Here is an 82,137-nt window from a genome sequence, read left to right on the forward strand (position 1 = left end):
ACGGAACACCGGGCCCCTCACCCCTCCTCTGCCACCGGCAGCCGCAGCACGGCCACCGCGCCCCCGTCCCCCGCGTTCGTGAAGGACAGCCTCGCGCCCAGCACCTCCGCCTGTCCCAGCGCGATGGTCAGCCCGAGCCCGTGCCCCTTGGCCCCGCCCTCGGTACGGAACCGCTGCGGCCCGTGAGCCAGCAGGTACCCCGGATACCCGCCCCCGTGATCCCGCACCGTCACCACGGGCCCGTCCACGGTCAGCACCACCGGAGGGGCCGCGTGCTTGTGCGCGTTGGCCACCAGATTCCCCAGCACCCGCTCCAGGCGCCGCCGGTCGGTCTCCACCCGGGCGTCCCGTACGACCCGCACCCGCGTGTCGGTCCCGGAGGCCCGCACCACCCGCTCGGCCAGCGCGCCCAGCTCCTCGACGTCCACGTCCAGCCGCTCCCGGCCGGTGTCCAGGCGGGAGATCTCCAGCAGGTCCTCGGTGAGCGTGCGCAGCGCCGCCACCCGGTCCCGGACCAGCTCGGTCGGCCGCCCCGGCGGCAGCAGCTCGGCGGCGGCGTGCAGCCCGGTCAGCGGCGTACGCAGCTCATGGGCCACGTCCGCCGTGAACCTCTGCTCGCTCAGCAGCTTGCTCTGCAGGCTCGACGCCATGGAGTCCAGCGCGGCCGCCACCACCGCCACCTCGTCCTGGGGGCGGGTCGGATCCATGGTCCGGGGATCGTTCACGCGGGCGTCCAGATCGCCCGCGCTGATCCGCCGCGCCACCCGGGCGGTGCCGTGCAGCCGCCGGGTCACCCGGGTCACCGCGCACGCGCCGACGAGCGCCGTCGCCCCGATGGCCAGCACCGACGACCACAGGATGGAACGGTCGAGCCCGTCGATCGTGCGGGCCTGCTGCGAGTAGTCGATCTCCACCGCGAGCGCCCGGTGCCCGTCCGCCGGGCCCGCCGCCCACATCGTCGGCCGCCCCTGCCGCGTGGTGACCATCGTGCCGCGCTCCCCGGACAGGGCGAGGTCCCTGAGCGAGGCGGGCAGCCCCGCCGGATCCAGGGCCGCCCCGGGCAGCAGCGCGTCCCCGGCCTCGTACGCCCGCGTCGCGTCCTCCAGCCGGGCCAGCGCCTGGTCACGGGCCTGGCCGACGGTCTGGTCGGTCACCGACACATGCACGAGGACACCGAGCAGCGCGGCCAGCGCGCAGCACATCACGGCGACGAACGCGGCCGCCTTCACGGCGAGGGTCCCGGCCCACCGGGGCAACGCGACTCTCATCGCGCGCTCGCGGAGGGGGAGGCGGACGGAGGCGGGGACGTCGAGGCGGACGGCGAGGTGGACGGAGGCGGGGCGACGGAGGGGGTGCCCTCCGTCATCAGGGCGGACGGGTAGGCGGACGGGGACGCGGAGGACGTCGGGGTGTGACTGCGCCGCCCCCCGCCGGTCCGCAGGAACTCGTCCCGGGAGAACACCATCGCCCGCTGCTCGGGGTCCCACGTCCAGGTCGTCCGGTACTCGTACCCGGGGATCTCTGCGGGCGAGCGCTCGATCACCGTGTTCCCGGCCAGCTCCACCCCGACGATCGCGTCGTTGTCGGCCAGAACCTGGACCAGCCTGTGGTTCTCGACCGTGTACACCCGTACCGCCGTCTGGTTCGTCGGGAAGAGCCGGAAGCCGAGCGTCAGGTCGTCCCGGCCGTCCCCGGTCAGGTCACGGTAGTAGGCCTTCAGCAGCGGGCACCGCGCCCGGTCCCCGCCCGGACGGCACTCCTTCACACGGTCCACCGTCGCGTGGTACGCCCCCTTCGACCCGTAGTCGTCGGGATGCGCGGCGATCTCCGCCTCCACGACGTCCACCGGATCGACGGCCCGGATGTCGTCACCGGGCACCGGGATCCCTTTGACGATCGCCCTGTTCGCCACGTCGTAGGGGAAGGCCGGGCTGGACGCGGGCCGCAGGTCTGGCCACAGCTTCGCCGGACTGGTCGCCGTCGGCGTCGCCCCGGCCGCGTCCAGCCCGCCCGAGTCGCCACAGCCGGCCACCGTCGTCGACAGCAGGGCGACGACGGCGGCGGCGAGAGCGGCGCGCACGGGTCGTACGTGCCGTATGAGACGCGCGGTGTGCACGGGTCGTACGCGCCGTATGAAACGCGCGGTGTGCACGAGGCGACGGGCTGACACGGTGCTCGGTGCTCCTGGGGTTTCGGGGGTGATGGCTGCCCTGTACACCATATTCGTAGGCAAGTCCGTTTTGCTCCGCCAGGTCCTTCTGGTCCGTCTGGTCCGTCCCCGCGGGCGCCCTCGGTCCTCGGCGCTGGGTCCTCGGTCCTCGGCCCTCCGCCCTTGACCCTTGGCCCTCGCCTACTCGGCGGGTTCCCCCAGTTCCTCCAGCAGCCGGGCGGTGGGCAGCCCGGCGCGCAGGTACTCCACGAACAGCCGGTTGTGCAGAGCCCAGGGCGAGCGACGGGCGCGTATCAGCTCGATCGCCTCCTCGGTGGAGCTGCCCCGCCGGACCAGGGCGTGCGCGACGACCAGCCCCGAGCGGTTGTAACCGTGGTAGCAGCGGACCAGGATCGAGCGGCCGGCGTCCAGCGCCTCGTCCACCGCACCGGCCAGCCGGATCACCCCCGCCAGCTCCGTCCCGTCCAGCGGGCCGTCCGGAATCGGCCACACATGATGTTCGACCCCTGGCCGCGGCCCGTACCCCGGCAGCCGCAGCAGCGTCTGCACCAGACCGAACTCATCGCCCACGACCGCCGTCTCCAGCCGCCCCGAACGCCCCCGGAACTCATGTCCGCCCATCCACAGGCCGGGCACGATCTCGCTCCACGGGCTGGCCGGAGCCGGTACGTCGGGCTGCATTCCGCGCGTCCGCAACGGCGCCTCCCCACTCCCCTCGCCGGGTCACCTCCAAAGTAGCCGGGTTCTTGCCCCAGCAGCACCCCGCCTGTTCCCATGGTCGAGGGGTGATGGCGCATGAGCGGACTGCGCGTGGTGCCGACCTGGCGGCACGGTCGTGAACGGCTGTACGTCTGCGACCTGGGCGGACGTAATCTCGCCTGGTACGACCGTGACACGGGCCGGGTCAACCTGATCGACGAGGCGCACCGTGAGGACGTGCTCAAGGCCCTGAAAGCCTTCGTGGCGGGCCCGGTGACCGTGGGCCCGCCCCCGGTGCCCACACCCGCGGAACTGGCCCGGCTGACCCTGCACCCGGACGACGACCTGGCCCCGAACCGCCCTGGCGAGGCCCTGCTCGTCGCTCTTGACCGCGACCTTGACCGCGACCTCGATCACACCCTCGCCCTCGACCCGGCCCGCGCCCATCGCCACCTTCCCCGCCTGCGCCCCGACCCGCGCCGGCGCGCCCTGACCGCCGAGCAGACGATCGGCGAGGCCCTGGACCGGCTGGAGGGCGCCGGCTGGCACACCCTGCACTCCGTCCCGCTCCCCGGCGGCGACCGCATCCACCACCTGCTCATCGGCCCGGCCGGCCTCTTCGTCGTCCACGCCCTCTACGCCCACAAGCAGCGCGTCCTGGTCGCCGACCCCATGATCACCGTCGCCCGCCGCGCCCCCGAGCCCCTCCTCCGCCTCCTGCGCTCGACCGCCGACCGCGCCTCCTACGCCCTCACCGCCGAGGTCCGCCCCGTCCTGGCCCTGGCCGGCCCCGCCGACCTCCGCGTCACCGCCGCCCCGCGCTCCGTCCGGATCATGCAGGACACGGACCTGGAGGAGCTGGCCCGGCTGGGCGGCATACTGAAGCCGGGGGACGTGGAGGCCCTGCACGCGATGGCGAGGGACCGGAACACGTGGGGGAGGGTGTAGCCGACCCGTCGGACGCGTCGGACCCGTCGGACGCGTCGGACCCGTCGGACGCGTCGGACGCGTCGGACGCGTCGGAAGGCGGGACGGGTCAGGCTGTGCGTTTCCGGCTGCTCGCCTTCTTCGGCGCGGCCTTCTCTGCCTTCTCGGCCGTCTTGGCTGCCTTGGCTGTGCCGGCTGTGCTGGACGTCTTGGCCGTGGACTTCGCCGTCGACCTCGCCGCCGTCTTCGCTGCTGCCGTCTTCTTGGGGGTCTCGTTCCGGGGGGTCTCGGCGGCGGACTTGGACGTCGACTTGCGTGCGGAGGCGGAGGCCGCTTTGCGCGCGGGCGTCGTCTTCTTCGCGGTGGACGTCGACTTCTTGCCGCCCGTCTCCTTGGGAGTCGCCGTTCGGCGGTGTGGGAGGGAGCGGACCTCGGCCTGCTCGGCGGGCTCCGCGCCCCTGGACTCGCGGGCCTCGCGGACACTCTTCTCCAGGGCCGCCATCAGGTCGAGGACCTTGCCGCCCGCAGCGGGCTCGGGGACCTCGGGCGGGGTCTCGCCGACGGCCTTGGCGGCGATGAGTTCCTCCAGGGCCTCGCGGTACTCGTCGTGGAGGTCGTCCAGGTCCACCTCGCCGAGGGTGTCCATCAGGGCGTCGGCGAGGTCGAGTTCCTTGTCGCGGACGGTGACGTCGGCGTCGGGGGCGACGCCTTCGGGGGCTCGTACCTCGTCGGGCCAGAGCAGGCCGTGCATGGCGATGGCGTCACCGACCACGCGGAGCATGCCGAGGCGTTCCCGGCCGCGCAGGGCGTATTTGGCGACGGCGACCTTGTTGCTGCGCTTGAGGGCCTCGCGGAGCAGGACGTACGGCTTGGCGGCGGGGGCTCCGCCGGCGGCCAGGTAATAGGCCGCGTCCATCTGGAGGGGGTCGATCCGGTCGGCCGGGACGAAGGCGACGATCTCGATCGTGCGGGCGGTCGGGATCGGGATGTGGGCGAGGTCGTCGTCGGTGATCGGGATGATCGTGCCGTCCGCGTCCTCGTACCCCTTGCCGATCTCCGACTGGCCGACCTCGCGGTCCTCCAGCTCGCACACCTTGCGGTAGCGGATGCGGCCGTTGTCCTCGGTGTGGATCTGACGGAAGGAGACCGCGTGGCTCTCGGTGGCGTTCACGAGCTTGATCGGGATGCTGACGAGGCCGAAGGAGATGGCGCCGTTCCATATGGATCGCACGTGCCGCACCCTTCCTTCCGTGATTGATCCCACTTGTCCGGTTCTTGTCTGGGATTGTCATGGTATGACGCCAATCACAGAGGTGGAGGGGCGGCGGGTCGCGCTCAGTAACCTGGACAAGGTGCTGTATCCGGAGACCGGCTTCACCAAGGGGGAGCTGCTGCACTACTACGCGACGGTCGCCGACGTGATGCTGCCGCATCTGCGCGATCGGGCGGTGTCCTTCCTGCGCTATCCGGACGGGCCGCCAGGTCAGGTGTTCTTCACGAAGGAGGTGCCGCCGGGTACGCCCGAGTGGGTCAGGACCGCCGAGGTGCCCCGGTCGGAGGGCCCGGCGCGGATGGTGGTCGTACAGGATCTGGCGAGTCTGGTGTGGGCGGCGAATCTCGTCGCCGAGTTCCACACCCATCAGTGGGTGGTCCAGGCGCCGGACGTCGCCGACCGGCTGGTCTTCGATCTCGACCCCGGGGAGCCCGCGACGATCGCCGAGTGCTGCGAGGTCGCGCTGTGGCTGCGCGAACGGCTGGCGGCGGACGGGATCGAGCCGTACGCGAAGACCGCCGGTTCGAAGGGGCTGCACCTGCTGGCGGCGGTGCGCGGATGCTCGTCGGAGGAGGCGAGCGCGTACGCGAAGGGCGTGGCGGTGGAGGCGGAACGGGCGCTGCCGGGGCTGGTCGTGCACCGGATGACGAGGAGTCTGCGGGCGGGGAAGGTGTTCGTGGACTGGAGCCAGAACGCGGCCCGGAAGACGACGGCCACGGTGTACACCGTGCGGGCGCGGGAGGCGGAGAGGGTGTCGGCGCCGGTGGGGTGGGAGGAGGTGGGGGAGTGCGCGGGCTCGGGGGCTCTTGTAGAGAGGCCCGGAGGAGGGCTTGCGTTCTTGCCCGAGGACGTGGTCGCGCGGGTGCGGGAGTACGGGGACCTGTGGGCGCCCTTGCTGGACCCGGGACGGTCGGTGGAACTGCCGCGTTGAGCGGGGATAGGACCACAGACGGATGGCACGTTCCGGGGCGATTGCTAGCGTGGAAGAGGGTCCTCGCTGCCCAGAGGACTCCCCAGGGGGAAGGAGGCCGACCGATGGCAGTCGAACTCAACCACACGATCGTCGCCGCACACGACAAGAAGGCGTCCGCACGGTTCCTCGCGGATCTGCTGGGTCTGGAGGTGGCACCGGAGTTCGGTCCGTTCGTCCCGGTGCAGATACCGAACGGCGTGACGCTGGACTACATGGAAACCGCTGACTCGATCAACCCCCAGCACTACGCGTTCCTCGTCTCCGAGGACGACTTCGACACGATCTTCCGCCGCATCCGCGACGCGGGCCTGGCCTTCTGGGCGGACCCGCACCACCACCGCCGCGGCGAGATCAACCACAACGACGGCGGTCGGGGGGCTTACTTCAACGACCCGAACGGCCACAACCTGGAAATCCTGACCAGGCCGTACGGCAGCGCCGGAACCTGACGCCCCCGGCCCCGACTCAGGGCCCGTCGCCCGCGTCTAGTAGTAGTTACTGGGCCCAGTCACCGGAGATCGGTGACGGGGCTGCACTAGGGTTTGGCAACCGTCGATCTTGGTCCGGGCACGGACCGGGGTGTGGGGGGGGAGGGGACGCCACCGTGACGGAGTTGACGGCGGGGAACAGCAGCCGGCGCCCGGTGGCGCGCCGCCGTGAACGCGAGGCCGGAGGGCCGCGCGATACCCGTATCAAGGTCTCCTACGACGACGATGAGCTGACGCTCGTTCGCGCGGCAGCCGACCGCGACAGCGCCGCCGTTGCGTCTGGGTCGGCGCCGCCGCGCTGGCCGTGGCGAGGGAGACGGTCGTGCCCGTGTCGGCCGACGCCAAGGACGTGCTCCAGGAACTCCTTCGCTCTCGTGGCCGGCTGGGTCGCGCAGGCAACAACCTGGACCAGGTCGCGCGCGTACTGAACTCGGACGGCACCGTGACCGATGAGCAGCTGAGCGCCTTTTTTGAAGCGCTGCTGGAGGCGATCCGCCGAGTCGACGAGGCCACTCTTCATGTGATGCGAGAGAGGCGTCCGCGCTCGTGATGCCGAAGAAGGCGAGGGGGGAATCGACACCTACGGATTGCTGTTCCACCTCTACGGCCTGGGCAAGCGTGACGAGCACACTGACGCCCACATGGTTGCTCCGTGGGATCCCTACGTCGAAGACCCGGCACGTTCGCCGGACATGACCATCGCCGATCTGGCCCTGTTGCTCGATGCCCCAGTGCACGCTCTTCCGGGTAAGAAGCCGTCCCGGCACGTGTACCACGTGGCGGTGCGCAACGCGCCTGAGGACCGGGTCCTTTCCGATGCGGAGTGGGCCCGGGTGGCGTGCGAGATGATGCACGCCTCCGGTATCGCGGAGCATGGCGATGATCAGGCTTGCCGGTGGGTGGCGATCCGGCATGCCGAGGACCACAGCCACATCGTGGCGACCAAGGCGCGCCAGGACGGACGGCAGCCCAATCTGCGTCAGGACATCATCAAGATGCAGCAGGCGGCGCGCGGGTTCGAGGCTGAGTTCGGGCTGCGCCGCCTGACCCATGGAGACAAGACCGCGAGCCGGTGACGTAAGGCGGGGGAGATGGAGAAGGCGCAGAGGCGCGGTCTCATCGAGGCCCCGCGCGTGACGCTTCAGCGCGCGGTGCGGGAGGCGTCTGCAGCGGCCACGAATGACAGCGACTTCTTCGCCCGGCTCAGCGCGGCTGGGCTGCGCGTGCAGCAGCGGATCGCGCCGGACGGGAACGTGACCGGCTACTCCGTGGCCCTGCCGGGCGACCGCAATGCGGCGCAGACGCCAGTGTGGTTCTCCGGCGCCCGCTTGGCGCCGGATCTGTCGCTGCCACGGATGCGCGAGCGGTGGCAGCGACAGGCCGTGGGATCGGCGGCTGCGCCGACGGGAGTGTGGCAGGTGGCAGAGCAGAAGGTGCGGGCTGCGGCCTCGCAGTTGGGAGCGGGAGGACTGAGCCAGGGTGCCGGGGACGTGGCGGCTCTCGGAGATCTGATCGTGGTTGCGGCGGTGATTTCTCAGCGCGTGGTGCGCGATCAGATGCGCCAGGCCGCTTCGGAGTTCGAACGCGCTTCGCGTGCGCCGACCGCCCGTGATCTGGAGGGTCAGGCGCGTGAGCTGTACCGGGAGTCGACTCAGGTGCTGGCGCAGGCGTCGGCGTCTGTGGGACGCAGCGACACGACGGCGGCACTGGGGTTTTTGCTGGCTCTGGTGACGGCGGTGGAGGCGTCGCGCCGCTGGCACGAGGCGCAGCAGCATCGGGTCCAGGAGCGGGCTGCAGGGCGGGCTGGTCGACTGCTGCGCGAGGCGGTCGAGGTGACCATCGGAGCGGGTGCGGCGCGGGAGTACCGGCCGCGCTCCAAGTCGGCTTCTGCCCGCGGTCGTGCCGGTCAGCGGACGGCGAGCGCGGCCGGTCAGCGGCTGATGGTCGGCGTGGTCCAGCGGGCCTTTCCGCAGCATGCGCGCACGATCCTGGAGGATCCCGCATGGCCGGCGCTGCGTGAGCGGCTGATGGACTTCGAGCAGAGAGGCGAGGACCCGGGGGAGGTGCTGGCGGCGGTAGCGGGTCGGCGGGAATTGGGCACTGCGGACTTGATGGCCGAGGTGCTGACATGGCGGATGGATGGTGGCGGCAGCGGCGTTCGGCGTCGACCACTACCGTCACGGCGAGCCCATCGACGCTGAACGCGGGCGGTGGGAAGCGGGGTCTGGCCCAGGGACCGGGCACGTCGGCACTGAGGCGGCGGCCGCCCGGCGATGAACAGTCCAAGGGTCCACGCAGGACTCGCTAACGAGGGGACAAGACAGATGGGGACACCCGCGCCGGGGGAGCCGTTCTCCGAGGCGGCCGGTGAGGCGGTGCAGACCGCGGTCACGGCCGTGCGGTTGATGATGGCCATTGCCGATGCGGTGCGACGGCAGAGGCAGAGGCAGCGGGAGCAGGAAGCGGAGCAGGAACTGCCCCCTGCCGAGCAGGCCATGAGCGAGACGGCCGAGGACCTGAAGAGGCTGTTCCCGTCGGACATTTCCAACGCCCTGATGTCCGGGGAGGACTGGGCGCAGACGGCTCAGCAGCTGCTTGCGCTGCGGCAGGCCGGGGTGAGCCTGGAGGAGTTCCTGCCGCGGGTCGGCGAGATCGCGGTGAGCGTGCGGGACCAGGTCGCGGCGAACGCCGAGCGGGTGGCCCGCGAGGGCACCGGGGACTGGGAGCGGATGCTGCGCGAGACGCTGCCGGCGGGGCCGGTGCGTGAGGCGATCCTGTCCTCTCCGGCCTGGCCGGACATGGCTGCGCAGATGGCGGAGATGGACAAGAGCGGTGTCGACGTGCGGGGTCTGCTCGCGTCCGCGCACGACGAGGGCCTGGGCGTCGACCAGGCGGTGGCGAAGGTGCTGGGTGCGCCGCAGGTGCCCGCGACGAGCCGGGACGCGCTGCTGTCGTACGGGCCGCTGACGAGCGGGCTGAGTCTGCCGCCCGATCTCGATCTGTCCAACAGGGAGCGCGCATTTCGGCAGTTGGCCCTCAAGACGCGCGACAACGAGCGGTACGTCGGCTGGGTGCACGAGGCGATGCCCAGGCGGGAGCGCGATGCCGCCGTGCTGGTGAACCACCGGCAGTGGCCGCTACTGGCCGCGCAGATGGCCCAGATGGAGAGCGAGGACAAGCCGGTGCGCGAGCACCTCGCGCGGCTGACGCAGGAACTCTCGTGGGAGAAGGGGCCGGGGCCGCAGCTCGGTTCCCGGCTGGTGCAGGCCACCAATGCTGCGCTGCGTCGGCCGTTGGGCGAGGTGGTGGAGGCCGCGCCGGTACGGGTCGACACCAGGGCGGCGAGGGCACAGTCGACGACCGCGGGCCCTGCTAAGGGGCGGGCGGCGAAGAGTGCGCCTCCTGCCGGTCCGGCGACGGCCCCGCTCCGGCAGGAGGGGCGCGACCGGAGGATTGGCAAGACCCGGTAGACGCTCCCCGAACGCGTGTGTGCCGCAGCCCCGATCAGGGCTGCGGCACACACGCGAAGGCATGAGCCCCAACGACCACACAGGTCCCCACGTCCACGTCCTCGGCGTCAGGAGGCGATCGGTCGTCCAAGGGAGCGCCCCACTTCCTTGGACGGTCCAACCCCACCCGGAGTCAGCCTGCCACCGTTCGGGAAGGACGCTCGGATGGACTCATCGGTGTGGGCGGGAGCGGCATTCGGCCTGGCAGGAACCATGATCGGAGGAAGCCTTTCGATCTGGTCCACAGTCATTGCTCAGCGCCAACAAGCAGCTCAAGCGTGTAATGAGCAACGCCAGACACGCGCGGCCACGGCAACCGAGGCGGCGCTTACCGAGCTCCTCGAAATAGAACGCGACGCCCGCCGATCCGGCCCAAACGACGAAGCCCGCAAACGCCTACTCCACGAGCGCATTTTGGCCATCCAAGTCCTGATGCAACGCGTTCCCGATTCCAGCCTTCGTGACCGAGTCAGGGAAAACTGCCTGCTGATGCCCCTCTCCCTTCCCGACGACACCAGAACCTGGGAACAACGACGGGTCGACAGGATCCACCTCAGCCGCGACGCCACCGCCTGCCTGGGCGCCTACCTCCGCGGTGAACCGATCCCCCCACGCACAGTCCCAGTTGAAAGAATCCGTACTCACCAGACACCTTGGCCCGCCGGCCTGACGGGAGACACATTCTTCTGGGAAGCGGAGGACCAGTAGGAGACCAATTCGGCGGGGGTTAGGGGCGGGTGGCGCCGTAGTAGTCGCTCTCCGGCATGGCGGAGGTCAGGGGGGCGAGTTCGACGTTGCGGCCGGTGCGTGGTGCCTGGATGACGTTGCCGTCACCGGCGTACAGGGCGACGTGATAGATGGACCCGGAGGAGTTGCCGTGGCTCCAGAACAGCAGGTCGCCCACCTTCAGGTCGTGGCGGGAGACCGCGTGGTCGGAGGTGGCGCCGTACTGCGCGGCCGCGGTGCGCGGGAGCTTGAGGTCGGGCCAGTAGGAGTACTGCACCAGGCTGCTGCAGTCGAAGCCGGTGGTGGTGCTGGCGGAGCATTTTCCGTTGAGGTAGCCGCTGGTGCCGTCGCAGAACCCGGTGCTCGGGCCGGCGGGTCCGCCGCCGCCCCAGGCGTAGGGGGTGCCGATGCGGGTGGCGGCCTTGCGTACGGCGTCGGGGCCGTCGCCGGAGCCGGTGATCTCCACGAGACCGGGTCCCTCGAAGCGCGGCATGGTGGACAGGATGATCTGCACGTAGTTGTAGGTCTCGCCGTTGGCGAACGATTTCGGCGGTACGCCGTGGAACTGCTCGACCCGCTGCCAGCCGGCGTTGTATCCGGCGAGGGCGAGGGCGCGGACGTCGCCGCTGTAGCCGCTGTGTTTGGCCTGTCCGAGCAGGGAGCACATCATGCGTCCCTGGGCCATGACGGCGTCGCCTATGTCCCAGGGGGAGGCCGCGCCGTTGCCGTCGGCGTCGCGTCCCCAGGTGGCCCAGGTGCCGGGCATGAACTGGGCCGGTCCCTGCGCTCCGGTGCGGGAGGTCGCCTCCCGTACCGAGGTCTTGAACTTCGATTCCTGGTAGAGCTGGGCGGCCAGCAGCGACGGGGTGAGTCCGGGCTCCTTGCAGTCCTTGGATGCCTGGAGGATCCAGGGCCGGAATTCGGCGGGGACTCCTCGCAGGCCGCCCCCGCCGTCGGACATCTCGTCGGCCTGGGCGTCGTCCACGAGGACCAGCGCCACCACGCCGATGACGGCCACCATGAGTAAGGCGACGACGCCGCCGACGACCTTGATGATCACTGCCACGCGTTGTTCCCCCGTGCCGCGTTTCGGTTGCGTTGTGCCTGGTGTGCGACTTTCCGGCGTACTAGATCACGCGCTGCCTGCCGGGCGCTCTCCCATTGAGTGGGCGTCAGGCCGTAGGCGTCGGCCCATGCCGCGGGTGAGCGCACGCCGGTCACTCCGCGTTCGACCTGGGAGACCATCTGCCGGACGACGCCGAGCCGGATGGCCATTTCGGTCTGGGTGAGCCCGATCCTGCCACGGATGTCACGTAGAGTCAGTGGTGGTTCCAGTGGGGTGAGTTCGTCCAGTGTGACGCCCAGGGCCTTCGCGACAGCGTGGGCGACCCGGGGGTGTGGCTGGTGATGGCCGGATTCGGAACTGCGAATGGTGTTGGGGCTGACCCCTGCGGCGATGGCGAGGTCATCGACTTTGATCCCTGCTCTGAGGCGCAGGGCGCGTGCTCGTGCGCCGTCGTACACCGTCACCTGTTCCCTGACCTCCGGTGAGCGTAGAAATTGCAACTCAGATATGCCAGTGATGCACGCTAGCCTCTGTAGTCCCACTGACCCAAGATCGCAGACGGACAAATAAGCGCAGATAGGGGGGAGTTGCGGCATGATTACCCATTCGGAGACACCAATTCCGCACGGGAGGCCCGCAGGTGTTCTCCAGTACGCGCTGATTCCGATGCATGGGTACGGAATTGCAGAGGCGACGGTTGCCCGGATGCTCGACCCGCAGCAGGTGGGCGCGGCCCGGATGCTGCAGCCGGGCGAGGCCCTGCCGTACGGGGTGAAGCCGGTGCTGCTGGCCGCCACCACGGTGTACGGCGCGGTGTGCGTGGAGCACATGCTGCGCAGCTGGGCGGCCGGGCTGCCCCGCCCGTGGCTGGTGCTGATCTCCGATGCGCCCGTGCGTCCGGTGCAGGCGGCCCGCTACCGCGTGCGTGCCTTGCAGTCGCGGCTGGCCGGGGTGTCGACGGTGCCGTACTTGGCGGTGCTGCGCGCGGTCGAGGGCGCCGAACAAGCCCTTGAAGACAAGGACGTTGTGGCCGCCGCCCACCGGCTGCGGCGCGAGATGGAAGGGAAGTAACGAGCATGCAGATGGCCACGGAGATGGTCACGCTGGCGGGCCTGATCCCCGGGGCGAAGCCCACGCAGATCGACGGGCTGTCCGGCCCGGTCTCGACGCTGTTCGGGTACGGGCTGTGGCTGCTGATCCTGGCGGGCGCGGGGGGCGTCGGGTTCGGTGTGTTCAAGCTGGCGATCTCGGACAAGTCGAGGCACGGCGGCGGTAGTGAGCCGTTCAAGTGGATGGGCGCCGGCGTGGCGGCGATCCTGCTTGCCGGGTCGCTGATCACCATCCTCAACGGCATCGCGGGCTAGGGGCGGTTGACGTGTCGCGAACTCGTGGGACGTGGAACAGCAAGGGCATGTGGGCCGCGGGCGTGGTCCTCGCCGGTGTGATCGGCCTGACCGGCTACGCGGTCTTCAGCGGGGACGACGGCGGCTCCGATCAGGGCACGGGTACGAAGCCCAGTGCCAGCGCCAGTGCCACGGCACCTTCCGGGCCCGAGCCGACCTACACGGTGCCCAGCGACTGGACCGAGCCGGATCACTGGGCAGCGTTGCCTCGGGGGGATCGGACGGACCAGCACGGCAGTCAGGTCGGCTTTCCGCACACCGCCGAGGGCGCCGTGGCCATGTTGGCGGCTGCGGCATCCACTGACATCGAAGGCAACAAGACCACGCTCACTGAGCAGCTGAGGGTCTATCACTCCTACGTCTCCGCGCAGGACACCAACGACACGTCGCTCAAGGCGGTGCAGCGGAACGCTTCCCAGACGGACGAAGAACTGCGTAACCAGATGGGTGTGGCCCCTGGGGCGGCGCTGCCGTCCGGCGCCTATGTGCGTACCACGGTGGTCGGCTACAAGGTCGTCAAGCAGTCCTCTGGCGAGGTCAGCGTCTGGCTTCTGAGTCGGGTGGCTCAGAAGAACGGCGAGACGAAGAAGGAGGACGTCTCCCTCACGCGCAGTCTGGCCGCCGGACGCTGGGAGCACGGCGACTGGAAGGTGTCGGGCGAGGCGATTGTGGCCGCCAAACAGCAGACGGACGGGCAACCCGAACCGGCTGGCGCAGCTCCCGGTGACGCGAAGTTCAACTCTGCAGGATGGACAGCGATCCGGGCGGCGTCATGAAGCGGCTGGCGGCGCTCCTGCTTGCCCTGGTGGCGGCCCTGAGCGTTTCGGTCTCTGCTCCGCAGCCCGCGGCCGCCGACGACGGTGACGGGTGGATCGGCGGAGGCGTCCGCATCGCGTGCACGGCGTCCGGCGTGGGTCTGTTCGACACCATCGCCGGGGCCGTCCAGGGGAAGACGGACGCCGGGATCTGCAAGAAGGTCGGCAAAGAGGTCTCGGAGAAGGTCCACAAGGCCTGGAAGGACGTGCAGGAGTCGCTCCTGGGGGATGTCATCCTCTCCGCCACCGACTCCGAGAAGTGGGTCATCAAGAAGGTGTTGACCCTCTCCTTGCTGGGGCCATCGCTCGACTTGCGGAAGACCGGCTTGTTCGGCCGGGACGCCACCTTGGCGGGCATGCTGACCTGGTTGGGTCTGGTCATCGCGAGCTTCGGGGCGATGTGGCAGATCGGGAAGATGGCGATCACCGGCCAGAGCAGGCACGTTGGGCGGGCCATGCTCGGCTGGGTCGAGTCCACCTTCATGTCCGCTGTCGGTGTGGGCCTGGTCGCGGTGATGTTGTCGGCCGGGGACGCGCTGACCAGCAGCCTGGTCAACGCCACCTTCGACGGTAAGGCCTACGACCGGATCGTCACGGTCATGGTGCCCGAGGGCGTGTCCAACCCGATCACGATGCTGTGCATCGTGGCGATTCTGCTGCTGGTCGGCATCATCCAGCTGATCCTGGTCTTCCTGCGGCAGTCCGCCATCCCGATCCAGTGCCTGCTGCTGCCGGTGGCCGGCGGCGGCCGCGCCGGTGGTGAGACCACCCGCCAGTGGGCGCCGAAACTGATCACGTCGATCTGCGTGGTGATCGCCTACAAGCCGATCCTCGCCGTGATCATCTGCACGGGGTTCGCGGAGTTCGGCGAGAGCCAGACCCTCGCGGAGTGGCTGCGCGGCTGCGCCACCCTGATCCTCGCGGTCATTGCCCCGGGGCCGCTCACCCGCTTGTTCGCGCCGTTCGGCGAGGCCGTCGGTGCGGGTCTGGCAGCCGGTGGTGTCGGGGGTGCCCTGGGCATGGCGGGCAACTACCTCGGCAACAGCATCAGCGGCGGCGCCGGCGCGAGCGCGGGCAGCGGCGGTGGCGGCGGTAGCGGTGACGGCAAGGGTGGTCACGGCGGTGACGGCGGTGACGGCGCTCCCGCCGACCCGGTCTCGCACGCCCAGCGCGTGCAGCAGAGCATGGGCAGCCAGAACCCGTCCGAGCCGGGCGGAGAGGGCGGGAAGGGCGGTGACGCCCAGGCGGCCCCGAGCGTGCCCTCCCAGTCGGCCGGGCAGGACGCGGCCGCGAGTACGGGGGCCAGTGCCGGGCAGGGGGCGGCCGCGGCCGCCACGGGTGGCGCCACTGTCGCCATCCAGGTCCTGGACGGCGTCAACAACACCGCCCACAACGGCGGGCAGAACGGGAGCAACACGTGAGCGGGCACGAGGTGCCGAGGCCGCTGATGGTCGAGGGGTTCCGGGCCCGGCAGTCCTTCGGGTTCGGTGGCCTGTCCAAGACGGCGACCATGGTGGCGGCCGTGGTCCTGGTCGCGGTGGGTGTCATCGCGACGCAGGCGCCCGCCTCCCTGGTCGTCACCCTGCCGGTGACATTCGCGGTGTTCGGGCTGGCCGCGGCCCGCCGCCACGGGATGTCCGCGCTGGCCTACTACTGGGCGAAGGCTTCGTGGAAGCGCACGGCGCGGGTCGAGGCCACCTCCTACCGGCGGGTGCTGCTGCCGCTGCCGTATGCGCTGGACCTGCCCGGGGTGGGCGCCTCCTCCACGCTGATCCGGGCGTACGACCCGACGACGGGCCGGAACGTGGGAGTGGTGCACGACCGGGCGACCGGCTACATGACGGGCACCACGCTGCTGGCGCCGGGCGGCAGCCTGATGGCGCCGACCGGCACGGTGCAGAGCAGCCTGCGTACCTGGTCGAGTGTGCTGGACGCGATGAGCACGGACGAGCAGATCAAGGGTGCCACGGTCACCATCCAGATCACGCCGGGCGCCGGCGAGGCCCTCGGTGACGATGTCCGGGTCCGCAAGGACCCGCGTGCCCCGCAGCTGGCCTCCCAGGTCATCGACGAGCTGGTGCGCACGACGCCGCACGCCACCGCGAGCGTGGCCCCGTGGATGACGATCACCGTCGACCCGGCGGCGTCCGCCAACCCGCCGCAGGAGCTGGCCGAGCAGGTGGCCGAGGTGCTGCGGGTGGTCGACTCGATCGACCTGAGCGGCACGGGCACGGACGTGGAGCGCCGCGCGACCGACGTCGACCTGCGGCGCATCGTCAGAAGCGCCTACGACCCGGCCGTGTTCAACGCCCGTGACGCGGATTTCGCGGAGCTGGAGTGGGGGGAGTGCGGGCCGCAGGCGGCCGATGACTACCTGGAGGAGTACGCCCACGACGGCGGGGTGTCCGTGTCCTGGGTGCTGCGGGAGATGCCGCGCCGCCCGATCGCCTACAGCGTGCTGCTGCCACTGCTGGCCCCGGGCCGCTACCAGCGGCGCATCACCCTTGCCTACCGGGTGCTGGACCCGCACGAGGGTGAGCGGGTGCTGGAGCGGGAGATCAGCCACGCCCACCAGCGGGCGCAGGCCACGGCCGAGGTCAAGGGCCGCGCGAAATGGTCGCAGAAGGCGGACGCGGCGCGGGCGGAGGCGGCGGCCGCCCAGGTGGCCGGCGGCTCGCAGGTCGTGGAGTGGACGCTGATGGTGACCGTCACCGCCCGCAGCGCGGCCGAACTGCCCGCTGCCCGCCAGGAGATCGAGCGGGCGGTCAAGGCCACCCGCGGTATCCGGATGCGGCCCGCGTTCGGCGCCCAGGCCGCGGTGTTCGCCGCAGGCCTGCCGCTGGGCTACAACCCGCTGGTCAAGGACTGACGAGGGACGAGGAGAAGGGCCCCGATGGCACGCAAGAGCCGGCCGCCGGTCGTCACCACGCCCAAGCGGGTGACCCGTGTGGCCGAACAGCCGCCGAGCCGTGAGGAACGCAAGACGGCCAAGCAGCTGAAGCAGCGGTTCGCGCCGCGGCTGGGGTGGGGCGGCCGGTTCGGCGGCCGGGTCCCGGTCGAGGACTCCGGCACCGTCTACACCGGTCCCACCACCCAGGCGGGCGGCATCTACCCGTTCCTCCTCGGCAGCGGACTGCCCCCGCGCGGCGTCCCGGTCGGCCGGGACGTGCTGACCGGCGAACTCGTGTGTGTCGACCCGTCCGGCTGGACCGGCCGCCTGACCACCAACCCCGGTGTGTGGGTGATGTCCCAGCCCGGCGCGGGCAAGTCCGCGCTGGTCAAGCGGATCTGTCTCGTGTACTCCGCGTATGGGCACATGGTGTGCGTGCCCGGCGACGTCAAGGGCGAGTACAGCCAGCTGATCGGCGAACTCGGCGGGTCGGTGGTGCGGATCGGCGACGGCATCGGCCGGATCAACCCGCTGGACTCCGGCCCGCTCAAGGGCCGCGCCCACTCCCTGACCGCCGAGCGCCGGCAGGCCCTGCTCGATGTCCTCAACGGGCGCCGCCTGGAGACGCTGGTCGCCCTGCTGTCCACCAAGCACGGCCTGGGCAGGGCCCCGGACGAGATCGAGCGTTCCGCGCTCGACACGGCCGTCCAACTGGCTTCGGCCGCACAGGAGTCGGGCAGTGACCCGGTCGTCGCGGACGTGACCCATGTGCTGAGGGCGGCGCCGGAGGAGCTGCGGGTCAAGCTGTCCGCCGAAGGCGACCGCTACCAGGACCTCACCCGCTCGGTGATCGCCGGGCTCGACAACCTGGTCGGCGGTCCCCTCAGGGGCCTGTTCGACGGGCCGACCACGGTGCCGCTGGACATCAACGCGCCCGCCGTCTCCGTGGACATCTCCGCGCTGCGGGCCCGCGGCAACGATGTCGTGAGCGCGGGCATGATCGCGACCTGGGCGTACACCTACAGCGCTATCGACTCCGCCCGCAGCATCGGGCTGATGGACCGCAAGCTCGTGCTGCCCATGGACGAGATGTGGAGGGCCCTGCGCAGCGGCCCCGGCCTGGTCGACGCGATGGACGCCATCTCCCGCCTGAACCGCACCACCGACGACGTCACGATCTACGTCACGCACTCCCTGCTCGACGTCGAGGCGCTGCCCACCGAGATGGACCGGGCCAAGGCCCGCGGCCTGATGGACCGGTGCGACACGTGGGTGATCGGCGCGAGCACCACCGAGGAACTGCAGCGGGTCACCGGCAAGCGCTCCCTGACGGAGCAGGAGATCCTGATGATCGGCTCGTGGTCGTCGGCGACGAGCACCGGCCTGGACATCGACCCCACCCATGGCGACGAGGGCCGCCCCCAGGACGAGGACGCCGTCCGCCACCCGGGCCGGGGCAAGTACCTGATCAAGCTGGGCACGAGGCCGGGCATCGCGGCCGCGCTCGAACTCACCGCCACAGAGCAGCGGCTGTACCGCACGGACAACAACCGACGCAGGACCACGGGGGTGGGCAGCCGATGATGACCGAGAACGACCGGATGTGGGCCGCGGCAGGCGTCGCGTCCGGCAGCGCGGTCACCCTGGCCGCCTCCACCTGGGCCGGGGCCGCCGCCGGCGCCGTCCTCACGGGCGAGGACGCGGCCCCCGCATCCCCGGTCACCCTCTACCGCATGGCCGGCGACTGGGCCGCCGTATGGCCCCACTCGCAGACCGCTTCCGCGATCGGGGCCACGGTGGCGGACCTGGCGGTCATCGTGTTCGTCGTGTGGGGCCTGCGCTGGGCGTTCCGCTGGTTCCGCAACCCGTCCAGCCTGGCCACCCTGCACCAGGTGCGGGAGCTGACCCCCAAGCTGGCGGCCCGCACCGCGACCCGGCTGCGCGCCTCCCTCAAGGACACCAACCCCAAGGAGATCCCGGCGCGGGACCGGGGCGTGCTCCTCGGCGACCACCTGCCCTCCGGGGTCGAGCTGCGCGGCAGCGACGAGGACACCTACGTCGCCATCATGGCGCCCCGCGCCGGCAAGTCCACCAGCCTGGCGATCCCGGTCGCCGAAGAGGCCCCCGGCGCCCTGCTGATGACGTCCAACAAGGCCGACGTGTACGCGGCCACCCTCGCCTCCCGCGCACGCGTCGGGCAGACCTGGGTCCTCGACACCCAGGGCGTGGCCCAGGTCGAGCGGCAGATGTGGTGGGACATGATCGCCCAGGCGGAGACACTGGAGGGCGCCGAACGCCTCGCCTCGCACTTCGTCACCCAGATCACCTCCGAACAGGCCGACCCGTTCTGGTCCCAGGCCGCGGGCGACCTCCTGGTCGGCCTGTTCCGGGCCGCCTGGTGGGAGGGCGGCACGGTCCGCGACGTCATGAAGTGGTTGAGCGACCCGAAGGAGAAGGCCCCGCTGCGGGTGCTCTACCAGCACGAACCCGTGCTCGCCGAGCAGGTCGACTCGTCCATCAACATCGCCGAGGAGACACAGTCCGGGATCTACCAGAACGCCCGGACCGCCGTGTCCGCGCTGCGTGACGAGAAGGTGCTGGCGTGGGTCACGCCGGACGAGCGTCACCCCCGGTTCGACCCCGAGGCGTTCGCCATCAGCAAGGACACCCTGTACCTGCTGTCCAAGAAGGGCGGTCCGGCGAGCGCGGTGATCGCTGCACTCGCGGACGCCGTGTTCACGGCCGCCGCCGAGGCGGGCGAGCGCAACGGCGGGCGCCTGCCCGAGCCGATGCGCGCGGTCCTGGACGAGGCCGCCAACATCTGCCGTATCGCCGACCTGCCCGACCTCTACTCCCACCTCGGATCCCGGGGCATCACCCCGTTCGTCATCCTGCAGTCCTACCGGCAGGGCGTGAAAGCGTGGGGCGAGGTCGGCATGGACGCCATGTGGTCCGCCGCCACCCGCAAGCTGATCGGCGTGGGCATCGACGACGCCCGGTTCGCCGGCGACGTCTCCAGCCTGGTCGGCGCCCACTACGTCGACCGCGGCTCGTATTCCAAGAGCAAGGAAGGCTCCTCCTACTCCGTCAGCGAGCAGCGCGAGCAGGTCATGGACCCCGCCGACATCCGCTCCATGCGCAAGGGCACCGCCCTGCTCATGGCCACCGGCATGCCCGTCGCCCAGATCGCCCTGCGCCCCTGGTACGAGGAGAAGGCCATGGCCCACATCGGCCCCCAGATGAAGGCCGAGGAGTCCGCCATCACCAAGCGGGCCGTCGCGGCGCACGAGGAGAGGAAGGCAGGCCGCCGTGGCTGACGAGAAACCCGACTTCGAGGTCCCCGTGGGCCTGTTCGAGGACTTCGAGGACCTCAAGGCCCAGGTCGCCCGGCTCACCGCGCAGCTCCAGACGCTCACCGAGGGCGCGGGCGAGGAGGCGGACGAGGCCTCCGCCGACGATGTGACGGCCGGCGCCGAAGAAGCCGACAGGGGGGACGCCCCCGAGGACGAGTGGCAGTACCCGCCGTTCATCCTGCTGCTCGACCCGCCCCAGTACGACGACGAACTGCGGGCCCTGACCGAATGGGTCGAAGGCGTCCTCGTCCCCGGGTACCTGGCCGAGCCCAGCAGTGATGCCCGCTGGTGCCACCTGTGGTTCGAGCACCCGGTCGCCGTCGCCCGGCTGCACGCCCTGTGGCTGGCCTGGCAGGAGCTGACCGACCCGGCCAGCTGCGGCTACACCGGGCCCAGCGTGTGGCACCGCGACCACCTGGACCCCTCCATGCGCGAACTGCGCGGCTCCTCCGGCCCGTTCGCGGGCTGCACCAAGGGAGAGCACCAGATCGACCACCGCATACCCGGCCTGGTGCCCAGCGCCTGGCGCCAGAACGACGCCTGACGAGCGGGACAGATCACGCTCTTACGTGGGCCGCGTGCGTTTACTGACCGCGTTCTTCGGGGCCATCGCCTCCCGGGATGCGGGACTTCGCCTCCTGGAGTACGACGACGAACGGCGAGACGAAGCCCGAGGCCTCGACTGGCGTGCGGTGCCCGAAGACCACGATGACGACGCCAGCGAAGAGCGCGGCGCAGTACACGAGCGCGCCAGCGGCAGGACTGAGTCGTTTGGGTTGAGGGTTCCTGGTCATATGGTGATCTGGCTCCCGTCCTGTACTGATGGTCGGTGGGCTCAGAGAGCCATCCGCATCGTTTCCTAGGCGCAGCGGATGGCTCTCTTTGCGTGAAGGTGCGCGCATGCCAGTGCACAGATCGGCGCCGCAGCTGAAACCCCGCCCGCCCCATTCGAGGGGAACGACGGGCGCTCGTCGGCCGGTTGGGGACGGCCGCCACCAGCAACAACTCACCGCACACGGTCTGATCAGAACCCGCTGAACAGCGTCTAGCCGCGCACGGCCGTATCAGAAGTCACTAGGAGAGTGTCAGCGTTTAGGCGTCACGGGCGGACACTCCGTAGGCGAACAGCCGACAGATCGGTTAATCGAAGTCGAGGAGGGCGACCGAGGCGCTGAAGGCAATTCGCCGGTGCATTGTTCAGAAGCGACTCGCGGCCGGTGACGCGGGTGTTGCGGCGCGGTACGCCGCCCCAGACGTCGGACACCGCGGCGGCCGGGTCAGGGGCCTGTGTTACGCGGCCCCATACCGGCGTCCTCGCCCCGGCGGGCGCGTGCGGTCCGGACCCCGGTGGCCGAGTCCCAGTCGAAGACAGCGGCGCTGGACGGACTACCTGCTGCGCCCGCGTCGCTGCTCCGGCCCTTCGAGGCCGTGCTGCGGAGCGGTTCGGCCCGCGTCGGGCGCGGAGGATTTCGGGCCGCGGGCGATGTGGCCGACCGGCGAGGGGCTACTTGCTTCGTCCTCCGTGGGGTGCGGGACCGTCGGGTCCGTGTCGTGGTGCTGAGCGCTCCGGTCTCGTGCTGGGCGTTGCCGTTCCGGGAGAGGGCCTCGGGCGGGTTGTGCTGCGGGAGCGGGCAGCAGCAGCGGACGGTCGAGGCATGCCTGTTCGTCCCGCGGCGTCGGAGCTGATTCTGGATCTGGGGGTTTGCCACGCCATGGGTGTGTCGGGCCGGTGGATGATCCAGTCGGTGTCCTTGAAGTGGGAGGAGAGCGCCCGCCCGAGGACGGTGGCATCGAAGGGGCCCGTGGACTCGAACACGCCCAGCGACAGGGGTCGTTCCAGTCTTTTCTGCCATGTCCTCGCCCACTTGGCGAGGTTCGGCAGGGTCCCGGTCACGGTCTGCTTGTCGAGGTAACCGTGTCCGCCCATGAAGTCGCCCGGGTACCTGTCGGATTGGTGGGTACGCCAGTATTCGCGGGAGGCTCGGATGATGGCGGTGCTGTTGATGTCGAGGTCGAAGTCGCTTGGCTCTGGCTCGAGGCCGAGGCACCACATCGCATCGTACGGACGTCGTAGAGGACGGTTCGGGTCGTTGCCGAACCACTGCCTGAGTCGCTGCAGAGCCAGCGAGTTGTCGGCAAGGTCGGCCTCGCGCGGCAGCGTTTTGTGGATACCGGAGAAGAACCCGGCGCCGGTGCCCTTCAGACGGATGTCGACGTGTGACGGGGCGATGCCGTCACGTTCCAATGCCGCCAGCATCTCGGAGCAGAACTGCTGGTAAAGCTCCGGCGTCATGCCCATGGGTGCCTCACCCGTGAGCAGCCACCTGATCTGGATCGGGCTGATCCCGAGGAAGTCGAGGTCGCGCCGGGCGATGGTGTAGCCGGAGTCGTCCTGTGGCCACCAGCTCGGGATTGGTTCTGCGCCGTCGAGGATCCGCGTGATCCGGTTGTCGAGAGGGTCGGCTGGGTTGAGCTGCTGGGTGATGGGCAGTGGACGCCATCGCGGGACAGCGTCCGGTGCCGGTATCGACGCGGCCGTCTGGTTGCGCGCGGCGGCGGCCAGAGCGGGCGCGCCCAGTGAGACAGCGGCGGCCGCGCTCTGTTCGGTGGCGGCGGCCGGGGCGGTGGGGGAGACGATGCTGTCCAGGACGGCCTGGTGGTCGCCCGGCAGAGCCACCCATTCTTTCTGCCCGAGGTAGCCCATGCCGGTCGTGGGGAGGGACAAGATGTCCCGGGCGGGCATGCGGGCGGCCAGGACCACGCCGCTGCCGCGGCGTTCCTCAAGCCAATCGGTGACGACCTGGCGGTCGGCTGACCAACTGGCCAGCGGCCGCTGACGGGCTTCCACGACCTGGCCGACGTTCTGTTCGACCGCCCAGTCTGGCCGCTGGGCACCCTCCGGCCAGCTGAGGGCACGGTAGGACAGCACCTCGGTGATGCCACGGGCGGTCAGGACCTCTTGAGTCATCTTGTACTGCGTGCGTAGAAAGTCCCGCAGTGTCTCGCGGTTGTAGTCCAGTTCTAGGCTCACGGCGAAGCGGGTCTTTACATTCATGTGCCACTCCAGCACCCCGGTGAGCCCAAACTCCTCCTGGGCGGCCTGCTGGAGTGCCAGTACCCGCACGTTGTTGTTGGATCCGTACGCCCAGGACCCCATCAGCTCACTGACCGAGATCATGCGGACCAAGGTGTCGGCCTGCGGGGAGTCCATGGCTAGGACCCTCTCCGCCGCGTGACGGGGATCTGAGAGGTCGAGTTCGTCGACGTGGAGGACGTCGGCGCCCATGGAGGGATACCGGTCGTTGTATGGGACCAAAACGTAGCGGCCGTTGCCCAGGTGAGATGCCATGTTATTGCCGACCACAAGGCCCATCGAGGCAAGGACGAGCGCGGGCGTGGAGGAACGCATCCGCTGGGCGAGGGCCTCGATGGCGACAGTCTTGGCCTCAGGCGTGTCGGTGATACGGCCGTCGTCGGTCAGCAGAGCTTCGGCGAGGGCCTGCTGATCCAGTCGCTGCGGTGAGCCCACTGGCGGCAGCGGGAGTCTGTTCGTCCCGCTCGCCTCGGTGATCCGCCCCTCACTCAAAGCTTTCCCCCTGTTGTCGTCACTGTTCGTTGCAATTCGGTGCGGCAGGCCCGTCGGGTATGTCAGACGTTGCCCAAGAACGCCTCGGCCTGCTCACGCAGGCTCGCGGGAGCCGTGGTCCAGGCTGGGGTGCTCATCAGCTCGCGGAGCTTGACCTCCTTCACCTCGCGGGGAGCCTCCTTACGCAGGCCGACGTGCGACCACACCTGGTTCAGCTCCTCGGGCAGGGCCCAGTGGGCGCCGAGGGCTGACTCCTGCTCGGGGCCCTCGACAGACGCCACCAGGACCTCGTCGGCGGTGGCGGCCGGGCTGATCTCGACCAGGGTGAGACCGAGTCGGCCGATGGCCTCACGGAACAGCGAGCGGTGGGCTTCCACGGTACCGGGGGAGGGCTGCTGTCCCTGGTGGAACAGGGTGAACACCCAGCCGCTCTCGCCGGTACGGGCCAGGTCCAGGACGAGGCGGGCGCCGACGTTGTCGGTGAGCGAGCGGTGCGCGATACTCTGCGCGGCTCCCGGCCCCTCGGTACGGGGCGCCTCGTCGACGCCGAAGGTGTCGATGAGCCACTGGATTTGGTCGGAGGACAGCTCGCCGTGCGAGAGCGCGCGCAGCGCGGGCCAGAGCATGATGGGGAGATCCTTTCTTCGGCGGCGTGCCGGATGGAGGACAGTCAGGACTTGGAGTCGGCACCGGGCGGGGCCAGACGGATCGGGTTGGTCCAGGCGCGTCCGCCGGCGGCGTCTTCGACGGTGACCCGGCAGTACCCGGCGTCGTGGAACATCGCTACCGGCAGGGAGCACTCGGTCAGTGACTCGCCCTCTCTCACCTGGGCTCCCGGTGCTCCTCCGGTGAGCAGCACTTTCCTGGCGGGTGAGCAGCGCACCGTGATCTGGCCACCGTCGAGGCGGACGTCGTGTAGCTCGGGGCCCGTGCTGGAGTAGTAGTGCCCGGCCTTGAGTGCCGCCAGCAGGTTTGCAGGGGCGAGAGATTCAGCCCTTACCTGCACCCAGGCGGCGCAGGGGGGAGGGTCGTGCGGTTGCAGGTGGGCGTCGTCGGCGGCATACGCGTGCAGCCGGTGACCACGGTTGAGCAGGATGTCGGTCAGGTGCCAGCTGTCGCCCCGATGTTCGCGGTCCGCCAGCGCGTTGTAGACCTCGATCGCGTGAGCCGCCTGCAGGCTCTCGGCATCGGCTGCCGTGAGCAACGAGGCCGCGGGATGCGCCATGCCGATGAACGCGCCTGCATCCCGGGCTCGTTGGGCTAGGTCGGGCCCGCTCTCGCCAGGTTCGGGCGGTGCGAAGCCAAGCGGCAGGCCCACCGCGACGATGTGCCAGGACGGTCCGGCCTCCGTGCGCGGAGCGTGCAGTTCAGCACCCGTCAGCGTCGTGAAGCCCGGCGAGCGCAGCGACCGGGTGTCCGTCACGGGGTAGCCGTACTCGGCACGGAAGTGGTCGGTGATCGCCAGGAAGTGATATCCGGCGTCCCGGTAATGACGCGCGGTCTCCTCGGGGGACAGTGCGCCGTCGGACTGGGTGGAATGCGTGTGCAGGTTGCCCCGCCAGAACCGGCCCGGCCGGGCGAAGGGTAGAACCTCCACCTGTTCTTCGCTGGTCAATGCGCCTCTTTCATGCACGTGTCGGTCGTCTGCGTCAAGCCTGGTTACAGCTGGACGGTGATACGCACGATCTTCTCCCCCAGCGTGATGATCATCGTGGTAGACGGTGCGAGGGGCGAGACTGGTTCATGCCATCGTCGGCGCCCGGGGCGATGACGGTCCCAGTGTCGATGGTCTTGCCCGGGCCGCCGGGGTTCAGGCCCAGGGATCCGGCGGCGCCCTTGGCGAGGGCGAGTTGGGCGATGGCGGCCCGGAAGACGGGCACGTTCTCCTTGGCCATCTGGTAGGCGATGTTCTTGTGCCAGCTGGGGTTGTCCGGGTCCCACACCGGGCTGATGGGCGCGCTGGTCCCCTCCGGCCACCAGCCCTCGCGCACGCCGCGCGGGATGGCGCGGGACAGTGCGACGGTCGGCCCGTTGAGCTTGCCCAGCACCTGGCGCAGCTGGCTGGCGTCGATGTAGCCGCCGCCGTCGACCACGACCATCTCGGCGAACCGGCGGGCGCCGGCGGGGAGGGAGCGGAGGTAGCGTTCGGCGCGGTCGACGGTCCAGCCGGTATCGACGGTGGCGACGGTCAGTTCCGCGCCCTGCTGTGCCGCGAGGGCGAGCACCTTCTCGGCGAACATCTCGCTCGCGCCCTCAATTGTGATCTTCATTGGAGGCCTTCCAGCAGATTCTTACCTGGTTCTCCGGGGTCTACATGGCGAGTCTGCCTGTCCGGACCTCTCTCCGTATAGACCCCGGAGAATCTGGCCGGAATTCTGCATGGGTTGAGGTGACTTGGCGGCACGGCACGGCGCGTCTCGCCTCGGACAATGTGCCGTCTCCGAGCTGAGAGGGGCCCGAGCTGCGGGTTGTCGCAGCTCGGGCCCGTACGGGCCTGCGGAGAAACAAGTCGTTGCTTCCCTGGTTGCTCGTCGTTGTTGTGGTATGGGGATGTTGGAGGGGGTTGAAGCGGCTCTGGCCGCGAAGTTCCAGGCGTTGTTCCCGCACTTGGATGAGCGGCAGCGCCGGTTGGCCATGGGGGAGGAGGCTCGATCGCTGGGGCACGGCGGGATCCGGAAGGTGGCCCGCGCAGCGGGGGTGCGTGAGGGGACTGTGTCCCGCGGGGTGGCTGAACTGGAGTCCGGGGTGGCTCCGTTGGAGCGGGTCCGCCGGGTAGGCGGAGGCCGTAAGCGCGCGGTAGAACTCGATCCGGGACTGCGGCCCGCACTGCCGGCTCTTGTCGAGCCGGACATGCGGGGCGATCCGATGTCGCCACTGCGCTGGACGACGAAGTCGACCCGTCACCTGGCCCGCGAGCTGACCGGGCAGGGACACCGTATCTCGGCGGAGACTGTGGCCGACCTGCTGCGTGAGGAGGGCTTCAGTCTCCAGGGCAATGCCAAGACCATCGAGGGCAGGCAACACCCGGACCGCGACGGCCAGTTCCGATACATCAACGAACGGGCCAAGGAACACCAGGCCGCCGGGGATCCGGTGGTCAGTGTCGACACCAAGAAGAAGGAAGTGGTCGGCAATTACAAGAACGCCGGCGGCGAGTGGCACCGCGAAGGTGAGCCGGTTCGGGTGCGGACACACGACTTCCCGGACCCGGAGCTGGGCAAGGCTATCCCGTACGGGATCTACGATCCGGCCGCGAACACCGGATGGGTCAGCGTGGGTACCGACCACGACACCGCGGCGTTCGCCGTGGAGTCCATCCGCCGCTGGTGGAACAGCCAAGGGCGAGGCGCCTATCCGCACGCTCGGCGGCTTCTGATCACCGCGGATGCGGGCGGCTCGAATGGTTACCCTACCCGGGCCTGGAAAGCCGAACTCGCCGCCCTGGCCCTGGAGACCGGCCTGGAAATCACCGTCTGTCACTTTCCTCCAGGTACTTCAAAATGGAACAAAGTGGAGCATCGGCTGTTCTCCCACATCACCATGAACTGGCGCGGCAGGCCGCTGACGAGCCATGAAGTCATCGTGAACAGCATCGCCGCGACGACCACCCGCACCGGGCTGAGGGTGCACGCCGAACTCGACACCAACGCCTACGAGACCGGAGTCCAGATCGGTAACCGGCAGATGGACGCTCTGCCCCTGCATCGCCACGAGTGGCACGGAGACTGGAACTACACCCTGCAGCCCGAGGCGTATGCCCAGATCAGTGACGCCCCAGACCCCTTCGACCAGCCCAGCCCCGACCTCGCCTGGCTCTGCCACCCCGGCCTGACCGGAATGCCGGCCCAGGAGTGGGACGCGCTGATCACCACGCTCACCGCTCTCCATGAAGACCAGCGGGAAGGACAGCTGAACAAACGGCGAGGCAACCGGCCCCGGCTGACGGCCCCCGGCACCGGCCGCCGCCCCATGCTCACACTCGCCGACCGGCTCCTGGCCACCCTCCTCCACGAGCGGCTCGGACTCCCGCAGGTCGCCATCGCCCGCCTCTTCAGCGTCACTCCATTCACCATCAACCGGCGTATCCGCGACATCCGCCAGCTCCTCGACGCAGCCGGACACACCCTTCAACCCGCCGACCAGCACCTCGCCGCCCTCGACGACCTCCACCGCCTCGCCAACACGGCAGGGATCACCGTCCCTGCAGAGATCAAGACAGCGAGTTAATGATCCGCAGGCCCTTACGTTTGCTCAGTTGCCGCAAGTCCGGCAGAGAGACGGCCCTAGGTGTGCTGTTCGGACAGGTTGGTGACACGGCTGGGGTTTGGCCGCTGATGCCGGTGTGGGGTCGGTGGTAGTTGTACCAATCCAGCCAGTCAATGGATCGGTCGCGGATTCGAAGTCATTCGTCGAATTTGTTCGTTTCTCTGGAGCATACTCTGGATGCCGCCCTATCTTATTGCGCATGGGCGTTGACGTACGATCATTGGGCCGCTCACCCGCGTTTTGCATACCTTGCCAAGGAAGCCCGAACGCAAATGGCGCACGTCCTTAACCAGGTGCCCGCTCGGGGAGGTGATGCGGTAATCTACTCGCCGGAAGGCCTGAATACTCTTTTCCCGCTCACCTCCGGCTTCTCGCGCCTTCGCGATTACCTATCGACGCAGATGGACCGTAAAGAAAGTTATCTGCGCAGCAAGGATGAAATGCCAAGTTACGCTCAGAAGACCGACCTTACTCGTTTCGCCTTCCCCTGTAAGCTACCATTTTTGAATCTAAGTAAGGAGTCGTAGGAGAAGCTTCTAGTTAACCTCGGTGAAGCCACGAAGATTCTTGAACTGGGGCAGGTGTCGGGCGTTAGGAATCGGCTCGAACACCGGCGGGATGACTTCCCCAACGCCGAGGAGATGAATCGATGCATTAGGGCGATAGGGGACTTCCTCGACCTGATCGAACAATCAGGCATTTATCCGATGGTATTCAGCCCTGTCGGCTACTCGGGCGATTCAGTTGGTCGGCGATCGTTTTCATACACAGACTATCGCGGGCGAGAATGCGTGATGTGAATCCCAAACATTCTGGCTGGTAAGGGCATGCCCCCAATCCGCCGCAAGCAGATCATTTTTACCGGCGCAGTCATCTCTGGCTCAACGGTACCTATCAGATTCCTTATCGGTTCTCAGTCTTCCTGCATCGAGGCGTGGCAAGACTGGCCGAAGCTGCGAGCTGCATCTGAGCTTGACCTGAATAGCAGAGATCTAGATAGTCAAGACTCTAGTCTGGCGGTGTAGTTTCGCCCCTGGGCGCTCGGTCGCTCAGCGCGTGCCACAATCGTTCCACACGGCCCGGACCTGGATCATCGCTCATGTGGACAAACAATGTGTGGGCCGCGCCCCCAATGATCACAGCTTGCAATTTGATGCGTCTTTCAGAATGTCATTTGGACTGCCGCCAAGAACTCTGACCACGAGGATATTTGCCGACCGCTCAGGGAACTCTTCAGGGTCAGTTGTAGGGTGCGGTGCAGTGGATGGGGGACTGCATGATTGCCTCGTTTCGGGCACCCAGACGGGCAAGTTCCACCGCGCTGGGCACCCGATCACTCTTCGCTCCGTTGCAGGCGGCGTGTGCCGGGGCGAGGTTCCACAGGGCGTCCAGGTCTGGTCCGTGCCAGGAGCCGATGCTGTCGAAGCGGCGCATCAGGGAGAACGGAAAAACGTGGTCGACGGCTATGGCATCACTTGGGGCCAGGATGTCACTACAGATCAGGCAGCGGCCATGTTGGAAGCCGGCCGTGGCCTCAATAATGCCGGTGACCGAGCGGCGGCGGCGCTTGTCGGTGATCTTGAGTGTGTCCCAATCGACTGTGACGCCGTTCTCGATCAGGCTGCGGCCGATGCCCGCCGCGAAGGAACTCTCCACGATGCTCCAACGCGCTCCCAGCTCGGCAGCCAAACCCGCAGCTTGCTCAGACTGTGCCAACTGAAGCAGGTCGGGGGTCAGGCGCACTACGCGGTGTCGCCCTGTCCCGGTTAGCTCATAGAAGGTATGGGGCACCGCAGTGTCGCCGCGCAGATTGTGAAATTTCTGCATCACCATGGCCGGCATCGAGTGTACTGCCGCTGCCAAGAGTCGTTCGGTGGGGCGCTCTGCCTCCAGCGTCGCAGTTTTTTCTTGCGCGGCGACGGTTACTGACCTTTTCGGATTGGCTTCGGGTGGTGACGGTGGGTGATCCCTGCGGTATGCCGGTGTCATGCGGTATGCGGAGGGTGGGGGCCTGACCGCTGAGCGGCGGGCTGCGCGTGAGGCGCTCCGTCTGGAGGCCGGGGAGAGGTTCGCACGGGGTGGCAGAACCTCGGACATCGCCAAGGACCTGCGGGTGAGCGAGCGTTCGGTGGAGCGCCGGCGCCACGACTGGCGTGAAGGCGGCATGGCCGGCCTGAAATCCAAGGGACCTGCGAAGTTACCCAAGCTGTCGGACGAACGGTTCGCCAGTCCGGAGGAAGAGCTGGCCACAGGTCCGGCCGCACACGGCTGGGAAGATCAGTGGTGGACACCGGAACGCGTCAGAACGTTGATCGGCCGACAGTTCCAGATCAACTGCTCCATCGCGGGAGTGCGGCGACTCCTGCACCGCCACGGCTGGTCCTGGCAGAGCCCGGCCCGCCGAGCGCCGGAACGCGACGAACACGCGGTCGAGCTCTGGAAGAAGGACGTGTGGCCGCAGGTGGAAGGACCGCGGCGGCACTCGACGCCCGGATCGTCTTCGAGGACGAGGCCGGGTTCGCGATGACGCCGCCACACGCCCGCACAGGGGGCCGGCGCGGACAGACTCCCGTGGTCAGAGTGCGCGGACGGTCCCCGCGACGGATCTCGATCGCCGCGATGTGCTGCTACCGACCCGGCGAAAGGTCCCGGCTGATCTACCGCCCCCGCTTCCACCCACTCCTCAAAGGAGCACGCAAGAGCCTCGCCTGGCAGGACCACCGCGACCTCCTGGTCCGCGCACACCTGCAACTCGGCGCCCCGATCATTGTCGTCCGAGACAACTTGAACACTCACTGTGCCGCCGGAAAATGGAAGTACGCAGCCGACCACGAATGGCTCACCGTCATCCACCTTCCCTCCTGTGCACCGGACTTGAATCCCGTGGAAGGCATCTGGTCGCTGCTTCGACGCGGGCCGATGGCCAACACCGCATTCACCGACCCCGAACACCTCACCCGCACCCTCCGCCGAGGACTTGCCCACCTCCAGCGCCATCCCGAACTCATTGACGGCTGCCTCACCGAGACCGCACTGACCCTCATCTCAGACCACCCGAAGCCAATCCGAAGCCAATCCGAAAAGGTCAGTAACGCGCGCGGTGATCCGATCACGCAATAGACTGGGCGTGGCGATGTCGCTGCCCCGTCGGCCGACGCCGGGCGAGACTGAGGGAGGGATCTCATGTCGACGCCACGATCCATGAGCGCGCTCGTAGCCGAAAAAGTCGGCGAACCCGGCGATGTCTTACGACTCGAAACCCGCCCCGTTCCCACGCCGGGACCCGGCCAGGCGCTGATCCGTGTGAGGGCGACTCCGGTTCACGCCAGCGATCTGCACGTGCTGCGTGGCCGCTACGGTTTCTCCCCCGAGTTCCCCGCGGTCGGGGGCAACATGGAATGCGTGGGCCGAATCGAGGCCCTGGGCCCGAACACGGAGGGACTGGCGATCGGCGACCGCGTGGTGGTCGCCGCTGTCCCGGCGGTACCGGGGCCGAGCGTGGACGGAACGTGGCAGGAATACCTGGTCGCCGACCAGCACAGGCTCCTTCCGGTCCCTCCCCGCCTGAGCGACTCCACCGCTTCCCAACTCGCCGTCAACCCATTGACCGCACTGCTCCTGGTGACCCGCGAACTCGACGTACAGCCGGGCGAATGGCTGCTGCAGACGGCCGCGGGCTCCACCGTCGGCCGGCTCGTCATCCAGCTGGCCAGGCATCTGGGCATTCCGACGATCAATGTCGTACGGCGCCGCGCTGCCGTCGACGAGATCAAAGCGCTTGGCGGTGACGAGGTCATCTGCACCGAGGACGAGGACCTGGTGCGGCGCGTCGCCGACATCGCGGGCCCAGCCGGCGTCCGCAAAGCCATCGACTGCGTCGCGGGCCCCGTGGGCGCCCAGGTCTCCCAGGCGCTGTCTCCAGGAGGCGAACTCGTGGTCTACGGCGCACTCTCCACCCACCGCCAGACCGACCCTGCCGCGCTCACGCTCCCACTCCAGGCACGCTCACTCATCTACGAGACCAAAACAGTCCGCGGCTTCTGGCTGAACCGCTGGTTCGGCACAGCCTCGCCTCCAGACGCCCTGCGCGCCCTCTGCGAGGTCCGCGACCTCGTCACCGACGAAGTACTGACCATCCCCCAAGGCCGCCCGTTCCCCCTCGCCCACTTCCCCGAAGCCATCTCCCTCGCCGAAACCCCCGCCCACAGCGGCAAACCCCTCTTCACCTTCGAAGAGGCCCCGGAATATCGGCCTGGACCCCTTTCACAGCGACAAGACACTCAACGTCCCACGTCTCTTCGCGCACCCCTGAGAGCGTGCTGCTCATCCGCGTGCGAGTCCGCTCGAACCCGGTGCCGACCTCGACCCCGAGGTCACGCCTCAGGGCGACCCCGACCAGGAAAACGCCGTCGGACAACGGCCGCCCGAACCATGCCTTCGGGCGGTGATCGAGTTGCTGCTGCCCAGGGTCGAGAGGCGACCGTCTACGAGGCCTACGAGAACACCGCGGACGGCATCGGCGGCATGCTGATGGTCGCACCGAACGGGCTCAACGCTCTCGAAGTCGTCGGTGTGGACCAGGGCTTGACCGGTCAGCCGATCCACCGCATGGCCATGACCGACGGACAGGGCCGACGGATGGCCGAGTTCGGCGGTCTGACGGGCCTGCCGCCCAGCCAGGTGATGTGGCGTGCCGACCTGTACCGGGCGGTGCGCGAGCGGGCCGCCGCAACGGGCGTACGGACCGTGTACGGCAAGCGGCTGGTCGGGGTCGAGGAAACCGCGGCGGGCGTCAGCGCCGAGTTCACCGACGGGACCCGGGTGACCGCGGATGTCCTGATCGGGGCCGACGGCATCCGGTCGACGGTCCGGCAGCTGATCGACCCGGCGGCGCCCGGCCCCCGGTACGCCGGCCTGCTCGGCTTCGGTGCGTACTCGAAGGCGGAGGTTCCTCAGGCGCGGTCGGACACCATGTACTTCGCTTTCGGCGAGCATGCTTTCCTCGGCTACTGGCCGGTGCCCGGCGGAGGCACCGCATGGTTCGGCAACCTGCCGTACGACGAGCCGCTCAGCGCGGAGCAGACCCGTGCGACGCCGTCGGCCGCATGGATGCGGTTTCTGCGGGAGAAGTTCGCCGGGGACGTGCCCGGCCGCGACCTGCTCCGGGGCACGGACGACGACGAACTGCTCACGTTCGGAGGGATGGAGATCCTGCCTTCGGTGCCGAAGTGGTACCGGGGCTGGATGGTCCTGGTCGGCGACGCGGCCCACGCGCCGTCCTCCAGTTCCGGACAGGGCGCGTCCCTCGCGGTGGAGAGCGCGGTGCAACTGGCGCGGTGTCTGCGGGACATCCCCGACGTGCGCGCGGCCTTCGCGACGTACGAGCAGCTGAGGCGGGGCCGGGTGGAGAAGGTCGCGGCCCAGGCCGCGAGAACCAACAGCCAGAAGTCGATGGGCCCCGTCGCAACGAAGATCATGGCCCTGCTGATGCCGCTGGCGACGCGGACGTTCCTGACACCGGAGAAGATGTTCGGCTGGACGCACCGATACCGGATCGACTGGGACGCGCCCGTGGTACCCTCCTGACGCGCAGGCGACATCTGGCAGCGACTACCCGGTCCGGGACCTACCCGGTCCGAGCACCCGCGCACCGTGCGTCACGCCCCGACGCCCCGCTGGGCGAAGTACCCCGACGGACGGCAGGACATCGCCAACCGGCGCATCGAGGACCTGCTTCGCGACTACGAGTGACACCCCTGCCCGCTTTCGAGGCTCCTGGCAACCGCCCCGCGTCGAGGGGCCTTGCTGTTGCCGAATGACTCACCCCAAGGGATAGCCGATCTCTGCAATGTCCTCGGCGAGGTCGGCCAGGGTGATCTCTGGGTTCAACGCGCTGACCACTCCTTCGGTCAGCGGACCGGAAGAAAAGACGTGACGAACAGCCCCCAGTTGGACCGGAGTCTCGTAGTAGTCCTCGGCCCACCGCTGGAAGGCTTCCGGCGAGCGGTCCACCAACAGTTGGAAGAGGTACCCGGCGCCGTCCGGGTCCTCCGTTCCCTCCTCGGGGAAGTCGATCGTCCCTGTTCTCCAGTCGTCGTCTCCCGTCTCTCGCCACATGCACACGGTGATGAGAGGCATCCCCTCCTCATCCGAGAACGCCGGCTCCTCGACGCACGGCCGGAAGACGTCGGGAACGTCGTCCAGCACGCCGGGCCATGGTCCGTCCTCCGCATAGGGGCTCATCGGTGATTCGTGATCGAACCCTCGGACGTAGGCACCGGCGGTCGAGAAGACGATCGAGTACTCGTCGCCCGACCCGTTCCGCATCGAAGCCATCGACTCCGCCTCGGACCAGTGGTCGTTGAAGGAGTGGCAGCGGTTCGCCCACTCAGGGCTCAGGACCGCCTCCAGGATGGCCATGGAACGACAGTGCTCACGGACGATGGCTATGTCGGGCAGTTGCCGAGCAACGTCTTGAACGGTCACCCGCTCATCCAAGCGCACGCCTCCGACACGTCAGGTTCCTGCCCGGAGGCTTTCCCAGGAGACACAGGGGCGGTGAAGGCCGTTTCTCACCTGTGGCGATGGACCAAGATCCCGTCTACGCCTCGTCCACAGACCCCGACATACGCCCGCTCCGAGCGACACACGCCTGCACAATCACGAAGACCCCGTACAGCGTCGAGGTTCTGCTGAGCCGCTAAGCCAAGTGCACCGACGGCAGGCAGGAGGTCGCAAACCGCCGGATCGAGGACCTGCTGCGTGAGTACGGATGAGTACCGGGCGTGCTCTCGCGCCCAACTGCCGCTGTGCAGGTTCACGCAAGCGCCTGCGGTGCCCCTCATGAGCAGGAGGACACCGCAGGCCTTCGGCGTTACTTCGACTTGTAGGCCTTGATGCTCACTGCCGGGCCATAAGAGTTGCGTGCCACCGCTGCGGCGGCCTTCCCGGAAACCTTCACTACTGCAGTGCCGTGGGCCGGCACAAACGTCAGCCCGCCGATGGGGGTGACCTCGACGGCTTGCTGTGTGACTCCCTTGGAGGGCTGGTCCCAGAGGATGTAGGCGATCCGCACAAAGACGGGGAAGCCATCCTCGTTGGTCAGTCCGACTGCCGAGAATCGCTCGAATTTCTCGATCTCGCGCCCGTGACTGTCCAGAGCCTGAGTCGCCACATCGTGTGGACCAGCAGGGATCTGAACCTTGGTCGCAACCTGCACCGTCACCCGGACATCTGCCACGTCATGCTCCCTCTGACCGGAGAACCGCAGAATGTCGATGCTCGTCCCGTACGGCACAACCAGGTTGCCGCGGTCGCTTCCATACACCGTGCTCACCTTGACGTGTGGCAGCACGTGATCATTCTTGTCCAGAGCCTTGAAGGAAAGGACTGGGGCCAACGAGTCCGGGGCGTCATTTTTGATCACCAGCTGCTGATTCATGGTCTCGTCCACACCGGAGTCGCCGACGTAGCGGAACGAGAGCGCCTGGGACAACACGGCGCTGTCGGGCCCCTGCGTATTTCGCGCTTTCCCCTCGAGTGCTCGCGGCCCGCACCCGGACAGAAGTGCCCCGCTCACAGCTACCGCGACACTCGCGGCAACAAGTCTTCGGCCATCCACCTTCACGACAAGCACCCCTCCCCAGTGATCACTGCGGCGGGACCCTACTCGATCGTGTTCACGCTGCCTACGGCGCCCCCACCCGGGCCTTGCGGTTCATCCATGGGCGTCGTAGGCGGTGGGGCCGCGCTGTTCTGGCGTGGCGCGGACGAACCTCAAGTGCGGTCGGCTGCCAGCGAATCCCGAAAACGATTCCGTGGCGGGTGGAGCGCGCGGAGAGGAGACGACGAGGGTGCCTCGTCGCCGAGCACGGTGTGGGGAGACGGGACACGGGACTCGACGGAGGTTCCCGGGATCTCACCATTTCGGGGGGATTGCCAGCGTAGAAGCCTCAAGATTCTGTCTACAAATAGTCCATAGACCCCGACATACGGCTGCTTCGGTCCGCGTACGGCTGCGCATACGCGAAGACCCCATCCTCAGCGTTTCCGCTGGTGACGGGGTCTTTGGGCACCTCATTCAAGGTGCCCCCGGCAGGATTCGAACCTGCGCACACGGCTCCGGAGGCCGTTGCTCTATCCCCTGAGCTACGGGGGCGTGTCGGGCGCTGGGATGTTGCTTGCGGCGACGGGTAGAACCCTAGCAGGTCTTCCGGGGTGATCAGGAACGCGTTTGGGGGGTGGGAGCAGGGGAGGGGAGGGGTGGGTCGACTGGAGGGGGTGGAAGTGGGGAAAAGCCGGACGCGGTGGCCGGTGCGGACCTACTCTCGAGTTGTGCCGGGCGCGTCGGGTCGGGTGCTTGTTGTGGACGACAACAAGGTCATCCGGCAGCTGATCAGGGTCAATCTTGAGCTGGAAGGGCTCGAGGTCGTGACCGCCGCCGATGGTGCCGAGTGTCTGGACGTGGTGCATCAGGTGCGGCCCGATGTGGTCACCCTCGATGTCGTGATGCCGCGGCTCGACGGGCTGCGGACCGCCGCTCGGCTCCGGGCCGATCCGCGGACGCGCGATCTTCCCCTCGCGATCATCAGCGCCTGTACGCAGTACGAGGTCGAGACCGGCCTCGACGTCGGCGTCGACGCCTTCCTCGCCAAGCCCTTCGAGCCGGCCGAACTCGTCTGTCTCGTCAAGAGTCTGATGCGCCGTCGGAGCAGGGTCGACCCCGAACTCGACCTCGGCGTCGGTCTCGGTGTCGACGGCATCGACAGCACCGACGGCATCGACCGTATTGACGAAGCGGACCGTGCGGACGGTGATGGAGACGGTGGTGAGGGGGACGGTGGCAGCGCCGGTAGCGGTGGTGGTCAGGGGGAGGGGCGGGACGTGAGTGGTGAGGTTGCCGGTGGGGTGGTCTTCGGGGGGTAGGTTCCCGGGAAGGCAGTCGGGAGGGTGCGCGGGGGCGGTTGGGGCTTTGAGGTGGGGCCGTTTGCGCGGGGTATGTTCCGCGTTGTCGTAAACCTCCTCGCCTACCCACCCCCCTCCTCCCCTACGCTTGTCCCGTGACACCCGTTGAGCTCTCCCGCACCGTGCTGCACGCGGTGCATCGTGCCGTGGACGGCGGGGAGCTGGATGCGGCCGTTCCCGAGCGGGTCGTCGTGACCGAGCCGGGGCCCGGGGGGTGCGGGGACTTCGCGACCAATGTCGCCCTGCGACTGGCGGGGCCGGCCGGGCAGCCGCCGCTTCGCGTGGCCGAGATTCTGCGGTCTTTCCTCGTCGAGGCCGAGGGGATCCAGGACGTCGTGGTCACCGGTCCCGGGTTCTTGAACATCAGCCTCAGTGAGCGGGACGACCTCGCGGCCGGCGTCGTGCGGGAGATCCGTGAGCGTGGTGCCGGGTACGGGCACGGGGACGCGCTCGCCGGAGAGGTCGTCGTGCTGCGCGTGCCGTACGAGGTGCGTGCCGAGGTCGTCGCCGACGCCGTGGCCCGGATCGTCGCGACCCAGGGCGGGCGCGTCGAGATCGAGCACGGCGAGCCCGTCAACCTGCGGCCCGTGCCGGCGCCGGAGGATCCCGCGCCGCTCGGGGCCGACGCCGCACAGTGGGCCCTGCTGCACCCCGCCGCGCACGACCGGCCCCGGATCAGCGCCGACCATCTCGTGCAGCGGGAGGGCAATCCGCTGTTCCGGGTGCGGTACGCCCACGCCCGCACCCGAGCCCTCACCCGCAGCGCCGCCCGCCTCGGCTTCGCCGCCGAGCCCGGAGACCTGTGCCTCGGCCCCGAGCCCGGAGACCTGCGCCTCGGCCCCGAGCCCGGAGACCTGTACCTCGGCCCCGACCCCGTCGACCCCGTCGCCCACGAAGATCCCGACGCCCCCGTCGACGCGCCCCAGCCCAGCACCCCCCACCCCACCGCCGCCCACCGCAGCCCCCTACCCCCCACCCCCGCAACCACCCTCACCCCCCTCCTCACCACCCTCACCGCCCACCCCCGTACTCTCGTCGCGGCCGCCACCCACCGTGCCCCGGACCGGCTTGCCCGGCATCTCGTCACCCTCGCCGATGCCGTCATGCCGCTGCTGCCCTGCGTGCTGCCGTGTGGCGAGGAGAAACCCTCGGCCGCCCACCGGGCCCGGCTGGCTCTTGCCGAAGCCGCCGGGACGGTGCTGGCCGGTGGCCTGTCCCTGCTCGGCATCGACGCACCCGAACACCTCTGAGGGCCGGAGAAGGAAGCCATGCGCCCCACAGAGACACAGAGAGTCTGAGAGCCAACGTCATGAGCCGTTCCGCACACCCCGCCGGGCCCCGTCACGCCGACGTCCTCCCCGAGGGGCACTATTCGGCCCCGCCCGCGGACCTCAACGCCCTCGACCCCAAGGTGTGGGCGCAGACCGTCGTACGGGACGACGACGGTGTGGTCACCGTGGGCGGGATCCCCGCCACCCGGCTCGCCGAGGAGTTCGGCACCCCCGCCTACATCCTCGACGAGGCCGACTTCCGGGCCCGTGCGCGCGCCTGGCGCAACGCCTTCGGGGCCGACGCCGACGTCTTCTACGCCGGTAAGGCCTTCCTGTCGCGTGCCGTCGTGCGCTGGCTGTACGAGGAGGGGCTGAATCTCGACGTGTGCAGCGGCGGCGAGCTGGCCACGGCCCTGTCCGCCGGCATGCCCGCCGAGCGCATCGCCTTCCACGGCAACAACAAGTCCGTCCAGGAGATCACCCGGGCCGTCGAGGCCGGTGTCGGGCGGATCGTGCTCGACTCGTTCCAGGAGATCGTGCGGGTCGCGCACATCGCGCAGTCACGCGGGAAGCGGCAGAAGGTCCAGATCCGGATCACCGTCGGGGTGGAGGCGCACACGCACGAGTTCATCGCCACCGCCCATGAGGACCAGAAGTTCGGGATCCCGCTCGCCGGGGGACAGGCCGCGGAGGCCGTGCGGCGGGCGCTGCAGCTCGACGGGCTCGAACTGATCGGGATCCACTCGCACATCGGGTCGCAGATCTTCGACATGTCCGGGTTCGAGGTCGCCGCGCACCGTGTGGTGGGGCTGCTGAGGGACGTCCGTGACGAGCACGGGGTGGAGCTGCCCGAGATCGACCTCGGCGGCGGGCTCGGGATCGCGTACACGAGTGACGACGACCCCCGTGAACCGCACGAGATCGCCAAGGCGCTGACCGAGATCGTCACGCGCGAGTGCGAGAACGCCCGGCTGGCCACGCCCCGGATCTCCGTCGAGCCCGGTCGCGCGATCGTCGGTCCCACCGCGTTCACGCTGTACGAGGTCGGCACCATCAAGCCGCTCGACGCGCTGCGCACGTACGTCTCCGTCGACGGCGGCATGTCCGACAACATCCGCACCGCGCTGTACGACGCCGAGTACAGCGTCGCCCTCGTGTCGCGGACCTCCACCGCCGAGCCGATGCTCGCCCGTGTGGTCGGCAAGCACTGCGAGAGCGGGGACATCGTGGTCAAGGACGCGTTCCTGCCGGCCGACCTGGCGCCTGGCGACCTGATCGCCGTACCCGCCACCGGTGCCTACTGCCGCTCGATGGCCAGCAACTACAACCACGTGCTGCGGCCGCCGGTCGTCGCGGTGAAGGACGGCCGGGCCAAGGTGATCGTGCGGCGCGAGACGGAGGAGGATCTCCTGCGTCTCGACGTCGGCTGAGCCGGCGCCGGCCCCACCGAGGGCCGGGCACCGGGCACCGGGACCGGAATTTCTCCGGTCGAAGGCGTCCGGCAAAATGAAATAGATGTCTCACGATCCGGACGAAGGGGAGAAACCTCCGTCCGGTGAGTGAGACTGGTCCCACCGTAGAAGGTAAAAGGAAACGAGGTCGGATGATGCGTACGCGTCCGCTGAAGGTGGCGCTGCTGGGCTGTGGAGTGGTCGGCTCAGAGGTGGCGCGCATCATGACGACGCACGCCGACGACCTCGCCCAGAGGATCGGGGCCCCGGTGGAACTCGCGGGTGTCGCCGTACGACGCCCCTCCAAGGTGCGCGAGGGCATCGACCCCGCGCTCGTCACCACCGACGCCACCGCCCTCGTCAAACGCGGGGACATCGACGTGGTGGTCGAGGTCATCGGCGGTATCGAGCCGGCCCGGACCCTCATCACCACCGCCTTCGAGCACGGCGCGTCCGTCGTGTCGGCCAACAAGGCGCTGCTCGCCCAGGACGGCGCCGCCCTGCACGCCGCCGCCGGCGAGCACGGCAAGGACCTGTACTACGAGGCCGCCGTCGCGGGCGCGATCCCGCTGATCAGGCCGCTGCGGGAGTCCCTCGCCGGCGACAAGATCAACCGCGTGATGGGGATCGTCAACGGCACGACCAACTTCATCCTCGACAAGATGGACTCGACCGGCGCCGGCTACCAGGAGGCGCTCGACGAGGCCACCGCCCTCGGGTACGCCGAGGCCGACCCCACCGCCGACGTCGAGGGCTTCGACGCCGCCGCCAAGGCCGCCATCCTCGCCGGTATCGCCTTCCATACGCGCGTACGGCTCGACGACGTCTACCGCGAGGGCATGACCGAGGTCACCTCCGCCGACTTCCGCTCGGCGAAGGAGATGGGCTGCACCATCAAGCTGCTCGCCATCTGCGAGCGGGCCGCGGACGGCGCCTCCGTCACCGCGCGCGTGCACCCCGCGATGATTCCGCTGACCCACCCGCTCGCCTCCGTGCGCGGCGCGTACAACGCCGTCTTCGTCGAGTCCGACGCGGCCGGTCAGCTCATGTTCTACGGCCCCGGCGCCGGCGGTTCCCCGACGGCGTCCGCCGTGCTCGGCGACCTCGTCGCCGTCTGCCGCAACCGGCTCAGCGGCTCGACCGGGCCGGGCGAGTCGGCGTACGCGGCGCTGACCGTCTCCCCGATGGGCGACGTCGTCACGCGCTACCACATCAGCCTCGACGTCGCGGACAAACCGGGTGTCCTCGCCCAGGTCGCCACCGTGTTCGCCGAGCACGGGGTTTCGATCGATACGGTTCGCCAGCAGGGCAAGGATGGCGAGGCCTCTCTCGTCGTCGTCACCCACCGGGCCTTGGACGCCTCCCTCTCGGGGACCGTCGAGGCACTGCGCAAGCTCGACACCGTGCGGGGTGTCGCCAGCATCATGCGGGTTGAAGGAGAGTAAGCAGCAATGACCCACCAGTGGCGCGGAATCATCGAGGAGTACCGGGACAGGCTGCCGGTGTCCGACACGACGCCGGTCGTGACGCTCCGCGAGGGCGGCACGCCCCTCGTGCCCGCGCAGGTGCTCTCCGAGCGCACGGGCTGCGAGGTCCACCTGAAGGTGGAGGGAGCCAATCCCACCGGGTCCTTCAAGGACCGGGGCATGACCATGGCCATCTCCAAGGCCAAGGAGGAGGGGGCCAAGGCGGTCATCTGCGCCTCCACCGGCAACACCTCCGCCTCCGCCGCGGCGTACGGGGTGCGCGCGGGCATGGTCTCCGCCGTGCTCGTGCCGCAGGGCAAGATCGCCCTCGGCAAGATGGGCCAGGCCCTCGTGCACGGCGCGAAGATCCTCCAGGTCGACGGGAACTTCGACGACTGCCTCACCCTCGCTCGCGCGCTGAGCGAGAACTATCCCGTGGCGCTGGTCAATTCGGTCAACCCGGTGCGTATCGAGGGCCAGAAGACGGCCGCGTTCGAGATCGTGGACATGCTCGGCGACGCGCCCGACATCCACGTCCTGCCGGTCGGCAACGCGGGCAACATCACGGCCTACTGGAAGGGCTACAAGGAGTACGCCGCCGACGGCATCTCCACCCGGACCCCGCGCATGTGGGGCTTCCAGGCCTCCGGCAGTGCGCCGATCGTGCGCGGCGAGGTCGTCAAGGACCCCTCGACCATCGCCACCGCCATCCGCATCGGCAACCCCGCGTCCTGGCAGTACGCGCTCGCCGCGCGGGACGAGTCCGGCGGTGCCATCGACGAGGTGACGGACCGTGAGATCCTGCGCGCCTACCGGCTGTTGGCCGCGCAGGAGGGCGTCTTCGTGGAGCCCGCCTCCGCCGCGTCCGTGGCCGGTCTGCTCAAGGCGGCCGAGCAGGGCAAGGTCGACCCGGGCCAGAAGATCGTGTGCACCGTCACCGGCAACGGCCTGAAGGACCCCGACTGGGCCGTCGCCGGCGCCCCGCAGCCGGTCACCGTCCCGGTCGACGCGGCCACCGCGGCCGAGCGCCTCGGCCTGGCCTGAGCAGCGGCGACTCACCCGCCCGAGGGCAGCGGCGACCCGCCTGCCCGAGGGCGGGGGTGAAACCCTGACAGGGTGCACAGGGGGCTTACGACACGCATCGTGCGCCTCCTGTGCGCCCTATGTCGCCGCAGAACTTTCCTTCGATAGGCTGTACCGAACCCGCCCACCGCATATGCCCTCGCGTGTGGCACGGCACCGCGTCGTCTCCGCGGCCCGTCGGGTCTTCGTACGTCATCGAATGTCCCCACCGAATGTCCCCCATCGAACGTCCGTCGAATGCCATCGATCGTCCTTGATCGTCCTTGATCGACATTGACTGTCATCGAGTTCATCGAGTTCATCGAGTTCATCGAGTGTCATTCGGCAGTCACGCAGCTCAAGGAGTGTCTTCGAGCGATGGCCGGTCCAGCGTTCCGCGCCGCCGCCGTCCGGGTGCGCGTTCCCGCCACCAGCGCCAATCTCGGTCCGGGCTTCGACGCCCTGGGCCTCGCGCTGGGGCTGTACGACGACGTCGTCGTCCGGGTGGCCGACTCCGGGCTGCACATCGACATCGCGGGTGAGGGCAGCGAGACCCTCCCGCGGGACGAGAGGCACCTCCTCGTCCGTTCGCTGCGCACCGCCTTCGACCTGCTGGGCGGCCAGCCGCGCGGCCTGGAGATCGTCTGCGCCAACCGCATCCCGCACGGCCGCGGTCTCGGCTCGTCCTCCGCCGCCATCTGCGCCGGCATCGTCGCCGCGCGCGCGGTGACCATAGGCGGGGAGTCCCGTCTCGACGACGCCGCCCTGCTGGAACTGGCCACCGAGATCGAGGGCCACCCGGACAACGTGGCCCCGTGCCTGCTCGGCGGCTTCACCATCGCCTGGATGGAGGCCGGCGCCGCGCGGGCGATCAGGCTGCGGCCCGACGATTCCATCGTTCCGGTGGTTTTCGTCCCCGGAAAGCCGGTCCTCACCGAAACCGCACGAGGTCTCCTCCCGCGCACCGTGCCGCACGTCGACGCCGCCGCCAACGCGGGCCGCGCCGCCCTGCTCGTCGAGGCCCTCACCCGGCGCCCCGAACTGCTGCTGCCCGCCACCGAGGACCGCCTGCACCAGGAGTACCGCGCCCCGGCCATGCCGGAGAGCATCGCACTGGTGGAGCGGCTGCGCGCCGACGGCGTCCCGGCCGTCATCTCCGGCGCCGGTCCCACCGTCATGGCCCTGGTCGACGCCGAATCCGCCGACAAGGTGCAGGCGCTGGCCGGCCGCGAATGGGCCGCCAACCGGCTGAATCTCGACGTCCAGGGCGCGAGCGTGCTGCCGCTCGCTCCCTCCGCCCTGGATTGACCGCGCACGGTTGCCGGATTTGGAGAGGGGGAATGTTTGTTGGATCCGGTAGTGTTAACCTCAGGTCTGCACCCGACCCCACCATGGCGAGGTGCCTCGTGTCCCCGTCCGGGACAGACATTCTTCCGGGAGTCTCCCAAGCCACTTCGTGTTCCGTGCGCCGTACCTGGGCAGTACGTCGTATGCGGGCATGGAGCGGATCGCCGGGCACACTCCGGAATCGGTGCTACCACGCCACGTGACACTGGATGTCACGGCTCGGGGAAGCGCCATCACCTGCAAATCTCTTCCGCCGCTTAGGGCGGACCACCGCCCCGGTTTGGTTCACAAAGACGGAACCGAAGCCGGACAGCACAACCGGTCGCCGAGCCAGACAGGCCGACGTCCGCTCCAGGGAAGGACCCTTCGTGAGCGACACCACCGATCTGATGGGCGCACGTGTCGAGGAGACCGCTGCCGCGCCCTCCACGGACGCCTCCGCGCCTGCCGCCGGTGCCGGCTCCCGGCGGCGCCGCGGTGCCGGCCTTGAGGGCATGGTGCTGGCCGAGCTGCAGCAGGTCGCCTCGGGCCTCGGCATCAGGGGCACGGCGCGGATGCGCAAGAGCCAGCTGATCGAGGTCATCAAGGAGGCGCAGGCCGGTGGGGGCGCCGCCCCCAAGGCCGAGGCCGCCACCGAGACCAAGCCCAAGCGCCGGGCGACCTCCAAGGCCCGCACGGCCGAGGACGCCGAGAAGAAGGCGGACACGGCGGAGAAGGCCCCGCAGCCCTCCGCCGAGAAGGCCCAGCAGCAGATCGAGATCCCCGGTCAGCCCGCCGGCGGCGAGGACGCCCCGGCCGAGCGTCGTCGTCGTCGCGCCACCGCCGAGGCCGGCAGCCCCGCCGCGGGCGGTGCCGAGACCGTCGTCGCCGAGGCGAAGACCGAGTCCAAGGCCGAGACGCCCGCCCAGCAGCAGGGCGAGGTCAAGGGCGACGCCGGTGACGGTGAGGGCCGTGGCCGCCGCGACCGCCGCGAGCGCGGCGAGCGCGGCCGTGACCGCGACCGCCGTGGCAAGGGCGACGAGCAGCAGGGCGGCAGCGGTCGCCAGGACCGCCAGGACCGTCCGGACCGACAGGACCGCCAGCAGCAGGGGCAGCCGCAGGGCGGCGGCCGTCAGGACCGTGGCAGCAGCGCCCCGCAGGACGACGACGACTTCGAGGGCGGCCGTCGTGGCCGTCGTGGCCGCTACCGCGACCGCCGTGGCCGTCGTGGCCGCGACGAGTTCGGCGCGAACGAGCCTCAGCTCGCCGAGGACGACGTCCTGATCCCCGTCGCGGGCATCCTGGACATCCTCGACAACTACGCCTTCATCCGGACCTCCGGCTACCTGCCGGGCCCGAACGACGTGTACGTCTCCCTCGCCCAGGTCCGCAAGAACGGCCTGCGCAAGGGCGACCACGTCACCGGTGCGGTCCGTCAGCCGAAGGAAGGCGAGCGCCGCGAGAAGTTCAACGCGCTGGTCCGCCTCGACTCCGTCAACGGCATGGCGCCCGAACACGGCCGCGGTCGCCCGGAGTTCAACAAGCTGACCCCGCTCTACCCGCAGGACCGGCTCCGTCTGGAGACCGACCCGGGCGTGCTGACGACCCGGATCATCGACCTCGTCTCGCCGATCGGCAAGGGCCAGCGCGGTCTGATCGTGGCCCCGCCGAAGACCGGTAAGACCATGATCATGCAGGCGATCGCCAACGCGATCACGCACAACAACCCCGAGTGCCACCTGATGGTCGTCCTTGTCGACGAGCGTCCGGAAGAGGTCACCGACATGCAGCGGTCGGTCAAGGGCGAGGTCATCTCCTCGACCTTCGACCGCCCGGCCGAGGACCACACCACGGTCGCCGAGCTGGCCATCGAGCGCGCCAAGCGCCTGGTGGAGCTGGGCCACGACGTCGTCGTCCTGCTGGACTCCATCACCCGTCTGGGCCGTGCGTACAACCTGGCGGCGCCCGCCTCCGGCCGCATCCTGTCCGGTGGTGTCGACTCGACCGCCCTGTACCCGCCGAAGCGCTTCTTCGGTGCCGCGCGCAACATCGAGGACGGTGGCTCGCTCACCATCCTGGCGACGGCGCTCGTCGACACCGGGTCCCGCATGGACGAGGTGATCTTCGAGGAGTTCAAGGGCACCGGCAACATGGAGCTCAAGCTCGACCGGAAGCTCGCCGACAAGCGCATCTTCCCGGCGGTGGACGTGGACGCGTCCGGTACCCGTAAGGAAGAGATCCTGCTCGGCAACGAGGAGCTGGCGGTCGTCTGGAAGCTGCGGCGCGTGCTGCACGCGCTGGACCAGCAGCAGGCGATCGAGCTGCTGCTCGACAAGATGAAGCAGACGAAGTCGAACGTCGAGTTCCTGATGCAGATCCAGAAGACGACGCCGACGCCGGGCAACGGTGACTAGTCGTCGTTGAGTTCGAGGCCGCCCCCTGTCACCGGTGTGACAGGGGGCGGCCTTTTGACGCTGAGACGTGTAGGGGCATTGCGCGCCCGGTTCACCAGCCGTCTTAGCGGGGGGACTTTGTTGACCACGACACTGTTCGGCCGGGGGCGTCACAAACGCCGGATACGTTTCGCCCTGCCGCTCGCGGCGGCCGGGGTGGCCGCCGCCGTCACCGCCGCGCTGATGTCCACGTCCGCGGGTGCGGCGACCACGTTGCCGGTGCCGACGGCCAAGCCCGCCGTCGCGCACACCTCGCTCGCCACGCTGAAGAAGCGGGTCGCGGGGGCCGTCGCCGGTGACGACACCGCGGGACGCACGACCCGGAAGCCGTCGCCGAGCGCGAGCAGCGGCACCGGCACCGGTACCGCCACCGCCACCGGTACCGCCAAGGTCGGCCCGAAGATCATCGGTGGCACCGAGACCACCATCACGACGGCCCCGTGGATGGCCCAGCTCTGGTACTACGACGACAAGGGCACCACCGACGAGAGCGACGACACCAGCTTCTTCTGCGGGGGTTCGGTCGTCTCCCCGACGAAGATCCTGACCGCCGCGCACTGCGTCAAGGGCTACAACTGGTACGACAACGGCGCGATCATCACGGGCACCGCCCAGCTGCCGACCACCGACGCCTCCGACGACACCGACCTGCACGGCGGTACCGTCACGGCCGCCCTGCGGCAGTGGAACCACCCGTCCTACAACGCGAAGACGACCGACAACGACATCGCCGTCCTGACCCTGGACACCCCGGTCAAGGCCACGCCGATCCGGATGACCACGTCCGTCGACACCGCCTCGTACGCCGCCGCCACCAGCGCCAAGGTCTACGGCTGGGGCCGCACCAGCTCCACCAGCCAGGACATCTCCGAGACCCTGAAGACGGCCACGCTGCCGGTCGACTCGGACACCACCTGCGCGGGCGCCTGGGGCACCGACTTCGTCAAGGGCCACATGGTCTGCGCGGGCAAGCCCGCCACCGGGTCCGACACCGGTACGACCACCACGTGCAACGGTGACTCCGGAGGCCCGCTCGTGGTGGGCGGCCGTATCGTCGGCGTCGTGTCCTGGGGCGTCGAGGACTGCGTCACGAAGGGCGCGTACAGCGTCTTCACCAAGGTCAGCACGTACGTCGGCGCCGCCTACGCGCAGATCGACGACACGAACCTGAGCTGGACCGACGCCAAGGCCGACGTGTGGGAGCGCAACGCCTCCACCAAGACCGGCTACGAGCAGGACTCCAAGGGCACGTCGTTCGGTTCGCGGCAGTCCTGGGGCAACTGGAACGGCGTCAACACCGTCCTGCAGACCGACCTCGACCGGGACGGCGTCCAGGACCTCGTCCTGCGCAACAGCAGCACCGGCGCCGTGTACTGGAAGTACCACGTGGCCGCCGACGACACCTGGGCCCAGACGAAGATCTTCGCCGACTGGAAGACCCGGACCCGCATCGTCGCCCCCGGTGACGTCAACGGCGACTACCTTCCCGACCTGCTCTCCGTGGACAGCGCCGGCGTGCTCTGGGTCTACCCCGGCAAGGGCAACGGCACCTTCGCCGCCCCGGTCAAGTCCAGCACCGGCTGGAACCAGTACAACTCCGTGCGCGGCCACGGCGACCTCACCGGCGACGGCCTGCCCGACCTGATCGTGCGCAGCAAGACCGGCGGGTACGTGTACCTGCTCAAGGGCACGGGCAAGACCGGCACCGGGGCCTTCGCCCCGCGCATCAAGGTGCGCACCTGGCCCAGCTACACCGGCTTCGACGCCGTCGGTGACATCACCGGCGACGGCAAGGCGGACTTCCTGGCCCGCAGCTCCAGCGGCACGCTCTACCTGTACCCGGGCACCGGCAAGGCGACCAGCGAGATCTTCGGCACACCGAAGACGATCGGGACCGGCTTCCAGCAGTACGACATCTTCGGCTGAAAACGCAGGTGAGCGGGGCGCGCCCCCGTTCTGCCCCCTCACACACCGTGCCCACCGCCGTACGCGGTGGGCACAGTGCTCCGTGCAACCCTGTCCCGAGTTTCTCCGTCCGACCGGGTGGAGCGACGATGGAGCGGTGAGGACCGCATCCGACCCTGAAAGCAGGGGGTACCGACCTAACGAGACCTAGGAGTGACGTGTCCGCCGAGAGCACGCCCGAGCCCGGCATACCGGAGCCGGCCCGCACCGGCACCACGGCAAGGGGCAGCCGCCGCAAGCCCCGCGGCAAGGGCCGTACGGCCCTGCGCGCCATGGCCTGGACGGCCGCAGGCGTGGTGGCCCTCGGCGGGACCGGCGTCGGATACGTCTACTTCAAGCTCAACGGCAACCTCAGAAGCGTCGACATCAACCAGGCCCTCGGCGCCGACCGGCCCACGAAGGCCGACAACGGCTCCGAGAACATCCTGGTCCTCGGCTCGGACACCCGGGCCGGCTCCAACAGGAAGCTGGGCGGCGGCACCGACGACGGCAGCGCCCGCTCCGACACCGCGATGATCGTCCACGTGTACGAGGGCCACCGGAAGGCCGCCGTGGTCTCCGTCCCGCGCGACACCCTCATCGACCGCCCCGCCTGCACCGACACCAAGGGCACCAGGTACCCGGCCGCGTCCCAGGTGATGTTCAACTCCGCCTACTCCACCGGCGGGGCCGCCTGCGCGGTGAAGACGGTCGAATCGCTCACCGGCATCCGCATGGACCACTACCTCGAAGTCGACTTCAAGGGCTTCCAGCACCTCGTCGACGACCTCGGCGGCGTCCCGGTCACCACCACCAGAGCCATCGACGACCCGCAGAGCCACCTGGACCTCCCGGCCGGCACCCGCACCCTGGACGGCGAGCAGGCACTCGGCCTCGTCCGCACCCGGCACGGCGTCGGCGACGGCTCCGACCTGGGCCGCATCCAGCTCCAGCAGGCCTTCGTCAAGGCCCTGCTCGACCAGGTCGAGCAGGTCGGCGTCTTCAGCGACCCGAAGAAGCTGTACGACCTCGCCGACACCGCCACCAGGTCCGTCACCACCGACTCCGACCTCGGCTCCGTCAACGCCCTCGCCGACTTCGCCGGCTCGCTCAAGGGCATCGGCTCGTCCCGCATGAAGATGGTGACGATGCCGGTCCGGTACGACCAGGCCGACCTCAACCGCGTCCTGCTGGAGAAGCCCAAGGCCCAGCTGATCTGGGACGCCCTGAAGAACGACCGGCCGATCCCCGCGTCGGCCACGAAGGGCACGGCCACCGGAGAGGCCAGGGGCGTGGTGAGTCCCTGAGGATCCTCAGGGGCCCGAGGGCCCGGACGGTCCTGAGGGTCCTGACGGGACACCCTCAGCGGCCGGGCCGTCACAGGAATAGAACACCCACACCCCCGGTTTGGGTGGATGGCACCAGTCCTGGCAGACTGGTACGTCGGCTCCGGTTCACGCATCCGCACCCCGCGGCGGCGACCCGGCGCCCTCCCGAACCTAGGAGACACCTTGAAGCGCGACATCCACCCCGAGTACGTCGAGACGCAGGTCAGCTGCACCTGCGGTGCGTCGTTCACCACCCGTAGCACGATCCAGAGCGGCACCATCCGCGCCGAGGTCTGCTCCGAGTGCCACCCGTTCTACACGGGCAAGCAGAAGATCCTCGACACCGGTGGCCGTGTGGCCCGCTTCGAGGCCCGCTTCGGCAAGGCTGCCGCCGGCTCCAAGAAGTAGCGAGCCCCCATTCGCCGGTCCACGGCCACGCCCCCGCCGGGGTGTGCCCGGGACCGGCGTTTTTGGTCGCCCGCCTTCCCCCCATCGCAGTACAGGAGCCCAAGATGTTCGAGGCCGTCGAGGAACTCGTCGGTGAGCACGCCGACCTGGAGAAGAAGCTCGCCGACCCGTCGGTCCACGCCGACCAGGCCAACGCGCGCAAGCTGAACAAGCGCTACGCCGAGCTCACCCCGATCGTCGCCACGTACCGCTCCTGGAAGCAGACCGGCGACGACATCGAGACCGCACGCGAGTTCGCCGCCGACGACCCCGACTTCGCCGCCGAGGTCAAGGAACTGGAGAAGCTGCGCGAGGAGCAGACCGAGAAGCTGCGCCTGCTGCTCGTCCCGCGCGACCCCAGCGACGACAAGGACGTCATCCTGGAGATCAAGGCGGGCGCCGGCGGTGACGAGTCCGCGCTGTTCGCCGGTGACCTGCTGCGCATGTACCTGCGCTACGCCGAGCGCATCGGCTGGAAGACCGAGATCATCGACGCCACCGAGTCCGAGCTGGGCGGCTACAAGGACGTCCAGGTCGCCGTGAAGACCAAGGGCGGCCAGGGCGCCACCGAACCCGGTCAGGGCGTGTGGGCCCGGCTGAAGTACGAGGGCGGAGTGCACCGCGTGCAGCGTGTGCCGGCCACCGAGTCCCAGGGCCGTATCCACACCTCCGCCGCCGGTGTCCTCGTGACCCCGGAGGCCGAGGAGATCGACGTCGAGATCAACCCGAACGACCTGCGCATCGACGTCTACCGCTCCTCGGGCCCCGGCGGCCAGTCGGTCAACACCACCGACTCCGCCGTGCGCATCACGCACCTGCCGACCGGTGTCGTCGCCTCCTGCCAGAACGAGAAGAGCCAGCTCCAGAACAAGGAGCAGGCGATGCGTATCCTGCGCTCCAGGCTGCTCGCCGCGGCGCAGGAGGAGGCCGAGCGGGAGGCCGCCGACGCCCGCCGCAGCCAGGTCCGCACGGTCGACCGCTCCGAGAAGATCCGGACGTACAACTTCCCGGAGAACCGCATCTCGGACCACCGCGTCGGCTTCAAGGCCTACAACCTGGACCAGGTCCTGGACGGCGAGCTGGACGCGGTGATCCAGGCCTGCGTCGACGCCGACTCGGCGGCCAAGCTCGCGGCCGCGTAAGGCCGCCGCGCAGGACCAGGACCCACGCAGGACGAAGCACGAGGACCGGAGGACGAGCGTGCAGCAAGACTTCGGGGGGCGCCCCCCAGGCCCCCGCAGCGTGCTGCTCGCGGAGGTGGCCCAGGCCACCCAGCGGCTGGCAGACGCCGGCGTGCCCTCGCCGCGCAACGACGCCGAGGAGCTGGCCGCGTTCGTGCACGGCGTCAAGCGCGGCCAGCTGCACACGGTGAAGGACGCCGACTTCGACGCCCGCTACTGGGAGGTCGTCGCCCGCCGCGAGCAGCGCGAGCCGCTCCAGCACATCACCGGGCGCGCCTGGTTCCGGTACCTGGAACTCCAGGTCGGCCCGGGGGTGTTCGTGCCCCGGCCGGAGACCGAGTCCGTGGTCGGCTGGGCCATAGACGCGGTGCGCGCCATGGACGTCGTCGAGCCGTGCATCGTCGACCTGTGCACCGGATCCGGCGCCATCGCGCTGGCCCTCGCCCAGGAGGTCCCGCGCTCGCGCGTGCACGCCGTGGAGCTGTCCGAGGACGCCCTGGTGTGGACCCGCAAGAACATGGCGGGCTCCAGGGTCGACCTGCGCCAGGGCAACGCCCTTGACGCCTTCCGGGACCTCGACGGCCACGTCGACCTCGTCATCTCCAACCCGCCGTACATCCCGCTCACCGAGTGGGAGTACGTCGCCCCGGAAGCCCGTGACTACGACCCGGAGCTGGCGTTGTTCTCCGGCGAGGACGGTCTCGACCTCATCCGGGGCCTGGAACGCGCCGCGCACCGGCTGCTGCGCCCCGGCGGAGTCGTCGTCATCGAGCACGCCGACACCCAGGGCGGTCAGGTGCCGTGGATCTTCACCGAGGAGCGGGGCTGGGCCGACGCGGCCGATCACCCCGACCTCAACAACCGGCCGCGCTTCGCCACCGCCCGCAAGGCACTGCCGTGAGCACCCCTGCCATGACCACCCCTGCCATGAGCACGCCTGCCCTGAGCACCCCCGCCATGAGCACCCCGACGACTTTCCGACCGCTGTACCTGTACGAGGAGGCCAGCTAGATGGCACGGCGTTACGACACCAACGACGCGACCGACCGCGCGACGGGTCTGCGTGAAGCCGCGTCCGCGGTCCGCCGGGGCGAACTGGTGGTGCTGCCGACCGACACGGTGTACGGCATCGGCGCCGACGCGTTCTCCTCGGAGGCCGTCGCCGACCTGCTCGCCGCCAAGGGCCGGGGCCGCAACATGCCCACCCCTGTCCTCATCGGCTCCCCGAACACCCTGCACGGCCTCGTCACGGACTTCTCCGAGACGGCCTGGGAACTGGTCGACGCGTTCTGGCCGGGCGCCCTCACACTCGTCGCCAGGCACCAGCCGTCCCTGCAGTGGGACCTCGGCGACACCCGGGGCACCGTCGCGGTGCGCATGCCGCTGCACCCGGTCGCCATCGAGCTGCTGACCGAGGTCGGCCCCATGGCCGTCTCCTCCGCCAACCTCACCGGCCACCCCGCCCCCGAGAACTGCGACGCCGCGCAGGAGATGCTCGGCGACTCCGTCTCCGTCTACCTCGACGGCGGCCCGACCCCCGGCATCGTCCCGTCGTCCATCGTGGACGTCTCCGGTGACGTGCCGGTGCTGCTGCGCGAGGGCGCGATCTCCCCGGAGGAACTGCGCAAGGTCGTACCCGACCTCGAGGTGGCGAATTGACGGCCCCTGAACCGGGGCGTGGCATAGGCAACGGGGAACGTACGGCGGAGCAGACCACGACCTTCGGGTTTCCGCGCGACACCTTCCGCATCCTCCACGTCAGCACCGGCAACGTGTGCCGCTCGCCGATCACCGAGCGCCTGACCCGCCATTTCGTGGCGGAGCGGCTCGGCGTGCTCGGCGGCGGGCTGATCGTGGAGAGCGCGGGCACCTGGGGCCACGAGGGCGCCCCCATGGAGGCGAACGCGGAGGCCGTGCTCGCCGAGTTCGGCGCGGACGCCACCGGATTCACCGGCCGGGAACTGCTCGACGAGCACGTCATCATGGCCGACCTCGTCCTGACGGCCACCCGCGACCACCGCGCCCAGGTCATCTCCATGGGCCATTCGGCGGGCCTGCGCACCTTCACGCTGAAGGAGTTCACCCGCCTGGTCCGCGCGATAGACACGACGACGCTGCCTCCGCTGGAGGACGGCGTGGTCGCGCGTGCGCGCGCCCTGGTCCGTGCTGCCGCCGCTCTACGCGGGTGGCTCCTGGCCCCCACGGCGGAGGCGGACGAGGTGTACGACCCGTACGGCGCACCGCTGCCGTTCTTCCGGTCGATCGGGGACGAGATACACGAGGCGCTGGATCCCGTGGTGACGGCGCTGACGGGCGTAGCGGCGCGGATGTAGGACGGCCCTGGCACCGGGCGCCCCACGCGTCCCCGGCCTACATTGGAGCTACGTCCCCGCCGACGCCCGGGAGCCCACCATGGCGGTCACCCCTACCCTCGACACCGACGTCCTGCGGCAACAGGACCCCCAGCTGGCCGAGATCCTGCTCGGCGAGCTGCGACGGCAGTCGACGACGCTCCAGCTGATCGCCGCCGAGAACTTCACCTCGCCCGCCGTGCTCGCCGCCCTCGGCTCACCGCTCGCCAACAAGTACGCCGAGGGCTATCCCGGCGCCCGGCACCACGGCGGCTGCGAACTGGTCGACGTCGCCGAACTCCTCGCCGTCGAGCGGGCCAGGGCGCTCTTCGGGGCGGAACACGCCAACGTCCAGTCCCACTCGGGCTCTTCGGCCGTCCTGGCGGCCTACGCCGCCCTGCTGCGCCCCGGCGACACCGTCCTCGCCCTCGGGCTGCCCTACGGCGGCCATCTCACGCACGGCTCGCCCGCGAACTTCTCCGGCCGCTGGTTCGACTTCGTCGGGTACGGCGTCGACGCCGAGACGGGGCTCATCGACCACGACCAGGTCCGCCACCTGGCCCGCAACCACCGGCCCAAGGCCATCGTGTGCGGGTCGATCGCCTACCCCCGCCACATCGACTACGCCTTCTTCCGCGAGGTCGCCGACGAGGTGGGCGCCTATCTGATCGCCGACGCGGCGCACCCGATCGGTCTGGTCGCCGGGGGAGCGGCGCCGAACCCGGTGCCGTACGCCGACGTCGTGTGCGCCACCACGCACAAGGTGCTGCGCGGTCCGCGCGGCGGGATGATCCTGTGCGGCGGCGAACTGGCCGAGCGGGTCGACCGGGCCGTCTTCCCCTTCACCCAGGGCGGCGCGCAGATGCACACCATCGCCGCCAAGGCCGTCGCCTTCGGCGAGGCGGCGACGCCGGCGTTCGGCGTGTACGCCCGTCAGGTGGTCGCCAACGCCCGGGTCCTCGCGGCCGGGCTGGCCGCCGAGGGGCTCGCCGTCGTCACCGGCGGCACGGACACCCACCTGATCACCGCCGACCCGGCCCCGCTCGGCGTGGACGGCCGCACCGCGCGCGGCCGGCTCGCGGCGGCCGGGCTCGTGCTGGACTGCTGTGCGCTGCCGCACGGGGACCTGAGGGGGCTGCGCCTGGGCACGGCCGCGGTGACCACCCAGGGGATGCGGGAGCCGGAGATGGCCCTGATCGCCGGGCTGCTGGCGAGTGTGCTCAAGGGGGAGGCGGACCCGGCCGGGACGCGTGAGCAGGTGCGCGCGCTGACCGGTAGATTTCCGCCGTATCCCGGCTGAGCGGGAGGATGCGGGAGGGGTGCGAGGGGTGCGAGGGGTGCGAGGGGTTTCGCACACCCGGTGGTGGACGTCGTGCACAGCAACCCGTGCAACCATCGTCGCTACCCGGAAGTCCTCCACCATATGCGTCGTCCGCGCGCGGTCGTCGCTAGGGTGTGAGGCTGAGATGGCCAGCGAGACCTGTGGGGAAGCCTGTGCGTGAATACCTGCTGACGCTCTGCATCACGGCCGCGGTGACGTATCTGCTGACAGGGCCGGTGCGGAAGTTCGCGATCGTGGCCGGAGCCATGCCGGAGATCCGGGCACGTGACGTGCACCGGGAGCCCACTCCGCGCCTCGGCGGGATCGCGATGTTCTTCGGGCTGTGCGCGGGGCTGCTGGTCGCCGACCACCTGACCAATCTCAACGAGGTCTTCGTCAAGTCCAACGAGCCCCGGGCGCTGCTGTCCGGGGCCGCGCTGATCTGGCTGATCGGTGTGCTGGACGACAAGTTCGAGATCGACGCGCTGATCAAGCTGGGCGGCCAGATGATCGCCGCCGGCGTCATGGTCATGCAGGGTCTGACGATCCTGTGGCTGCCGATCCCGGGTATCGGCAACGTGGCGCTGACCCAGTGGCAGGGCACCCTGCTGACGGTGGCGCTGGTCGTCATCACGATCAACGCGGTGAACTTCGTGGACGGCCTGGACGGCCTCGCGGCGGGCATGGTCGGCATCGCGGCGACGGCGTTCTTCCTGTACTCGTACCGCATGTGGTACTCGTACGGCATCGAGGCCGCGGCCCCGGCGACGCTGTTCGCGGCGATCCTCATGGGCATGTGCCTGGGCTTCCTGCCGCACAACATGCACCCGGCGCGGATCTTCATGGGCGACTCGGGCTCGATGCTGATCGGCCTGGTGCTGGCGGCGGGCGCGATCTCCATCACCGGTCAGGTCGACCCGGACGCGCTGGCCCTGTTCACGGGTTCGGAGAAGGCGGCGGTCCACCAGACGGTGCCCGTCTACATCCCGCTGATCCTGCCGCTGACGATCATCGCGGTGCCGGCCGCGGACCTGGTCCTGGCGATCGTCCGCCGCACCTGGCGCGGCCAGTCCCCGTTCGCCGCCGACCGCGGGCATCTGCACCACCGGCTGCTGGAGATCGGCCACTCGCACAGCCGGGCCGTGCTGATCATGTACTTCTGGTCGGCCCTGATCGCGTTCGGCGCCCTCGCCTACTCGGTGAACTCGGCGTCGATGTGGATCGTCCTCGGCGTGGTCTTCCTCAGCTCCATCGGCCTGATCCTGCTTCTGCTGCCGCGCTTCACGCCGCGTGCCCCGAGGTGGGCGGAGCGGTTCGTCCCGCCGCGCTACCGCAGGCGCCGCCGGGGCGCCGACGCGCAGGCGCCGGCCGAGGCCGGGGACGCGACGGGCGAGGACGCCACGGGTGAGGACGCCGCCGGCGCGGAGGCCACCGGCGAGGAGGACGAGTCCGGGGAGCGCACTCCCGTCACGGCCGCCGCGTCGGGCGTCAACGGAGCGAGCGCGATCGGCCCCCGTTCGCGTATTCACTGACCGGCCCAAGGTAAGAATCTGACGAGAGCATTGCCCAGTCATAGCCCAGTCATGGGGGAGCGAAGCACCCCAATACCAGACAAAGGGGCTCAGTTTCTGCTCATGCGTGCAGGTTCACTCTCACGTGTGACAGCAAGCACGCCTAGCGGGTAAAGACCTCATCAAATAGTTTGTGATACCGTTCACGAGAACCCCGGAGAGAACCGAAGGACCGTAGTGCGACGGTCCCTTGGTGTGAGGTCTTGTCCACTCGGCCCGGGACTACGCTCGTCCATGACGACACCCCTTGCCCCCTGTGAAAAGCGGAGTTGCCGCCATGCCGTCCAATGACGTCCGGATCCTGGCCCAGGCCGCCGTGCCCACGGCTGCCGTCGGCGCGATCGCCGCCGTCGTCAGCGGTGTGGTCGCGGGCGGCAAGGGAGCCATCGGTGCGGCCGTCGCGACGCTGGTCGCGATCCTCTTCATGGGGCTCGGCCTCTACGTGCTCCAGCGCACCGCCAAATCATTTCCGCAGCTGTTCCAGATGATGGGCCTGATGCTCTACGCGGCCCAGCTGCTGCTGCTGGTCATCTTCGTCGCGGCGTTCAAGAACACGACGCTGTTCAACCCCCGGGCCTTCGCCATCGTCCTCGTGGTCGCCACCTTGACGTGGATCGCCGCGCAGACGCGTGCGCACATGAAGGCCAAGATCCTCTACGTCGACCCCGACGCCTCCTCCAAGGGCGACAAGCCCGAGAAGTCGGGGCACTCGTCGTGAGAGGTAGGCCCGGGATAAAGGCGCACCAGAGATCCTGCTATCGTCCGGTGCCAACTGCGGCATCGCGGGCGCGGGCATCCGAGCTGACGCCTGTTCCATCGCGAGGCGAGATGGCCCACAGCCGCCCCCACATCCGTTACACCAGTCCCGTGCCGAACCGCGGCCGCACGCCGCGCCGACACAACGAGGTTGTCGTACCTATGCGCCACGATGAAGGAGCCCGCGGTGAGTGCTGACCCGACGCAGACGCTCGCTTTCGATACGAGCTGCCACCTGTTCGACGGGTGCGGCTTCCCGGCTCCGGGCCTGCACTCGTTCCTGTTCAAGCCGCTCTGGGGCGACGCGGACAGCAACGTGTACTTCAACAAGACGATGCTGCTGGCGCTGCTCGGTTCCATCATCATCGTGGGCTTCTTCTGGGCCGCCTTCGCCAGGCCGAAGGTCGTCCCGGGCAAGCTCCAGATGGTCGCCGAGAGCGGTTACGACTTCATCCGCCGCGGTGTCGTCTACGAGACCATCGGCAAGACCGAGGGTGAGCGGTACGTCCCGCTGGTCGTCTCGCTGTTCTTCTTCGTCTGGATGATGAACCTCTGGTCGATCATCCCGCTCGCGCAGTTCCCGGTCACGGCGATCATCTCGTACCCCGCCGTCCTGGCCGGCATCGTCTACATCCTCTGGGTCTCGCTGACCTTCAAGCGGCACGGTTTCGTCGGCGCCTTCAAGAACTTCACCGGCTACGACAAGTCGCTCGGCGCGGTCCTCCCGCTGTCGATGACCATCGAGCTGTTCTCCAACCTGCTCGTGCGGCCCTTCACCCACGCCGTGCGACTCTTCGCGAACATGTTCGCGGGCCACACCCTGCTGCTGCTCTTCACGATCGCCAGCTGGTACATGCTCAACGGCATCGGCATCGCCTACTCCGCGGTGTCGTTCGTGATGGTCATCGTCATGACGGCCTTCGAACTCTTCATCCAGGCTGTTCAGGCCTACGTCTTCGTACTCCTGACCTGCAGCTTCATCCAGGGCGCGCTCGCCGAGTCCCACTGAGCGCCAACCCGACCACCCACCCAGACATCCGGTGGCCAACCCCCACCGGTCTTTGAAAGAGAAGGAAGAACCGGCATGTCCGCTCTCGAAACCCTTGCCGCCGGCGTCCAGATCAAGGGCAACCTCGGCTCCATCGGTTACGGTCTCGCCGCCATCGGTCCGGGCGTCGGCGTCGGCATCATCTTCGGTAACGGCACGCAGGCCCTGGCCCGTCAGCCCGAGGCTGCCGGTCTGATCCGCGCCAACCAGATCCTCGGCTTCGCCTTCTGTGAGGCGCTCGCCCTCATCGGTCTGGTCATGCCGTTCGTCTACCCGGCCTCCTGACCCGACCGCCGCGCACCCATAGACGAAAGGCACTGATATGAGCCCCCTGGTTCAGCTGGCGGCTGAGGAGGCCGAGAACCCCCTCATCCCGCCGATCCCAGAGCTCGTCATCGGCCTGATCGCCTTCGTCATCGTCTTCGGTTTCCTCGCCAAGAAGCTCCTCCCGAACATCAACAAGGTTCTGGAAGAGCGCCGGGAAGCCATCGAGGGCGGTATCGAGAAGGCCGAGGCCGCGCAGATCGAGGCTCAGAGCGTCCTTGAGCAGTACAAGGCCCAGCTCGCCGAGGCTCGGCACGAGGCCGCTCGGCTGCGCCAGGAGGCTCAGGAGCAGGGCGCCGCGCTCATCACCGAGATGCGCGCCGAGGGCCAGCGGCAGCGTGAGGACATCGTCGCCGCCGGTCACGCCCAGATCGAGGCCGACCGCAAGGCCGCCGCGCAGGCGCTCCGCCAGGACGTCGGCACGCTGGCCACCGACCTGGCCGGCAAGCTCGTCGGCGAGTCCCTCGAGGACCACGCCCGCCAGAGCCGTGTGATCGACCGCTTCCTCGACGAGCTTGAGGAGAAGGCCGAGGCCGCGCGATGAACGGAGCGAGCCGCGAGGCACTGGCTGCCGCACGTGAGCGTCTCGACGCGCTGACGGACTCCACGTCCGTCGACGCCGGCGCGCTCGCCGAGGAGCTGGCGGCCGTCACCGCGCTGCTCGACCGCGAGGCCGGCCTGCGCCGGGTCCTCACCGACCCGGCGCAGCACGCCGAGGCGAAGGCCGAGCTGGTCCAGCGCCTGATCGGCGGCCAGGTGAGCGGCGAGGCCGCCGACCTGGTGGCCGGGCTGGCCCGGTCCCGCTGGTCGCAGTCGCGCGACCTGGTCGACGCGCTGGAGGAGCTGGCGAACATCGCCGACCTCACCGCCGCGGAGAAGAACGGCACGCTCGACGACGTCGAGGACGAGCTGTTCCGGTTCGGCCGGATCGTCGCCTCGAACACCGAGCTGCGTGCCGCGCTCACCGACCGGTCCGCCGGTACCTCGGCCAAGGCCGAGCTGCTGCACCGCCTGCTCGGCGGCCGGGCCAAGCCCGTCACCGAGCGCCTGGTGGTCCGCCTGGTCTCCGCGCCGCGTGGACGTAGCCTGGAGGCGGGACTCGAGTCCCTGTCCAAGCTCGCCGCCGAGCGCCGGGACCGCCTGGTGGCGACCGTCGCCTCCGCGGTGCCGCTGAGCGACCCGCAGAAGCAGCGCCTGGGCGACGCCCTGGCCAAGCTCTACGGCCGCAGGATGCACCTCAACCTGCACGTGGACCCCGACGTCGTCGGCGGAATCCGGGTCAAGGTCGGCGACGAGGTCATCAACGGCTCCATCGCGGACCGGCTGGAAGACGCCGCCCGCCGCATGGCGAGCTAGCAACTACACAAGCAGTACGTACGTACCTACGGCCCTGGTTGGGCCGTGCAGAGGATTCACCTCGTACAGGGGGGAGTCCCCCATCCCCCCAAGTGAAACTTCGGGCCCAACAAGGAGAGCAGGGAACCCAGATGGCGGAGCTCACGATCCGGCCGGAGGAGATCCGGGACGCGCTGGAGAACTTCGTCCAGTCGTACAAGCCGGACGCGGCCTCGCGCGAGGAGGTCGGTACGGTCACCCTTGCCGGCGACGGCATCGCGAAGGTCGAGGGCCTGCCCTCGGCCATGGCCAACGAACTGCTGAAGTTCGAGGACGGCACCCTCGGCCTCGCCCTCAACCTTGAGGAGCGCGAGATCGGTGCCATCGTCCTTGGTGAGTTCAGCGGCATCGAGGAGGGTCAGCCGGTGCAGCGCACCGGTGAGGTGCTCTCCGTCGCGGTCGGCGAGGGCTACCTCGGCCGTGTCGTCGACCCGCTCGGCAACCCGATCGACGGCCTCGGCGAGATCGAGACCGAGGGCCGCCGCGCCCTCGAACTGCAGGCCCCCACGGTCATGCAGCGCAAGTCGGTGCACGAGCCGATGGAGACGGGCTACAAGGCCGTCGACGCGATGACCCCGGTCGGCCGCGGCCAGCGCCAGCTGATCATCGGTGACCGCCAGACCGGCAAGACCGCCCTGGCCGTCGACACCATCATCAACCAGCGCGACAACTGGCGCACGGGCGACCCGAAGAAGCAGGTCCGCTGCATCTACGTCGCCATCGGCCAGAAGGGCTCGACCATCGCGTCGGTCCGCCGCGCGCTGGAGGAGAACGGCGCGCTCGAGTACACGACCATCGTCGCCGCCCCGGCGTCCGACCCGGCCGGCTTCAAGTACCTGGCGCCGTACACCGGTTCGGCCATCGGTCAGCACTGGATGTACCAGGGCAAGCACGTCCTGATCATCTTCGACGACCTCTCGAAGCAGGCCGACGCCTACCGCGCCGTGTCCCTGCTGCTGCGCCGTCCGCCGGGCCGTGAGGCCTACCCGGGTGACGTCTTCTACCTGCACTCCCGCCTGCTGGAGCGCTGCGCCAAGCTGTCCGACGACATGGGCGCCGGCTCGATGACCGGTCTGCCGATCGTCGAGACGAAGGCCAACGACGTCTCGGCGTTCATCCCGACCAACGTCATCTCCATCACCGACGGCCAGTGCTTCCTGGAGTCGGACCTGTTCAACGCCGGTCAGCGCCCCGCGCTGAACGTCGGTATCTCCGTCTCCCGAGTCGGTGGTTCCGCGCAGCACAAGGCGATGAAGCAGGTCTCCGGCCGTCTGCGCGTGGACCTGGCCCAGTTCCGTGAGCTGGAGGCGTTCGCCGCCTTCGGTTCCGACCTGGACGCCGCGTCGAAGGCGCAGCTGGAGCGCGGTCAGCGCATGGTCGAGCTGCTCAAGCAGAACCAGTACCAGCCGATGTCCACCGAGGACCAGGTCGTCTCCGTGTGGGCCGGCACCACCGGCAAGATGGACGACGTCCCGGTCGCCGACATCCGCCGCTTCGAGAAGGAGCTGCTGGAGTACCTGCACCGCAAGGAGCAGGGCCTCATGACCTCCATCAAGGAGGGCGGCAAGATGTCCGACGACACGCTGACGGCCGTGGCGGACGCCATCGCGGACTTCAAGAAGCAGTTCGAGACCTTTGACGGCAAGCTGCTCGGCGAGGACGCTCCGGCTGTCTCCGTGTCCAAGTGACGTAAGGAAGGGACCTGACTCATGGGAGCCCAGCTCCGGGTCTACAAGCGTCGCATCCGATCCGTCACCGCGACCAAGAAGATCACGAAGGCGATGGAGATGATCGCCGCCTCGCGCGTCGTCAAGGCGCAGCGCAAGGTGACGGCCTCCACGCCGTACGCGAACGAGCTGACGCGCGCGGTCAAGGCTGTCGCCACCGGGTCGAACACCAAGCACGCCCTCACCACCGAGGTCGAGCAGCCGACCCGCGCCGCGGTTCTGCTGCTCACCAGCGACCGTGGTCTGGCCGGCGCCTTCAACTCCAACGCCATCAAGGCGGCGGAGCAGCTCACCGAGCGCCTGGAGCGCGAGGGCAAGCAGGTCGAGACGTTCATCGTCGGCCGCCGCGGTGTCGCCCACTACAACTTCCGTGAGCGCAAGATCTCGGAGTCGTGGACGGGCTTCACCGACGAGCCGGCGTACGCGGACGCCAAGAAGGTGGCCGCGCCGCTGATCGAGGCCATCGAGAAGGACGACACCGACGGTGGCGTGGACGAGCTTCACCTCGTCTACACCGAGTTCGTGTCGATGATGACGCAGACGGCGGTCGCCTCCCGGCTGCTGCCGCTGCGTGTCGACGAGGTCGAGGTGGAGAGCGCCCCCACGGGTGAGATCCTCCCGCTGTTCGACTTCGAGCCCTCGGCGGAGGACGTCCTCGACGCCCTGCTGCCGCGCTACGTGGAGAGCCGTATCTACAACGCGCTTCTCCAGTCGGCCGCTTCGAAGCACGCCGCCACGCGGCGCGCGATGAAGTCGGCGACCGACAACGCGGGCGAGCTGATCAACACGCTCTCCCGTCTTGCCAACGCGGCCCGCCAGGCCGAAATCACCCAGGAAATCAGCGAGATCGTCGGTGGCGCCAGCGCCCTGGCCGACGCGACCGCGGGGAGTGACCGATAATGACCACCACTGTTGAGACCGCGGCGGCCACGGGCCGCGTCGCCCGGGTCATCGGCCCGGTCGTCGACGTGGAGTTCCCCGTCGACGCGATGCCCGACATCTACAACGCCCTTCACGTCGAGGTCGCCGACCCGGCGAACCACGGCGAGAAGAAGACGCTGACCCTGGAGGTCGCCCAGCACCTGGGTGACGGCCTGGTCCGCACCATCTCCATGCAGCCCACCGACGGTCTGGTCCGCCAGGCCGCGGTCACCGACACCGGCGACTCCATCACGGTGCCCGTCGGTGACTTCACCAAGGGCAAGGTGTTCAACACCCTCGGTGAGGTGCTGAACGTCGACGAGAGCTACGAGGGCGAGCGCTGGGGCATCCACCGCAAGGCCCCGAACTTCGACGAGCTCGAGTCGAAGACCGAGATGTTCGAGACGGGCGTCAAGGTCATCGACCTGCTCACCCCGTACGTCAAGGGCGGCAAGATCGGCCTGTTCGGCGGCGCCGGCGTCGGCAAGACGGTGCTCATCCAGGAGATGATCTACCGTGTCGCCAACAACCACGACGGTGTCTCCGTGTTCGCCGGTGTCGGCGAGCGCACTCGTGAGGGCAACGACCTGATCGAGGAGATGTCCGACTCGGGCGTCATCGACAAGACCGCGCTGGTCTTCGGTCAGATGGACGAGCCCCCGGGCACCCGTCTGCGCGTCGCGCTGGCCGGCCTCACCATGGCCGAGTACTTCCGTGACGTCCAGAAGCAGGACGTGCTGTTCTTCGTCGACAACATCTTCCGCTTCACGCAGGCCGGTTCCGAGGTCTCCACGCTGCTCGGCCGGATGCCCTCCGCGGTGGGTTACCAGCCGAACCTGGCCGACGAGATGGGTCTCCTCCAGGAGCGCATCACCTCGACCCGTGGTCACTCGATCACCTCGATGCAGGCGATCTACGTCCCCGCGGACGACCTGACCGACCCGGCCCCGGCCACCACCTTCGCCCACCTCGACGCGACGACGGTTCTCTCCCGTCCGATCTCCGAGAAGGGCATCTACCCGGCCGTGGACCCGCTGGACTCCACGTCCCGCATCCTGGACCCGCGGTACATCGCGCAGGAGCACTATGACGCCGCCATGCGCGTCAAGAACATCCTGCAGAAGTACAAGGACCTCCAGGACATCATCGCGATCCTCGGTATCGACGAGCTCGGCGAGGAGGACAAGCTCGTCGTCCACCGTGCCCGTCGCGTGGAGCGCTTCCTGTCCCAGAACACCCACGTCGCCAAGCAGTTCACCGGCGTGGACGGTTCGGACGTTCCGCTGGACGAGACGATCGCCGCGTTCAACGCGATCTGCGACGGCGAGTACGACCACTTCCCGGAGCAGGCGTTCTTCATGTGCGGTGGCCTGGAGGACCTCAAGGCCAACGCCAAGGAGCTGGGCGTCTCCTGAACTCTCTGAGTTCGTGTGAACTCGTCGAGTTCGAGTGAGGGGGCGGGCGCGTCCCGCCCCCTCACCCACGCCCACTAGACTTGTAACCAACACCCGGCACAACCGCCGGGTGGTGACCCGAGGAGCCACCTTGGCTGCTGAGCTGCACGTCGCGCTGGTCGCGGCCGACCGAGAGGTCTGGTCCGGCGAGGCCACCCTGGTCGTCGCGCGCACCACGTCCGGCGACATCGGCGTCATGCCCGGTCACCAGCCGCTGCTCGGTGTGCTGGAGTCGGGCCCGGTGACCATCCGTACGAGTGAGGGTGGAACGGTCGTCGCCGCGGTGCACGGCGGTTTCATCTCGTTCGCGGACAACAAGCTGTCGCTGCTGGCCGAGATCGCCGAGCTGGCCGACGAGATCGACGTCCAGCGTGTCGAGCGCGAGCTTGAGCGCGCGAAGGCGGAGGACGACGCGGATGCGGAACGCCGCGCCGACGTCCGTCTGCGGGCGGCGACGGCGGCCCGCTGATGAAGAGCACCCCCCAGGCCCTTTAGGCTCTGGGGGAGCGCCGTGTGATGACGTCACTCAGCCGCGGTCGGCCCGGAGCAATCCGGTGCCGACCGCGGCTGAGGCAGATGTGGGTGTTTTTTCCGTTCCATTACCTAGTTCGAGCCTGGTTCCACTAACTGGGAGACGAGGAGGTCGGTGCCGATGGTCCTCGCCCTGACTGTGTGCGGAGTCGTGGTGGCGCTCGTGGTGGTGGGACTGTTTCTGTTCGGCCTGCGCCGCAGACTCATCCAGCGCTCGGGCGGCACCTTCGACTGTTCGCTGCGCTGGGACGTGCCCGAGAAACCGGACGTCAACGGCAAGGGCTGGAGCTACGGCATCGCCCGCTACAACAGCGACCGCATCGAGTGGTTCCGCGTCTTCTCCTACGCCCCCCGCCCGCGCCGCACGCTGGAGCGCGCCACGATCGAGGTGGCCGGGCGCCGGCTTCCCGAGGGCGAGGAGGAACTGGCGCTGCTGTCCGACGCGGTGATCCTCGCCTGCGTCCACCGGGGCACGCGCCTCGAACTCGCCATGAGCGAAGACGCGCTGACCGGGTTTCTCGCGTGGCTGGAAGCAGCCCCGCCCGGACAGCGAGTGAATGTGGCGTAGCCACATTCACTCGCTGGGTGGGGGTCCCCCCGGACGAAGTCTGGGGGAGCGTCAATGTCGCTCAAGGGCCTTTGGCCCTCCGAACTGTCTTACGACAGTCCGCTGTTGATGGCGCTCACCAGCTCTCCGTTGCTGGTGTCGCCGCTGAACTCCCAGAAGAACGCGCCGCCCAGGCCCTGGGTCTTGGCCCACGCCATCTTGCTGCCCACGGTGGCGGGGGTGTCGTAGGACCACCAGTTGCTGCCGCAGTGCGCGTAGGCCGTGCCGGCGACCGTGCCGGTAGCCGGGCAGGACGACTTGAGGACCTTGTAGTCCTCGATGCCCTGCTCGTAGGTGCCGGCCGCGGGTCCCGTGGCCGTGCCGCCCGGGGCGTCCTGGGTGACGCCGGTCCAGCCGCGGCCGTAGAAGCCGATGCCGATGAGCAGCTTGCTCGCGGGGACGCCCTTCGCCTTGAACTTGGCCATCGCGTCGGCCGTGGTGAAGCCGGCGGTCGGGATGCCGCTGTACGAGGTGAGCGGGGAGTGCGGGGCCGTCGGGCCCTGCGCCGCCCAGGCGCCGAAGAAGTCGTACGTCATCACGTTGTACCAGTCGACGTACTGGGACGCGCCCGCGTAGTCGGCCGCGTCGATCTTGCCGCCGGAGGAGCCGTCGGCGGTGACCGCGGCGGTGACCAGGTTGTTCGAGCCGAACTTGGCGCGCAGCGCGGACATCACGTTCTTGAAGGCCGCCGCCCCGCTGGTGTCACAGGACAGACCGCAGGCGTTCGGGTACTCCCAGTCGATGTCGATGCCGTCGAAGACGTCGGCCCAGCGCGGGTCCTTGACCAGGTTGTAGCAGGAGTCGGCGAACGCGGCCGGGTTGGCCGCCGCCTGCCCGAAGCCGCCGGACCAGGTCCAGCCGCCGAAGGACCACAGCACCTTGATGTTCGGGTACTTGGCCTTCAGCTCGCGCAGCTGGTTGAAGTTGCCGCGCAGCGGCTGGTCCCATGTGTCGGCCACGCCGCTGACCGACTGGTCCGCGGTGAACGCCTTGTCGTAGTCGGCGTAGGAGTCGCCGATGGCGCACTGGCCGTTCGTGACGTTGCCGAACGCGTAGTTGATGTGCGTGATCTTGGCGGCCGAGCCGGACGTCACCAGGTTCTTGACGTTGTAGTTGCGGCCGTAGATGCCCCACTCGGTGAAGTAGCCGAGCTTGACCTTGTCACCGGGCGGGGGATTGGTGCCTCCGCCGCCGGTGGTGTGCACGGCGACGGCGCCGCTGACCGGTCCGGTCTGGTCGGCGGTGTCGCGGGCCTGCACGGTGTAGGAGTAGTCGCTGCCGGCGCTCAGACCGGTGTCCGTGTACGAGGTCGTCGTCACGGTGGCGACCTTGGTGCCGTCGCGCAGGACGTCGTAGTTCTTGACGCCGTTGTCGTCGGTGGCGGCCGACCAGGACAGCTTCACCGAGGTGTCGGTGATGCTGGAGGCGGACGGGGTGCCGGGCGCGGAGGGGGCCGCGTCGCCGGGAACCGTGGTGCCGTCACAACTGCCGCCGTTCAGACTGCAGTTGGACGGTGAACCGGAACCCGCGCCGTTGAAGCCGAAGGAGACGGTGGCGCCCGGGGCGATGGAGCCGTTGTAGGACTTGTTCCTGGCCGTCCAGTGGGTGCCGGAGCTGGTGACGTCCGCGTCCCAGGCCGAGGTGACGGACGTGCCGGAGGGGAAGTCCCACTCGATCGTCCAGGAACTGATGGCCGTGGTACCGGTGTTCTTGACGGTCCACTTGCCCTCGAAGCCGGTTCCCCAGTCCTGGGTCTTGGCGTAGGTGGCGGTCGCGTTCGTCGCGGCATGAGCGGGTTCCGCGAGTCCGACCAGGCCGGCCAGGGGGAGCAACAGCGTCGCGAACCCCGCCGCGACTCTGTGTCTGAAGCGCATGATGCGCCTCCCTCATCTGTTGGGGGTGTCAGGGGCATGACTGAGCCTTCACGCCCACGGTGCCGCGAGAATAGAAAGGTCTGGACCATCGGTCAATAGGTCTGGACCACCCGTTCTCCAGTTCGACCGGAACCCCAACTCCTGCGCCGGCAAGGCCGCTTGGACCCGTCCGAGCGGCTCCGACCCGGCCGCCGGACGGCTGACGTGCGTCTTCGGGGACATCTGCCGGCGTTCGTGACGACCGGCGTTCCTGACGACCGGCCTTCGTGGCGACCGTCGTTCGTGAGGGCGGCTAGCGTTCGCCGCCCGGTACCCACAGCACGTCGCCGATCTCCTTGTTCGCGATCCGGGCCAGGATGAACAGCAGGTCGGACAGGCGGTTGAGGTAGGTCGCGGTGAGCGGGTTCATCGTCTCGCCGTGGACTTCGAGCGCGGCCCAGGTGGAGCGCTCGGCCCGGCGTACGACCGTGCAGGCCTGGTGGAGCAGGGCCGCGCCCGCCGTCCCCCCGGGCAGGATGAAGGAGCGCAGTTTCTCCAACTGCTCGTTGAAGCGGTCGCAGTCCGCCTCCAGCCGGTCGATGTAGAACTGCTCGACCCGCAGCGGCGGGAACTCCGGGTTCTCCACCGCCGGCGTCGACAGGTCCGCGCCGACGTCGAACAGGTCGTTCTGGACCCGGGTGAGGACCGCCACCACCTGTTCGTCCAGCCCGCCCAGCGCGAGCGCGGTGCCGATGACCGCGTTGGCCTCGTTGCTGTCCGCGTACGCGGAGATCCGCAGATCGGTCTTGGCGACCCGGCTCATGTCGCCCAGGCTGGTGGTGCCCTTGTCGCCGGTCCTCGTGTAGATGCGCGTCAGATTGACCATGTGACCAGCGTAGTTTCACCCCGCCCGTCCGGTACACCCACCTCGTTCCCGGCCGCCGCGGAAAGCGCCAACCGGCCCGGGTCCGCGCGGAATTCGCCCCTCCGCCCGCGTGGCCGTGAACCCGTCCGGGCCCCCGGTGGGAGGGGCGCGGGGCCTTCCGTACCGGACGTGACCGGTGTCTCACGCCCTGAGACCGTGACACGCATTACTTACGGTCCTCAAGAAGTCGCGTGAGCGCTAGGGTCCGCCGAAGAGGCAACCGTAAACAGGGCGTAAGGGGAGTCGAGTGGCACGGAAGCTTGCCGTCATCGGGGCCGGACTCATGGGATCCGGGATCGCTCAGGTCTCCGCGCAGGCGGGCTGGGAGGTCGTGCTGCGGGACGTCACCGACGAGGCGCTGAAGCGTGGCACCGACGGCATCGAGGCCTCGTACGACAAGTTCGTGAGCAAGGGGAAGATGCAGGCGCAGGACGCCGAAGCCTCCCTGGCCCGCATCACCGCGACCACCGACCTGGACGCCGCCGCCGACGCCGACATCGTGGTCGAGGCCGTCTTCGAGAAGCTGGAGGTCAAGCACGAGATCTTCCGCGCGCTCGACAAGATCGTGCGCCCGGACACCGTGCTCGCCTCCAACACCTCCGCCATCCCGATCACCAAGATCGCGGCGGCCACCGAACACCCCGAGCGGGTCGTCGGCGTGCACTTCTTCTCGCCGGTCCCGATGATGCAGCTCGTCGAACTCGTCCGCGGCTACAAGACCAGCGACGAAACCCTCGCCATCGCGCGGGAGTTCTCCGAGTCCGTCGGCAAGACCTGCATCGTCGTCAACCGCGACGTCGCCGGGTTCGTGACCACCCGGCTCATCTCCGCGCTCGTCGTGGAGGCCACCAAGCTCTACGAGTCCGGTGTCGCCACCGCCGAGGACATCGACCTCGCCTGCAAGCTGGGCTTCGGCCACGCCATGGGCCCGCTGGCCACCGCGGACCTCACCGGCGTCGACATCCTGCTCCACGCCACCGGCAACATCTACACCGAGTCCCAGGACGAGAAGTTCGCCCCGCCGGAGCTGATGCGCCGGATGGTGGACGCCGGTGACATCGGCCGCAAGAGCGGGCAGGGCTTCTACGCGTACTGATCCGCGCAGGCTCGGACGCCCACCCCGGGAGTGTCACTCCCGGGGGTGAATTCGGTATCGGTTCGCTTACAAGCAGCAACCGCTCTGCCACTCGCACAGTCAGACGTTGCACAGCAACGTCACGGAGTACGCCACACGCACTCGACGGGGAGCGCATATGCACATCAGGGGCGACCACGCCGAGCTGGCCGTCGGGGGCCGCCTCGACGTGCGCAGCGCGGCGGACGCCCGTACGGTCCTGCACTCGGCCGTCGACACCGGAGTCGGCGACCTGGTGCTCGACCTGTCCGAACTGGACTCCTGGGACGCCACCGGGCTCGGGGTGATCATGGGTGCCCACCGGCGGGCCGGCCGCTGCGGGCGCCGCCTGGTGCTGCGCGGGGTCCCGGTGCAGATGCAGCGCCTCCTCGTCGCCACCCGGCTGCACCGCATCCTCGCCATCGAGGGCGGCATCGGGGTGGAGTCGCTGCCCCGGGTCTGAGCGCTCCGGGGCGCGGCCGGCGAGAGCGGGCGACGCAGGAGAGCAGGAGACGGGGGGACAGCCGGGTCACGGGGCCGCCGGGTGGCGGGAGACAGTCGGGTGGCGGGAGACGGCCGGGTGGCGGGAGACGGCCGGGTCACGGGGACCGCCGGGTGACGGGAGAGACCGGGACGCGGCCGTCGAACCGTGCGTCGAGGGCAATCCCCGCCGGACCGTGACGTCTCGGGCCGCGCGGCACCCCGGGCTGTCGTGGATAATGTGCGAAGGTTTAGGGTTCGGTCGCCCGCTGCCCTGCAACCCTCGAGCGGGACCGGACCAGAAGCGACAGCGCGGTGTGCAGCAGGCCGGGAGGGGTCGACACCAGGCACACAACGCTTTTTGGGGGCTTTGAATCAATGGACCCGACGACTCCGGGACCCGACGAGCACGGCCAGGCGCCGCACCGCCGCTCGCCCCGGGAATCTCTCACCTCCGACTTCGGCCAGAGCACCCCGGGCCCCGCCCGCACGGTGCAAGTGGTCTCCGGTGACTTCCTGCTGACCGTCAACCCCGTGGACGGCAGCGAGATCGAGCCCTGCCCGCCGCACCGGCGCGGCGAGAGCGCCCGTAAGCGCACCACCGCCGAACGCGCCGAGGCCGAGCGCGCCGCCCGGCCGCCCGTGCCGCCCGGCCCGTCCCGGCCCGCGCTGTCCCTGCTGGAACGCCAGGACGAACGCGAGCGCCTGGTCCGGCTGCTGGCCCGCGGGCGCTCCGTGCGCCTCACCGGCCCCGGCGGCTCCGGCCGCACCGCCCTGCTCGACCTCGTCGCCGAGGACTGCGTGGACCTCGCCCCCGACGGCGTGGTCCGGCTCTCCGGCTTCCACCGCACCGCCGAGGACCTCGTGCGGGACCTCTTCCACGCCGTCCACGACGCCCCGCACCACCGCCCCGGACCGGACGAACTGCTCGCTCTGGTCGGCGCGATCGGCGCCGTCGTGGTGGTGGACGACCTCGAGTTCGGCGGCAGCGCCCTGGAGGAACTGCTCGACGCCACCCCCGAGTGCGCGTTCCTGTTCGGCGCCACCCCGGACGTCCCCGCGCCCTCCGCCGAGTCCGAGGTCGAGGAGGTCTTCCTCACCGGCCTGGACCGTGCGGCCGGCGTGGAGATCCTGGAGCGGGCCGTCGGCCGGGTCCTCACCGAGGAGGAGGCCAACTGGGCCGGCGACCTGTGGTTCGAGTCGGAGGGACTGCCCCTGCGCTTCGTCCAGGCCGGCGCCCTGCTGCGCCAGCGCGACCTGCTGCGCGCCAGCACCGGGGCGGTGGACGAGTACGGCGTCTTCGAGGACGTACGCCCCACCGTCGACGCGGGGTTCGACGCGCCGTACGACGCGCCCCTCGGCGCCACGGAGACCCCGGAGGTCCCGCTGCCCTCCCTCGGGGAGGCCGCCGCGCCCGCCCCGCTGCTCGCCTCCCGGCTCAGCTCCAGCGCGCGCGACACCCTGCGCTTCGCCGTCGCCCTCGGCGGCGAGGTGCCGCACCAGGCGCATCTGCCGGCGCTCGTCGGCGACACCCACGCGGACACCGCGCTCGGCGAACTCGCCGGCTGCGGACTGGTCTCCCCGGTCGGCTCCCGCTACCGCCTCGCGGCCGGTGTGCGCACCCAGTTGGAGGCCGCGGGCTACGACAGCGACGCCGCCGAGCGGGCCCTCACCGCGGCCCAGCACTACGCCTGGTGGGCCGGGCACCCCTCGGTGACCCCCGAACGTGTGGCCGCCGAGGCGGACGCCGTGCTGGCCGCGCTCACGATGGTGGTGCCGGCGACGACGGCTCCCGTCGAGGGCGAGGAGGCCCCCGCGGTGCGCCTCGCCCGTGCCGCCGCGCCCGCCTTCGCCGCGGGGCTGCACTGGGGTGCGTGGGAGCGCGCGCTGCGCGCCGGCGCCGAGTCCTCCCGGCTGGCCGGCGAGGTGGCCGAACAGGCCTATTTCCACCATGAGTTGGGCATCCTCGCGCTGTGCGGCGGCCAACTGGACCGGGCGCGGGCCGAGCTGGAGGCCGCGGCCGGGCTGCGCGGTGTGCTCGCCGACAAGCGGGGCGCCGTGGCCGGCCTCCGCGCCCTGTCCCTGGTCGCCGACCTCGCGGGGGACGTGCCCGGCGCGGTGCCGTCGCTGCTCGACGACGTGCCGGACGGGCGCCGCGCACCGTCGGCTTCACCGTCGCCCGGAGCCCCGGCCGCCGCCTTCCCGGCGTACGACTCGGCCGACTCCGCGTTCCGGGCGTACGAATCCGACTTCCCGGCGTACCGCCCCGAGGAGACCCTGGTCTCGTCCCGGCCGGCTGCCGCCGGGTCCCGGGGCGGGATCCGGGGCCTGGCCCGGCGCAACCTGGTGGCGATCGGGTCCGGCGCGCTGCTGGTCGCCGTGATGGGCACGGTGATCACCCTCGGCATGACGTCGCACGAGAGCGCCGACAAGAATCCGGCCGGCAGCGTCGACGTCACACCGTCGGCCTCCCAGGGCCTCGACGACGGCGCCGGCGACACCGGCGGTACCGGCGGCGGCGGTCCGGCCGACAGCGGTGCCGGCACCGGCGGGACCGGGACGGTCACCGCAAGCCCGACCGGTCCGGGGCCGGACGACACGACGGACGCCCCGAGCCAGACCGCCCCGTCGACGGGCCCGTCCGCCTCGCGCGGCACGGGCGGCGGAGCCACCACTCCGACCCCGTCCACGTCGAAGTCGACCCGCCCGAGCACGCCGACTCCGTCCAGGACGCCCCCGTCGACCCCGCCCACCAGCCCGTCGGCCCCGTCCAGCCCCCCGGATTCCCCCTCTCCGTCCGCGAGCCAGTCCTCCTCCCCGGCCAGCAGCACCTCGGCCAGCGGCCCGGCCTCCGGCTCCCCGGCGGCGTCGAGCAGCTCGGCGGGCGCACCGGCCCCCGGGGAACCGGTGATACAGGGCGACGGGACGACACCGGTGATGTAGGGCGCCGGGGGACGACGAAGGGGCCGGGCCGGTGCGATCCAGCACCGGCCCGGCCCCTTTGTGGAGCGGTCCCGTCAGAACAGGCGGAGCTTGTCGTCCTCGATGCCGCGCAGGGCGTCGTAGTCGAGGATCTGGCAGTTGATGCCGCGGTCGGTGGCGAGGACGCGGGCCTGGGGCTTGATCTCCTGGGCGGCGAAGACACCGCGGACCGGGGCGAGATGGGGGTCGCGGTTCAACAGGTCCAGATAGCGGGTGAGTTGCTCCACACCGTCGATCTCGCCGCGGCGCTTGATCTCGACGGCGACCGTCCCGCCGTCCGCGTCCCGGCACAGGATGTCGACCGGGCCGATCGCGGTCATGTACTCGCGGCGGATGAGGGTGTAGCCCTCGCCCAGCGTCTCGATGCGGTCGGCGAGCAGTTCCTGCAGGTGCGCTTCCACGCCGTCCTTGATCAGGCCGGGGTCCACACCGAGTTCGTGCGAGGAGTCGTGGAGGATCTCCTCCATCGTGATGATCAGTTTCTCGCCCGCTTTGTTGATGACGGTCCAGACGCCCTCGTCCTCGCCGATGCCCTCCTTCAGCGTGCAGGGCGGCGACATCCAGTTGAGGGGCTTGTAGGCCCGGTCGTCCGCGTGGATGGAGACGCTGCCGTCCGCCTTGACCAGGATCAGGCGGGGCGCCGAGGGCAGGTGGGCGGTGAGCCGGCCGGCGTAGTCGACCGAGCATCGGGCAATGACGAGACGCATGGTCGGCAACGCTACTCGACGCACACGGGTGCACGCGATTCGCCCGCCCCGCTTCCCGTGCCACACGCCCCAGGGGCACCGCGTGCCACCCTATTCATCCCTGAAAACTCTTGTTTCTCCTTGGCCGATTGTGGGCGCAAAGGGATCGTTCCATATACGCAATCTGCTGGTGTGGTCACCGACCGTTGCCTACCGTAGTGAACGGGAGGTCGCGACCCATGTACTGAGCGTGTTCGACCGCGCGAACTCCCTTACCTGTCCGGCAACCCCTGCTCATCGGGGGTGCGAGAGGAGAACCCATGTCGCTCGACGTCTCACCGGCCCTACTCGAACAGGCCGAGCGAGGCGAGGTCGACGACGCAGCGTTCGTCGACTGCGTCCGGACCTCCCTGCCCTACGCATGGGAGATGATCAGCTCCCTGGTGGCCCAGCTGAAGGTGGACGGCGGAGCCTTCGCCGACAACCAGACGCCTCCGCCGGACGAGCAGGCGCGTGGTCAACTGCTGCGCGCGCTCGCGAGTGACGCCATCCGCGGCGCGTTGCAGCGGCACTTCGGTGTGCGGCTGGCCTTCCAGAACTGCCACCGGGTGGCGGTGTTCCCACTGGACGCCTCGGTGGACGGGACGTTGGCCCGCTTCACCTCGGTGCGCAGCCAGTTGCTGAACCAGTCGCCGGAATTCCGGGACTGCTGAGTCAGCTTCCGGTCCGCGATCCAGTGAGCCGCTTGCTTGCCGCTCCACCCGCGGGAGGTGCATTCAGTACTGGGGCGGCAAGCCCTCGGCGGCACGGAGCCGGTACCGGTCAGCGCAGTTGGGGCAGTACCTCGGTGCCGAGGCGCCGCAGGTTCTCCTCCGTCGCCGCCAGATCGCCCGAGCCCTCCGTCAGCAGGGCGAAGCGGGAGATGCCGGTGCGCTCGGAGGTGGCCGCGAGCCGGTCGGCGGCCAGCCGGGGTGTGCCCACCGGGTGCAGTCCGCAGAGCAGTTCGGTGTAGGCGACCGGATCGCGCATCGAGCGCACCCGTCCGTCGACCGTCACATGCGCGTCCAGGCCCTGTTTGAGCCAACCCGGCATCGCCTTCAGCAGCGTCTCCTCCGCGTCGGTGCGGCGGTCGGCGAGCTGGCAGACGCCCGCCGAGACGTGCGCTGCGCCCGCGATCGCCTCGGCCGACCGGCCCGCCTCCCGCGCGCAGCGCCGCCACAGGGCGACCATCTCGGCCTTCTCCTCGTCCCCGACGTGCATCCCCAGGAGCATCGGCAGCCCGTGCCCGGCGGCCAGCCGCACGCTCGACGGGGAGGTGCAGGCGACGACGACCTCGGGCCCCGGGGTCTCCGGCAGCCCCTCCGAGGGGCGCGGTACGACGGCGACCTCGCGGAAGGAGTACCGCTCGCCCGAGGCCGACAGCGCCGGTTCGCGCAGCCAGCGGACCAGCAGATCGAGGGATTCGGGGAATCCGTGTTCGTACGCGCCGAGTCCCGCGCCGAACACCTCCAGGTCCACCCACGGCCCGCCGCGCCCCACGCCCAGCGTGAACCGTCTGCCGCTCGTCAGGTGCAGCAGCGCGGCCTGTTCGCCGAGGGCGACGGGGTGCGCGGTGGGCAGCACACTGACCGCCGTACCGACGCGGATGCGGCGGGTGCGGCCGAGCAGTAACGCGGCCAGCGTGATCGCGGACGGACAAGTGCCGTACGGTACGAAGTGGTGCTCGGCCAGCCACACCGCGTCGAGCCCGGCCTCCTCGGCCACTTCCGCCGAGCGGACCGCGCGGTGCAGCGCTTCCCCGGGACCCTGGCCCGGGAACTGGGCCGCCAGCACAAAACTTCCGACGTGCATTGCTTTTCCTGCTTCCTTGGCTCCGACCGGAGCTCCCCCAACCGGCATAACCGTCTGACACGTGCCCAGGACACGGCCTGACGGAGGGATTTGCGGATTGTCTGCAGAATCGGTCGCCCCGGAGGGGGACTTGTACGGGTTGGTCCCCTACGCGTACCCCGGCAGGCGCCGCGTACGCTGGATACAGCCCGTGCTTCCTGTATAGCCCCGAGAGGTGTCCCGTGTCCCCGCGTCGCAACCGACCGAAGGCAGCCGGCTCGTCAGGCCGGAGCGCCGAGGACGACCAGGCCGGCCGGTACGGCGGCTGGCAGTCCACGGAGAGCTGGCAGGGCGAGGAGTGGAGCGTGCGCCACGTCGCCGGGGCGAGCGCGCAGGGCAAGACCTACCGCTGCCCCGGCTGCGACCAGTTGATCCCCTCCGGTGTCCCGCACGTGGTGGCCTGGCCGGCGCACGCGGGCGCCGACGACCGCCGGCACTGGCACAAGGCGTGCTGGAACGCGAAGGACCGCCGCACCACGCGGGTGCAGCGGTCCCGTAACGCGCCGAGGTTCTGAACGCCCGCGCGGGCTACGCGCCCGTTGGGCTACACCTCCGCGGACTACACGTCCCGGCTCTCCAGCAGCGCGTACGCGCCCGCGTAGGCGGCGGCCGTCACGCCCAGGATGATCCACAGCGGGTCCCAGCCCGTCGGGCCCGACTGGCTCAGGGTGTTGTCGTAGAAGACGCCCATCTGGCTCGGGATCGAGTACTCGAGCAGCGCCTTCTGCACCTTCTCCAGCGAGGACGCGTTCATGAACAGCGCGATCACCAGCGGGGCGAGCACCGAGCCGATCATGATCGTGATGGCGCCGGCGGAGTGCCGGATGATCGAGCCGATGAGCAGCGAGATCAGACCGAGCAGCGCGATGTAGAGGCTGATGCCGACCGTGGCCTTCATCCACTCGCCGCTGGACGGGGTGCGCGCGCCGTGGTTCTTGAGCATCGACGCGTGCACCATCGCCACGAACGACACGGTCACCAGCGTCACGACGAACGCGATGACGAAGAACACGATCGACTTCGCGGCCAGCACCCGGCCCCGGCTCGGGCACGCGGTCATCGTCGTACGGATCATGCCCGTGCCGTACTCGGAGGCCGTGGTCAGCACGCCCAGCGTGATGATGCACATCATGCCGACCAGCAGACCGAAGAAGCCGAGGGTCAGCGGGCTCTCGCCGCCCAGGTCGGAGCTGGAGCCGCGCACCGCGAGACCGGCCAGCAGACCGATGCCGACCACGAGCAGCACGAACACGCCGAGCGTCCACATCGTCGAACGCACCGACTTGATCTTCGTCCACTCCGAGGCCAGCGCGTGGCCGAGGTGGGTGCGCACGACCGGGATCGGCGAGCTGTAGCCGGGGTACGAACCGCCGGGCGCCGGCTGCCAGTCGGATGCGGGGGAGGCGGAGGGGGCTCCCGGCATCGGGGGCTGGTGGGTGCTCATCGGGCGTCCTCGGGCTTGGTCAGGTCGGCGGCGGGAGCGGGAGCGGGAGCAGGGGCGGGGGCGGCGGCCGGAGCGGTGGCCGGCGGCTGTGCCGGGGGAGCGGAGGCCACCGGAGGCTGCGGGGCCTGTGGCGACTGCGGGGCCTGCTGGAGCGGGGCGCCGGGCGCGGCGTACGGGTTCGGGGCGCCGGCACCGGGAGCGCCGTACGCGCCCGCGGGCGCGCCGCCGTACGCAGCCGCGGGGGCGCCCTGCGGCGCGAACGGCCCGGGGCCCTGCTGGGGCGGCGGCGGGGCGTACCAGCCCGGCTGGCCCTGGCCGGGGACCGGCATGGGCGGCTGCGCGCCGGGCGGCAGCGGCTGCTGGAGGCCGCTCTTCTGGTCGATGGTGGAGCGGTAGTCGACGGCGCCCTGCGTCATGCGCATGTACGCCTCCTCCAGCGAGGCCTGGTGCGGCGACAGCTCCCACAGCCGCACGTCCGACTCGTGCGCGAGGTCGCTGATGCGGGGCAGCGGCAGCCCGGTCACGCGCAGCGCGCCGTCCTGCTCCGGCATCACATGGCCGCCCGCCTCGGTGAGCGCGACGGTCAGCTTCTCGCGCTGCTGCGGCTCGGTGTCCGGGGTACGCACGCGCGCGAAGTCGGCGGAGTTGGCCGAGATGAAGTCCGTCACGCTCATGTCGGCCAGCAGCTGTCCGCGCCCGATCACGATCAGGTGATCGGCGGTCAGCGCCATCTCGCTCATGAGGTGGGAGGAGACGAAGACCGTGCGGCCCTCGGCGGCCAGTGCCTTCATCAGGTTGCGGACCCACAGGATGCCCTCGGGGTCGAGGCCGTTGACCGGCTCGTCGAAGAGCAGGACCTGGGGGTCGCCGAGGAGGGCCGCGGCGATGCCGAGGCGCTGGCCCATACCGAGGGAGAAGCCCTTGGAGCGCTTTTTCGCCACACCCTGGAGGCCGACGACCCCGAGCACCTCGTCCACGCGTCGGGCGGGGATGCCGGACAGCTGGGCGAGGCTGAGCAGGTGGTTGCGGGCGGACCGGCCGCCGTGCACCGCCTTGGCGTCGAGCAGGGCGCCGACCTGGCGCGGGGCGTTGGGCAGCTTGCGGTACGGGTAGCCGCCGATGGTCACCGAGCCGGATGTCGGGTTGTCCAGCCCGAGGATCATCCGCATGGTCGTCGACTTGCCCGAGCCGTTGGGCCCGAGGAAGCCGGTCACGGCGCCCGGCCGCACCTGGAAGGAAAGGTTGTACACGGCGGTCTTGTCGCCGTAGCGCTTGGTCAGGCCTGCAGCCTCGATCATGCTCCGCACCCATCGAAAGGTTCAGGACAGCGGGGCACACGCCCCCGTAAGGGTTAGGAGGATATCCGGGCGCTGACGGTTCCGCTCAAAAGAAAGTAAAGCCAGGAGCTGCTGGAGGAAGCAAAACCAGCAGCCGGCCCGGAGCTGACCAGGAGCTGACCAGGAGCTACTGGGCGTCCCGCCGTTTCAGCAGGGCGTACCCGCCCGCGACGGCCGCGATCGCCCACAGCGCCATGATCCCGAGCCCGCCCCACGGGCCGTACGGGGTGTCGTCGCCGACCCTCGGTACCACCTGCATGATCCGGCTGCCCGCCTGGTCCGGCAGGAAGCGGCCGATCTTCCGCGTCGTGTCGACGTTGCCGAGGATGTTGGAGATCAGGAAGAAGAACGGCATCAGGATGCCGAGCGAGAGCATCGGCGAGCGCAGCATCGCGGCGACGCCCATGGAGAACACCGCGATCAGGGTCATGTACAGCCCGCCGCCGATCACCGCGCGCAGCACCCCCGGCCGGCCGAGGTCCGTGCGCAGCGGGCCGAGCATCGCCTGCCCGAGGAAGAACGCGGCGAAGCTGGTGACCATGCCCACGGCCAGGGCGAGCGCGGCGGCCACGGCGACCTTGCAGAACAGGAAGGTGCCGCGCCGTGGTACGGCGGCGAGCGAGACGCGGATCATGCCGGTGCTGTACTCGTTCGAGACGACCAGCACCCCGAACACGATCATGGCGAGCTGGCCCAGGGTCATGCCCGCGAAGCTGATCACCGTGGGGTCGAAATCGAGCCGCTCGCGCACCGGCATGTCGCCGATCTGGCTCTTCGTCAGCGCCGAGATCAGCATCCCGAGGGCGACGGTCACCACCAGCGCCAGGGACAGCGTCCACACCGTCGACGCCACGGAGCGGATCTTCGTCCACTCGGACCGGATCACCTGCACGGCCGCCATGGCTCAGGCTCCCTTTCTCCAGTCGGCGCCCCAGTCCCTGGGGACGGGAGCGGGCCCGGTGTGCGCGTGGTACTCCACCGACCCCGCGGTCAGGCGCATGAACGCCTCCTCCAGCGAGGCCTGCTGCGGGCTCAGTTCGTGCAGCACGACCCCGTGGCGCGCGGCCAGTTCCCCGATCCGCTCCGCCTTGCCGCCCTCCACCTCCAGCGCGCCGCCGCCCGACTCCACGACGGTGATCCCGTCCGCGTGCAGCACGTCGAGCAGCCGCTCGCGCTGCGGGGAGCGGACCCGGACGTACGCGCGCGAGTTCGTGCGGATGAAGTCGGCCATCGAGGTGTCCGCGAGCAGCCGGCCCTGCCCGATGACCACCAGGTGATCGGCGGTCAGGGCCATCTCGCTCATCAGATGGCTCGACACGAACACGGTCCGGCCCTGCGCGGCCAGCGATTTCATCAGGGTGCGGATCCAGTGGATGCCCTCCGGGTCCAGCCCGTTGACCGGCTCGTCGAACATCAGGATCCGCGGGTCCCCGAGCAGGGCCGCCGCGATGCCGAGCCGCTGCCCCATGCCGTACGAGAACCCCTTGGCCTTCTGCCGCGCGACCGCCGTGAGCCCGACCGTGTCCAGCACCTCGCCCACCCGGTGGCCCGGGATGCCGTTGCTCTGCGCCAGGCACAGCAGGTGGTTGTAGGCGCTGCGGCCGCCGTGCACGGCCTTGGCGTCGAGCAGGGCTCCGATGTACGTCAGCGGGTCCCTGAGCTGGTCGTAGTGCCTGCCGTCGATCCGGACGTCACCGGCGGTGGGGTGGTCGAGCCCGAGGATCATCCGCATGGTGGTGGACTTCCCCGCCCCGTTGGGGCCGAGGAACCCGGTAACGACGCCCGACGTCACCGCGAAGCTGAGCCCGTCGACCGCGACCTTCTCGCCGTACCGCTTGGTCAGCCCCTCCAGCTCGATCATGCGGCCACGCTAGAACGGGACAAAGCCCCCTGCCACTTGAAGGCAGGGGGCTGCGAGTCGCTCAGCGGCCGTACGCCGAGGCGTTACCGGGACTGCTGCGCCGGAACCCCACGGGAAACGGGCTCGTCGTCGCCGGGCGCACCCGCGGCGGCGACAGCCGCACCGGTCAGCGTGGCGAGCATCTCGCGGACGTTCGTCAGCTGGGCGTTGATGCTGTCGCGGCGGTTGGTGAGCGCCGCGAGCTCGCGCTCGGATTCCGAGCGGATGCGGTCGGCCTTGGCGTTCGCGTCGGCCACGATGTCCTCGGCCTGGCGCTGGGCCGTCTCCACCGTCTGGCGGGCGCGGCGCTCGGCGTCCGTGCGCAGCTTCTCGGCCTCCAGGCGCAGCTGCTCGGCGCGGTGCTCGATCTCGGCGAGACGCTTCTCGGCCTTCGCCTGCCGGGACGCGAGGTCGCGCTCGGACTGCTCGCGGCGCTTGGCCAGGTTCGTCTCGAAGTCGGCGGCGGCCTGCGCGGCCTTGGCGCGGGTCTCCTCGAAGAGGGCGTCCGCCTCCTCCCGCTTGGACTGCGCGTCCTTCTGCGCCTCGGAACGCAGCTGGGTGGCCTCGCCCTTGGCCTTCTCGACGATCCGGACGCCCTCGTCCTCGGCCTTGGCCTTGCGCTCCGAGGCGAAGGACTCGGCGTCGTTGCGGACCTGCTGGGCGGCCGACTCGGCGAGCTCGCGGTGCTGCTCGGCCGCGCGCCGGGCCTCCTCACGCAGGTCCTTCGCCTCTTCCTCGGCGAGACGCAGGATCTTCTCGACCCGCGCGCCGAGGCCGGCGTACGAAGGCTCCGCGTCGGTCACCTGGGCCTGGGCATTCTGCGTCTCGAGGTGCAGCTCCTCGATGCGCTTCTCCAGGGCGGTGACACGCGAGGTGGCCTCGTCGTGCCGGGAGCGCAGCCGGGCGATGTGCTCGTCCACCTGCGCGCGGTCGTACCCACGCCGCACAAGCTCGAAGCCGTTGGGGGAAATGTCGCTCATGGGTTTCCTGTCGAATGAGACCGGTGAGGTGATAGGTGGAATCCTAGGCGCCGAAGCGGTGTGTCATCGAGCGGATACGTGTTTGATCTGGAGAATGACACCTCTTTCGGGTGGCCACCCCCCGGACAGCTTGCCAAACAGCAGGGCAAAGCCCCCAGAAGACACCGGAACGTGTCCTCGGCGCTAGCCGTCCGACGACTTGCCACCCGATCGGGGGGCGCCGACGCTGGCACCGGCCTTGACCCCGCCGTCCTTGCCGCTCGCCGGTGCCTCGAAGGATTCCAGCGCCTCCAGGACGTCCTGCACCCGGGAGATCTCGGCGTTGATGTCCTCGCGCCGGCGCACCAGGACCTCCAGCTCGCGCTTGCCCTCCTCGACCGTGCGCCGCGCCTCGCGGATCGCCTCGGCCTTCAGCTCCTCGGCCTCCTTGATCAGGCTGGCCTTCTTCAGCTCGGCCTCCTTGAGCAGTCCCTCCGCCTTCTTGACGGCGGCGATGCGCACCTTGCCGGCCTCGGAGCTGGCCTCGGAGACCAGCTCCTTGGCCTTCGCCTGCGCCTTGGCCAGCTGCTCCTCGGACGCCTTGATGAGCGCGTCGCAGCGGTCGCCGGTGGCCTTCATCGTCTCGGCGGCCTCGCGGCGGGCCCGCTCGTGCAGGTCCTCGATCTCGCCGGTGATCCGGTCGCGCAGCTCCTCGGCCCGCTCCCGGATCGCGGTCGCGTCCCGGCGGGCGCCGACCAGCAGCTCGTCCGCGTCGGTCCGGGACTTCTCCACCCGGGAGTTGCCCTCGATCGTCGCCTCGGAGACGATCCGGTCGGCCTCGGTGCGGGCCGCGCCCACCATCGTGTCCGCCTGCGACTCCGCGTCCGCCGTGGTCTTGAGCGCCTGCTGCTGGGCCTCGGTGAGCAGCTTGTCCGCCTCGGCGGTGGTCTCGGTGATGAGCGTGTCGACCTGCTCGGCCGCCTCCGAACGCCGCTTGTTGGCGTCCTTGCGGGCCTCGTCCAGGGTCCGCTCGGACTCCTCGCGCGCGGAGTTGAGGAGCCGCTCGGCCTCCGCCTCCGCGTCCGCCTTGACCCGCTCCGCCTCCGCCCGCAGCCGCTCCGCGTGGTGCTGGGCCGAGCCGACCGTCTCCGCGGCCTCCGCCCGCAGCCGCTCGGCCTCGCCGGTCGCGCCCGCGATCAGCTGCTCCGCGGTGGCCACGGACTCCGCGCGCACCCGCTCCGCCTCGGCGTTGGTCTCGGTCTGCAGGCGTTCGGCCTCGCTGCGGGCCTCGGTGATGAGTGTGTCGGCCTGGGTCGCGGCGTCCGAGCGGATGCGGTTGGCGTCCTCGCGGGCGTCCGCCCGGGTCCGCGACGCCGTCTGCTCGGCCTCGGCCAGGGCGTCCGACGCCTCGGTGCGTACCCGTTCGGCCTCGGCGTTGGTCTCGGTCTGCAGGCGTTCGGCCTCGCTGCGGGCCTCGGTGATGAGTGTGTCGGCCTGGGTCGCGGCGTCCGAGCGGATGCGGTT

At 69.7% G+C, this 82,137-nt stretch carries 73 protein-coding genes, 1 tRNA gene and 1 pseudogene; 51 read left to right on the plus strand and 24 right to left on the minus strand.

What is annotated here, in order from left to right:
- Positions 1-17 precede the first annotated feature (17 nt).
- From ACGFYV_RS21680 to ACGFYV_RS21690, 3 genes are all read right to left on the minus strand, one after another.
- Entirely contained in the window at positions 18-1,268 is a 1,251-nt protein-coding gene (locus ACGFYV_RS21680) for an ATP-binding protein (protein WP_393880041.1), read from the minus strand.
- Complete coding sequence (locus tag ACGFYV_RS21685) at positions 1,265-2,098, minus strand: hypothetical protein (protein WP_393880144.1); 834 nt, start codon at positions 2,096-2,098, stop codon at positions 1,265-1,267. The genes ACGFYV_RS21680 and ACGFYV_RS21685 overlap by 4 nt, the downstream gene beginning before the upstream one ends.
- A gap of 252 nt (positions 2,099-2,350) precedes the next feature.
- Complete coding sequence (locus tag ACGFYV_RS21690) at positions 2,351-2,866, minus strand: dual specificity protein phosphatase family protein (RefSeq protein WP_393880042.1); 516 nt, start codon at positions 2,864-2,866, stop codon at positions 2,351-2,353.
- Between the two features lie 99 nt (positions 2,867-2,965).
- Between ACGFYV_RS21690 and ACGFYV_RS21695 the strand changes: the two genes are divergently transcribed.
- Positions 2,966-3,817 (plus strand): nuclease-related domain-containing protein, encoded by an 852-nt coding sequence (locus ACGFYV_RS21695; RefSeq protein ID WP_393880043.1) that lies wholly within the window; start codon positions 2,966-2,968, stop codon positions 3,815-3,817.
- Between the two features lie 88 nt (positions 3,818-3,905).
- On the opposite strand, the gene ACGFYV_RS21700 is transcribed toward ACGFYV_RS21695, so the two are convergent.
- A complete protein-coding gene (locus ACGFYV_RS21700; RefSeq protein ID WP_393880044.1) occupies positions 3,906-5,027 on the minus strand; it encodes a Ku protein in 1,122 nt (373 codons plus the stop codon).
- A 64-nt stretch (positions 5,028-5,091) separates the two neighbouring features.
- On the opposite strand from ACGFYV_RS21700, the gene ligD reads away from it, so the two are divergent.
- From ligD to ACGFYV_RS21735, 7 genes are all read left to right on the plus strand, one after another.
- A complete protein-coding gene (gene ligD / locus ACGFYV_RS21705; protein WP_393880045.1) occupies positions 5,092-6,000 on the plus strand; it encodes a non-homologous end-joining DNA ligase in 909 nt (302 codons plus the stop codon).
- A 104-nt stretch (positions 6,001-6,104) separates the two neighbouring features.
- Entirely contained in the window at positions 6,105-6,491 is a 387-nt protein-coding gene (locus tag ACGFYV_RS21710) for a VOC family protein (protein ID WP_393880046.1), read from the plus strand.
- Positions 6,492-6,858: 367 nt separating this feature from the next.
- A complete protein-coding gene (locus ACGFYV_RS21715; RefSeq protein WP_393880047.1) occupies positions 6,859-7,080 on the plus strand; it encodes a hypothetical protein in 222 nt (73 codons plus the stop codon).
- 37 nt (positions 7,081-7,117) lie between these two features.
- A complete protein-coding gene (locus tag ACGFYV_RS21720; protein ID WP_393880048.1) occupies positions 7,118-7,606 on the plus strand; it encodes a relaxase/mobilization nuclease domain-containing protein in 489 nt (162 codons plus the stop codon).
- Between the two features lie 15 nt (positions 7,607-7,621).
- Positions 7,622-8,731 (plus strand): hypothetical protein, encoded by a 1,110-nt coding sequence (locus ACGFYV_RS21725; RefSeq protein WP_393880049.1) that lies wholly within the window; start codon positions 7,622-7,624, stop codon positions 8,729-8,731.
- Between the two features lie 123 nt (positions 8,732-8,854).
- Positions 8,855-10,000, plus strand: coding sequence for a hypothetical protein (locus tag ACGFYV_RS21730; protein ID WP_393880050.1), 1,146 nt, complete (start codon positions 8,855-8,857; stop codon positions 9,998-10,000).
- Positions 10,001-10,204: 204 nt separating this feature from the next.
- Positions 10,205-10,747, plus strand: coding sequence for a hypothetical protein (locus ACGFYV_RS21735; RefSeq protein WP_393880051.1), 543 nt, complete (start codon positions 10,205-10,207; stop codon positions 10,745-10,747).
- A 19-nt stretch (positions 10,748-10,766) separates the two neighbouring features.
- On the opposite strand, the gene ACGFYV_RS21740 is transcribed toward ACGFYV_RS21735, so the two are convergent.
- Entirely contained in the window at positions 10,767-11,831 is a 1,065-nt protein-coding gene (locus ACGFYV_RS21740; protein WP_393880052.1) for an NlpC/P60 family protein, read from the minus strand.
- Positions 11,822-12,295, minus strand: coding sequence for a helix-turn-helix domain-containing protein (locus tag ACGFYV_RS21745; protein ID WP_393880053.1), 474 nt, complete (start codon positions 12,293-12,295; stop codon positions 11,822-11,824). The genes ACGFYV_RS21740 and ACGFYV_RS21745 overlap by 10 nt, the downstream gene beginning before the upstream one ends.
- Before the next feature lie 241 nt (positions 12,296-12,536).
- Between ACGFYV_RS21745 and ACGFYV_RS21750 the strand changes: the two genes are divergently transcribed.
- Genes ACGFYV_RS21750 through ACGFYV_RS21785 form a run of 8 tightly spaced genes read left to right on the plus strand, consistent with a single transcriptional unit; the run spans position 12,537 to position 20,836 of the window.
- Entirely contained in the window at positions 12,537-12,902 is a 366-nt protein-coding gene (locus tag ACGFYV_RS21750; RefSeq protein ID WP_393880054.1) for a hypothetical protein, read from the plus strand.
- Positions 12,903-12,907: 5 nt separating this feature from the next.
- Positions 12,908-13,195, plus strand: coding sequence for a hypothetical protein (locus ACGFYV_RS21755; RefSeq protein ID WP_393880055.1), 288 nt, complete (start codon positions 12,908-12,910; stop codon positions 13,193-13,195).
- A gap of 47 nt (positions 13,196-13,242) precedes the next feature.
- The gene (locus ACGFYV_RS21760; protein ID WP_393880056.1) at positions 13,243-14,010 is read left to right on the plus strand and encodes a hypothetical protein; all 768 of its coding nucleotides are present in this window, start codon (positions 13,243-13,245) and stop codon (positions 14,008-14,010) included.
- A complete protein-coding gene (locus ACGFYV_RS21765; protein WP_393880057.1) occupies positions 13,983-15,470 on the plus strand; it encodes a hypothetical protein in 1,488 nt (495 codons plus the stop codon). Before ACGFYV_RS21760 ends, ACGFYV_RS21765 begins: the two co-directional genes overlap by 28 nt.
- Positions 15,467-16,918, plus strand: coding sequence for an SCO6880 family protein (locus tag ACGFYV_RS21770; protein WP_393880058.1), 1,452 nt, complete (start codon positions 15,467-15,469; stop codon positions 16,916-16,918). The genes ACGFYV_RS21765 and ACGFYV_RS21770 overlap by 4 nt, the downstream gene beginning before the upstream one ends.
- Positions 16,919-16,942: 24 nt before the next feature.
- Complete coding sequence (locus tag ACGFYV_RS21775; RefSeq protein ID WP_393880059.1) at positions 16,943-18,523, plus strand: ATP-binding protein; 1,581 nt, start codon at positions 16,943-16,945, stop codon at positions 18,521-18,523.
- Positions 18,520-20,256 (plus strand): type IV secretory system conjugative DNA transfer family protein, encoded by a 1,737-nt coding sequence (locus ACGFYV_RS21780; RefSeq protein WP_393880060.1) that lies wholly within the window; start codon positions 18,520-18,522, stop codon positions 20,254-20,256. Before ACGFYV_RS21775 ends, ACGFYV_RS21780 begins: the two co-directional genes overlap by 4 nt.
- Positions 20,249-20,836: a DUF4913 domain-containing protein gene (locus ACGFYV_RS21785; protein ID WP_393880061.1), complete on the plus strand. Its 588-nt coding sequence runs from the start codon at positions 20,249-20,251 to the stop codon at positions 20,834-20,836. Before ACGFYV_RS21780 ends, ACGFYV_RS21785 begins: the two co-directional genes overlap by 8 nt.
- A gap of 960 nt (positions 20,837-21,796) precedes the next feature.
- Here ACGFYV_RS21785 and ACGFYV_RS21790 read toward each other — a convergent pair.
- From ACGFYV_RS21790 to ACGFYV_RS21805, 4 genes are all read right to left on the minus strand, one after another.
- Positions 21,797-23,821, minus strand: coding sequence for a hypothetical protein (locus ACGFYV_RS21790; RefSeq protein ID WP_393880062.1), 2,025 nt, complete (start codon positions 23,819-23,821; stop codon positions 21,797-21,799).
- Between the two features lie 119 nt (positions 23,822-23,940).
- Entirely contained in the window at positions 23,941-24,504 is a 564-nt protein-coding gene (locus tag ACGFYV_RS21795; RefSeq protein WP_393880063.1) for a hypothetical protein, read from the minus strand.
- A gap of 44 nt (positions 24,505-24,548) precedes the next feature.
- The gene (locus tag ACGFYV_RS21800) at positions 24,549-25,493 is read right to left on the minus strand and encodes a CehA/McbA family metallohydrolase (protein WP_393880064.1); all 945 of its coding nucleotides are present in this window, start codon (positions 25,491-25,493) and stop codon (positions 24,549-24,551) included.
- A gap of 91 nt (positions 25,494-25,584) precedes the next feature.
- Positions 25,585-26,148 carry a hypothetical protein gene (locus ACGFYV_RS21805; protein ID WP_393880065.1) on the minus strand — a complete coding sequence of 188 codons (564 nt, stop codon included), beginning with the start codon at positions 26,146-26,148 and terminating at the stop codon, positions 25,585-25,587.
- 274 nt (positions 26,149-26,422) lie between these two features.
- Here ACGFYV_RS21805 and ACGFYV_RS21810 point away from each other — a divergent pair, with 274 nt between their 5' ends.
- Positions 26,423-28,105 (plus strand): ISAzo13 family transposase, encoded by a 1,683-nt coding sequence (locus tag ACGFYV_RS21810; RefSeq protein WP_393880145.1) that lies wholly within the window; start codon positions 26,423-26,425, stop codon positions 28,103-28,105.
- Between the two features lie 1,278 nt (positions 28,106-29,383).
- Here ACGFYV_RS21810 and ACGFYV_RS21815 read toward each other — a convergent pair.
- The gene (locus ACGFYV_RS21815) at positions 29,384-29,977 is read right to left on the minus strand and encodes a hypothetical protein (RefSeq protein ID WP_393880066.1); all 594 of its coding nucleotides are present in this window, start codon (positions 29,975-29,977) and stop codon (positions 29,384-29,386) included.
- A gap of 154 nt (positions 29,978-30,131) precedes the next feature.
- Between ACGFYV_RS21815 and ACGFYV_RS21820 the strand changes: the two genes are divergently transcribed.
- The 3 genes from ACGFYV_RS21820 to ACGFYV_RS21830 all read left to right on the plus strand — a co-directional run bounded on the left by ACGFYV_RS21820 (position 30,132) and on the right by ACGFYV_RS21830 (position 33,730).
- Positions 30,132-30,671, plus strand: a complete 540-nt coding sequence (locus ACGFYV_RS21820) for a winged helix-turn-helix domain-containing protein (protein ID WP_393880067.1) — start codon at positions 30,132-30,134, stop codon at positions 30,669-30,671.
- Entirely contained in the window at positions 30,668-31,264 is a 597-nt protein-coding gene (locus tag ACGFYV_RS21825; RefSeq protein WP_393880146.1) for a transposase, read from the plus strand. The genes ACGFYV_RS21820 and ACGFYV_RS21825 overlap by 4 nt, the downstream gene beginning before the upstream one ends.
- An 81-nt stretch (positions 31,265-31,345) precedes the next feature.
- A complete protein-coding gene (locus tag ACGFYV_RS21830) occupies positions 31,346-33,730 on the plus strand; it encodes an FAD-dependent monooxygenase (protein ID WP_393880068.1) in 2,385 nt (794 codons plus the stop codon).
- Positions 33,731-33,964: 234 nt separating this feature from the next.
- Here the strand turns inward: ACGFYV_RS21830 and ACGFYV_RS21835 are convergent, their stop codons facing one another.
- The 3 genes from ACGFYV_RS21835 to ACGFYV_RS21845 form a co-directional block, all read right to left on the minus strand.
- Complete coding sequence (locus tag ACGFYV_RS21835; protein ID WP_393880069.1) at positions 33,965-34,630, minus strand: hypothetical protein; 666 nt, start codon at positions 34,628-34,630, stop codon at positions 33,965-33,967.
- Positions 34,631-35,018: 388 nt separating this feature from the next.
- Positions 35,019-35,639 (minus strand): hypothetical protein, encoded by a 621-nt coding sequence (locus tag ACGFYV_RS21840; protein WP_393880070.1) that lies wholly within the window; start codon positions 35,637-35,639, stop codon positions 35,019-35,021.
- 591 nt (positions 35,640-36,230) lie between these two features.
- Positions 36,231-36,302 (minus strand) — tRNA-Arg (locus ACGFYV_RS21845).
- Between the two features lie 197 nt (positions 36,303-36,499).
- On the opposite strand from ACGFYV_RS21845, the gene ACGFYV_RS21850 reads away from it, so the two are divergent.
- From ACGFYV_RS21850 to ACGFYV_RS21975, 26 genes are all read left to right on the plus strand, one after another.
- The gene (locus tag ACGFYV_RS21850) at positions 36,500-37,069 is read left to right on the plus strand and encodes a PleD family two-component system response regulator (RefSeq protein ID WP_393880147.1); all 570 of its coding nucleotides are present in this window, start codon (positions 36,500-36,502) and stop codon (positions 37,067-37,069) included.
- Positions 37,070-37,203: 134 nt separating this feature from the next.
- The gene (nrtL, locus tag ACGFYV_RS21855; RefSeq protein WP_393880071.1) at positions 37,204-38,358 is read left to right on the plus strand and encodes an ArgS-related anticodon-binding protein NrtL; all 1,155 of its coding nucleotides are present in this window, start codon (positions 37,204-37,206) and stop codon (positions 38,356-38,358) included.
- 59 nt (positions 38,359-38,417) lie between these two features.
- Positions 38,418-39,809: a diaminopimelate decarboxylase gene (lysA, locus tag ACGFYV_RS21860; RefSeq protein WP_393880072.1), complete on the plus strand. Its 1,392-nt coding sequence runs from the start codon at positions 38,418-38,420 to the stop codon at positions 39,807-39,809.
- Positions 39,810-39,985: 176 nt separating this feature from the next.
- Positions 39,986-41,275: a homoserine dehydrogenase gene (locus ACGFYV_RS21865; RefSeq protein ID WP_393880148.1), complete on the plus strand. Its 1,290-nt coding sequence runs from the start codon at positions 39,986-39,988 to the stop codon at positions 41,273-41,275.
- 6 nt (positions 41,276-41,281) lie between these two features.
- Complete coding sequence (thrC, locus tag ACGFYV_RS21870; protein WP_393880073.1) at positions 41,282-42,340, plus strand: threonine synthase; 1,059 nt, start codon at positions 41,282-41,284, stop codon at positions 42,338-42,340.
- A 396-nt stretch (positions 42,341-42,736) separates the two neighbouring features.
- A complete protein-coding gene (gene thrB / locus ACGFYV_RS21875; protein WP_393880074.1) occupies positions 42,737-43,666 on the plus strand; it encodes a homoserine kinase in 930 nt (309 codons plus the stop codon).
- A gap of 407 nt (positions 43,667-44,073) precedes the next feature.
- Positions 44,074-46,098 carry a transcription termination factor Rho gene (gene rho, locus ACGFYV_RS21880; protein WP_393880075.1) on the plus strand — a complete coding sequence of 675 codons (2,025 nt, stop codon included), beginning with the start codon at positions 44,074-44,076 and terminating at the stop codon, positions 46,096-46,098.
- Between the two features lie 222 nt (positions 46,099-46,320).
- Positions 46,321-48,063, plus strand: coding sequence for a trypsin-like serine protease (locus ACGFYV_RS21885; RefSeq protein WP_393880149.1), 1,743 nt, complete (start codon positions 46,321-46,323; stop codon positions 48,061-48,063).
- A 197-nt stretch (positions 48,064-48,260) separates the two neighbouring features.
- Entirely contained in the window at positions 48,261-49,388 is a 1,128-nt protein-coding gene (locus ACGFYV_RS21890; RefSeq protein ID WP_393880076.1) for an LCP family protein, read from the plus strand.
- A gap of 204 nt (positions 49,389-49,592) precedes the next feature.
- The gene (rpmE, locus tag ACGFYV_RS21895) at positions 49,593-49,817 is read left to right on the plus strand and encodes a 50S ribosomal protein L31 (protein ID WP_030672379.1); all 225 of its coding nucleotides are present in this window, start codon (positions 49,593-49,595) and stop codon (positions 49,815-49,817) included.
- Between the two features lie 104 nt (positions 49,818-49,921).
- Complete coding sequence (gene prfA / locus ACGFYV_RS21900) at positions 49,922-50,998, plus strand: peptide chain release factor 1 (RefSeq protein ID WP_393880077.1); 1,077 nt, start codon at positions 49,922-49,924, stop codon at positions 50,996-50,998.
- Between the two features lie 100 nt (positions 50,999-51,098).
- Positions 51,099-51,938: a peptide chain release factor N(5)-glutamine methyltransferase gene (prmC, locus tag ACGFYV_RS21905; RefSeq protein ID WP_393880150.1), complete on the plus strand. Its 840-nt coding sequence runs from the start codon at positions 51,099-51,101 to the stop codon at positions 51,936-51,938.
- A 110-nt stretch (positions 51,939-52,048) separates the two neighbouring features.
- Positions 52,049-52,696, plus strand: a complete 648-nt coding sequence (locus ACGFYV_RS21910; protein ID WP_393880078.1) for an L-threonylcarbamoyladenylate synthase — start codon at positions 52,049-52,051, stop codon at positions 52,694-52,696.
- Entirely contained in the window at positions 52,693-53,370 is a 678-nt protein-coding gene (locus tag ACGFYV_RS21915; RefSeq protein WP_393880079.1) for a protein-tyrosine-phosphatase, read from the plus strand. The genes ACGFYV_RS21910 and ACGFYV_RS21915 overlap by 4 nt, the downstream gene beginning before the upstream one ends.
- Before the next feature lie 79 nt (positions 53,371-53,449).
- Positions 53,450-54,688: a serine hydroxymethyltransferase gene (gene glyA / locus ACGFYV_RS21920; RefSeq protein WP_393880080.1), complete on the plus strand. Its 1,239-nt coding sequence runs from the start codon at positions 53,450-53,452 to the stop codon at positions 54,686-54,688.
- A gap of 194 nt (positions 54,689-54,882) precedes the next feature.
- Entirely contained in the window at positions 54,883-56,241 is a 1,359-nt protein-coding gene (locus ACGFYV_RS21925; protein WP_393880081.1) for an MraY family glycosyltransferase, read from the plus strand.
- Positions 56,242-56,557: 316 nt separating this feature from the next.
- On the plus strand, positions 56,558-56,998 hold the full coding sequence (locus tag ACGFYV_RS21930; RefSeq protein ID WP_393880082.1) for a hypothetical protein: 441 nt from the start codon (positions 56,558-56,560) through the stop codon (positions 56,996-56,998).
- Positions 56,999-57,208: 210 nt separating this feature from the next.
- On the plus strand, positions 57,209-58,045 hold the full coding sequence (gene atpB / locus ACGFYV_RS21935; protein ID WP_393880083.1) for a F0F1 ATP synthase subunit A: 837 nt from the start codon (positions 57,209-57,211) through the stop codon (positions 58,043-58,045).
- Positions 58,046-58,120: 75 nt separating this feature from the next.
- On the plus strand, positions 58,121-58,369 hold the full coding sequence (locus ACGFYV_RS21940; RefSeq protein ID WP_018544514.1) for an ATP synthase subunit C: 249 nt from the start codon (positions 58,121-58,123) through the stop codon (positions 58,367-58,369).
- Between the two features lie 37 nt (positions 58,370-58,406).
- Positions 58,407-58,952, plus strand: a complete 546-nt coding sequence (locus tag ACGFYV_RS21945) for a F0F1 ATP synthase subunit B (RefSeq protein ID WP_393880084.1) — start codon at positions 58,407-58,409, stop codon at positions 58,950-58,952.
- Complete coding sequence (locus ACGFYV_RS21950) at positions 58,949-59,764, plus strand: F0F1 ATP synthase subunit delta (RefSeq protein ID WP_393880085.1); 816 nt, start codon at positions 58,949-58,951, stop codon at positions 59,762-59,764. The genes ACGFYV_RS21945 and ACGFYV_RS21950 overlap by 4 nt, the downstream gene beginning before the upstream one ends.
- Positions 59,765-59,895: 131 nt before the next feature.
- On the plus strand, positions 59,896-61,491 hold the full coding sequence (atpA, locus tag ACGFYV_RS21955; RefSeq protein WP_393880086.1) for a F0F1 ATP synthase subunit alpha: 1,596 nt from the start codon (positions 59,896-59,898) through the stop codon (positions 61,489-61,491).
- A 21-nt stretch (positions 61,492-61,512) separates the two neighbouring features.
- Positions 61,513-62,430 carry a F0F1 ATP synthase subunit gamma gene (locus tag ACGFYV_RS21960; protein ID WP_393880087.1) on the plus strand — a complete coding sequence of 306 codons (918 nt, stop codon included), beginning with the start codon at positions 61,513-61,515 and terminating at the stop codon, positions 62,428-62,430.
- Positions 62,430-63,866: a F0F1 ATP synthase subunit beta gene (gene atpD / locus ACGFYV_RS21965; RefSeq protein ID WP_393880088.1), complete on the plus strand. Its 1,437-nt coding sequence runs from the start codon at positions 62,430-62,432 to the stop codon at positions 63,864-63,866. The genes ACGFYV_RS21960 and atpD overlap by 1 nt, the downstream gene beginning before the upstream one ends.
- A gap of 130 nt (positions 63,867-63,996) precedes the next feature.
- Entirely contained in the window at positions 63,997-64,374 is a 378-nt protein-coding gene (locus ACGFYV_RS21970; RefSeq protein WP_393880089.1) for a F0F1 ATP synthase subunit epsilon, read from the plus strand.
- A gap of 183 nt (positions 64,375-64,557) precedes the next feature.
- Entirely contained in the window at positions 64,558-65,004 is a 447-nt protein-coding gene (locus ACGFYV_RS21975; RefSeq protein ID WP_393880090.1) for a DUF2550 domain-containing protein, read from the plus strand.
- An 89-nt stretch (positions 65,005-65,093) separates the two neighbouring features.
- Here ACGFYV_RS21975 and ACGFYV_RS21980 read toward each other — a convergent pair whose 3' ends face one another.
- Together ACGFYV_RS21980 and ACGFYV_RS21985 are read right to left on the minus strand one after the other, a co-directional pair.
- On the minus strand, positions 65,094-66,917 hold the full coding sequence (locus tag ACGFYV_RS21980) for a glycosyl hydrolase family 18 protein (protein WP_393880091.1): 1,824 nt from the start codon (positions 66,915-66,917) through the stop codon (positions 65,094-65,096).
- 292 nt (positions 66,918-67,209) lie between these two features.
- The gene (locus ACGFYV_RS21985) at positions 67,210-67,782 is read right to left on the minus strand and encodes a cob(I)yrinic acid a,c-diamide adenosyltransferase (protein WP_393880092.1); all 573 of its coding nucleotides are present in this window, start codon (positions 67,780-67,782) and stop codon (positions 67,210-67,212) included.
- A gap of 286 nt (positions 67,783-68,068) precedes the next feature.
- Here ACGFYV_RS21985 and ACGFYV_RS21990 point away from each other — a divergent pair, with 286 nt between their 5' ends.
- From ACGFYV_RS21990 to ACGFYV_RS22000, 3 genes are all read left to right on the plus strand, one after another.
- Complete coding sequence (locus ACGFYV_RS21990) at positions 68,069-68,917, plus strand: 3-hydroxyacyl-CoA dehydrogenase family protein (RefSeq protein WP_393880093.1); 849 nt, start codon at positions 68,069-68,071, stop codon at positions 68,915-68,917.
- A 157-nt stretch (positions 68,918-69,074) separates the two neighbouring features.
- Positions 69,075-69,398: an STAS domain-containing protein gene (locus ACGFYV_RS21995; RefSeq protein WP_393880094.1), complete on the plus strand. Its 324-nt coding sequence runs from the start codon at positions 69,075-69,077 to the stop codon at positions 69,396-69,398.
- Between the two features lie 395 nt (positions 69,399-69,793).
- Complete coding sequence (locus ACGFYV_RS22000) at positions 69,794-72,358, plus strand: ATP-binding protein (protein ID WP_393880095.1); 2,565 nt, start codon at positions 69,794-69,796, stop codon at positions 72,356-72,358.
- A 74-nt stretch (positions 72,359-72,432) separates the two neighbouring features.
- Here ACGFYV_RS22000 and nucS read toward each other — a convergent pair whose 3' ends face one another.
- Positions 72,433-73,104, minus strand: coding sequence for an endonuclease NucS (nucS, locus tag ACGFYV_RS22005; RefSeq protein WP_393880096.1), 672 nt, complete (start codon positions 73,102-73,104; stop codon positions 72,433-72,435).
- A gap of 299 nt (positions 73,105-73,403) precedes the next feature.
- On the opposite strand from nucS, the gene ACGFYV_RS22010 reads away from it, so the two are divergent.
- A complete protein-coding gene (locus ACGFYV_RS22010) occupies positions 73,404-73,796 on the plus strand; it encodes an SCO5389 family protein (protein ID WP_393880097.1) in 393 nt (130 codons plus the stop codon).
- A gap of 109 nt (positions 73,797-73,905) precedes the next feature.
- Here ACGFYV_RS22010 and ACGFYV_RS22015 read toward each other — a convergent pair whose 3' ends face one another.
- The gene (locus tag ACGFYV_RS22015; RefSeq protein WP_393880098.1) at positions 73,906-74,934 is read right to left on the minus strand and encodes an LLM class flavin-dependent oxidoreductase; all 1,029 of its coding nucleotides are present in this window, start codon (positions 74,932-74,934) and stop codon (positions 73,906-73,908) included.
- Between the two features lie 221 nt (positions 74,935-75,155).
- On the opposite strand from ACGFYV_RS22015, the gene ACGFYV_RS22020 reads away from it, so the two are divergent.
- Complete coding sequence (locus ACGFYV_RS22020; RefSeq protein WP_393880099.1) at positions 75,156-75,488, plus strand: ATP/GTP-binding protein; 333 nt, start codon at positions 75,156-75,158, stop codon at positions 75,486-75,488.
- 44 nt (positions 75,489-75,532) lie between these two features.
- On the opposite strand, the gene ACGFYV_RS22025 is transcribed toward ACGFYV_RS22020, so the two are convergent.
- The 6 genes and pseudogenes from ACGFYV_RS22025 to ACGFYV_RS22050 form a co-directional block, all read right to left on the minus strand.
- Positions 75,533-76,417, minus strand: coding sequence for an ABC transporter permease (locus ACGFYV_RS22025; protein WP_393880100.1), 885 nt, complete (start codon positions 76,415-76,417; stop codon positions 75,533-75,535).
- Complete coding sequence (locus tag ACGFYV_RS22030) at positions 76,414-77,715, minus strand: ABC transporter ATP-binding protein (RefSeq protein WP_393880101.1); 1,302 nt, start codon at positions 77,713-77,715, stop codon at positions 76,414-76,416. Before ACGFYV_RS22030 ends, ACGFYV_RS22025 begins: the two co-directional genes overlap by 4 nt.
- Positions 77,716-77,881: 166 nt before the next feature.
- The gene (locus ACGFYV_RS22035; RefSeq protein WP_393880102.1) at positions 77,882-78,655 is read right to left on the minus strand and encodes an ABC transporter permease; all 774 of its coding nucleotides are present in this window, start codon (positions 78,653-78,655) and stop codon (positions 77,882-77,884) included.
- A gap of 3 nt (positions 78,656-78,658) precedes the next feature.
- Positions 78,659-79,615, minus strand: coding sequence for an ABC transporter ATP-binding protein (locus tag ACGFYV_RS22040; RefSeq protein WP_393880103.1), 957 nt, complete (start codon positions 79,613-79,615; stop codon positions 78,659-78,661).
- Between the two features lie 83 nt (positions 79,616-79,698).
- Positions 79,699-80,634, minus strand: coding sequence for a cellulose-binding protein (locus tag ACGFYV_RS22045; RefSeq protein WP_393880104.1), 936 nt, complete (start codon positions 80,632-80,634; stop codon positions 79,699-79,701).
- 183 nt (positions 80,635-80,817) lie between these two features.
- Positions 80,818-82,137: pseudogene (locus ACGFYV_RS22050) on the minus strand (hypothetical protein); the annotation flags it as partial.

The organism is Streptomyces sp. NPDC048297, from assembly GCF_043201585.1.
Lineage (GTDB): Bacteria > Actinomycetota > Actinomycetes > Streptomycetales > Streptomycetaceae > Streptomyces.

Coding starts and splice junctions, on each gene's coding strand:
- ACGFYV_RS21755 (WP_393880055.1), top strand. CDS start 12,908: ATGCAGATGGCCACGGAGATGGTCACGCTGGCGGGCCTGATCCCCGGG.
- ACGFYV_RS21825 (WP_393880146.1), top strand. CDS start 30,668: ATGACGCCGCCACACGCCCGCACAGGGGGCCGGCGCGGACAGACTCCC.
- ACGFYV_RS21975 (WP_393880090.1), top strand. CDS start 64,558: ATGGTCCTCGCCCTGACTGTGTGCGGAGTCGTGGTGGCGCTCGTGGTG.
- ACGFYV_RS21805 (WP_393880065.1), bottom strand. CDS start 26,148: ATGAAGATCACAATTGAGGGCGCGAGCGAGATGTTCGCCGAGAAGGTG.
- ACGFYV_RS21810 (WP_393880145.1), top strand. CDS start 26,423: ATGGGGATGTTGGAGGGGGTTGAAGCGGCTCTGGCCGCGAAGTTCCAG.
- ACGFYV_RS21930 (WP_393880082.1), top strand. CDS start 56,558: ATGCCGTCCAATGACGTCCGGATCCTGGCCCAGGCCGCCGTGCCCACG.
- ACGFYV_RS22030 (WP_393880101.1), bottom strand. CDS start 77,715: ATGATCGAGGCTGCAGGCCTGACCAAGCGCTACGGCGACAAGACCGCC.
- ACGFYV_RS21795 (WP_393880063.1), bottom strand. CDS start 24,504: ATGCTCTGGCCCGCGCTGCGCGCGCTCTCGCACGGCGAGCTGTCCTCC.
- ACGFYV_RS21945 (WP_393880084.1), top strand. CDS start 58,407: ATGAGCCCCCTGGTTCAGCTGGCGGCTGAGGAGGCCGAGAACCCCCTC.
- ACGFYV_RS21680 (WP_393880041.1), bottom strand. CDS start 1,268: ATGAGAGTCGCGTTGCCCCGGTGGGCCGGGACCCTCGCCGTGAAGGCG.
- ACGFYV_RS21985 (WP_393880092.1), bottom strand. CDS start 67,782: ATGGTCAATCTGACGCGCATCTACACGAGGACCGGCGACAAGGGCACC.
- ACGFYV_RS21780 (WP_393880060.1), top strand. CDS start 18,520: ATGATGACCGAGAACGACCGGATGTGGGCCGCGGCAGGCGTCGCGTCC.
- ACGFYV_RS21885 (WP_393880149.1), top strand. CDS start 46,321: ATGTCCACGTCCGCGGGTGCGGCGACCACGTTGCCGGTGCCGACGGCC.
- ACGFYV_RS21695 (WP_393880043.1), top strand. CDS start 2,966: ATGAGCGGACTGCGCGTGGTGCCGACCTGGCGGCACGGTCGTGAACGG.
- ligD (WP_393880045.1), top strand. CDS start 5,092: ATGACGCCAATCACAGAGGTGGAGGGGCGGCGGGTCGCGCTCAGTAAC.
- ACGFYV_RS22045 (WP_393880104.1), bottom strand. CDS start 80,634: ATGAGCGACATTTCCCCCAACGGCTTCGAGCTTGTGCGGCGTGGGTAC.
- ACGFYV_RS21775 (WP_393880059.1), top strand. CDS start 16,943: ATGGCACGCAAGAGCCGGCCGCCGGTCGTCACCACGCCCAAGCGGGTG.
- ACGFYV_RS21735 (WP_393880051.1), top strand. CDS start 10,205: ATGGACTCATCGGTGTGGGCGGGAGCGGCATTCGGCCTGGCAGGAACC.
- ACGFYV_RS21730 (WP_393880050.1), top strand. CDS start 8,855: ATGGGGACACCCGCGCCGGGGGAGCCGTTCTCCGAGGCGGCCGGTGAG.
- atpA (WP_393880086.1), top strand. CDS start 59,896: ATGGCGGAGCTCACGATCCGGCCGGAGGAGATCCGGGACGCGCTGGAG.
- ACGFYV_RS21910 (WP_393880078.1), top strand. CDS start 52,049: ATGGCACGGCGTTACGACACCAACGACGCGACCGACCGCGCGACGGGT.
- ACGFYV_RS21980 (WP_393880091.1), bottom strand. CDS start 66,917: ATGCGCTTCAGACACAGAGTCGCGGCGGGGTTCGCGACGCTGTTGCTC.
- ACGFYV_RS21760 (WP_393880056.1), top strand. CDS start 13,243: ATGTGGGCCGCGGGCGTGGTCCTCGCCGGTGTGATCGGCCTGACCGGC.
- ACGFYV_RS22040 (WP_393880103.1), bottom strand. CDS start 79,615: ATGATCGAGCTGGAGGGGCTGACCAAGCGGTACGGCGAGAAGGTCGCG.
- ACGFYV_RS21710 (WP_393880046.1), top strand. CDS start 6,105: ATGGCAGTCGAACTCAACCACACGATCGTCGCCGCACACGACAAGAAG.
- ACGFYV_RS21995 (WP_393880094.1), top strand. CDS start 69,075: ATGCACATCAGGGGCGACCACGCCGAGCTGGCCGTCGGGGGCCGCCTC.
- ACGFYV_RS21950 (WP_393880085.1), top strand. CDS start 58,949: ATGAACGGAGCGAGCCGCGAGGCACTGGCTGCCGCACGTGAGCGTCTC.
- ACGFYV_RS21830 (WP_393880068.1), top strand. CDS start 31,346: ATGAGCGCGCTCGTAGCCGAAAAAGTCGGCGAACCCGGCGATGTCTTA.
- nucS (WP_393880096.1), bottom strand. CDS start 73,104: ATGCGTCTCGTCATTGCCCGATGCTCGGTCGACTACGCCGGCCGGCTC.
- glyA (WP_393880080.1), top strand. CDS start 53,450: ATGGCGGTCACCCCTACCCTCGACACCGACGTCCTGCGGCAACAGGAC.
- ACGFYV_RS22025 (WP_393880100.1), bottom strand. CDS start 76,417: ATGAGCACCCACCAGCCCCCGATGCCGGGAGCCCCCTCCGCCTCCCCC.
- ACGFYV_RS21765 (WP_393880057.1), top strand. CDS start 13,983: ATGGACAGCGATCCGGGCGGCGTCATGAAGCGGCTGGCGGCGCTCCTG.
- prfA (WP_393880077.1), top strand. CDS start 49,922: ATGTTCGAGGCCGTCGAGGAACTCGTCGGTGAGCACGCCGACCTGGAG.
- lysA (WP_393880072.1), top strand. CDS start 38,418: ATGAGCCGTTCCGCACACCCCGCCGGGCCCCGTCACGCCGACGTCCTC.
- ACGFYV_RS22000 (WP_393880095.1), top strand. CDS start 69,794: ATGGACCCGACGACTCCGGGACCCGACGAGCACGGCCAGGCGCCGCAC.
- ACGFYV_RS21865 (WP_393880148.1), top strand. CDS start 39,986: ATGCGTACGCGTCCGCTGAAGGTGGCGCTGCTGGGCTGTGGAGTGGTC.
- ACGFYV_RS22015 (WP_393880098.1), bottom strand. CDS start 74,934: ATGCACGTCGGAAGTTTTGTGCTGGCGGCCCAGTTCCCGGGCCAGGGT.
- ACGFYV_RS21725 (WP_393880049.1), top strand. CDS start 7,622: ATGGAGAAGGCGCAGAGGCGCGGTCTCATCGAGGCCCCGCGCGTGACG.
- ACGFYV_RS21820 (WP_393880067.1), top strand. CDS start 30,132: ATGCGGTATGCGGAGGGTGGGGGCCTGACCGCTGAGCGGCGGGCTGCG.
- thrB (WP_393880074.1), top strand. CDS start 42,737: ATGGCCGGTCCAGCGTTCCGCGCCGCCGCCGTCCGGGTGCGCGTTCCC.
- atpD (WP_393880088.1), top strand. CDS start 62,430: ATGACCACCACTGTTGAGACCGCGGCGGCCACGGGCCGCGTCGCCCGG.
- thrC (WP_393880073.1), top strand. CDS start 41,282: ATGACCCACCAGTGGCGCGGAATCATCGAGGAGTACCGGGACAGGCTG.
- ACGFYV_RS21940 (WP_018544514.1), top strand. CDS start 58,121: ATGTCCGCTCTCGAAACCCTTGCCGCCGGCGTCCAGATCAAGGGCAAC.
- ACGFYV_RS21960 (WP_393880087.1), top strand. CDS start 61,513: ATGGGAGCCCAGCTCCGGGTCTACAAGCGTCGCATCCGATCCGTCACC.
- ACGFYV_RS22035 (WP_393880102.1), bottom strand. CDS start 78,655: ATGGCGGCCGTGCAGGTGATCCGGTCCGAGTGGACGAAGATCCGCTCC.
- ACGFYV_RS21750 (WP_393880054.1), top strand. CDS start 12,537: ATGCTCGACCCGCAGCAGGTGGGCGCGGCCCGGATGCTGCAGCCGGGC.
- ACGFYV_RS22010 (WP_393880097.1), top strand. CDS start 73,404: ATGTCGCTCGACGTCTCACCGGCCCTACTCGAACAGGCCGAGCGAGGC.
- ACGFYV_RS21815 (WP_393880066.1), bottom strand. CDS start 29,977: ATGGTGATGCAGAAATTTCACAATCTGCGCGGCGACACTGCGGTGCCC.
- atpB (WP_393880083.1), top strand. CDS start 57,209: ATGAAGGAGCCCGCGGTGAGTGCTGACCCGACGCAGACGCTCGCTTTC.